This is a genomic window from Streptomyces sp. 5K101, from assembly GCF_046506645.1.
Classification (GTDB): Bacteria; Actinomycetota; Actinomycetes; order Streptomycetales; family Streptomycetaceae; genus Streptomyces.
In genome coordinates this window covers 112,494-227,836 of record NZ_JBKFFO010000001.1, presented here as the reverse complement: position 1 = coordinate 227,836, position 115,343 = coordinate 112,494, and the positions used below count along the sequence as shown (strand labels likewise).

The following is a 115,343-nucleotide window of genomic DNA, read 5'->3' as shown; positions in this document are numbered from 1 at the left end:
GCCCTGCGGCCGCTGATCGGCGTCGTGCTCGGCGCCCTCCGGGAGGGCGCCGAAGCGCGCGGCGGACCGCTGCCCGGCGGCGGCCCGGACGCCGTCGCCGAGCACGTCCGCGACGCGCTGAAGGACGCCCTCCCCGACCAGGGCCACGGCCCCGAAGAGGCCCTGCACGCCCTCGTCCGCGCCGTCGCCCACGGCTCGGCCGACCCCGCCGACCCCCTGTGCGCGGCCCACCTCCACACCCCGCCTCTCGCGCTCGCCGTCGCCGCCGACCTCGCGGCCTCCGCGCTCAACCCGTCGATGGACTCTTGGGACCAGGCACCCGCCGCCTCCGCGCTGGAGAGCGCCGTCACCCGCGCCCTCGCCGCCGACGTCTACCCGCACGTCCCGGCCCCCGACGCCCTCGTCACCACCGGCGGCACCGAGTCCAACCAGCTCGCCCTCCTCCTCGCCCGCGAACGCCACCGCACCCCGGTCCAGGTGGTCTGCGCCGACTCCGCGCACCACTCGGTGCGCCGCGCCGCCTGGCTGCTGGGGCTGCCCGGCCCGCTCACCGCCCCGGTCCACGACGTCACCGCACTGGACCACGCCCTCACGGAGCTGCGCGGCCCCGTCCTGGTCGTCGCCACCGCGGGCACCACCGACACCGGCCGCATCGACCCGCTCGCGGAGATCGCCGACGTGACGGCCCGCCACCGCGCCGAGCTGCACGTCGATGCGGCCTATGGCGGCCCCCTCCTGTTCAGCCCCACCCGCAAGAACCTCCTCGCGGGCCTGGACCGCGCCCACTCCGTCACCCTCGACCTGCACAAACTCGGCTGGCAGCCCGTCGCGGCCGGACTCCTCGCCGTGTCCGACACGGCCCGCCTCGCGCCCCTCGCGCACACCGCCGATTACCTCAACGCCGAGGACGACACGGACGCCGGCCTGCCCGACCTCCTCGGCCGCTCCCCGCGCACCACCCGGCGCCCCGACGTCCTCAAGATCGCCGTCACCTTCAGGGCCCTCGGACGCACCGGGCTCGGCGTACTCGTGGACCGGGTCTGCGCCGCCGCGCAGGACCTCGCCGACCTGGTCGAGAAGCATCCCGGTCTGGAGCTGTACGAGCGGCCCACGCTGTCGACCGTCCTGTTCCGTCCCGCCGGTGCCACCGACGAGCAGACCGCCGAGATCCGCCGCACCCTCCTCACCGGCGGCCGCGCCGTCCTCGGCAGGGCCCGCGCCGACGGCCGCGTCTGGCTCAAGGCGACGCTGCTCAACCCGCACGCCACCCCCGCCCATCTGCACGCCCTGCTCGCACTCGTGGAAGGCAGCACCCCGCGATGACCGCCACGCCCGCTCCCGAGGCCGCCACGGCGGCGGCCACCCTCGACCGGCCCCACGACCTCGTGGGCATCGGCATCGGCCCGTTCAACCTCTCCCTCGCCGCGCTCGCCCACGGCGTACCGGGCGGCCTCGGCACCGCCTTCTACGAGCAGCGGCCCGCCTTCCGCTGGCATCCCGGCCTGCTCATCGAGGGCGCCACCCTCCAGGTCCCGTTCCTCGCCGACCTGGTCACGCTCGCCGACCCGGCGAGCCCCTGGTCGTTCCTCAGCTATCTGCGCGCACGCGAACGGCTCTTCCCGTTCTACTTCGCCGAGAAGTTCCACATCCAGCGCGCCGAGTACGACGCGTACTGCCGCTGGGTCGGCGACAGCCTGCCGGGACTCCACTTCGCCCATCAGGTCGACGCCGTCCGCTGGAACCCCGAACGCGAGCTGTTCCAAGTGGACTTCACCCAGCTCGACACCGACGGCGAGGCCGAGGCCCTCGGCCGCACGTACACGCGAGCCATCGCGGTCGGCATCGGCACCGAGCCCCACGTCCCCGAACCGCTGCGGCCCCTCGCCGACACGCCCGGTGTGCCCGTGATCCACTCCGCCGACTACCTCGACCACCGCGACGCGCTGATCGCCGCCGAGCACGTCACCGTCATCGGCTCGGGCCAGTCGGGGGCCGAGGTCTTCCTCGACCTGCTGCGTGCCAGGCCCGCGGGGGCCGAGCGGATCCACTGGCTGGCGCGCACGGAGGCGTTCGCGCCCATGGAGTACTCCAAGCTCGGCCTCGAACACTTCACGCCCGACTACACGCGCTACTTCCACGCCCTGTCCGAGCCGGTCCGCAACGACCTCGTCCCCCGCCAGTGGCAGCTCCACAAGGGCATTGACGCCGACACCATCGCCGCCGTTCACGACGAGCTCTACCGCCGCACCCTGCACGGCGGCTGGCCCGACGCCGTCCTGACGCCCGGCGTCACCGTCCGCACCGCAGGCCGCGTCGCCGCCACGAGGATCGAACTCCACCTGGAGCACACCCAGCAGGGCACCCGCTCCCGGCTCACGACCGACGCCGTCGTCCTCGCCACGGGCTACCGCGAACGGCCGCTGGACCGGCTGCTCGCACGCCTCGACCCGTACATGCGCCGCGACAGCACCGGCCGCCCCGTCGTCGACGAGCAGTACCGGCTGACGCTCGACCCCTCCGTCACGGGAACCGTCTACGTCCAGAACGCCGAACGCCACACGCACGGCGTCGGCGCCCCCGACCTCGGCCTCGCGGCCTGGCGCAGCGCGTCCATCCTCAACTCGCTCACCGGCAAGGAGCCCTACCCCTTGCCGCGTCGCACCGCCTTCACCAGCTTCGGCCTCGAACGGCGCGAGGCGCCCGCCATCCCCGGCCAGCAGCCGCGGCTGACTCCCCTGGCCCGGACACGCTGAGCGCCTCGCGGCTCCCCCCGTACGGAAACGGCTAGAAGACCGGCGTGCCCTCCCGCGTCAGCCTCCAGCCCACCGAGGCGAACGCCGCCGGGTCGACCGTGCCCTTCGCCTGCACCCAGGAGATGATCGTGTTCCGGATCTCCTCCGAGTTCGCCCACAGCTGCTGGGCGCGGGCGACGTGCGGGAAGTTGCCGCCGCCGCTCGCCCGGTAGTTGTTGACCGCCAGCACGAACCGGGCCGCCGGGTCGATCGGACGGCCCTCGAAGGACAGGTCCACGATCCGGGAACCGGCCGGCTTCGCGATGTCGATCTCGTAGGTCACGCCCGACACGGCGTCATAGTTGTAGTCGGGCGTGCCGCCCGCGTTGGTCAGCTTCGACGTGTCGACCGGAGCGCCCGCGGGGGTCTGCACGTAGTAGCGCGCGGAGAACTCCAGATACTCCTTCAGCTGCGCACCCGTCATCAGCCGCGCTTCGAGGGTGTTCTCGAACGGGTACAGCCCGGCCGTGTCCCGGATCGTCACGTCGCCGGCCGGGATGGCGGCCGTACGGGAGAAGCACGACGCCTGCGACAGCACCGGCAGCGCCGCCCACTGGCCGCCCGCCAGGGCCGCCTTCACCGTCTCGGCCTGCACCTGGTTGATCAGGTCGATGATCGGCTCGTCCTTCCAGGGCGCGGCGGCCGTCGACATCGCGACGGTGGACCTGCCGATGACCTGGTTGACGTACGCGACCACCTTCTTGTGCTCGTCGCCGAGCAGCCGGGTGATCTCCTCGTCCTCGGCGACCGTGTTCGAGTTCAGGACCTGCGCGCCCACCTTCTCGACGGTCCAGCGGCCCTTCTCCCACACCAGGTCGAAGTCGAACAGGGTGAGCCGCTGGCCCCACTTCAACGGCTCGGACAGCACAACCTGCTTGCCGGTCTCCTTGTTGGTGACGAAGTCCTCGGCGATCTCCGTGTGCGCGTGGCCGACCAGGATCGCGTCGATGCCCGGCACCTGCTCGGCGACCAGCCCCGCCGCGTTCTCGATGTACGGCAGCTGGTCACCGTACGAGGAGGTGCCGCTGGAGCCCGAGTGCGCGGACACGATGACGACGTCGGCGCCCATCGACCGCAGCTTCGGCACCCACTTCGCCGCCTGCTCCTCCAGGCCGGGGAAGACCATCTTCCCGCTGACGTTCTGCTTGTCCCAGATCGCGATGCCGGGGTTGGTGAGCCCGAGGACCGCGACGCGCACGTCACGGCCGTGCGGAGTGCGCAGCCGGTGCAGGCTGTACGGCGGGAACGCCGGGCGCAGCGTCTTCGCGTCCAGCGCGTTCGCACCGAGCAGCGGGAAGTCACACTGCTCCTCGAACTTCCGCAGCACCGGGATGCCGTAGTTGAACTCGTGGTTGCCCAGCGCCGCCGCGTCGTAGCCGATGGCGTTCATCGCCTGCGCCATCGGGTGCACCGGACCGCGCTCGGCGGTGATCGGGTCGACCTTGGCGTAGTAGTACGACAGCTGGGTGCCCTGGATGGTGTCGCCGGCGTCTATCAGGAGCGTGTTGCGGCGCCCCTTCTCCTTTCGGACCCGGTTCACCAGGGTCGAGATCTTCGCCAGGCCCACGTCGTTGTGCGCCTTGTCGTCGAACTCCCTGTCGGTGAAGTAGTCCCAGTTGAAGACATTGCCGTGCAGGTCGGTCGTCCCCATGACGGTGAACGAGTACCGCTTCGGCGGACGTCCGTGGCCGTGCCCCCGTCCCGGCTCGTCGGCTGCGGCGGGCGTGGCGGCACCGCCGGTGATCGCCGCACCGGCCCCGGCGGCGGCCGACCGCTCCAGGAACGTCCTACGGTTCAGCGGCATTTCGTCTCCCTCGATCATGTGCACAACGCGCGTAGATTCTGGCGTAGGACCGCCTGGTGCGAAAGGGTTCGACCACAACAGTGAGGGAGACCGCATGACCAGCGACAGCGCAGCGCCGTACGGCACACCCGAGGCGCCGAGGGTCGCCGTGCGCGGCGAGGCCCGGCTCGAATTCGACCCAGAGATCGCCCGGATCGGCGTCCAGGTCAGCGCCCGCGGCAAGGACCGGCGCACCGCCCTGGAGGACCTGACCCGGCGCAACAACGCCGTACTGGAACTGATCAAGTCCTACGGCGACGCCGTCGAGAAGCTCGCGACCGGCGCCTTCTCCATCAGCCCCGAACTCACCCAGCACGGCCGCGGCGAGAAGGTCCGCGCCTACCACGGCGGCGTGTACATCACCGCCACGCTCACCGACTTCACCGCCCTCGGCGAACTCACCACCCGGCTCGCCGACATGGAGCTGACCCGGGTCAGCGGCCCCTGGTGGTCGCTGCGCCCCGACTCGCCCGCCCATGGAGAGGCCCGCCGCGAGGCGGTACGGGACGCGGTGCGGCGCGCCCGTGAGTACGCCGCGGCGCTCGGCAGCCGGCTCTCGGCCCTGGTGGAACTCGCCGACATCGGCGCGGAGAACGCCGTGCCGTACGGCATGCCTGCCGCGCCCGGCGGAATGCGGGCGGCCGCATTCGGGGCGGCCGGGACCGAAATGGCGCCCGCACTGGATCTCGAACCGCAGCGCCAGACGGTGAGCGCACAGGTGAACGCACGTTTCACCATGACCCCGCCGGAGCTCTAGACGAGCACATTTTCATGAAGTGGCGAGCGCTCATCGGAGCACCCCGTCGCACAATTCAACACTTGTCAATAACCCTTCACGCAAAGGTTGTTGAACAGTCATGCCCGGCCAATTCTCTACCGACCGGTAAGCCATAGGCTCGGACCATGCGCCGAGCAAAGATCGTTTGTACCCTGGGGCCCGCCACCGACACGTACGACCAGATCAAGGCCCTGGTCGAGGCCGGAATGGACGTCGCCCGCTTCAATCTCAGCCACGGCACGCACGCCGACCACGAGGAGCGTTACGGGCACGTGCGGAAGGCCTCCGACGAGACCGGCCGCAGCGTGGGCGTCCTCGTCGACCTTCAAGGTCCGAAGATCCGCCTCGGGCGTTTCCGGGAAGGCCCCGTACTGCTCGAACGCGGCGACGAATTCACGATCACCGTCGAGGACATCGAGGGCGACCGCCACATCTGCGGCACCACCTACAAAGGACTCGCCGCCGACGTCTCACGCGGCGAGCGCATTCTCGTCGACGACGGCAAGGTCGCCCTCGAGGTCACCGAGGTCGACGGCACCCGTGTGCACACCGTCGTCGCCGAGGGCGGCATGGTCTCCGACCACAAGGGACTCAACCTCCCCGGCGTCGCTGTCTCCGTCCCCGCGCTCTCCGAGAAGGACGTCGAGGACCTGCGCTGGGCCCTGCGCATCGGCGCGGACGTCATCGCGCTCTCCTTCGTCCGCAGCGGCCGCGACATCGAGGACGTCCACCGCGTGATGGCGGAGGAGGGCCGGCGCATCCCTGTCATCGCCAAGGTCGAGAAGCCCCAGGCCGTGGCGAACATCGACGACATCGTCGCCGCCTTCGACGGCATCATGGTCGCCCGCGGCGACCTCGGCGTCGAAATGCCGCTGGAGCAGGTGCCCATCGTCCAGAAGAGGGCCGTCAAGCTCGCCAAGCGCAACGCCAAGCCGGTCATCGTCGCCACCCAGATGCTCGACTCGATGATCGACAACAGCCGTCCCACCCGCGCCGAGGCCTCTGACGTCGCCAACGCCGTCATCGACGGCACCGACGCCGTGATGCTCTCCGGCGAGACCAGTGTCGGCAAGTACCCCGTCGAGACGGTCAAGACCATGAGCCGCATCGTCGAGGCGGCCGAGGGGGACGTCCTCGCCAAGGGCCTGCCGCCCCTGACCGAGCGCAACAAGCCCCGCACCCAGGGCGGCGCCGTCGCCCGCGCGGCCGCCGAGATGGGGGACTTCCTCGGCGCCAAGTTCCTCGTCGCCTTCACCCAGTCCGGCGACACGGTCCGCCGCCTGTCGCGCTACCGCTCCCCGATCCCGCTCCTCGCGTTCACCCCGGACGCGTCCACGCGCTCGCAGCTCAACCTCACGTGGGGCGTGGAGACGTTTCTGGGCCCGCACGTGGAGTCGACCGACGCGATGGTGGCGCAGGTGGACGAGGAACTGCTGAAGATCGGCCGCTGCGAGAAGGGCGACATCGTGGTCATCACGGCCGGCTCCCCTCCGGGCGTCCCGGGCTCGACGAATCTGGTCCGGGTCCACCACATCGCCGAGGACGACAGCGCGGCGCGGTGACACGAAGAAGCCCCTCCACCGAGGGGCTTCGTGTCACGACCATGGAAATTCAGGGAAAGTACCCCGGGTCGGATTCGAACCGACGCTGGATGGTGTTTGAGACCATTGCCTCTACCGCTGGGCTACCGGGGCGCCCTTGGAAATAAAGGATCGTGCAAACCCTTCGTGACCCAACCATACAGGAGCTGGGTAGGCTCAGGGGGAGCACCCTGCCTTGGAACGAGGAGTCCCGTGACCGCCCCCGAGTCGCCCCAGCCGATCGCCGATGACGACGACAAGTCGCACGTACCGCCGCTGACGACCCGCGTCGTCATCGCCGAGGACGAGGCCCTCATCCGGCTCGATCTGAAAGAGATGCTCGAGGAAGAGGGGTACGCGGTCGTCGGTGAGGCCGGTGACGGCCAGCGTGCCGTGGAGCTGGCCCGGGAGCACCGCCCGGACCTGGTGATCCTCGATGTCAAGATGCCGGTCCTCGACGGGATCTCGGCGGCCGAGAAGATCGCCGAGGAGTCCATCGCCCCGGTCCTGATGCTCACGGCTTTCTCGCAGCGCGACCTCGTCGAGCGGGCGCGTGACGCCGGCGCCATGGCGTACCTCGTCAAGCCGTTCAGCAAGAGCGACGTCGTGCCGGCGATCGAGATGGCGGTCTCGCGCTTCACGGAGCTGAAGGCCCTGGAGAAGGAGGTCGCCGACCTCTCCCAGCGCCTGGAGACCCGCAAGCTGGTCGACCGTGCCAAGAGCATCCTGCAGACGCAGTACGGGCTGACGGAGCCGGCCGCGTTCCGGTGGATCCAGAAGACGTCGATGGACCGGCGCCTGTCGATGCAGCAGGTGGCGGAGGCGGTCATCGAGGACGCGGAGGAGAAGAAGGCGGCCAAGGGGCAGTAGCCCGCCGCCTTTTGTGTGTCGAAGCCCTTGACGTGCCCTGTGCGGGGCGCGTCAGGGGCCTTTTTCGTTCGCAGCCGACGCGGCGAAGTTGTGAAGGTTGCCGTTGTCCGGGGTCGGTGGGGAGCGGCGAACGCTACGGTGACGTGCACGCGCCACCGAGTGCGGGGCGGTGCTCTCCAGGTGAGACGACACCGGACACCGGACGCGGGGTCGGGGGTGCGCACAGGGGTCGGATCCGGCCATGGTGCGGGAGTTGTGGAGAGGGCCGGGCCGGCTTCACCGCGCGGTGTCCAGGGGCGCTGACCTGGCCGGTTCCGCCGGATCGTGGAGGGCGCCGGGGGGTCGTGCACGACGGTGATGAAGATCGTGTGCGAGTTGTCGGGAAGCTGCGGATCGCGGATGGCATGTCCGGTCGCCGGTAAGGAGTGTTCTGTTTCCGGCACATGACTCAGGTCACAGGGCGATCACACATCGTCTGGCGGCCTATCAATGCGCCCGAACGCACGATTACATTCCCGGCACACCGCTCGGACTAGCGGTGTCCTGCGAGGCGACGACAAATGCGCCCGCAGACAAGATCGTTCGGGCGGCTCCAAGGGGTTCGTAGTGCTGAACAAGACTATCGTCAAGCTCGCCATACCGCTGGCAGTGGGTGCTCTGGCGCTTACCGGATGCGGTTCCGATTCGGGCAGCGACGGCGGTGCCGTGAAGATCGCCTTCCAGGGCCCGCTCTCCGGCGACAACGTCGCGCTGGGCGAGAACATGCAGAACGGCGTCAAGCTGGCCATCGACCAGGCCAACGCGAAGGGCGACCTCGGCTTCAAGCTCGAGTACGTCGCGGGTGACGACCAGGGTCTGCCGGACAAGGCCACGGCCGCCGCGCAGAAGATCATCGACGACGAGTCGGTCGTCGCCGTGGTCGGTCCCGCCTTCTCCGGCCCGACGAACACGTCGTCGCCGCTGTACGCGGAGTCGGGTCTCGTGACGGTCTCGCCGTCGGCGACCAACCCGCTGCTGACCGACGCGAAGAACGGGTTCACCAGCTTCCTGCGCGGTGTCCCCAACGACAACATGCAGGGCGCCGGCATGGCGACCTACTTCGCCAAGAAGCTCAAGGCGAAGAAGGTCTACCTGATCGACGACAAGACGGACTACGGCGTGGGCCTGGCGACCGTCGCCGAGAAGGGTCTGAAGGACGCCGGCGTCGAGGTCGTCAAGAAGTCCGTGCCGCAGAAGACCCCGGACTACTCCGCCACCGCGAAGGACGTCGTCAACTCCAAGGCCGACGCGCTGATCTACGCCGGTTACTACCAGGACCTGGCGCCGTTCGCGAAGAAGCTCAAGGACGCGGGCTACAAGGGCGCGGGCATCTCGGGCGACGGCTCGAACGACATCAAGTTCGTCGAGCTCGCCGGTGACGCCTCCGAGAACTGGTTCCTCACCTGCCCCTGCACCGACGCCACGGTCGAGGCCGGCACGAAGAAGTTCGCCGAGGACTACCAGAAGGAGTTCGGCCGGGCCCCCGGCACGTACTCCGCCGAGGCGTACGACATCACCAACATGGTCATCGCGGAGATCAAGAAGGCCGGTGCCGACGTCGAGCGTGAGGCTCTGCGCGACGCGCTGGCGAAGGCCTCGTACAAGGGCCTGACGAAGACGTTCTCCTTCGGTGAGAACGGCGAGTTCAAGGGCACCGACGTCTACCTGTACCAGGTCAAGGGCGGCAAGATCGGGTACCAGGGCAACATCAACGAGCTGGCCGGCTGACGCTGGGGCTTAGTGGCTGATGCCATGCGACTGGGGGCCGGGAGGCGGCAGTTCTCCCGGCCCCCGTCCGCGAAGTGGGGAGTCGTAAGCCCTCACTGATTCGAATGTTCCGCCCGCGGTCCGCCCTCGTCGCCACGAGCGCCCGGGTCCGCTCAGCTCCCACAAGGAAGTCTGCTCCATGTCCCTTCAGGAATTCTGGGACTATCTCGTCCTAGGGGTGATGCTCGGCTCGCTGTATGCCGTCATCGCCATCGGCTACACACTTGTCTACGGTGTGCTGCAGCTGATCAACTTCGCGCACAGCGAGGTGTTCATGCTGGGCGCCTACGGCAGCCTCATCGTCCTTCAGCTCGTCAATCCGGGGGACAATCCGTCCGCTCTGGCGTCCATAGGCTTCGTTGCCCTCGCGATGGCGGGGTCGGCGCTGTTCGGCGGTGTCACGGCGTACGGCCTGGAGAAGGTCGCGTACCGGCCTCTGCGCAGACGCGGCGCTCCTCGCCTGATCTTCCTGATCACCGCGATCGGCGCCTCGTTCTTCCTGTACAACCTGGCGGGCAAGCTCTTCGGGCGTGACCCGCTGCCGCTGCCGGAGATGTACGACAACCGCGAGGTGTTCTCGATCTTCGGCGCGGGTGTGAACATCACCCAGCTGCTGCAGTTCGCGACGGCCGTGGTCATGATGATCGGGCTCGACCTGCTGGTGAACCGCACCAAGCTGGGCAAGGGCATCCGCGCGGTGGCGCAGGACGCCGAGGTCGCCGGCCTGATGGGCGTCAACATCGACAGGGTCATCTCCCGCACGTTCATCATCGGCGGTGTCCTGGGCGGTGTGGCGGGCTTCCTGTTCGCCAACCTGAACCAGGTCTCCTACACGATGGGCTTCATCCCCGGCATCACCGCGTTCGCCGCCGCGGTCGTCGGCGGTATCGGCAACATCCGCGGCGCGATGTTCGGCGGCATCCTGATCGGCATCGTGGAGACGATGACGGTGCCGCTGCTCGGTGACGAGTGGCGCAGCGTCTCGGCCATGGTCGTGCTGATCTTGGTGCTGATGTTCCGCCCGATGGGCATCCTCGGCGAGCGAGTGGGGAGGGCGGCATGAGCACGGTGGAGACTACGTCCAGGAACCTGACGCCGTCTGCAGCGGCGAAGTTGCGCCGCACGGCCTGGTATCGCAAGGAGCGGTTCTCGCGGCTGTGGGCGATGATCGCGCTCGGTCTGCTGCTCGCGGTGGTGACCGGCGAACAGGGCAACACCCGGGACATCTTCTTCTCGCTGGAGTCGACGTTCACGAGCCCGAGGCTGTGGATCTGCCTGGCGATCACGGTCGGCGTGTGGGCTCTGCGCGAGTTCGCGGGGACGCCGATCAAGGGCAGCTTCACGAAGGTCAAGTCGTCGGCGAAGGCCACGACGTCCGGCCCGGTGGGTTCGCTGCTGGAGCGTTTCCGCACGGACAAGCGGCTGCGCCTCGGCGCGCTGGCACTCCTCCTGGTGCTGGTCCTGGTCATTCCTTCGGGGCTGGCGCGGACGTGGCAGACCGTCCTGGTGGACCAGATCGCGATCTTCGCGCTGCTGGCGATCGGTCTCAACGTGGTGATCGGCTGGGCGGGTCTGCTGGACCTCGGCTTCTTCGCCTTCTTCGCGGTCGGCGCGTACTCGACGGCGTACTGGACGGGCCGGCTGCCCATCGAGCCGCCGGTGATCCTCAACAACTTCTGGGTCATTCCGGTCGCGGTCGTGACGTGTCTGATCTGCGGCGTGCTGCTGGGTGCTCCGACCCTGCGGCTGCGCGGTGACTACCTGGCGATCGTGACGCTCGGATTCCACGAGATCATCTACCTGGTCGCGAAGAACGCGGACGGTCTGACCGGTGGCCCGCAGGGTGCCCGTCTCATCCCGGACTTCTCGATCGACTTCGCCGGTATCGAGTACAAGTGGTCGATCAAGCCGCTGCCTTACTGGTACCTGCTGGTCTTCTTCATCATTCTGGTGATCTTCCTGTTCTCGCGGCTGGAGCACTCCAGGGTCGGCCGTGCGTGGACGGCCATCCGTGAGGACGAGATCGCGGCCGCCGCGAACGGTGTGGACACGGTCCGGTTCAAGCTGATGGCGTTCGCGATCGGTGCCTCGACCTCCGGTGTCGCCGGCGTGATCTTCACCAGCAAGTACGGGTACATCAACCCCGAGGTCTTCCCGCTGCTGCAGTCCATCCTGATCCTCGCGTACGTCATCTTCGGTGGCATGGGCTCGATCCCGGGTGTGCTGATCGGTACGGCGATCCTGGTGTGGCTGCCCGAGGCGCTGAAGGACTGGGTGGACCCGTCCGACCGTTACATGTACCTGGGCGCGCTGCTGGTGGTCATGATGATCTACCGGCCGCAGGGCGTCTGGCCGTCCCGCCGCAGGCAGCGCGAGCTGAGGATGGCGGAGGAAGGCATGGGCGACGCGGACGCCATGTCCGAGCCGGCAGGAGGCAAGATCTCATGAGCACCGACGTGAAGAACGAGGCGACGGCGGGCGCCGAGCCCTCGGCCGCCGGTGCGGACCTGGTGCTGCAGGCGTCGGAGCTGACGCTGCGGTTCGGCGGTCTGACCGTGCTGGACAAGGTCGACGTGCGCATGCGCCGGGGCGAGGTCCTGGCCGTGATCGGTCCGAACGGTGCGGGCAAGACCTCGCTGTTCAACTCGCTCACCGGGGCGTACACCCCGCAGGAAGGCAAGATCGTCTTCCGTTCGAAGGACGGCGACCAGAAGTCCCTGCTGGGCAGCAAGCCGCACATCGTCAACCGGGTGGGCCTGGCGCGTACGTTCCAGAACATCCGGCTGTTCTCGGCGCTGACGGCGCTGGAGAACGTGAAGATCGCGGCGGAGACCCGGCTGAAGGCCGGTCCCGTGTCCATCATGCTGGGGCTGCCGAACGCCCGTAAGGCGGAGCGGCTCAGCGACGAGCGGGCGCACCGGCTGCTGAAGTTCGTCGGTCTCGAGAGCAAGCTCAACGAGATCGCCGGCAGCCTGTCGTACGGTGACCAGCGCAGCCTGGAGATCGCGCGAGCGCTGGCGACCGATCCACAGGTCCTCCTCCTGGACGAGCCGGCGGCGGGGACCAACCCGACGGAGAAGCTGGAGCTGGAGCAGCTGATCCGCCGGATCAACACCGAGCTGGGTGTGAGCGTGCTGCTGATCGAGCACGACATGCGTCTGGTGATGTCGGTGGCGGACCGGGTGATGGTCCTGAACTTCGGCAAGCGGATCGCCGAGGGGTCGCCGAGCGAGGTGCAGCAGCATCCGGCGGTCATCGAGGCCTACCTGGGCTCGTCCGCCGAGGACGCCGAGGCGGTCCAGGCCGTGATCGCCGACCAGCGGTCGTCGGACGAGAACGCCGAGGCCGAGACCGGGGCGTCGGATGACACGGCGTCGGAGTCGGCGGGTTCGGACGAGAGCGCGTCGGAGTCGGCGGGTTCGGACGAGGTGACGACGGATCAGGCGGCGGATGACGGCGCTGCGTCGGACGAGGAGAGCGGCAAGTGAGCACCACGACTGAGCTGCAGAACGAGGCCGGCACCACCGGCTCTGCGGAGGAGACCCTCCTCGAACTCAAGAGCATGCACGTCTTCTACGGCGCCATCGAGGCCCTGAAGGGCATCGACCTGACGGTGCGCAAGGGCGAGATCGTCGCCCTGCTCGGCGGCAACGGCGCGGGCAAGACGACCACGCTGCGCACCGTGTCGGGCATGCTCCAGCCCCGTCAGGGCGAGGTGCTGTACCGCGGTGAGCGCATCGACGGCATCAAGTCGCACGAGCTGGTGCAGTTCGGTATCGGGCACGTGCCCGAGGGCCGGCGGGTCTTCGCGACCATGACGGTCCGCGAGAACCTGGAGATGGGTGCGTACCGGTTCAACTCGGTGGACTCCGCCGACATGGACCGTGTGTTCACTCTGTTCCCGCGTCTGGCCGAGCGTCGCTCGCAGCTCGCGGGCACCCTCTCGGGCGGTGAGCAGCAGATGCTGGCGATCGGCCGGGCCCTGATGGGCAGGCCGGAGCTGCTGCTGCTGGACGAGCCGTCGATGGGTCTGGCTCCACTGATCGTGCAGCAGATCTTCGAGATCATCGAGGAGATCAACAAGCAGGGCACGACCGTGCTGCTCGTCGAGCAGAACGCCACGCAGGCGCTGGGGCTGGCCGACCGTGGCTACGTCCTGGAGACGGGTTCGGTGGCGATGTCCGGCCCGGCGGCCGAGTTGCTGTCCGACACCCGTATCCGTGCGGCGTATCTCGGTGAGGGCGCTGCCTGACGGCCGTGACGGACAAGGGGCCAGAAGACTTCGGTCTTCTGGCCCCTTCGTCGTGTCCGGAGTGCCGGTGGCCGGCCCGGGGATCCGGCCGGGATCGCCCGGGAGGTCAGCCCTGGGCGTCGCGCAGGAGGCACGTCAGCCGTGCCGTGCACACCCGCTTGTCCTGCTCGTCCGTGATCACGATCTCGTACGTGGCCGTCGAGCGCCCCCGGTGCACCGGCGTCGCCACGCCCGTCACCTGGCCCGAGCGCACTCCGCGGTGGTGCGTGCAGTTGAGGTCGACGCCCACGGCGATCTTGGAGGAGCCGCCGTGCAGCATCGAACCCACCGATCCCAGGGTCTCCGCCAGCACGGCGGAGGCGCCGCCGTGGAGCAGGCCGTACGGCTGGGTGTTGCCCTCCACGGGCATGGTGCCGACGACCCGCTCGGCCGACGCCTCGACGATCTGCACGCCCATCCGGTTGCCCAGGCTGCCGGCGGAGAAGAGCGCGGGCAGGTCGATGCCCAGCTCCGCGTACTCGTCGATGACCTCTTGCGGGAACTTCACGGTGGTCTGCTCGCCCATGGGCCGGCTCCGATCGTCGTACGGCACTTCCCTGACTGCCTGAGCAAACGCTTAGGCGGAGGGAGATTGTTCCAGACGCACGATCACGGACTTGCTGGCGGGGGTGTTGCTGGTGTCCGCAGTGGAGTCCAGCGGCACCAGCACGTTCGTCTCCGGGTAGTACGCGGCGGCGCAGCCGCGCGCCGTCGGGTAGTGGACCACCCGGAAGCCGGGGGCCCGGCGCTCCACGCCGTCCTTCCACTCGCCGACCAGATCGGCGTACGCACCGTCCGCCAGGCCCAGTGCGCGTGCGTCGTCCGGGTGGACGAGCACCACGCGGCGGCCGCCCTTGATACCGCGGTAGCGGTCGTCGAGACCGTAGATCGTGGTGTTGTACTGGTCGTGCGAGCGCAGGGTCTGCAGCAGCAGGCGGCCCTCGGGCACCGAGGGGTACTCCACGGGCGCCGCGGTGAAGTTCGCCCTGCCCGTCGCCGTCGGGAAGCGGCGCTCGTCGCGCGGGCCATGGGGGAGGGTGAAACCGCCGGGCCGGGCGATCTTCTCGTTGAAGTCCTCGAAGCCGGGCACGACCCGGGCGATCCGGTCGCGGATCGTCCCGTAGTCCTTCTCGAACTCCTCCCAGGGCGTCGTCGACGCCGGCCCCAGCACCGCGCACGCCATGCGGGCGACGATGGCCGGCTCGGAGAGCAGGTGCGGGCTCGCGGGCGGCAGATTCCCGCGGGAGGCGTGGACCATGCCCATCGAGTCCTCGACGGTGACGACCTGACGGCCGCCCGCCTGGACGTCCTTGTCGGTGCGGCCCAGCGTCGGCAGGATCAGCGCCCGCCGGCCGGTGACGGCGTGCGAGCGGTTCAGCTTCGTCGACACGTGCACGGTCAGCCGCGCGCGGCGCATCGCCGCCTCCGTGACCTCCGTGTCCGGCGTCGCCCCCACGAAATTGCCGCCCATGGCGAAGAAGACCTTGGCCCGGCCGTCGCGCAGCGCCTCGATCGAGCGGACGACGTCCAGCCCGTGGTGGCGCGGCGGCGCGAAACCGAACTCCCGCTCCAGCGCGTCCAGGAACGCCTCCGAGGGACGCTCGAAGATGCCCATCGTGCGGTCGCCCTGCACGTTCGAATGGCCGCGCACCGGGCACACACCGGCGCCCGGACGGCCGATGTTGCCGCGCAGCAACAGGAAGTTGACCACCTCGCGGATGGTCGCCACGGAATGCTTGTGCTGGGTCAGGCCCATCGCCCAGCATACGATGACGCGCTTCGACGCGAGCACCATGGCGAGCGCGCGCTCGATCTCCGCGCGCTCCAGGCCGGTCGCGGCGAGGGTGTCCGCCCAGTCCGCCGACCGCGCGGCGGCGGCGAACTCCTCGTACCCGTGGGTGTGCTCGCGGACGAACTCCTCGTCGACCGCGCCCTGCGTCTGAAGGATCAGCTTGTTGAGCAGCCGGAAGAGTGCCTGGTCCCCACCGATGCGGATCTGCAGGAACAGATCGGTCAGGGCGACGCCCTTGACCATGCCGCGCGGGGTCTGCGGGTTCTTGAACCGCTCCAGGCCCGCCTCGGGCAGCGGATTCACGGAGATGATCCGCGCGCCCGAGCCCTTGGCCTTCTCCAGGGCGGAGAGCATCCGGGGATGGTTCGTACCGGGATTCTGACCGGCCACGATGATCAGATCGGCCTGGTGCAGGTCCTCCAGCGAGACGCTGCCCTTGCCGATGCCGATCGTCTCGGTCAGCGCGGAACCGGACGACTCGTGGCACATGTTCGAACAGTCGGGCAGATTGTTCGTCCCGAATTCGCGGGCGAACAGCTGCAGCAGGAACGCCGCCTCGTTGCTCGTGCGCCCGGAGGTGTAGAAGAGCGCCTCGTCCGGGGACGACAGGGCCCCCAGCTCCTCGGCGATGATCGCGAACGCCCGCTCCCACGTCACCGCCTCGTACCGGTCGGCGCCCTCCGGGAGGTACATGGGCTGGGTGATACGCCCCTGCTGGCCCAGCCAGTAACCACTGCGGCTCGCGAGATCGGCGAGCGTGTGCGCGGCGAAGAAGTCCGGCGTCACCCGGCGCAGCGTCGCCTCCTCGGCGACCGCCTTCGCACCGTTCTCGCAGAACTCGGCGACGTGGCGCCTGTCGCCCTCGGGCCAGGCGCAGCCGGGGCAGTCGAAGCCGTCCTTCTGGTTGACCTGCAGCAGGGTCTGTGCCGTGCGGCGCACACCCATCTGCTGCCGGGCGATGCGCAGCGTGTGCCCGATGGCGGGCAGGCCCGCCGCCGCGTGCTGCGGCGCCGCGACCTCGGGCGCGTCCTGGACCGGGTCACCTGCGGGCGGCTTGCTGGGCATCGCGCTCTCCTTCGAGCGTCGTCTTCCTCTTGTACGGCGTCGATCCTTTCACGTACCACCGACATCGGCCCAGACCGCCGGCGGACCGGGTGCCGACGGCTGTGGGTCGGGAATGTCAGTGGTCCGTGGCAGGATCGGGTCCGTGGCTGAGACAGCATCGAAGAAGACGGCAGACAATCGACCGCGCCTGCTCCTCATGGACGGGCACTCCCTGGCGTACCGGGCGTTCTTCGCGCTGCCCGCGGAGAATTTCACGACCGCGAGCGGCCAGACGACGAATGCGATCTACGGCTTCGCGTCGATGCTGGCGAACACGCTCCGCGACGAGGTGCCCACGCATTTCGCCGTGGCCTTCGACGTGTCCCGCAAGACCTGGCGTTCGGCGGACTTCCCCGAGTACAAGGCGAACCGCTCGACGACCCCCGACGAGTTCAAGGGTCAGGTCGAGCTGATCGGCGAGCTGCTCGACACGATGAACGCGGTGCGCTTCGCCGTCGAGGGCTTCGAGGCGGACGACGTCATCGCCACCCTGGCCACCCAGGCCGAGGCCGCGGGCTTCGAGGTGCTGATCGTCACGGGTGACCGGGACTCGTTCCAGCTGGTCAGCGAGCACACCACCGTGCTGTATCCGACCAAGGGCGTCTCCGAGCTGACCCGGTTCACGCCCGCCAAGGTCGAGGAGAAGTACGGCCTCACCCCCCAGCAGTACCCGGACTTCGCCGCCCTGCGCGGCGACCCGTCGGACAACCTGCCCGGCATCCCCGGCGTCGGTGAGAAGACGGCCACGAAGTGGATCAACCAGTTCGGCTCGTTCGCCGAGCTGGTCGAGCGCGCCGACGAGGTCAAGGGCAAGGTCGGCCAGGCGCTGCGCGACCACCTGGAGTCGGTCAAGCTCAACCGCCACCTCACCGAGCTGGTGCGCGACGTGGAGCTGCCGAAGTCCGTCGCCGACCTGGAGCGCGCGCCCTACGACCGCACCGCGCTCAAGGGTTTCCTGGAGGTCCTGGAGATCCGCAACCCGAGCCTGCGCGAGCGGCTGCTCGCCGTGGACCCGGGCGCCGAGGCGGAGGAGGCCCCGGCCCCCGCGGCCGGTGTCGAGCTCGACGGCAGCGTGCTCGGCACGGGCGAGCTGGCGTACTGGCTGGACCAGCACGGCCACCAGCCGCTCGGCGTGGCCACCGTCCACAGCTGGGGCCTGGGCGTCGGCAGCGTCAGCGAGGTCGCCCTGGCCGCCGCCGACGGCAAGGCGGCCTGGTTCGACACGACGCAGCTGGACGAGTCCGACGAGAAGGCGTTCACCACGTGGCTGGCCGACGCGTCCCGCCCCAAGATCATGCACAACGCGAAGGAGGCCCTGCGGGTCTTCCCCGAGCACGGCTGGGACCTCGCCGGCGTCACGATGGACACCGCGCTCGCCGCGTACCTCGTCAAGCCCGGGCGCCGGTCCTTCGCACTGGACGCGCTGTCGGTCGAGTACCTGCACCGTGAGCTCGCGCCCGCCGCGGCCGACGGGCAGCTGGCCTTCGGCGCCGACGAGCAGGCCGAGGCCGACGCGCTGATGGCACAGGCCCGGGCCGTCCTCGATCTGGGTGAGGCGTTCGGCGAGAAGTTGACTCAGGTCGGGGCGGCCGGCCTGCTCCACGACGTGGAGCTGCCCACCTCCCTGCTGCTCGCGCGGATGGAGCGGCACGGCATCGCCGCCGACCGCGCCCACCTGGAGGCGATGGAGCAGCAGTTCGCCGGCGCCGTGCAGCAGGCGGTGAAGGAGGCGCACGCCGCGGTGGGCCACGAGTTCAACCTGGGCTCACCCAAGCAGCTCCAGGAGGTCTTCTTCGGCGAGCTGAACCTGCCCAAGACCAAGAAGACCAAGACCGGTTACACCACGGACGCGGACGCGCTCGCCTGGCTCGCCGCCCAGACCGACCACGAGCTGCCGGTCATCATGCTGCGCCACCGCGAGCAGGCCCGGCTGCGGTCCACGGTCGAGGGCCTGATCAAGACCATCGCGTCCGACGGTCGTATCCACACCACCTTCAGCCAGACCGTCGCCGCCACGGGCCGCCTCTCCTCCACCGATCCGAACCTGCAGAACGTGCCGGTGCGGACGGACGAGGGCCGCGCGATCCGCCGCGGTTTCGTGGTCGGCGAGGGCTTCGAGTCCCTGATGACCGCCGACTACAGCCAGATCGAGCTGCGCGTGATGGCGCACCTGTCGGAGGACGAGGGCCTCATCGAGGCGTTCACCTCCGGCGAGGACCTGCACACCACGGTCGCCTCCCAGGTGTTCGCGGTGGAGCGGTCCGCCGTCGACGCGGAGATGCGCCGCAAGATCAAGGCCATGTCGTACGGGCTCGCCTACGGCCTCTCGGCGTTCGGTCTCTCCCAGCAGCTGAACATCGAGCCGGCCGAGGCGCGCGTCCTCATGGACACCTACTTCGAGCGGTTCGGCGGGGTTCGCGACTACCTGCGCCGCGTCGTGGACGAGGCCCGGGCGACCGGCTACACGGCCACGATGCTGGGCCGCCGCCGCTATCTCCCCGACCTCAACAGCGACAACAGGCAGCGCCGGGAGGCGGCCGAGCGGATGGCGTTGAACGCGCCGATCCAGGGCACGGCGGCGGACATCGTCAAGGTGGCCATGCTGAACGTGGACCGGGCGCTGACGGAGGCGAAGCTGAGCTCGCGCCTGCTGCTCCAGGTCCACGACGAAATCGTGCTGGAGATCTCCCCGGGCGAGCGCGAGCAGGTCGAGGCGCTGGTCCGCCGCGAGATGGCCTCGGCGGTGTCCCTGCGGGCGCCGCTGGACGTCTCGGTGGGGGTCGGCCCGGACTGGGAGTCCGCCGCCCACTGAGGTTCCCGGTGCCCCGGGGGCCTTCGGGCTTCCGGGGCACCGGCATCATCCGCGGGAGCGGACCCGGACCGCCGCCCCGTAGAGCAGCAGACCCGCCGCAAGCCCGGCCCCCGCGCCGAAGCACACCGTCGGGATCACGTCGAACGGGGTCTCGGCGCGGCCCCCGTACGCGTACCAGCCCACACAGCGGTGCAGCGTCCCCGCGAACACGCACGCTCCCAGCACCGTCGCGGCGATGCGGCGCTCGCGGCGGTCGAGCGGCGGCAGTCCGTGGTCGGGCGGCAGCGTCGGCTCCGCGCGGCGCAGGGCCGACACCAGGAACCACGTCAGCGCGACAAACCCCAGCACCGAACTGCCGTACTGCGCGTATGTGTAGAGCGGAAACCCGGCGACCGTCTCGCCCAGCACGGGCAGCAACTGCATGCCCCGCCGGTCGACGTGGGTGAACGCGTCCCACGCCACGTGCGTCGTCGCACCGAGCACCGCCGAAATGTAGAACCACAGCGCGGACACCAGCGGAGGCCGCTCCCCCCAGGCGCGCCCCCGCAGCACCGTGTGTACCTTGCCCCGCCAGGTGTCCGGCAGGAGCGCGATCAGCGGATCGCGCACCATCAGCCAGGCCGCGAGCAGCAGGACGGTGAGGCCGACGTCGATCGTGAGCACACCCAAGAGCCCGTGGGTCACAAGCCCGAAGCCCATCGCCCCCGGCACGAAACTCGCCGCGAAGTACGTTATGTCGGGCGCGAACGAACCCAGGACGAGTGCCGAGGCGAACAGCGGTCCGCGCGCCGTCCCGTCCGTCCGGAGGCCCGGCAGCACCGCCGCGGCGTGGCTCAAGGTGAACGGCATGGTGTCAGCCCCCTGTGACGACCGCTGTTGATCAATGCTGCTCAGTATGCGCGATTCCGTTGCCCTTCCCTGGGTGCACACGGATCCGGAATGCCGGTAGGTGGCGAACCGGTGAATACCGGTCAGGTGACGGTTTTACGGCGCGCGGAGTTGCACTAGGGTCACGATGGACTTTCGCGCAGGGGAGCGCGAGCAGCCGCCGACGGGGAGGGACCAGACGTATGGCAGCGCAATTCGGCCGCCGACTGCGCAGGGGGGCTACGACAACCGCCGTCGCCGCGGCCGCGGTGGCTGCACTCTCCGCCTCCCAGGCGCCGGGCGTCGCGCCCGCCACCACGGGCGAAGGCCAGGAGGCGGCCGACGCCACACCTCCGCCCGGCACGCCGGTGACCGGCAACTCCCCTTACTACACGGACCTCCCTCCCCTGAACACCCCTGACAGTCCAGGCGCTTCGGGCGATGTGCCGGTGACCGGACCCGGCAAGGCGGGCATACCGGCGACCGTCCTCGCCGCCTACAAGCAGGCGGAGAAGGCCCTCGCCGAGACCGATCCGGCGTGCCGTCTTCCGTGGCAGCTGCTGGCCGCCATCGGAAAGGTGGAGTCGGGTCAGGCGCGCGGCGGGCGGGTGAACGCGAACGGTACGACGCTGGCTCCGATCCTGGGTCCGGTGCTGAACGGCGTCGGTTTCGCGAACATCTCCGACACCGACAACGGTGCGTTCGACGGCGACACCGTGCACGACCGGGCCGTCGGTCCCATGCAGTTCATCCCCTCCACCTGGGCCACCTGGGGCCAGGACGCGAACGGCGACGGCCGCAAGGACCCCAACAACATCTACGACGCCGCGCTCGCCGCCGGCCGCTATCTGTGCCACGGCGGCAGGGACCTGACGGTCCAGGAGGACCTGGACAGGGCGATCCTCGGCTACAACCACTCGCGGGAGTACCTGCGCACGGTGATGTCGTGGTTCGAGTACTACAAGCGCGGCACCCACGAGGTCCCGGACGGCACCGGAGTGCTGCCCGTGGGCGACGGACCGGACAGTGCCGGCCCGCTGCCCACCCCGACCCCTACGCCGCCGCCGGCACCCAAGCCGAAGCCGAAGCCCAAGCCCACACCGAATCCTCAGCAGCCGGGGACGACGCCGAGCCCCGGGCCCACCGAGCCCGGTGGCACGCCCACCCCGACACCGCCCCCCACCCCCGCGCCCATCACACACATCGAGGACGCCGGCACCGGGCGGATGACGGCGACGGCCGGTCAGGACTTCACCGCACGCGCCAAGGTCCGGGTGGAGAACTCCCGGGGCGAAGGCGTGGCGCGGGAGGCCGTACGGTTCTCCGTCATCGGCGACACCGATACCCGCTTCCCGGAGGGCCGGACCAGCGTCGTCCTGCTCACCGCGTCGGACGGCACGGTCACCGCCCCCGCCCTGCGCGCGGGCGAGAAGACCGGCACCCTCACCGTCCGCGCGACGGTCGAGCGACGCGACCTGGCTCCCGTCGACTTCACTGCCACCGTGACCGAGCGGGTCGCGGACACGATCGTGAGGACCGGCGACGAGGCCCAGACGGCCGAGCCCGGCGCCGAGTTCACGCAGGCCATCCAGGTCAAGGCCACCTGCCGGGGTGCGGCGGCCGCCGGCGTCGAGATGACCGCCACCATGATCACGTCCGGTGACACGCCGACCGCGAACGACAAGGGCCCCTACTTCAAGGACGCCCAGGACAACCCCCTTCGCACTCTCACCGGCCTGAGGGCCGATGCCAACGGCCTGCTGACGCTCCCGAAGATCTACGCGGACAACAACGAGGGCACCTACCTCCTGCGTCTCACCAGCCCCGGCGGCGGGTCACTCGACATCGAACTGAAGGTCGTCGCACCGGCCGAGACGTCTCCCTCCCCGTCCCCGACGCCCACCGGTTGATCCGGACGGCCGTCACCGCCCCGCCCCTCCGCCCCCTCGGGCCGAGGGGCGGTCGCATGTGTTGCTCCTTTTCTCCTGTCACCTTCTGCTGTCACCGGCTGTTCTCATCTCACGGTCGCGTTGCTACGGTGCCCCATCCTGACGCGTCATCAGATACACCCCCGGGAGGCCGAGCATGCGCGCCCTCGCCGCCGCCGCCATCGGACTGGCCGCTGCCTTCGCCCTGGTCCTCACCGTGACGGCGATCGGCGCACCCGCCGGTGAGACGTCGCCCAAGCCGCTGTTGACCACCGTCCCCGGCCCTAAGAAGTAGGGAGACGGCCATGCGTCGCAGAGCCGGACTCGTACTCCTCGCCCTCGCCGTCTTCTTCGCCGCCCTCGCGCCCCTGCTGCGCTGGTACGCCTTCCCCCGGCTCGCCAAGATCCCCGCCGGGCAGTACCAGGAGATGGTGCTCGAGGCGAAGCCGGCGACCCTCCTCGACTACGGCACCCTCACGGCCAAGGAGGTCGAGAAGGTCACCATCGTCCAGACCCTCAAGGGCAATGTGGAGGAGTCCGAGCGGATCGAACGCAGTGCGGGCCGCGACGTGGTGGTCTGGGACTCGCTCTCGTATGTCCAGGGTCCCGACGGCAAAATGGTCTCCCGGATCCCCGAGCGCTACATCTTCGACGCCCACAGCCAGGAACCCGTCCATGCCACCGGCGAATCGGTCGACGGCGACGCGGTGCGGCGCGAAGGCATCGAGTTCAAGTGGCCCTTCCTCACCGAGAAGCGTGACTACACGTACTTCGACGCGCAGGCCCGGACCTCCGCCCCCATCCACTACAAGGGGACCCGTACCTTCCGTGGGCTCGAGGTCTACTACTTCGAGCAGACCATCCCGTGGACGAAGGTGCCCTACCCCAAGACGATGCCCATCCCGGGCGTGGACGCCACCACCCTGGAGAAGCAGACCGGCACCACCCGCTGGTACACCACCAAGCGCATGTTCTGGGTGGAGCCGGTCACGGGCGCGCCCGTCAACGGCGAAGAGATCCACAAGGAAGAACTGCGCGGCGGCACCCTCCTCGGCGGCCGCGAGAAGGTCACGGCCTTCGCCGGCCACGTGAAGATGCGCGAGGACTACATCGACTACACGGTCGACCTCGTGAGCTCCCAGCGACGGCTCGTGCTCCTGATGACCTCCCATCTTCCGTCGGGGCTTCTCGTTGTGGGCGGCGGTCTGCTGACACTGGCTCTGATCCTCGAGGCCCGCGGCCGCCGGCCTCACGGCCCCGCTCGGGCGACCGCGGCAGGGCCCACGGCACCTGCCCACGCCTCCTGACCCGCCCCGGCCGCCCATCGGGCTTGAGCGGCCCCCCTGACCACGACCGCTCTGGCCTCTGGTCCCCCCTGGCCGCCCAGTCGGCTTGAGCGGCCAGGCCCCCCTGGTCGCCTGCCGTCCTGGCCACCGGCCGGTCTGGGCGGTCTAGGAGGTGTGGGCGGTCCAGGAGCTCTGGGCGGTGGCCTCGCGGCGTACGCGTCCTGCGCCGCATCCGGCCTCAGGGCGACGAGCGCGCGGCCCGGGCCTTGGTGTGCCGGGTGGGCTCGGCCGTCGCCGGATCCTCGGGCCACGGGTGCTTGGGATAGCGCCCCCGCAGCTCCGCCCGCACCGCTCGGTACCCGTCCCGCCAGAACGAGGCCAGGTCCGTCGTCACCGCGGCAGGCCGCCCTGCTGGGGAGAGCAGGTGCACCACCACGGGCACGCCCGCGACCGTCGGCGTCTGACGAAGACCGAACAGCTCCTGCAGCTTCACGGCAAGCACCGGCTGCTCCCCGCCGTACTCCACCCGTATTCGTGACCCGCTCGGCACCTCGATCCGCTCCGGCGCCAGCTCCTCCAGTCGCACCGCGTCCCCCGTCGACCACGGCAGCAGACGCTGCAGGGCCTCGCGCGCCTGGATGCGGCCGAGGTCCGCCCGCCGCTTGGCCCGGGACAACTCGGGCTCCAGCCAGTCCCCGGCCCGTTCCACCAGTGCGGCATCCGAGACGTCCGGCCACGGTGCCCCCAGCACCCTGTGCAGGAACGCGAGCCGTTCCCGCAGCCCCTGCGCTTCACGAGTCCAGTGCAGCAGCGCGGGCCCTTCGCTGCTCAGCCCTTCCAGCAGTGCCTGTCGCACGAGGCCGGGGTCTGCGTCCCCCAGCGGTCGTACGGACAACTCCACCGCTCCCAGACGCTCCACCCGCCGGGCGACCACGTCACCGTCCTCCCAGTGCACCTCCTCCCGTTCCGACAGCAGATGAGAAGCGGCCGCACGCGCCGTCTCCTCGTCGACGACCGCCGCCAGCCGCACCCGCGCGGAGGCCGCATGCGCGGGCCGGTCGGCGACCGCGACGGCCAGCCACGGAGCCCGCCGCAGGCCCGAACCCTCACCGAGCCCGGCCCCGGTGCCCGAGACCATGAGAAACGACAGCTCACCGCGCGCCTTCGCCACCCGCTCCGGGAAGGCGAGCGCCGCGACGAGCCCCGCGGCGGCGTCCTGCCCCAGGGACGCGGATCCAGCTCCGGCTCGTCCTCCGGCCGCTGGTATGCCGCCGGCCGCGCCGAGGACCTCGGAGGTCCGCCCCGCTGTCCCTCTCCCGTCTGCCCGGCCGGACGCCTCGGTCGCGGCCGCTGTCCCCGGCTCCGGACCGTCCGCCGCCGACAGCGACGACATGAGCCGATCCGCCTCGGCCCGCCACCGTGCGCCGTAGGCGTCACCGCCGCGCCGAGCCGTACGCCATGCCGCCGCGAGGTCGTCGCCGTACTCGCGCGGCGGCTCCTCGCTCAGCACCGCCACGATCTCCGCCGCGCGCCGCGCGCCGACCTCAGGTGCACCGTCGAGCAGAGCGCGCGCCAGCCGGGGGTGGACGCCGAGCCGTGCCATGCGCACCCCGCGTCCCGTCGCCCGGCCGCCGTCGTCCACCGCGCCGATGACGTGCAGGACCGACCGTGCCGCAGCCATCGCACCCGCCGGTGGCGCGTCCAGCAGGGCGAGACCGCCCGCGTCCGGGTCGCCCCAACAGGCCGTCCGCAGCGCGAACGACGCGAGGTCCGCGATCTTGATCTCGGGGGAGGGGTGGCGCGGTCGCCGGGCGTCGTCCGCTTCCGACCAGCAGCGGTACACCGTGCCGAACGACTCCCGGCCCGCTCGGCCCAGCCGCTGCGTCGCTCCGGCCGCCGACACCGGCACCGTCGCCAGCGAGCCCAGCCCCCGCGCGTGATCGACCCGCGGCTCCCGGGCCAGACCCGAGTCGACGACGATCCGCACGCCCGGCACGGTCAGGCTGGACTCGGCGACCGACGTCGCGAGCACCACCCGCCGCCGGTCGCCCCCGCGCAGCACCGCTTCCTGGACCGCCGCAGGCGCCCCACCGTGCAGCTGAAGGACCTCGGCGTCCACTCCGTCGAGCATCCCGGCCGTGCGCGCGATCTCTCCCGTGCCCGGCAGGAAGCAGAGGACATCTCCCTCGTGACGGTCGAGCGCCTGCCGCACGGTGGCCGCCACATGCCGAAGCAGCTGCGGATCGACCCACGTGCCGTGCGCCGGGCGGACACCGGCCGGCGGTGGCGCGAAGCGGACCTCTGCCCCGTGCCCCTGCCCTTCACTGCGGACGACAGGTGCGGGCCCCGAGCCGTCGAGCCGGGTCAGCAGCTCGGACCACGCTTGTGCGTCACTCGTCGCCGACGCCGCGATCAGACGCAGCTCCGGGCGCAGCGTCGCCCGCACGTCCACCAGGAAGGCGAGGGCGGTGTCCGCGTCCAGATGCCGCTCGTGGCACTCGTCGAGCAGGACCACGTCGACGCCCAGCAACTCGGGATCGCGCTGCAGTCGCTGGAGCAGCACCCCCGTCGTGACCACCTCGGCGCGCGTACGGGGGCCGGCCCGCCGCTCACCGCGCACCGAGAACCCCACGCCGTCGCCCAGCTCCTGCCCGAGCAGCCACGCCATTCGGCGCGCCGCGGCCCGCACGGCCATCCTGCGCGGCTCGGCGACCAGCACCCGGCGCTGCGGGCCGCCCCCGATGAAACCGGCGAGCGCCAGCGGCACGAGCGTCGTCTTGCCGGTGCCCGGCGGGGCCTGCAGGACGGCCGTGCCGCGTTCGTCGAGCGCGCTCAGCAGCTCGGGCACGGCATGGCGGACGGGAAGGCGGTCGACAGCTTCGGTTCGGATCACGCCATCAGTCTCGTACGGTCCGGCCCGGGCGCCGTTCCGGGTTGTCCACAGGCAGCACTACTCGTGCGTTCATATGGCAAGCGCAGGTCGACGGGCAGGCGGCTCAGTCCTTCCTCAGCCTGTGACCGGTGGGGCTTCCGCCTCGTTCCGCTCGCAGACGAAGATCACCGTCCCCGGGATCAGGTTCCCCCGCAGCGGCGACCAGCCGCCCCACTCCTGGCTGTTCCACGCCGGCCACTCCGGCTCGACCAGGTCGACCAGTCGGAAGCCGCCCGCGACCACGTCGCGCACCCGGTCGCCGAGCGTGCGGTGGTGCTCGACGTAGACGGCACGGCCCTCCTCGTCCTGCTCGACGTACGGAGTGCGGTCGAAGTACGAGGCCGCCACCGAAAGCCCCTCGGGGCCGGGCTCGTCCAGGAAAGCCCACCGGATCGGGTGCGTGACCGAGAAGACCCACCGACCGCCCGGCCGCAGCACCCGCCTGACCTCGCGGAAGACCCGCACCGGGTCGGCCACGAAAGGCACCGCGCCGTAGGCGGAACAGGCAAGGTCGAAGGAGCCGTCCCGGAAGGGTAGTGTCCCCGCGTCCGCCTCCACGAGCGGGACGTCCCCGCCGATGCGCAGCGCGTGCTGCAGCTGGCGGTGGGAGAGGTCGACGGCCACGGGCCGCGCGCCCTGAGCCGCCAGCCAGCGCGAGCACTGAGCCGCGCCGGCTCCGATCTCCAGGACGTCGAGGCCCTTCAGCGACCCGGCGGGCCCGAGCAGTCCCGCCTCCGCCTCGTCGAGCCCCTCGGGGCCCCAGACGAAGCGGTCGTCGCCCAGGAAGGCGCCGTGGTCCTGCTGGTACTCGTCGGCGTTCCGGTCCCACCAGCCACGGTTTGCCCGGCTGCTCTCCGCCTCCCCGGCGTCACGGCGGGTCGCTTCCGGTTCGAATTCTTGGCTCATCGTCACCGTCGTTGTAGTTTGCCTATCGCACCGTCGAAGGGCTCGAGTGAAGCCATTGTGGCCTCGGCAAACATTAGTTGTGCCGGGTATGTGGCGTTCCGCCCCCGGTGTGCGGCTTCGCGCATTGACCGTGTCCGGCTGCCCCCGTATGCTACAAGTTGCGCTGCGGGCCTGCGCGCCTCAGACGGAGCAGGCCGCGCTCGCATCTGTATGTATGTCCCCTCGGTTCACGAGGCGCCTCCGGAATCCTGGTCGGCGCTTCCTAGGCTGTCCGGTCTTCTGCAGCTGCGATACGGGCTCTCGGCGTAGCAGTACCTACGACTTCAATGTCCGTACCGGAGCCCTTTCCCACATGACGAGCAGCACCGAGACCACCGCCACCACCCCGCAGGTTGCGGTCAACGACATCGGTAACGAGGAAGCCTTCCTCGCCGCGATCGACGAGACGATCAAGTACTTCAACGACGGCGACATCGTCGACGGCGTCATCGTGAAGGTCGACCGGGACGAGGTCCTGCTCGACATCGGTTACAAGACCGAAGGTGTCATCCCGAGCCGCGAGCTCTCGATCAAGCACGACGTCGACCCGAACGAGGTCGTCAAGGTCGGCGACGAGATCGAGGCCCTGGTTCTCCAGAAGGAGGACAAGGAAGGCCGCCTGATCCTCTCGAAGAAGCGCGCCCAGTACGAGCGTGCCTGGGGCACCATCGAGAAGATCAAGGAAGAGGACGGCATCGTCACCGGTACCGTCATCGAGGTCGTCAAGGGTGGTCTCATCCTCGACATCGGCCTCCGTGGCTTCCTGCCGGCCTCCCTCGTCGAGATGCGTCGTGTCCGCGACCTCCAGCCCTACGTGGGCAAGGAGCTCGAGGCCAAGATCATCGAGCTGGACAAGAACCGCAACAACGTGGTCCTGTCCCGCCGTGCCTGGCTCGAGCAGACCCAGTCCGAGGTTCGCCAGACCTTCCTCACCACCCTGCAGAAGGGTCAGGTCCGCTCCGGCGTCGTTTCCTCGATCGTCAACTTCGGTGCCTTCGTGGACCTGGGTGGCGTCGACGGTCTCGTCCACGTCTCCGAGCTGTCCTGGAAGCACATCGACCACCCGTCCGAGGTCGTCGAGGTCGGCCAGGAGGTCACCGTCGAGGTTCTCGACGTGGACATGGACCGCGAGCGCGTCTCCCTGTCGCTGAAGGCGACGCAGGAGGACCCGTGGCAGCAGTTCGCCCGGACCCACCAGATCGGTCAGGTCGTCCCGGGTAAGGTCACCAAGCTCGTTCCGTTCGGCGCGTTCGTCCGCGTCGACGAGGGCATCGAGGGTCTGGTCCACATCTCCGAGCTGGCCGAGCGCCACGTGGAGATCCCGGAGCAGGTCGTCCAGGTCAACGACGAGATCTTCGTCAAGGTCATCGACATCGACCTCGAGCGTCGTCGCATCAGCCTCTCGCTGAAGCAGGCCAACGAGTCCTTCGGTGCCGACCCGGCCTCGGTCGAGTTCGACCCGACCCTGTACGGCATGGCCGCGTCCTACGACGACCAGGGCAACTACATCTACCCCGAGGGCTTCGACCCGGAGACCAACGACTGGCTGCCGGGCTACGAGGCCCAGCGCGAGGCGTGGGAGACCCAGTACGCCGAGGCGCAGCAGCGCTTCGAGCAGCACCAGGCCCAGGTCATCAAGTCCCGCGAGGCCGACGAGGCCGCTGCTGCCGAGGGTGGCGCCGCCGCTCCGGCCGCCGCGCCGACCGGCGGTTCGTACTCCTCGGAGTCGGACGACAACTCCGGCGCCCTGGCGTCGGACGAGGCGCTGGCCGCCCTGCGCGAGAAGCTGGCCGGCGGCCAGAGCTGAGGCTCTGACCCCGCGCGGCTGAACAGCTGACGTAAGGCCCGCTCCCCATGGGGAGCGGGCCTTACCGCGTTCCTGTGACCCCGAGGTCCGGACGGGCGGCATGGATGACCGTCGCCGCCCCGGGCGCGGCGAGCAGGGACAGACCACCGGCCGCGATGGCGGAGGCCACGAGGGCCGGGAGGAGACTTCGGGTACGCATGGGGGTGCCTTCTCGTGGGGACCGACTCCATGACGTTCTCATGCATGAACAAGAAGCGTATGCATGGACGTGCGTCCCGGAGACGCTGGGGCGGCCACCGGGGGTGTCAAGGTCTGGACCAGAAACGGAGGCTTCCTCGGAGTGCCGTGAACTGGCCGCTCTCGACGCGCCGTTCACCCGCGCGGCGGGAATGACCGGACGCCATCAGGCGTTCTTCTCTTCGAACACGAGGAGGAGCGGTAATCGTGCTTGATCCGCAGGGTTTGTACGAATGGGAGCCGAAGGGCCTCGCGGTCGTCGACATGGCGCTCGCGCAGGAGTCGGCCGGCCTGGTCATGCTGTACCACTTCGACGGCTACATCGACGCGGGTGAGACCGGCGAGCAGATCGTCGACAGCGTGCTCGCCTCGCTTCCCCACCAGGTGGTGGCGCGCTTCGACCACGACAGGCTTGTGGACTACCGTGCCCGCCGCCCGCTGCTGACCTTCCGCCGCGACCGCTGGAGCGGCTACGAGACGCCCTCCCTGGAGGTGCGGCTCGTCCAGGACGCCACGGGTGCGCCGTTCCTCCTGCTGTCGGGGCCCGAGCCGGACGTCGAGTGGGAGCGGTTCGCGGCGGCGGTGCGGCAGATCGTCGAGCGGCTGGGCGTGCGCCTGTCCGTCAACTTTCACGGCATCCCCATGGGCGTCCCGCACACCCGTCCCGTCGGCCTCACCCCGCACGGCAACCGCACCGACCTCATGCCGGGCCACCGCAGCCCCTTCGACGAGGCGCAGGTGCCGGGCAGCGCGGAGTCGCTCATCGAGTACCGCCTGATGCAGGCGGGCCGCGACGTGCTCGGCGTCGCCGCCCACGTCCCGCACTACGTCGCGCGCTCCGCCTATCCGGACGCCGCGCTCACCGCGCTGGAGGCGATCACCGCCGCGACCGGCCTGGTCCTCCCCGGAGTCGCGCACTCGCTGCGTACCGAGGCGCACCGGACGCAGACGGAGATCGAGCGGCAGATCGGCGAGGGCGACGAGGAGCTCGTGGCACTCGTCCAGGGACTTGAGCACCAGTACGACGCGATGGCCGGCGCCGACACCAGGGGCAGCCTGGTCGCCGAGCCCGTGGAGCTGCCCTCCGCCGACGAGATCGGCCGCGAATTCGAGCGGTTCCTCGCCGAGCGGGAGGGGGACGCGTAGCCGGGGCGGGGGTCAAAGGGGGAGGCGCGCGGCGCTCGCGTAGGCTGCGCGCATGCTGAAAGTGGGCCTCACCGGTGGAATCGGTGCCGGGAAGAGCGAAGTGTCCCGGCTTCTCGCTTCGTACGGCGCGATGCTGGTGGATGCCGACAAGATCGCACGTGAGGTGGTCGAGCCGGGCACCGTGGGGCTCGCCGCCGTCGTCGACGCCTTCGGGGCGGAGATCCTGACGCCCGAGGGCACACTGGACCGGCCGAGGCTCGGGGCGATCGTCTTCAACGACCCCGAGCGGCTCGCCACCCTGAACGCGATCGTCCACCCACTCGTCGGCGCACGCTCCCGTGAGCTGGAGGCCGCCGCAGGCCCGGACTCCGTGGTCGTGCACGACGTACCGCTGCTCACCGAGAACGGACTGGCGTCGCTGTACGACCTGGTCGTCGTCGTGGACGCGGCGCCCGAGACGCAGCTCGACCGGCTGGTACGGCTGCGGGGTATGAGCGAGGCGGACGCGCGGGCGCGGATGGCGGCGCAGGCGACCCGTGAACAGCGGCGGGAGATCGCCGACCTGGTGATCGACAACGACGGGCCGCTCCAGGAGCTGGAGCCGCAGGTCCGCAAGGTGTGGGACGAACTGATCCGCAGGGCGTCCGCCGAGGGGTAGGCGGCGCCCGCGCGCCACGGCCGGAATACCGCTGCTCCAGGCGGTGTTGGAACCGGGCAGCGAGGGGAAGGATCGCAGCGTGCCCAGAAGCAACCCGGAGACGCACGTCATCGACTATCGCGCGGCCGAGAAGTTGCTGGCCGCGCGGGATCCGCGCGGCGCCGTGAAGCTGCTCGACTCCGTGATAGCCGCCCACCCGGAGAACACCGCCGCCCGGCTGCTGCGCGCACGGGCCTTCTTCGCCGCGGCGCAACTGCGGCCTGCCGAGCTCGAATTCGAGCTCGTTTTGGAGCGGGAGCCGGACAACGCCTTCGCTCACTTCGCGCTGGCCCGCACCTTCGAGCGCTCCGGACGGCCGGAGCAGGCGAAGCGGCATTTCCGTCTGGCGGCGGCGCTGGACCCCAATCCGGAGTACCTCCGGGCGGCCCGCTTCGACGGCGATTCCTGACGTCGGTCCCCGATTTCCCACGCCGGGTCCCCGATTTCCCACGCCGGGTCCCGATTTCCTACCCCCCCATTCCCGGCGCCTTTCCGCAGCGCCGCCGGCACTGTGGTCAGCCGTGGTCGGGGTCGTACGGTGGGACGTCCCGGCCGGGCTGGTAGTGCGGTCCCTGGCGGATGTGCCGGACGATCACCACCACGTCCACGGCGACGACCAGGAACAGCGCGCCGCATGCGGCCGCCCAGCCCGCGCGGCCGGCCCAGGCGAACGCAGTCGTACCCGCCGCCGTCCAGATCAGACCCCAGATGCCGAGCCACAGCCGCAGGCGCAGCGGGCTTCGCGCGGTGATCGGTTCGTTCCCAGTACGCATGGCAGTCGCTCTCCACCTCCAGCGTGCACCCGCGCGGCGAACGGCTGCCAACGCGGCGTGCCGAGAACTCGGGCGACGAGCGATGAGTCCTGGGGGCGGCAGCAGTCAGACCCGGTGACACGATCCGCACGGCTCACCGAGGAGATCACGATGCCCGCCACGACGACCAGCGCCACGACCGCTGCCTCCCCGACAACCGGCCGCCGGACGGACATCGCGGTCCGCGTCCTGCAGATCGTCCTCGCCCTCTTCTTCGCGATCGCCAGCGCGGCGCCGAAGCTCGTCGCCCACGCCTCGGCGACCGAGACCTTCGACAAGATCGGGTACGGCGACTGGTACATGTACCTGGTCGGTGGACTGGAGCTCGCGGGCGCCGTCGCGCTCGTGATCCCCCTCCTCTCCGGCGCCTCCGCGATCGCCTTGATGGGCCTGATGATCGGCGCCTTCGTCACCCAGATCACCGTGTTCGACGGGCAGTACGCGATCACGCCCGTGATCTTCTTCGTCCTCCTCGCGATCGTGGCGTACGTCCGCCGCGACCGGACGGCGCGACTGGTGGCCACCGTGCTGCGCAGGCCGTCGGCCGGCACCCGTGGATGAGGGCTCGTCCTTGGGGCATAACGGTCATACGGTGGTAATGCAATCTGCGACCCGACGACAGGGGGTGCCCCCATGGTCGAGGAGCTGGTGGTGGCCGGCGTGGCGGCCCTGACCGGATGCGCTGCGTATGTGATGGCGGCCGCCAAGGTGGTCAAGCAGTACGAGCGGGGAGTGGTCCTCCGGCTCGGGCGGCTGCGCCGGGAGGTGCGAGCGCCGGGGTTCACCTTGATCGTTCCGGCGATCGACCGGATGCACAAAGTGAACATGCAGATCGTGACCATGCCCGTACCCGCTCAGGAAGGCATCACCCGCGACAACGTCACCGTGCGCGTCGACGCGGTTGTCTACTTCCGGGTCGTCGACCCGGTCAACGCCGTCGTCGAGGTCGAGGACTACCGCTTCGCGGTGTCGCAGATGGCACAGACGTCACTGCGTTCCATCATCGGCAAGAGTGACCTCGACGATCTGCTCTCCAACCGCGAAAAGCTCAATCAAGGGCTCGAGTTGATGATCGACAGCCCGGCCGTCGGATGGGGCGTCCAGATCGACCGCGTCGAGATCAAGGATGTGTCCCTGCCCGAGGCCATGAAACGGTCGATGGCGCGGCAGGCCGAGGCCGACCGTGAGCGCAGGGCCCGGGTCATCAACGCGGACGCCGAGCTCCAGGCGTCGAAGAAGCTGGCGGAGGCAGCGGGGGAGATGTCGAAACAGCCCGCCGCCCTGCAACTGCGACTGCTGCAGACCGTGGTCGCCGTCGCGGCGGAGAAGAACTCCACGCTGGTTCTGCCGTTCCCCGTCGAACTGCTGCGCTTCCTGGAGCGTGCACAGCAGTCCGGTCCGGCGGGCCAGGCCGCTGCGCCGCAGCAGGGGCTGCCCGCAGGCGACAGCGCGCCGGAGGCGCTCGCACCGGACGTGCCGAGCGGGTCGGTTGCTCCCGACGGCTCCGACGCCTCGGCCCTCTCCGCGGCTCCCGACGGCTCGGACGAGCTCCCCGCACCCGATGCGACCGAGGCGCAGATTGAGGCACCGAGCGAGGCGCGGACCGAGGTGCCGAGCGACGTGCCGGACACGACGGAGGGCCAGGTCCAGGAGCAGCGAGGCGCTCCGCCGGTCGAGGAGCCGTTCGGCAGCGAAGTTCCACCGTCCACGACGCAGGCCCCTGCCGGCTGAGGGAAGGCACGGCGCTCCGGTGGGCGCCGCCCGTCGTACAGCGGCTGCCGGCCCCGCACACGGCGGGGCACGGCAGCACCGCACGGCCGGGCACGGCGGCTCGCGTCAGGGCGAACATGCAGGTCAGGGCGGTACCGGCCGTGATTGTCAGACCCCGCCCGTAAGGTCGTAGTGCCAGTGACTCCTATGTTGCTGCCGACCTGCGGGAGGAGGTGACCCATGGCCCTTGACCTTGCGCTCTCCATCGAGACGCCCCCCGATCTGGCGCGCCCGCTGCTGCGCTGCGCGGCAGTCTTCCTGCCCGGGGCCCTGCCCCGCGAGGGCCGGGTCGCCTTCTGGGATCCGGACGGCGCCCAAGTCCCCGGTGCCGACGGCGAACTCACCGTCGTCATCGTGGACGGCGCGGGCGGTCCCTTGAGCGGCACGCATGCCGTGGAGGACGCGGGAGGCGGGGACAGCCGCATGAGCGGCACGTCCGGCGACGGTGTCCGCAGCCGCACCGTCCCCGTGCGGACCCTCGCTGTCGCCGATGCGGTCCCGCTGCTCGTGCAGGCCCGCCACGACCCCCTCGCCCATCGCGCCGCCGCCTGCTGGGGTGCCGCAGCTCTGCACGCCCTGCACCTCGTGGCGCGCGGCCGCCTCATGCCGGGCCTGACCGCGACGGACCACGACGCCTGGCGGGCCGGTCCGCTCGACGCGGACGACATCGCCCAGCTGCGTGCCGTCGCCGCCGCCATGCCGTACGAGGCACATGCCACCCCCGTCCCAGGGGTGCGGCCGTTGTCACTGCCCGAGCCCGAGGCACTGGTGCGGCAGTTCTTCGACGCGGTCGCCGACACGCTGCCGCGTACACCGGCCGCCGCGCACGCCGCAGGCGCCCCGTTCGCCGCACGTGGGGCGCAGCATCTGCCCGGCGCGCGCGAGTGGGCGGGGGAGGCCGCCGCGGGCATGGACGCGGGCGTACGGGTGTCACTGCGCCTGGACCTCAACGCGTTCGAGCTGTTCGACCTGGCCGAGGAGGACGGGGCGCAGCGCAGCGCGGGGGCCGCCCTGGTGCAGGTGCACAGCCTCGCCGACCCGACCCTGGTCATGGACGCGGCCCGGCTGTGGGCCGGCGCCGGGGACGAGCAGTTCGGGCCGCGGGCGCGGATCGACGCGATGCTGGCGCTGCGCCGCGCGGCCCGCGTCTGGGCGCCGCTCACGCGGCTGCTGGAGCTGGACGTGCCGGACGTCCTTCCTCTCACCGAGGACGAGCTGTACGAACTGCTGGGGCCCGGGGCCGCGCGTCTGGACGCGGCAGGTGTGGAGGTGCACTGGCCGAAGGAGCTCGCGCGGTCGCTGGGCGCGGCGGCCGTCGTGCGGCCCGCGCCGGGCTCGGCGACCGACGGCACACCGTTCTTCGACAGCGAGGAACTGCTCAGGTTCGACTGGCACTTGGCCCTGGACGGCGACCCGCTGACCGAGGCCGAGATGGACGCGCTGGCCGAGTCCCACCGGCCCATCGTGCGGCTGCGTGACAGGTGGGTGGTGGTGGACCCCGACCTCGTGCGCAAGGCGCGCAAGCGCGAGTTGGGGCTGCTGGAGCCGGTCGACGCGCTGGCCGTGGCACTGACCGGTACGGCAGAGGTGGACGGTGAGACGGTCGAGGCGGTGCCGACAGGGGCACTCGCCGCGCTGCGCGACCGGCTCACAGGGGCCTCGGATCCCGTGAGCCCACCGGACGGACTCGCCGCCACCCTCCGTGACTACCAGCTGCGCGGCCTGGCCTGGCTGGACCTGATGACCTCCCTCGGCCTCGGCGGCTGCCTCGCCGACGACATGGGTCTCGGCAAGACCGTCACCGTCATCGCCCTGCACCTGCGCAGAGCGCGCAGGGAGGCGACCCTGGTCGTCTGTCCGGCCTCCCTCCTCGGCAACTGGCAGAGGGAGATCGCGCGGTTCGCGCCCGGCGTCCCCGTGCGCCGCTTCCACGGCGCCGACCGCACCCTGCCGGCCTCCGGCGGCGGCTTCGTCCTCACCACGTACGGCACGATGCGCACCAGCGCGGAGCTGCTCGCCGGCCACCCCTGGGGCATGGTCGTCGCCGACGAGGCCCAGCACGTGAAGAACCCCTTCTCCGCGACCGCCAAGGCACTGCGCACGATTCCCGCGCCCGCGCGCGTCGCCCTCACCGGCACGCCCGTGGAGAACAACCTCTCCGAACTGTGGGCGCTGCTGGACTGGACGACGCCCGGCCTGCTCGGGCCGCTCAAGGCGTTCCGGGCCCGGCACGCCCGCATCGTGGAGAACGGCGAGGACGAGGAGGCGGCCGAGCGCCTCGCCCGCCTGGTGCGGCCGTTCCTCCTGCGCCGCAGGAAGTCGGACCCGGGCATCGTGCCGGAGCTGCCGCCGAAGACCGAGACCGACCATCCGGTCCCGCTCACGCGCGAACAGGCTTCGCTGTACGAGGCGGTGGTGCGCGAGACCATGGCGGCCATCGAGGGGGCGGAGGGCATCGCCCGGCGCGGCCTGGTGATGAAGCTCCTGACCGCGCTGAAGCAGATCTGCAACCACCCCGCGCAGTTCCTCAAGGAACACGCCCCGGCCCACAGGCAGGGCACCGGCTCGCCCAGGCTGTCGGGCCGCTCCGGCAAGCTCGCGCTCCTCGACGAACTGCTCGAGACCATCCTGTCCGAGGACGGCTCCGTCCTCGTCTTCACCCAGTACGTCTCCATGGCCCGCCTGATCTCGGACCATCTGGCACACCGGGCGATCCCGAGCCAGCTGCTGCACGGCGGCACGCCGGTGGCGGAGCGGGAGCGGATGGTCGACCGCTTCCAGTCCGGCGAGGTGCCGGTGTTCATCCTGTCCCTCAAAGCGGCGGGCACCGGGCTCAACCTCACGAGGGCCGGCCATGTCGTCCACTTCGACCGCTGGTGGAATCCGGCGGTCGAGGAGCAGGCGACGGACCGGGCCTACCGCATCGGCCAGACACAGCCCGTGCAGGTCCACCGGCTCATCGCCGAGGGCACCGTCGAGGACCGGATCGCCGAGATGCTCGCCTCCAAGCGGGCGCTGGCGGACGCGGTGCTTGGTTCCGGCGAGGCCGCGCTGACCGAGCTGACCGACCGGGAGCTCGCCGACCTGGTCTCGCTGAGGAGGCCGTCATGAGCCCGTCCTTGCTGCCGCGCCCCGGCCGCAGGTCCGCCGCCCGCACCGACCCCCGCCACGACGACCTGCGCCGCACGTTCCCCGCCCTCGATCCCGTCCAGGGCGAGGAGATCGCCGCCACCTGGTGGGGCCACGCCTGGGTGGAGGCACTCGAGGACACCGCCCTCGACCGCGCCCGCCTGGAGCGCGGCCGCGCCTACGCCGGCCGGGGCAACGTCGCGTCGATCACCGTTACCCCCGGCCGGGTCACGGCGTACGTCCACGGCAGCAGACCGCGCCCGTACCGCACCGAGATCCGCCTTCGTACCCTCCCCGACGACGACTGGGACGACTTCCTCGCTGCCGCTTCGGCACGCCCGGACCACATCGCCGCGCTGCTCGACAAGGACGTCCCACACGCCCTCGCGGACGCCGCCGATCTGCTGCCCACAGCCGGCGACCTGATCCCCGACTGCTCCTGCCCCGACAACGGCTACCCCTGCAAGCACGCGGCCGCCCTGTGCTACCAGACGGCCAGACTGCTCGACGAGGACCCGTTCGTCCTGTTCCTCATGCGCGGCCGGGGCGAGCGGGACATCCTCTCGGCCCTGTCCCACCGCAACGCGACCCGGTCCGCGGCCGAGCGCGCCGCGGCAGCGGCCGAGGCGCCCGTCGCGACCGTGCCCGCCGCGGCGGTCGCCGAGCGGTCACGGCCATCGCTGCCGGCCCCGTTCCCGCTGCCCGCACGGCCCGGCCGTCCGCCCGCCTATCCGCACGCGCCCGGCGCTCCCGACCCGCTCGCCCTCGACCTCCTCGCGGGTGAGGCGGCGGTCCGCGCCCACACCCTCCTCGCCACCGGCAAGGACCCCGTCGCCCGGCTCACCCCCTGGCAGGACGCGGTCCGCCTGGCCGCCGCGCATCCCGGTTCCGGACTGACCGCCTCCACCCGCGCCCTCTACCGCGATCTTGCCGCCGCGGCCGACCACACTCCCACCGACCTGGCCAGGGCCGTGGCCGCCTGGCGTCAGGGAGGGCTCGCGGCGCTGCGGGTCCTGGAGGAGCCCTGGGACCCGCCTGCCGGGCCCTTCGACCGGGCGAGGCCCGCCCTGGCAGCCGCGGACTTCCCGCACTTCCGGCCCTGGCGGAACCACCTCTCCTCGCGCTCCCTCCAGCTCCGCCTCGGGCGCGACGGACTCTGGTACGGCTACGAGTCGGACCCGGACCGTGAGGACTGGTGGCCCCGCGGTACCCCCGACACGGATCCGGTCGGAGCTCTCACGACGCTGAGGGGAGGCTGACCCCGCCGGCCGTCTGACCCACCGGCCGGAGGGCGGGGCTCGTGTGTTCGGTACCTCACGCTCCCGAGTGGGTGAATACCTCAATTGGCGGAACCGATGGGGTCTCTTGGCGTTGATTGCGGTGCGGGCAAGTGCCCGCGACCTTTCTCCTGAAGGCAGGGAACCCATGAGGCAGGTTCACCGAAAGGGCCTGGCCACCGTGATCCTCACGGGTGGCGCGCTGGCCATGGCCACCGGCTACGCGCACGCCGACTCGCACGCGGACGGCGCCGCCGTCGGATCACCCGGCGTGCTGTCCGGCAACGCGGTGCAGCTGCCCGTCGACGTTCCCGTCAACGTCTGCGGCAACACCGTCAATGTCGTGGGGCTGCTCAACCCGACAGTGGGCAATTCCTGTGCCAACTCCGCGCACGGCAGCGGCACTCAGGCAGGAGGCGGACGGTCCGGCTCGCACAACGGAGGCTCCCAGGGTTCAGGAGGTGCAGTCGCCGACGGCGACACCGGCGGCTCGCCGGGCATCCTGTCGGGCAACCGCGTTCAGCTGCCCGTCGACATCCCGGTCAACGTCACCGGCAACTCCGTGAACGTCGTAGGCATCGGCAACCCGGCCGCCGGGAACGTCTCGGCGAACGTGCCTCCCGTCAAGGTGAGGCCCGCGACGCCGCCGAAGCAGGTCACACCGCCGACGGCCGCCCAGCAGCAGAAGCCGCCCGGCGGGTCGCTCGCCGACACCGGCGCCGGGCTGTCGGCGTTCGCTGTTCCGGCGGGCGCGGCCATGCTGCTCGGTGGTGCGGTGCTCTACCGCCGCTTCCGCCCCGCCCAGGTCTGACGCTCCGCACGGCCGTCCGCAGTCCCAGGCGGCGCCTCTCCCGAAGAGGCTCGCCACGACGCCAGGACGGCATCGATGTCCGCCGCCACCCGGGCCCGTGCCCGGTGGCGGTCGGCCCCGGCCGCGAGCAGGGCGTCGTACCCGGTGTCGAGGTGCCGTACCGACGCTCGTACGGCGGCCGTCACCGCTCCTGCGTCCAGGGACCGGCCGGCCGCGGTCCTGCCCACCCGGCCGCTGCCGCGCACCGACGCGTGTGCCGCGATGCCGGCGGCACGCTCGGGAGGACACCAGGGGAACAGGCGCAGTATCTCCGCCGTCAGGGCCGCGGTGAACCGCACGTCCTCAGCCGCCCGGCGCTCGGCGTCCCGGGCACGTCGGCGGGCCCGCGCCTCTGCGTCGGCCAGACAGGCCGATTCCGCGCGGGCAAGCGCGGCCTCCTCGACCAGCAGCCCCTGACGCTCGTAACGACTGCGGCGGCGGTTGAGACGGACCACGACCGCGAACAGCGAACTGCCCTCGCGCGCCCGGCGGGTGAAGGCAGCATTGCCTCGCGGGAGGTACACCAGGTGCCCGAGATCGGCGCAGTCCAGGCAGACGGGGACTCCGGACTCCAGCACATGCATCTCCAGCGGCCCTTGGTGGCACTCCCCGCAGTGCCTGCCCTTCAGCGGCTGGATGACCACCAGGTCCATATCGGCAGCGTACCCAGCAGGTACGCTCCGCTCCCATGACGCTTCACTGTGCCGTGCTCGACGACTACCAGGGCCTCGCTCTCGGCCTGGCCGACTGGTCCTCGCTCGCCGGGTCCGTCGAAGTCCGCTCTCTCCAGGAGCACTTCACCTCTGAGGAGTCTCTCGCCTCCGAAGTGGGCGACTGCGAGATCCTCGTCGTGATGCGCGAGCGGACCCCCGTCACCGCGTCGCTGCTGGCGCGGCTGCCGCGGCTGAGGCTTCTGATTACCTCGGGCATGCGCAACGCCTCCATCGACCTCGAAGCGGCGGCGGTCCACGGCGTCACGGTCTGCGGCACCGCCAGCAACTCCGAGCCGCCCGCCGAGCTGACCTGGGCGCTCATCCTGGGGCTCGCCCGGCATGTGACGGAGGAGAGCGCGGCGTTGCGGGACGGCGGGCCGTGGCAGTCCACCCTTGGGACGGATCTGCACGGCAGCCGGCTCGCTCTGGTCGGTCTCGGGAAGATCGGCGCGAAGGTGGCCCGGGTCGGGCAGGCCTTCGGCATGGACGTCATGGCGTGGAGCCACAACCTCACGGACGAGCGGGCCGCCGAATACGGCGTGGAGCGGGCCGCTTCGCTCGAAGAGCTCCTCGAAGCGGGGGACTTCGTCTCGGTGCACCTGCAGCTCTCCGACCGCACACGCGGGCTGATCGGCGCCACGGAACTCAGGCGGATGCGCCGCACCGCCTACCTCGTCAACACCTCGCGGGCCGCGATCGTCGACCAGGCGGCCCTGGTGCAGGCGCTGCGTGAGGGGTGGATCGCGGGCGCGGGCTCGGACGTGTTCGCCCGCGAGCCGCTGCCTGCCGACGACCCGCTGCGCACCGCGCCGAACCTCCTGGGCCTGCCGCACCTCGGGTACGTCACGCGGCGCAACTACGAGGGGTACTTCCGGCAGACGGTCGAGGACATCGCGGCCTGCCTCGCCGGCAGCCCCGTCCGTATCCTCGCCGAACCGGCGGCCCGGGTCTGAGAGGCGGCCGGCGACCCACGCCGCCGTCGGCCGGCCGGCCGGTTCGCCGGCGCACGCCGGGTGCCGCGCCGCGCAGGCGTTCAGGCCGGTCGGGGCGGGTCGGCCGGTACGCCGCGTCGGCGCCGTCCAAGCTCGCCGGGTCGGGTCGGCCGGGCCGGGCCCGCCCGTTCCGGCCGGCTAGCGCACGCCGGGTGCCGCGGCGCCGATGAACTCGGACAGGGTCTCGCGCGCCTGCTCGGACCGCTGCGCGCGGTCCGCCTCGTCCGGCGCCTCGTGCATACAGTTCGTGACCTCGAAGGCGGCGGCGGCCAGGCCCAGCGCCTGCGGGTCGTCGCACACCAACTGCACCCGGATCAATGCCTGATGGGCGCTGAGACGCAGCCGGTACGAGTCGATGCGGGCCTCCTCGGCGGCTTCACTGCCCGGGGCCTCCTTCGCCCGGTGCCAGCGGTCGTTCTGGCCGCGCCGGTAGTCGACGAGCGCGCCGGCGAAGGCGCTGTAGGCCGTGATCCGTTCCTGGCGCAGCTGCTCCGCGCGGGCGAGAGCGGCGCTGCGCTCGGCCGTCTGGCGCTGGAACAGGTGGTCGCCACCGATCCGAGCAGCGTGCCGATGACGGCGATGACGGCTGTCCACATGTGCGCGCTCCAGAGCTGCTGCGGTGAATCGTGGGGGCACGCGCGGCACGTGGCGCCGGCCTCGCCCGGTGGCGAGACCCATCAGATCATCGCAGTGGAGAACGGCGTCAAGAGTGAGGTCCGGTCGTCACCTCGCGGCAGTCGCCGGCCGCGGCCTACTGGCGGTAGCCGCTCAGGAAGCGGCCTATGCGGCTGATCGCGGCGTCCAGGTCGTCGGCGTGCGGCAGGGTGAGGATCCGGAAGTGGTCGGGGCGCGGCCAGTTGAAGCCCGTGCCCTGCACGACCTGGATCTTCTCGCGCAGCAGCAGGTCCAGGACGAACTTCTCGTCGTCGTGGATCGGGTGGACCTTGGGGTCGAGCCGGGGAAAGGCGTACAGGGCGCCCTTGGGCTTGACGCAGGAGACGCCCGGGATCTCGTTCAGCCTCTCCCACGCACGGTCGCGCTGTTCGTGGAGCCTGCCGCCGGGCGCCACCAGTTCGTGGATGGACTGCCGGCCGCCGAGTGCGGCCTGGATGGCGTACTGGGCGGGCGCGTTGGCGCACAGTCGCATCGAGGCCAGCATCGTCAGGCCCTCGAGGTAGTTGCGGGCGTGCTGCCGCGGGCCGGAGACGACGAGCCAGCCGGAGCGGAAACCGGCGACGCGGTACGTCTTGGACAGACCGCTGAAGGTGAGGACGACGAGGTCCGGGGCGAGCGCGGCGGCGGGGTGGTGCACCGCGTCGTCGTACACGATCCGGTCGTAGATCTCGTCGGCGAACACCATCAGCTGGTGGCGGCGGGCCAGGTCGAGGATGCCCTCCACGACCTCGCGCGGGTAGACCGCCCCGGTGGGGTTGTTGGGGTTGATGATGACGACGGCCCGCGTGCGATCGGTGATCTTGGATACCATGTCGTCGAGGTCGGGGTACCAGTCGGACTCCTCGTCGCACAGGTAGTGCACCGCCTTGCCGCCCGCGAGCGTGGTCACGGCGGTCCACAGCGGGAAGTCCGGGGCCGGGATCAGCACTTCGTCGCCGTCCTCCAGGAGCGCCTGGACGGCCATCGAGACGAGTTCGGAGACGCCGTTGCCGAGGAAGACGTCGTCGACGTCGACATCGGCGAGGCCCATGGCCTGGTAGCGCTGGGCGACCGCGCGGCGGGCGGAGAGGATGCCGCGCGAGTCGGTGTACCCGTGGGCCCGGGGGAGCATGCGGATCATGTCCTGGACGATCTCCTCCGGCGCCTCGAAGCCGAAGAGCGCGGGGTTGCCGGTGTTCAGCCGCAGGACGCTGTGGCCCGCTTCCTCCAGCGCGTTGGCGTGTTCTATCACCGGACCGCGGATCTCGTAGCAGACCTCGCTGAGCTTGCTCGACTGCCGGAACTCCATGCCGTGCCTCCCCGGACTGAATGGTGTACTTGGTTTTACCAAGCGCGAGCTTGGAAAGTCCAACAACATGTCTAGACTGCGTCGTATGCCACGTGAGACGCGCCGCCGGAGCTATGACCAGTACTGCGCCGCAGCCCGCGCCCTGGACGCGGTCGGCGACCGCTGGACGCTGCTCGTCGTACGGGAGTTGCTGGCCGGCCCCCGCCGCTACACCGACCTGCACGCCGACCTGCCGGGCGTCAGCACCGACGTCCTGGCGTCCCGGCTCAAGGACATGGAGCGGGACGGCCTGGCGACCCGTCGACGGCTGCCGCCGCCGTCGGCCGCGTACGTCTACGAGCTGACCGAACGGGGGCGCGGACTGCTGCCCGTCCTGACCGCGCTGGCCGGTTGGGGCGCACCGGCGCTCGCCGAGCGCCGGCCCACCGACGCCGTTCGCGCGCACTGGTTCGCCATCCCGTTGCTGCGTGCCCTCCAGGCGCCGGGGAGGGCCGGGGTGGTCGAGGTCAGGTTGGACGAGGGCGTGTTCCATCTGCGGCTGGGGGGCATCGAAACCTCGCCGTACGGTGACGGCCCCGCCGACGCGCCCGATGTGTGCCTGACCCTCGATGCCGAGACCTGCGTCGCGATCGGCGGCGGGGACCTGACGGTCGAGGAGGGCGTACGGGCCGGGCGGATCAAGGCGGAGGGCGACGCGGCGCTCGTCGGGGTGCCGGAGGGCTGACGTACGGCTGCCGGGCGCGATGCCGCCACCGCGCCGACGGCCCCTGTCCCGGCCGGGTGATGATGGGGCGGTGCGACTCGAAGCGATCACTTGGGAACGGCTCGCGGAGGCCATGGCTGAGCGGGTGCTGACGACCACCGCCCAGGACGGCAGCCCCTGGCTGCGCGTCGGCATCGACGGCGCACCCGCCGCACGACCCGGTGAACTGGCGGAGCGCATCGGCGACGTGCTGCGGCTGCGCGGGCGCGGCGTGCTCGTCGTCGGTGCGGACGGGTTTCTGCGGCCGGCGTCGCTGCGGTACGAGTACGGGCGGGAGGACCCCGACGCCTACTACGGCTCCTGGTTCGACACGGGCGCGCTGTGGCGCGAGGTCTTCGGGCCTCTGGAGGCGGGCGGCAGCGGACGGGTGCTGCCGGATCTGTGGGACCCGGCGACGGACCGCGCGACCCGGTCGGCGCCCGTCCAATTGCCCCTGGGCGGTGTGCTGGTGCTGCACGGGCCGTTCCTGCTGGGCCACTGGTTCCCGTTCGACCTGACCGCGCATCTGCGGCTCTCGCCGGGCGCTCTGGAGCGCCGCACCGACGAGCGGGAGCGCTGGACGCTCCCGGCGTACGCGCGGTACGAGGACGAGGCCCGTCCCGCCGAGTCGGCCGACGTCCTCGTACGCGCCGACGATCCGCGCCACCCCGCCTGGAGCGGACTGCGCTGAGCCCTTCCGTCGCGGGCGGCGGGCGATGCGCGCCGCGCTGTCTCGGGCGGAGTGAGCCGCTCCCGCACGGGCGGTGGACGGTCCCGCCACCCCGCCGCCTGGGGCGGAGTGCGCCGCTCCCTCACGGGCGGCCTCCGACCAGCGTCACCGCCCTGGCTCCGGCCCGGCAGCCCTCCGCCGCTGCCGTGGCGGCGTCCGCTCCCGCGAGGCGTGCGGCGAGGAACGCGCCCGTGAACGCGTCGCCCGCGCCGGTCGTGTCCACCCGCTCGGCCGGTTCGGCGGGGACGCGTGCCGTGACCCGGCCCGACTCCGCGACCAACGCGCCCTGTCCGCCCAGCGTCACCACCGTGAGCGGCACGATCCGGCTGAGCTTCGCCGCCGCCTCGGCGGCGTCGGACAAGCCGGTGAGGAGGCGGGCCTCGTCCGCGTTGGGGAACAGGACGTCCGCGCCGTCGAGGGCCGACAGCACGCGTTCGACGCCCAGTTCGGCGATGAATCCCGCCGACGCCGGGTCCACGCTCACCGGAATGCCACGTTCGCGTGCGGAGCGCATCGCCAGGCCGGCGGCCCGCCTGCTCGTATCAGAGAACAGGAGGTAGCCCGACAGGTGCAGATGCCCGATTCCGTCCAGCAGGGGCGGCGCCCAGTCCCCGGGGCCCAGACGCAGCACCGCGCCGCTGTCGGTGAGGAAGGTGCGCTCGGCGTCCTCGTCCACGAGGGCCACGACGGTGGCGGTCGGCGCCTCGGCGTCGGGCAACAGAAGCGGACGCACGCCCGCCGCCGTCAGCCGCTCGGCGTGCCAGGCCAGGTCCGCAGCGCCCGCGCGAGCGAGCAGCCGGACGTCGGCACAGTTCCACTGGGCGGCCCAGCAGCAGACATTGGCTCCCGCACCGCCCGGCAGGATGCGGATGCGGGCGGCCGTGTCCGTGCCCCGCGCGAGCGGCGTCCGATGGCGTGCCACGACGTCCGTGACTATGTCCCCGACGACGAGCAGCCCCGGCGAGCCGTCTGCCGGTCCGTGTCCGTCCCCACCTTCCGTCCGCGCGGACGCTCTCGTACCGCCCGTCATGCGTACGCCGCTGCGATGCGTGCCGCGAGCCGCACGTTGCCCCGCACCGCCGCCAGGTTGGCCTCCAGCGAGGCGCCGTCGGTGTAGCGCATCAGCCGCTCCAGCAGGAAGGGTGTGACGGCCTGTCCGGTGACGCCATCCTCCCGTGCCTCGACGAGCGCCCGGGCGAGCACCCGGTCGTGCAGCCCGGGGTCCAACTGCTCCTCGACGGGGACCGGATTGGCCACGATCAGGGCGGAGTACGGCTCGGCCAGCAGGTCCTTGGCGTGCATCACCGCGGCGACCTCCTCGGGTGTGCGGAGCGTCCAGTCGACCGGTTCGCCCGACGACGTCAGGTAGAAGCCGGGGAACCGGTCGGTCCCGTAACCGACGACGCCCACCCCGAGTGTTTCCAGCCGCTGGAGAGTGGCCGGGACGTCCAGGATCGACTTCACGCCCGCGCAGACCACGGTGAGGCCGACCTGCGCGAGCAGTCGCAGGTCGGCCGACTCGTCCTGCGTCTCCGTCCAGCCGCGGTGCACACCGCCCAGCCCGCCGGTCGCGAAGACGGCGATGCCCGCCCGGTCGGCGAGGAACGCCGTGGCGGAGACCGTCGTCGCCCCGCTCGCACCGGTCGCGAGGGCGGGGGCCAGGTCGCGGTGGCCAAGCTTGCGCAGGCCGGGGTCGCCGGCGACGCGCTCCAACTCCGCCTTCCCCAGGCCGATGTGCGCCCGCCCGTCGAGCACGGCGATCGTGGCCGGCACCGCTCCTTCGGCCCGTACCAGCGCTTCCAGCTCCTCGGCCACGGACAGGTTGCGGGGGCGTGGCAGTCCGTGCGCGATGATCGTCGACTCCAGGGCGACGACGGGCGCGCCCGCGTCGAGCGCCCCCCGTACCTCTTCGGACACCGTTATCGCGGTCTTCAGCATGTCCCCATCCCTGGCACGGCGGCGGGCCGCCCAAACGTCGGCCGAGGGGCGCACGGGTGCCCGGCCTCACTCACGCCCGTGTCGTCGCCCGCCGTACCGCCAGGGCGGCCATCGGCAGGAGCAGCGCCGCCCCGATCGCGTTCAGCCAGCCATACCCCGCCTGCGCCACCACGAGTCCCGCGGCCGCTCCGCCCAGACCGGCCGCCGTGTTCATCGTGAGGTCCGACAGGCCCTGGACCGCCGCCCGCGCGGGCTGCGGCACGGAGTCCGTCAGCAGCGTGGAGCCCGCGACCAGGCCCGCCGACCAGCCGAGGCCCAGCAGGAACAGGCCGAGCGCCGTCCGGCCGTGGCTCGGCCCCGCCGTACCCGCCAGCAGCGCCGCCGTGCTGAGCAGGCCGGCCGCCAGTCCGATCACGGCCAGCCGCCCGATGCGGTCCGCCAGCCAGCCCATCAGCGGCGAGAACGCGTACATGCCCGCGATGTGCCCGCTGATGACCACCCCGATCAGCTGGATCCCCGCACCGTGGTGGCTCAGCGCGACCGGCGTCATCGACATGATCGACACCATCGCCGTGTGCGACACCGCGACCGTGACCAGTGCCAGCTGCGCCATGGGGGAGTCCCGTACGGCCCGCACTCCGGCACGCAGCGAACGCCCCTCGGGAGAGCGGTCGGCGGGCGACAGCGCGCGGGCCGTCAGCAGCGGGTCCGGGCGCAGCAGGACCAGGACCAGGACCGCCGAGACCAGGAAGACGCCCGCCGCCCACAGGAACGGGCCGGCGGCCGCCGGTACGCCGATGCCGGACACGCTGTGCCCGGCGGGCGAGGCGATGTTCGGCCCCAGCACCGCCCCGATCGTCGTCGCCCACACCACCGTGGAGATCGCCCGCCCCCGCCGCTCCGGCTCGGCCAGGTCCGCGGCGGCGAACCGGGCCTGGAGGTTGGCCGAGGAGGCCGCGCCGAACCCCGCCATGCCGAGCAGCAGCAGCGGAAAGCTGCCGACGACGGCCGCCAGCACGACCACACCCGCGCCCAGCGCCCCGATGACGTACGCGAGGACCAGACCGGGCCGCCGCCCCCGGGTGGTCATCAGGGCGGCCAGCGGCACCGAGAGCAGCGCGGTCCCGGCCACGGTCGCGGTAGGGGCGAGGCCGGACAGGGCTTCCGTACCGCTGACCTCCTGCGCCAGGATCGCGGCGAGGGCGATTCCGGTCGCGACTCCCAGGCCGCCCAGTATCTGGCTGGCGATCAGCACGGCGTTGATACGGCGCCGCAGTGCCGGGAGTTCGGCGGTCCCGATCACCGTGGTCTCTGATATGTCAGGAGCGTCAGGGCTGGTGGTCACTGACGCAGTGTGCCAGCGACCGTGCCGGTGCGAAACCGTGCCCGTGGTCTCTGCCGGGGTGCTGGCGCGCCCATGCCGAACCATGCGGGACGACGCCTGCCCAGGCGCACCGGCGCCCGTGCCCGACGGTCCCGAGCGCTGTCCGGCGTGGCCTGGTGAACGGCCAGGCCGGCGACCGGATCCCGACCACCGTCCCGTCGGCGACCGCCGCGTGCCGCAGCCGGTCAGAACAATGGCTCCGGCAGCACGCCTTCCAGCGCCAGCAGCCTGCGCTTCGTCTCCAGGCCACCGCCGAAGCCGCCCAGCCCGCCGCCCGTCTCCACCACTCGATGACAGGGCACGACGACGGGCAGTGGATTGGAGCCCATGGCCGCGCCGACCGCCTGGGCCGCGCCCGGCTGGCCGACGCGTGCCGCGAGATCGCCGTAGCCGACGACCGTCCCGTACAGCGCGGCGGCCGGCAGCTCTCGCAGCACCTGGCGGTTGAAACCCGCCGACAGCGACCAGTCCAGCGGGAGGTCGAAATCCCGGAGCGTGCCCTCGAAGTACGCGTGGAGCTGGCGTATCGGCTCGGCGAGGCGCCCGGCCGCCGTCTCGGCGGGCAGCGCGCCGAGCCGGTCCGCCAGCTGCTTCAGCGCCCGGTCCCGTGTCGCGGGCCGCGCGTGGAACACCACGCTCACCAGGCCGTCGCCGGTCGCGGCGAGCAGCAGCGGCCCGATGTCCGTGGCGACGACGCTCCACTCGAGGGTGTTCCTGCCGGTGGTGTTCATGGGAACACCGTACGACCGGGCACTGACACTCCGTCCGGGAGCGGGCGTCAGCTCACCGCGTCCCGCACGACGTCCGGGTTGTTGGTGATGATCCCGTCGACCCCGAAGGCGTCCACGCGCGCGGCGCCCGCCGCGTCGTTCACCGTCCAGGTGTTGACCCGCAGCGGCTTGCCGTGCGCGCCCTTCAGGGCCCGCCGTGCGCGCCCTGAAGGGCGGGCCCCCCCGTGCGGGGCGCGCACGGCGGCCACGTACTCGGCGGTGAGCGAGGTGTGCGAGGGGTTGATCTGGTCGGTGAACGCCGCGTACGCGGGAAGATCGGCGACCGCCGGCGTGCCGAGGAAGCCGGTGGTGAGGTCCGGCCGCTGCCGGTGCACGGCCTTCACACTGTCCGCGCCGAAGCTCTGGATGACGAGCCGGCCCGCCACGTGCCGGCGGTCCAGCCAGCCCTCCTCGCCGAGCACCCGCAGCGTGTCCTGTTCGATGCCGGGGTACAGCTCGGGCTTCTTGATCTCCAGCAGCAGCTTCTGGTTGTTCGCGTCGACGCGGTTCAGGTACTGCTTGAGCGTGGGCACGCGCGCGCCCGCCCACTCGGAGCCGCGCCAGCTGCCCGCGTCGAGGCGGGCGATCTCGGCGGCCGTGAAGTCCTTGACCTTCCAGGGCGCGCGGTCGGGGAAGACCTGCTCCACGTCGGTGGTCCGGGCGAGGGAGTCGTCGTGGACGACGACGAGCTCGCCGTCCTTGGTGCGCTGGACGTCGTTCTCGACCCAGACGAAGCCCATCCGGTCCGCGAGGTCGACCGCCGCGAGGGTGTTCTCGGGCGCGTAGGCGGAGGCGCCCCGGTGGGCGATCACGAGCGGTTCGGCGTGCCGTGCGGCGGCTTCCGGGGTGCCGGAGGCCGAGCCGGGTGCGAGGAACACGGCCGTTCCGAGGGCAGTGGCGGCGAGGGCTGCGACGGGGCGTGCGTGCACGGTACTTCCTCACGTCGTCGGATCACGGACGGGCCGAGAGTGACAGTTGTCGGCCAACGCGGGACAGGCGAAGTATGGCCACAACGTGAAGGGATCCCGCGCACAGGGAGCCGCCCGTGTCTCGCATGCCGACAAATCGCTGCCCCGGCGTTTGCATCGTGTTCCCCTGGCCGTACTCTCGCCCACAATCGGAGGTTCGCTCCCGGAAGCGCGTGGGGTCGCGGGGATCGCGGAGCGGCCGGGGCACCGGGCAGGGGATAACACGGGGCGAAGGGCGCAGGGATGCAGGGCACGGTGGACGGTTTCGGCTATGGCCTCGTCACTCCGGTGGCGGCCTATCTCATGGCCTGCCTGGGCGGCGCCCTGGGCCTGCGCTGCACCACGCGGTCCGTACGCCACGGCCGGGGTTTCAAGGCGGGGTGGCTCGCGCTCGGCGCCACGGCCATCGGCTCGGGGATCTGGACGATGCACTTCATCGCGATGATGGGGTTCACCGTCGAGGAGGCCCCGATCGGCTACGACAGGGCGACCACCTTCGCGAGCCTCGCCGTGGCCGTCGTCATGGTCGGCATCGGGATCTTCATCGTCGGCTACCGCGGCGCGACCGTGAGGGCACTGGTCACCGGCGGAACGCTGACCGGACTCGGTATCGCCTCCATGCACTACCTCGGCATGGCCGGAATGCGACTGCAGGGCGTCCTGGTGTACGACACCTTCACCGTCGCGCTCTCCGTGGTGATCGCCGTCGTCGCGGCGACCGCGGCGCTGTGGGCGGCGGTGTCCGTGCACGGCTTTCTCGCCAGTCTGGGCGCCGCCCTCGTGATGGGCATCGCCGTGAGCGGAATGCACTACGTAGGCATGGCGGCGGTCAGCGTCCATCTGCACCCGACGATCGACCTGACCGCCACCGGCGAGTCCCCGGTCGGCGTGCTCGCACCCGTCCTCGTGGGGCCCGCGGTCTTCCTGCTGCTCGCGGCCGTCGTGGTGATGTTCGACCCGCTTCTCGTGCTGGGCGAGCCGGAACACGGCCGGCACCTGCGCGACGAGGCACACCGCCCGGGCGTCCCGGCCCGCGTCTGGGCGCCGGCGGAGCGTCGGCCCGCCACCTGGGCCGCCGACCGCCGCCGCAGCAGGCGCTTCGCGGAGCACGACAGCCGCTGAGTGCGGAGCGCGGGAGCGGCAGGCGCGGGGCCGCGGGGAAAGCTGCTGGTCGGAGCGGCTCTGAGCGGTGACCGAGACCCTGCTGGGAGCCGGCCTCCGCAGCGGTTCACCCCCGGCTGTCAGTGGCGGGTCGTACGGTGGATTCCATGCGGCCCGTTTCCCAGATCGAACGTACGGTGGCGCCCTTCGAGGTCGTCAGCCCCTACCAGCCCAGCGGCGACCAGCCGACAGCCATTGCCGACCTCGAGCGGCGTATCCGCGCGGGCGAGAAGGACGTCGTCCTGCTCGGCGCGACCGGCACCGGCAAGTCGGCGACCACCGCGTGGATGATCGAGCGGCTTCAGCGCCCCACTCTGGTGATGGCGCCGAACAAGACCCTGGCCGCCCAGCTGGCGAACGAATTCCGCGAGCTCCTCCCGAACAACGCGGTGGAGTACTTCGTCTCGTACTACGACTACTACCAGCCCGAGGCGTACGTCCCCCAGTCGGACACCTACATCGAGAAGGACTCCTCGATCAACGAGGAGGTGGAGCGCCTGCGCCACTCCGCGACGAATTCGCTGCTGACCCGCCGGGACGTCGTCGTGGTCGCCTCCGTCTCCTGCATCTACGGCCTCGGCACCCCGCAGGAGTACGTGGACCGCATGGTCCAGCTCAGGGTCGGCGACGAGATCGACCGCGACCAGCTGCTGCGCCGCTTCGTCGACATCCAGTACACGCGCAACGACATGGCGTTCCAGCGCGGCACCTTCCGGGTCCGCGGCGACACCATCGAGATCTTCCCGGTCTACGAGGAGCTCGCTGTCCGCATCGAGATGTTCGGCGACGAGATCGAGGCCCTGTCCACGCTCCACCCGCTCACCGGCGAGATCCTCACCGAGGACCAGTCGCTGTACGTCTTCCCCGCCAGCCACTACGTGGCCGGTCCCGAGCGCATGGAGAAGGCGGTCAACGGCATCGAGGCCGAGCTGGAGCAGCGCCTCGCGGAGCTCGACAAGCAGGGCAAGCTGCTGGAGTCCCAGCGGCTGCGCATGCGCACCACGTACGACATCGAGATGATGCGCCAGATCGGCTCCTGCTCCGGCATCGAGAACTACTCGATGCACTTCGACGACCGCGAGCCCGGCTCCCCGCCCAACACCCTCCTCGACTACTTCCCCGAGGACTTCCTGCTCGTCATCGACGAGTCCCATGTGACGGTCCCGCAGATCGGCGCGATGTACGAGGGCGACGCCTCCCGCAAGCGCACGCTCGTCGACCACGGCTTCCGGCTGCCGTCCGCGCTCGACAACCGCCCGTTGAAGTGGGAGGAGTTCCAGGAGCGGATCGGCCAGACCGTCTACCTGTCCGCCACCCCCGGCACCTACGAGCTGTCGCGCGGCGACGGCTTCGTGGAGCAGATCATCCGCCCCACGGGCCTCGTCGACCCCGAGGTCGTCGTCAAGCCGACGGAGGGCCAGATCGACGACCTGGTCCACGAGATCCGGCTGCGCACGGAGAAGGACGAGAGGGTCCTCGTCACCACCCTCACCAAGAAGATGGCCGAGGACCTCACCGACTACTTCCTCGAGCTGGGCATCCAGGTCCGCTACCTCCACAGCGACGTCGACACCCTGCGCCGCGTCGAGCTGTTGCGCGAACTGCGCGCCGGCGAGTACGACGTCCTGGTCGGCATCAACCTCCTGCGCGAGGGCCTCGACCTCCCCGAGGTCTCGCTGGTGGCCATTCTGGACGCCGACAAGGAGGGCTTCCTGCGCTCCGGCACCTCCCTCATCCAGACCATCGGCCGCGCGGCGCGCAACGTCTCCGGCCAGGTCCACATGTACGCGGACAAGATCACGCCCGCGATGGAGAAGGCCATCGAGGAGACCAACCGCCGCCGCGAGAAGCAGATCGCGTACAACACGGAGAACGGCATCGACCCCCAGCCGCTCCGCAAGAAGATCAACGACATCGTCGCGACGATCGCGCGCGAGGAGGTCGACACCGAGGAACTGCTCGGCACCGGCTACCGGCAGGCGAAGGCCGACAAGGCGGGCAAGGCCGCCAAGGTCCCCGTGCCCGCGGTCGGCACCTCGGGCGCCAGGAAGGGCGAGGTGGTCAGCGACCGCCCCGCCGCCGAACTGGCCGGAATCATCGAGGAGATGACCGACCGGATGCGCGCCGCGGCGGCGGAGCTGCAGTTCGAGGTGGCCGCGCGACTGCGCGACGAGGTGAGCGAGTTGAAGAAGGAGCTCCGCCAGATGAAGGAGGCGGGCCTGGCCTGAGGGCGCGCAGCGGACGCTGTGTTGCAAGACCGACACAAAATCGGGCGGACGGTCCTGCTCCGCCGTGCCGACTGCGTAGGGTGCAGGTCACCGCACATTTGGGCGGTGGCAATTCTCAAGAAGGGGACAGCGCGTGACGGTCAACATGACCAAGGGCCAGGCCATCAGCCTGCAGAAGAGCGACGGGGGCACCCTCACGGCTGTGCGGATGGGGCTCGGCTGGCAGGCGGCCCCGCGCCGCGGTCTGTTCGGCTCGCGCACCCGCGAGATCGACCTCGACGCGTCGGCCGTGCTGTTCGCCGACAAGCAGCCGGTGGACGTGGTCTTCTTCCGCCACCTCGTCAGCGACGACGGCTCGGTCAAGCACACCGGTGACAACCTGGTGGGCGGCGCCGGTTCCGGCGGCGACGACGAGGCGATCCTCGTCGACCTGCAGCGGGTGCCGGTCCACATCGACCAGATCGTCTTCACGGTGAACTCCTTCACCGGCCAGACGTTCCAGGAGGTGCAGAACGCCTTCTGCCGCATCGTCGACGAGACCAACGGCCAGGAGCTCGCCCGCTACACGCTCGACGGCGGCGGCCAGTACACGGCGCAGATCATGGCCAAGGTGCACCGCGCCGGCGGCGGCTGGCAGATGACCGCCCTGGGCAACCCGGCCAACGGCCGTACGTTCCAGGACCTGATGCCGGCGATCCTGCCGCACCTGTAGGCGTTCACCGCAGGCACGGACCGCATCGACGGACCCGCAGCTCCCGGAGGCACAGCCGCCGGGAGCTGCACCGCTTCACCACACGGCGCGAACCGCCGGCCGCCCGCCCGCGGGCGCCGCCACACCACATCCGACGCGCACACCACACGCGTACCGCAGAGCACCGAGGGGACAGAGCGATGACGGCCGAGCTGGTCCGGGGGCAGAACCACCCCCTGCCGCACACCCGCCTGGACGTACGGGTGTCGGCCGGTCATCCGGTCCTGGCCTGCGCCAGCTATGTCGACGACCGCGGCACCGGACGCGAGGAGTGGGTCGCCCATCCCGGCGCCCGCACACTGCCCGGCATCGAGGTGCCGGCACAGGCCGACCGGACGCCCCGGTTCACACTCCAGCTGGACGCCGTGCCCGAGGCGGCACAGCAGATAAGCGTGCTCCTCGCGCTCACCGGCCAGGGCGGTCCCGACCGCTTCGGCGCCACCGCGGCGCCCTTCCTCGCCGTCGTCGGAGAGGACGGCGTCGAGATCGCCAGCTTCACGGTCACCGGCCTCGACACCGAGACCGCGCTCGTCGCGGTCGAGTTCTACCGGCGCCAGGGCGCCTGGAAGATCCGCGCGGTGGGCCAGGGCTACGAGGGCGGACTCGCGGATCTCCTGGCCGATCAGGGCCTCGCCCGCGCCCGGGAGGTCGCCGCGGAAATCCACGCGACCGTCGCGCCCCTGGCCCCCCGTACCGCACCGGCGCGGCTGGTCACGGGCGCCGACGCGGGGTCGGCCGCGTCCGACCAGTCCTCCGCCCCCGACGCGGCGCGGTCCGGCGGCCGTTCGCTCTCCGACGGGCTGTCCGTGCCCGCCGCCCAGGCCGCCGCGGCCTCCGCCGGCCCGCAGCAGACCGCGGGGCCGGACGGACCCCAGGTCCCCAGCGGCCCGGTCGACTACACGCACCCCCGGCGCCGGTCGGCGGCCCCGCCGCCGCCCCCGGCCGCACCGCCGGGCGAGCCCGGCCGTCCCTCCGCGCCCGTCGCGGGCGACGCCACCGGCTGGTCGATGGAGGAGCGCCTCTACAACCAGATCTGGGGCATGTTCGAGGACCTGGCCCGGACTGTCGCCGCATACCGCAGCGCGGTCGAGTTCGCCGAGAACCGCATGGAGAAGGAGCTCGACGAGGTCCTGTCCGACCCGCGCAGCCGCATAGGCAGTGGCGGGGACGCGGCACGGGCCGCGGCCCGCGCCAAGTACGAGCAGCTGACCGACCAGGCCCGGCAGGTCCTCGACCGCGACCTGGCCCAGCTCACCGCCGAGGCGGACGTCGTCGAGCCCGCGCTGCCGCCGGCGTTCGCGCGCTGGGACAACCCGGTCTGGCACGCCTACCGCGTCCCGATGGAGATCCCCATGGCGCTGCGCATCGGGGACATTCACCTGCCCGAGAGCCCCGAGCTGCGCCTTCCGCTGCTCGTACGACTGCCGCTGGAGCGTGGATTGTGGGTGGACAGCGGACGGTCGAGCTCGGACGCGGCCATGGCGCTGGACGAGGGTGTACTGCGCCGGCAGGCCGCCGACACGGCGGTCGCCCTCGCGGCTCGTCTTCTCGCGGTGTATCCGCCCGGTGAGTTCGCGGTACATGTGATCGACCCGGCGGGGTCGGCGGCCGAGTCCCTGGCCCCGCTGGCCGGCTCGGGCGTGCTCGCCGGGCCGCCGGCGGCCGGTGCCCAGGGCGTGAGTTCTGTCCTCGCCCGGCTGACCCAGCGGGTCGACCTGGTGACGATGGCCCTGCGCGGCGACGCGGCCGACTCCCTGCCGCCGGACCTCGACCGGGCCGAGCAGCTCCTGATCGTCAACGACTTCCCGCACGGCTTCGACGACCGGGCTGTCACACAGTTGCGATACCTCGCGGACGAGGGGCCCGCCGTCGGCGTCCACGTGCTGATGGTCGCCGACCGCGAGGACGCCTCCGCCTACGGCCCCCTGCTGGACCCGCTGTGGCGCTCGCTCCTTCGGATCACGCCCGTGCCCGACGACCACCTCGCCGACCCGTGGGTGCGGCACGCGTGGACGTACGAGCCGCTGACCGTGCCCTCGGGCAGTGCCGTGCTGCGTCAGGTGCTGGACCAAGTGGCCGACGCCCGCCGCTCATGGGGCCGTTGACCTGGTCACTTGGTATCCGCTTTACCCTCCCCTTTACCTTTACTTGGTCTTTCCTGTACTGTTCCTTGGGCGGAGGGGAGTACTCCCGACTCGCGGCGTGCCCGTCAGTACGGACCGACAGAGAAGGTCCCGGGGCGCCGGCCCGAGGTGCGGCATGACGCCGCGCGGGGTGGAGGAGACCTCCGGCAGCGACGACGCTGATCAGTAGCCGTACGAAGCCGGAGGCACAGTGGACGTTTCCCTGACCCTTTGGGTGCTGACCATTCTCGGTCTCAGCGCCCTCATCGCGGTCGACTTCTTCATCGGGCGGAAGCCCCATGACGTGTCGATCAAAGAAGCAGGCATCTGGACCGTCGTCTGGATCGTGCTGGCCGCGCTCTTCGGCTTCGGCCTGCTCGCGTTCGGCGAGAGCCAGGCGTCCGGAGAGTTCTTCGCGGGCTTCATCACCGAGAAGTCGCTGAGCGTCGACAACCTCTTCGTCTTCGTCCTGATCATGGCGAAGTTCTCGGTGCCCTCCCACCTCCAGCAGCGGGTGCTGCTGATCGGTGTGCTGATAGCCCTCGTGCTGCGGGCGATCTTCATCGCCGCCGGCGCCGCCATCATCGCCAGCTTCTCGTGGGTGTTCTACATCTTCGGCGCCTTCCTCATCTACACCGCCTGGAAGCTCATCCAGGAGGCGCGCTCAGACGAGGAAGAGGAGGAGTTCGAGGAGAACAGGCTCCTCAAGTCCATCGAGAAGAAGTTCGGCGTCGCCGACAAGTACCACGGCACGAAGCTCTTCATCCGGAACAACGGCAAGCGCGTTCTGACCCCGCTGATGGTGGTCATGCTGGCCATCGGCACCACCGATGTGCTCTTCGCGCTGGACTCCATCCCCGCGATCTTCGGTCTGACCCAGGACCCGTACATCGTGTTCACGGCCAATGCGTTCGCGCTGATGGGTCTGCGCCAGCTGTACTTCCTCATCGGCGGACTGCTGAAGAAGCTGGTCCACCTCAGCTACGGCCTGTCGGTGATCCTCGGCTTCATCGGCGTCAAGCTGGTGTTGCATGCACTGCACGAAAGTGGGGTGCACGTGCCCGAGATCTCGATCCCGTTCTCGCTGTCCGTCATCTGCGGCGTGCTGGTCGTCACGACGATCACCAGCCTGATCGCCTCAAAGAAGCAGGCCGAGCGGGAAGCGGCCGAGGCGGGCGAGAAGACCGGCGTCGAGGTCTGACGCCCTGGGACGAAGACCGACGGCCGGCCCGGAGAACGCTCCGGGCCGGCCTCGTGTCTGTCGCCCTGGGGCTACCAGCCGCGTTCGCGCCACTCCGGCAGCTTCGGCCGCTCGTCGCCCAGCGTCGTGTCCTTGCCGTGGCCCGGGTAGACCCACGTCTCGTCCGGGAGCCGGCCGAAGAGCTTCTCCTCGACGCCGTTCAGCAGATCGGCGAACGCCTTCGGATCGTCATGGGTGTTGCCCACACCGCCCGGGAAGGAAATCACCCCGGAGAACACCCGGGACACATACGTGAAGTCGTGGCGGGTCACCGCCCAGGGCCTCCCGCTCACCGAGGGCACCCGCGGCCTCCTGGTCGCGTTCGTGACGTGGATGCTCCGGGAGGGCCAGCAGAACGGGAAGGGCTACGCCGCCTCGTCGGCCAGCACGATTCTTGCCGGTGTCGTCATCGGTCTGCGCCGGCGCGGGTGCGCCGTGTCCCGAGACGACCAGGCGGCCGCCCGCAAGGCGCTGGACGGCCTAACCGTGCGGCTGCTGCAGGAGGGCGAGCGGCGCGGCCGAGGCCAGGCGGCCGCGGCTGAGGTCCCCGACCTGTACCGGGTGGTGCACCCCTGCCCCGACACCCTCGCCGTGGCCCGGGAAAAGGTGCTCATCCTGACCGGCTTCCACTACGCCTCGCGTGCGCAGGACCCCGCCGGCCTTCTCTTCGGGGACGTCGCCCTGACGCCGCGCGGCCTGGTCGTGTCGGTGCTCACCGGTAGACCAAGCACAGCGTCCGTGACGCGAAGATCAAGTATCAGGATGACCCGGAGTTTGCCCGGTGGAGGCGTGGACGGCGTACAGGACCCGCCTCACCGCCGAGGCCCCGCCGCGCTGGTCGGAGCCGACAGCGCCCGCATTCGTGGGCGTCGACCGGCATGGCAACGTCACCGGCGGCATGGTCCCCGACTGCGTCACCCGGGCCACCAAGCGGATCAGCGCCCGCGCCGGGGTCCCGCTCGCCTGGACAGGCCACAGCCTCCGAATCGGCCTGGCCACGACCGCCCGCCGCAAAAGAGGACGCCGTGGCGATCGCCGACCAGGGCGGATGGGCCCGGCACTCCCGCTCCATGAACGGCTACTTCCAGCGCGTCGACGGATGGGAGGACAACGCCACGGCGGGCCTCACGTAGTCGTACCGGCCTGCACGGCTTCGGCTTGCTCCTGACGTCGCTGTGCGCGGAGCCCGGTGTCGGGTTGTTCTGCGCGCCCAGCCGGGTTCCGGCCGGGGTCCTTCGGCGGCACCTTGGTCACCTTCAAACCAGATTCGGGACTTCTCGAAGCGGACAACGTTCTAAACGTCGGTGTAACTGCTCACGATGTCCTGCAGGACATGTGTGGGGGAGTCGCATCATCGTGCGCCTCTATCCGCTTGAGCGCCCGAAGCCTTGCCACCACGTTCACGGCTTGCGGGATCCCGGTGGGTCAACGGTCATTCCGAGGGGTGTGGCAGGGCGCGGTGTGCAGTCAGCTCTCGTCCATGCGGCGCCGGTCTTCGGTGTCCCACTTTTCGGTGTCGCGGGGCTGGGTGTAGGGCTCGGCGTCGGGCGGGTAGCCGCCGGCGACTGCCCGCTGGCGTAGCGCTTCGGCGTCGAACTCTAGGCCCAGCAGGATCGCAAGGTTGGTGATCCACAGCCAGATCAGGAACACGATGACGCCGGCCATGGTGCCGTAGGTTCTGTTGTAGGACGCGAAGTGTGCGACGTACAAAGCGAATCCAGCGGAAGCGGTCATCCAGAGCACCAGGGCCAGGAAACTGCCAGGGGTGATCCACCTGAATCCCTTCACGTCGGCGTTCGGGCTCGCCCAGTACAGGACGGCGATCATGAGCATGACCAGGATGACCAGGGCGGGCCACTTGGCGATCGACCACACCGACAGTGCCGTGTCCCCGAAACCGAGCGCTTGCCCGGCCAGGCGGGCCAGACCGCCGGTAAAAACGACGATCAGCGTGCTGAGCACCGCCGTGACCATCAGCATGACCGTCAGCGCGATACGCAGAAGGAGGATCTTCCATACCGAGCGGCCTTCGGGCATGTCGTAGACAGCGTTGGAGGTGCGGATGAACGCCGCTACATAACCGGAGGCCGACCACACCGCCAGCGCAATGCCGATGATGGCCATGACCGAACCGACATCAGGGTTGTTTTGGAGCTGCTCCACGGCGCGGGTGATGATGTCCCGGGCCATGCCGGGAGTGAGCTGCCTGAGGTTTTCCAGCACCGTGTCGGTGGCCGACTGGTCGGCGAGGCCCAGCAGGGAGACCAGCACGAGAAGTGCCGGGAACAGCGACAGTATCCCGTAGTACGTCATGGCCGCGGCGCGGTCAGCCAGCTCGTCGTCCTTGAACTCCCGCAGCGTGCCCTGGAGTACCTTGGGCCAGGACTGCTTGGGCAGTTCGGTCGGCCAGTCCGGCGCCGCTGCCTCCACCTGCTCACCGGGGCCGTACTGCTGCTCGTCCTGGCCACCGGTCTCGGGGAAATTGGTGGGGGAGCCGGCGGCCGCTCCTGACGTATGGCTTTGCTGATCCCGGTGGTCTTCTCGTCTGTAATGCAACGGCCGAGCCAACCTTCGGCCACGATGAGCGGCGCCGTGCCTTCGTCGCGGTTTCATGTGATGACAGCTCCATACGCACAGGTACGCGGGCCGGATCCCCGCAGACGGCAGGTGGCGGAACCAGCTGGATGGCACCTCCCGGAACGCGTCGGACGAAGGGTCGGTGGGGTGCACGCGCCCGGGTGAGAGCCGTCGTTCTCCCGTCCCTGGCGCCTGGGGCGCGGGGGGTCAGCCGCTTGCCGCGCTTCCCGGCTTCGTCGGCCTCGATGCGTTCTTTGCGGACCTCACCGGTAATACAGGCCTCCGCACCCGAGAGGTGCAACGACAGGGCGTACAAGTAGAGGCGGCGGCGTGTCAGCTGGTGAGCCTCCCAGGCGACGGTGGCTTCGTGCTGCGGCGTGTGTGTCGTGAGCCTCCGATCGACGTGGCGATACGGCGGGCTGGCGGACGGGGCGGCGCTGTGTGTGACACGTGCGCTGTCATGCGTGGCCAGTGGCTACGGCCCGGCAAGGCCTGCTGTCCCCGGAAGGCGCTTGCTCACCGGCGGGCAGGTGTTTCCGCTGATGCCTGCTCACCCCTTCCTCCCCGTACCTGGTCGTAGGACGGTGACTAGGTGGCGGGCAGGCTGCTGGGGCGGTGTGCGTCAACGTTCAGGCACGATGTTCTTGCTGCCGGTCGTGCCAGAGCGGTACGCAAGTCATCTACCCGTACCCAGCTTGCAAGCCTCTTTACGCAGACCTCTGCGGCCCGGTCGCTGTCCGCTTACTCAGGGAAGTGTTGGCGGTTGTGGCGGTGCCCGTGGTGAGGGCGAGCCCCGCCGCATCGCGGCGAGGCTGCTCGGTTTCAGCTTGCCTGCTGGTGCTGCCTGAGTTCGTGGGTGCTGGCGGTGAGCGTGCCGTCTTGCTGTTCGTAGTGGGACAGGGCGAGACCGAGGCCGAAGAAGGTTGGAGCCCACTCGCCCACGAAAATGCCCCACCGGTCGGCGCGTGCGAGCCCGGTTCCCGGTTCCGCTGCGAGAGAGACTGCCCACGCGGCGACCGTCAGGCCGATGGAGGCGAAGGCAGCCGTGTAGGCGTGCTCGCTGCGGACGCCCATCTCGTGCATCGCCTTGACCATCATGGTGCCCTCCGCCTACATGCCGGTGGAACGGGTGTTGGACTCCCGGTAGCCCTGGCGGTCGTGCTCGCGCTTCTTGCGCCACGGGATGAGACCGGCCAGGCCGAGGAGGCCGAAGAGGCCCCACAGGCCCGCGTTGTCGTCGTCCTCGTTCTGGTTGTCCTGGGCCTGAACCGTCGCGGTGGCGGCCGGCGGCATCGCCTGCTCGGCAGTGTCCTGGCTGAACGCCGTCCCTGCCGGCGCGAGAGCGAGCAGAAGGGCAATGAGTACCGTGCTGGCGGTTCTACGCATGGTGTCTCCTCTTCATTCCGGCCCCCCGGTAACCCAACAGTCGCCGGACATCTCCTGCATGTCCCAATATCTCAAGTAGTACATACTTCCAGTAGGTATGCATGCTTAGTCTGTTTCTCGTTCAACTGCCGGGGCTAGCTCCTTGAGTTGGCATCTCGCCTTTGCTGCGTGGTGCTTGTTGGCCGCGAGCATCTCCACTCACGCCCTGGCAGGGGGCTCGCCTCCTGCCCTGCAATCTTCCCGGCGGGCGTGCACCCATCCGCAATCCCGCTCGAGCGGCAGAACACTCATGGAGTGGGAGCCCGTGCGCCCCTCCTGTGCAGGCCGCGGATGAATAGAAGATAAGTGACTTTTCAGGATGAATCAGCACGTACGGGGTGGGTACGCGGCCGTTACAGCGCCAGCGCGAAAGGGGGCGGCGATGAGCAGGCCGGAGTGGAAGGGGAGGGGATCGACGGGCAGTGTCGGCTCCTTCTCACCTGGGGTGCGCAGTCGTCAGGATTCCCGGCCGGCCGTGGCGGCCCGGCGAATGCATTCGCAACCGTCCGGTCGCCGAAGGGCCCGCGGGTGCATAGCATCGAATATCGTGATGCGTACATTTATGCGATGCCTTATGGCTATGCTGCTGACGACTGCGGGCCTGATCCTGACCTCTGCGAACGCCGCCTTGGCCGACGCCCCGATCGACCTGTCACGGGAAGGACAGATCACGGACCGGGTCGGGGCACTCGGCAACCGGGAACCTGAAGTCGCCCGGGCGCTGGCCCGGCTGGCCGACGAACACCAACTCCAGCTGTTCGTGGTGTACGTGAGCGATTTCTCCGGCCGTTCCCCACAGCAGTGGGCGAACGCGACAGCCGTAAGGAACGGGTTCGGCGCCGACGACGCGTTGCTCGCCGTCGCCACCAGCGACCGGCAGTACTCCTACTACGTGGACGCCGGCTCGCCGCTGACACGGCAGGACCTGACTGAGGTCGACGCAACAGCCGTCGCGCCGGCGCTGCGGCAGAACGACTGGGCGGGAGCGGCGATCGGCGCAGCCCGGGGATACGACGCGGTGCTCTCAGGTCAGCCCGCGCCCACGCTGGACGTGACGCCTGGAAGGGCGGACCCGGGTCAGGGCGAGCAGGTAGGCGTCGGCACAGGCAACTGGCTCCTTCTGCTTTTGGTGCTCGTTCCCGTGGCGCTGGTCGCGTTCGCCTTGATCAGACGTAGGTCGCGCAGGGTCGCCGGGCCGCGAGGCGGCGAAGAGACGTGGGGCGGGCCGTCCCCGGAGTCGCTGGCGGATCTCGACGCACAGGCGCGCCAGGCTCTGGTGCGAACCGACGACGCGGTGCGCACCAGCCAGGAGGAACTGGGCTTCGCCGCGGCGCAGTTCGGAGAGGAGGCGACTCAGCCGTTCACCGAAGCGGTGGAGGCGGCGAAGCGGGAGCTGACCGCGGCGTTCCGGCTGCGGCAGCAACTCGATGACGCCTACCCCGAGGACGATTCGACCCGCCTGCAGATGGTCCAGGAAATTCTTGCTCGGTGCGCGCAGGCCAATCGCGTTTTGGACGAGAAGGCCGAGGACTTCGACCAGTTGCGTGGCTTCGAACGCAACGCTCCTCAAGCCCTGGCTGCGGCTCAGGCGGCTTTCGACACCGCGAGCAGCCGAGTGGTGCTCGCGCAGGACACCCTGGCCGCCATGCGCGAGCAGTACGCCTCCTCAGCCACCGAACCGGTAGGCACTGACGTAGAGCAGGCGGGCAGCCGACTGCAGTTCGCGCAGAACAGCCTGCAACAGGCGCGGCAGGCCGTGGAAGGCAACGACAACGGCTCGGCCGCGATCCAGGTGCGAGCCGCAGAGGCGGCCGTGGCGCAGGCCAACCAGTTGATCGAAGCCGTCGACCGGCGGGCACAGGAACTTGCGGACGCGGCCGGCGCGCTGCCAGGCGCATTGACCGAGACGGACGCGGATCTGGCGGAGGCGCGTGGCCTGCTGCAGGGAGCCAAAGAGCTGCCGACCGCCGCCCTGCAGGGGCGGATCGCGCGCGCCGAGACCGTGGCGACCGAGGTACGCAGGGCCATGGACAGTGGCCGGTACGACCCCATCGACGCGCTGCGCCGGGTGGAGGAGGCCGATGCCGGGCTTGACGAGGCCCTCATGGGGGCGCAGGAGAACGAGCAGGGCACACGGCGCGCTCGGGCGCTGCTTGAGCGGACGGTGTTCAGTGCGCAGTCCAGCGTCGGTGAGGCCGTTGACTACATCATCACGAACAGGGGAGCCGTCGGCAGCGAGGCCCGCACGCGGCTCGCGGAAGCACAGCGCAGGCTGCAGCGGGCCGAGGCCTTCTCCGGCCGGGGTGCCGGGGCGGATGCGCACAATGCCCTGACAGAGGCGCAGCAGGCCGACGCGCTGGCGCAGGATGCGCTGCTCCTGGCCCAAGAGGACGTACAGGATTTCGGCGTCGCCATCGAGCCCGGTGTGTACGCGGTCGGAAGCGGCGGCAGCGGCCTGGCGGGCGCCATGCTCGGCGGGATCCTGCTCGGCGGCTTCGGCGGTGGCTACAGCGCCGGGCCAGTCAGTTTCGGAGGCGGCGGAACACGCGCCCGTATGGGCGGCGGCCGTTTCTGACACCACCAATTCTCCCTCACCCAGATGCGCAAAGGAGAGGTGTTATGACCAAGCAGACCATCCTGGGACGGGTCGCCCAGCTCGCCCGGGCCAACATCAACGCCCTGATCGACCAGGCGGAAGATCCTCAGCTGATGCTGGACCAGCTGATCCGCGACTACACCAACAACATCAGGGAAGCGGAGCAGGCGGTGGCCACCACCATCGGCAACCTGCGCCTGATGGAACAGGATTACAAGGAGGACAAGGAAGCCGCCACCGAGTGGGGCCGCAAGGCACTCGCAGCCAGCAAGAAGGCAGACGAACTCCGCGCTGCGGGCGACCCCGTGGACGCGGACAGGTTCGACACCTTGGCCAAGGTCGCCCTGAGCAGGCAGCTGCAGTCCGAAAGGGAGGCCACGGCAGCCGAGCCGACCATCGCCTCCAACACGGCCGTCGTGCACAAACTCAAGACCGGCCTCGACCAGATGCAGCTCAAACTCGGCGAACTGCACAGCAAGCGCGACCAACTCGTGGCACGGGCGAAGTCCGCCGAGGCGCAAAACCGTATGCTGGACGCCGTCAAAAGCATCGACATACTCGACCCGACAAGCGAACTCAGCCGGTTCGAGGACAAGGTGCGCCGCGAAGAGGCCCGGGCCATGGGCAAGGAAGAACTCGCCGCCTCCTCCCTGGACACGCAGTTCGAGCAGCTCGAAGGACTCGGCGACGCGACCGAGATCGAAACGCGGCTGGCTGCACTGAAAGCCGCATAACCGCCAGCAGTCACCACTCGCCACCTGGGAGCCAGCGGTGAAGTCGCGGCGGACGAGGTCCGCTGCCTTCACGGCGGTTGGGTCCACGAACCGATGCGCTGCCAGGTCCGTGAGAGGGCCCGCCGCCGATCAGGGGACCCGCGCCCCGGCCCACCATGGTGGTGCTGGACACACAGAGTGTCCACGTAGCCGCCGAGGTCCCCGCCTCCACAACCGGCCTTGACCCGGCGAAGGGGTGGCCGCAAGTGGGGGCCTCGCCGTGGACGAGGTGTTCGGCCTGATCATCGCCGCGTGCTGGGCGAACACGACAACGCTGCGGGCATCGCCCTGCTGGACCAGGTCGCCGGCACACCGGCGGCACCATCGAGAAGGCGCTGGTCGATCGGTCGTTGGCGAGAGAGCAGAAGCGGCATCAGTACTACCGCCATCCGCAGATGGTCCCAAGGCCGGAGCAGGCCCCGGCGCTAATTGCCGGGTTCTACAGCGACCGGAGCGCATCGGCACAGCCGGAGCACTCCCATGGCCTCATGTTGGGTGGCAGCCACGGCGCCCCCGGTCCCTGAGGCTGGTAGTTCACCCGTTCCATGTGCTCTGTCGGCTTGCCGCAGAACGTCCGGTCATCCACGTCGCCGGGGGTCCTCCGGTTCGGCTGGTGCCGCGTGTATCGCCTCGATCCATGAGACCGGATCGCCCGGGCCGAAGTCCTCGGACAGTTCCTCGCGCAGCTCGCGCAGCACGACGATCGCCATGTGGCCACTTTCGACGCTCACCGCGGCTGCCGCATCCCGGGCTCGGCGGAGTCCGTCCGCCGGGCCGGCCCCTTCGTTGTGGCGCATTGCGTCAGCGGCGTCCCTCGTGCTGCTGGACGAGGTCCAGGACGGCCTGATCGTCACGCAGATGCTGGGGCACCGTAGTAGCAGGCATCACGACAGGTCTTCACGCAGAGCTTGAGCCAGCCGTTGTGACCGTCCCATCCCACACGACGCGCTTGCGTCCGGGGGAGGGGCAGGTCTCGCAGATGGTAGACGCCTCCTGGGGCTTCGCTGGTGCTGCGGTGAACGCGTGACCGCCCCCGCTTTGGTTGCGCAACGGGGGCGGTCGTCGTTGGACGGTTACCAGCCTCGTGCGCGCCACTCCGCGAGGTGGGGCCGCTCCGTGCCGAGGCTGGTGTCGTTGCCGTGGCCGGGGTAGACCCAGGTCTCATCGGGCAAGACGTCGAATACCTTGGTCTCCAGGCCGTCCATTAGGGAGTTGAACTCTTCCGGACGTGTTGTCCGGCCAGGGCCGCCCGGGAAGAGGCAGTCCCCGGTGAACACTTGGGGATGCCCGTGCGGGTCGTCGTAGACCAGCACGATCGATCCCGGGGTATGGCCGACGAGATGACGGGCGGTCAGCTCGACGCGGCCCACCCGGATCGTGTCCCCGTCGTCCACCGGTACATCGGTGGGGACGGGAATCCCCTCGGCGTCGTGGCGACCCGCGTACGTCCGGGCGCCCGTCGCCGCGACCACCTCGCCGAGCGCCTGCCAGTGGTCGCCGTGGCGGTGCGTGGTGACGACCGACGCGATCGAGTCGTCCCCGATGAGCCGCAGCAGGGTCTGCGGCTCGGCGGCGGCGTCGATCAGCAGCTGCTCGCCGGTGGCCCGGCAGCGCAGCAGATAGGCGTTGTTGTCCATCGGGCCGACCGCGACCTTGGAGATCATCAGATCGGTCAGTTCGTGCACGTCCGCAGGCCCGCCGACCTTCACCGCTCCGCTGTACGTCATAGATCTCAGCCTATAGCGGGGGCAGCGTCGGCAGCGGTCCTCCCGCCACCTCCAGCGCCGCGCCGTCCCGCCGTCCCGCGAGCCAGCCCAGCACGTCCGCTGGTGACCCGGACACCGTCACCTCGGGCCCTTCGTCGCCACCCGTGCGCCACTCGCCTCCGGCGGCCAGGATCCGCGTCGGCGGGACGTTCGCCGCGCCGCGGAAGCGCTGGGCGAGGAAGTCGGTCTCCCGCTGGGTGAACTCCTTCGGTAGGTCCTCCAGTTCATAGCCGATGCCGAGGTCGACGTGGTGCAGCTCCACCTCGATCAGGCGGCGGAAGGGTACGCGTGCCGCCCGGTCGGTGACGCCGTTGCGCAGTTCAACAGTGCGGTCCCAGTCCGCGGGCACGGCGCCGGCGTCCTGGAAACGTGCCGCGGCCGCCCGCAGGTCGTCGAGCTGCTCCGCGAGGGGCCGGGGCGCGTCGCGCTCGATGTCGGCCTCGCGCGCCTCGCCACTGACGTACATGGGGCGGCCCTCGAGAACATTCACGAGCGCGTCGGCGTTACGGGAGATGTGGGCCAGTACGTGGCCGATGGTCCAGCCCGGCAGCCGTGACGGCCGTGCCGGGGCGGCGTTGTCCAGTCCGGAGACGGCGGTGAGGAGCCGGTCGGTCGCTTCGCGTAGGGAGCGCAGGTCGCTCAGAGGATCGATCACGAGCCAGACCCTAGCCCTCGGCACTCGTTCGGGTGAAGGAATCGGCAGGCGTCCGTAAATCGAATGCGCGTGCTATACGCTCAGTGGAGGCATCCTTGAAAGTCAGGCATTCATCCATCTGGCGGCCCCCCTAGGCTTGGCACAGTCTGGGACGGGGGCCGTGCCCCCGCTTCTCTCAAGAAAGGTGCGGACCGGCGTGGCCGACCGTCTCATCGTCCGTGGCGCGCGCGAGCACAATCTGAAGAACGTCTCGCTCGACCTGCCGCGCGACTCCCTCATCGTCTTCACCGGGCTCTCGGGGTCGGGCAAGTCGTCCCTCGCGTTCGACACGATCTTCGCCGAGGGGCAGCGCCGCTACGTCGAGTCACTCTCCTCGTACGCCCGGCAGTTCCTCGGCCAGATGGACAAGCCGGACGTCGACTTCATCGAGGGCCTGTCGCCCGCCGTCTCGATCGACCAGAAGTCGACCTCGCGCAACCCGCGCTCCACGGTCGGCACCATCACCGAGGTCTACGACTATCTCCGCCTGCTGTTCGCCCGTATCGGCAAGCCGCATTGCCCCGAGTGCGGCCGTCCCATCTCGCGCCAGTCGCCGCAGGCCATCGTCGACAAGGTCCTGGAGCTGCCGGAGGGCAGCCGCTTCCAGGTGCTCTCGCCGCTGGTGCGCGAGCGCAAGGGTGAGTTCGTCGATCTCTTCTCCGACCTCCAGACCAAGGGCTACAGCCGTGCCAGGGTCGACGGCACGACGATCCAGCTCGCCGAGCCGCCCACGCTGAAGAAGCAGGAGAAGCACACCATCGAGGTGGTCGTGGACCGCCTCACCGTCAAGGACAGCGCCAAGCGCCGGCTGACCGACTCCGTCGAGACCGCGCTCGGCCTCTCCGGCGGCATGGTCGTGCTCGACTTCGTCGACCTCCCCGAGGACGACCCCGAGCGCGAGCGGATGTACTCGGAGCACCTGTACTGCCCCTACGACGACCTGTCCTTCGAAGAGCTCGAGCCCCGCTCCTTCTCGTTCAACTCGCCGTTCGGCGCCTGCCCCGACTGCACCGGCATCGGCACGCGCATGGAGGTCGACCCCGAGCTGATCGTGCCCGACGAGCAGAGGTCCCTCGACGACGGCGCGATCCACCCCTGGTCGCACGGCCACACCAAGGAGTACTTCGGACGCCTGATCGGCGGGCTCGCCCAGGCGCTCGGCTTCGCCACCGACATGCCCTGGGCCGGGCTGCCGCAGCGTGCCAAAAAGGCCCTGCTCTTCGGCCACAAGACCCAGGTCGAGGTCCGCTACCGCAACAGGTACGGCCGGGAGCGCGCGTACACGACGCCCGCCTTCGAGGGCGCCGTCCAGTTCGTGAAGCGGCGGCACTCCGAGGCCGAGAGCGATTCCAGCAGGGAGCGCTTCGAGGGGTATATGCGCGAGGTCCCGTGCCCGACCTGCGAGGGCACCCGCCTCAAGCCGATCGTCCTCGCGGTCACCGTGATGGAGAAGTCCATCGCCGAGGTCTCCGCGATGTCGATCAGCGAGTGCGCCGAATTCCTCGGCCGCCTCACGCTCAGCGCCCGCGACAAGAAGATCGCCGAGCGCGTCCTCAAGGAGGTCAACGAGCGGCTCCGCTTCCTCGTCGACGTCGGCCTCGACTACCTCTCGCTCAACCGTGCGGCCGGCACGCTCTCCGGCGGCGAGGCGCAGCGTATCCGGCTCGCCACCCAGATCGGCTCCGGCCTGGTCGGCGTGCTGTACGTGCTGGACGAGCCGTCCATCGGCCTCCACCAGCGGGACAACCACCGGCTCATCGAGACGCTGGTGCGCCTGCGTGACATGGGCAACACGCTCATCGTCGTCGAGCACGACGAGGACACGATCAAGGTCGCGGACTGGGTCGTCGACATCGGCCCCGGCGCGGGTGAGCACGGCGGCAAGGTCGTCCACTCCGGCCCGTTGCGGGAGCTGCTGGGCAACAGGGAGTCCATGACCGGGCAGTACCTCTCCGGCAAGCGGTCCATCCCGACGCCCGAGCTGCGCCGCCCGGTGGACCCGACGCGCCGGCTCACGGTGCACGGCGCCCGCGAGAACAACCTGCGGGACATCGACGTGTCCTTCCCGCTCGGCGTGCTCACCGCGGTCACCGGTGTCTCCGGCTCCGGAAAGTCGACCCTGGTCAACGACATCCTCTACACCCACCTGGCCCGCGAGCTGAACGGCGCCAAGTCGGTGCCCGGACGGCACACCCGCGTCGACGGCGACGACCTCGTCGACAAGGTGGTGCACGTGGACCAGTCGCCGATCGGCCGCACGCCGCGGTCGAACCCGGCGACGTACACCGGCGTCTTCGACCACGTCCGCAAGCTCTTCGCCGAGACGATGGAGGCGAAGGTCCGGGGCTACCTGCCCGGCCGCTTCTCCTTCAACGTCAAGGGCGGCCGCTGCGAGAACTGCTCCGGCGACGGCACGATCAAGATCGAGATGAACTTCCTGCCGGACGTGTACGTCCCGTGCGAGGTCTGCCACGGGGCGCGCTACAACCGCGAGACGCTGGAGGTCCACTACAAGGGCAAGTCCATCGCCGAGGTGCTGGACATGCCGATCGAGGAGGCCCTGCACTTCTTCGAGGCCGTCCCGACGATCTCCCGCCACCTGCGCACGCTCAACGAGGTCGGCCTCGGATACGTCCGGCTCGGCCAGTCCGCGCCGACGCTCTCGGGTGGTGAGGCACAGCGCGTGAAGCTGGCCTCGGAGCTCCAGAAGCGTTCGACGGGGCGCACGGTCTACGTGCTGGACGAGCCGACGACCGGTCTGCACTTCGAGGACATCAGCAAGCTGATCAAGGTGCTGTCCGACCTCGTCGACAAGGGCAACTCGGTGATCGTCATCGAGCACAACCTCGACGTGATCAAGGTGGCGGACTGGGTCGTCGACATGGGACCCGAGGGCGGCAGCGGCGGCGGACTCGTCATCGCCGAGGGCACCCCGGAGCAGGTCGCGGGCGTCCCGGCGAGCCACACCGGCAAGTTCCTTCGGGACATTCTGGACGCGGAGCGCATCAGCGACGCCGTGTCGGTGCCGGGGGCGCGGAAGCCCGCGCGGAAGGTGGCGGCGAAGAAGACGACGGCGTCGGCGCGGGGGCGTCGCGCCTGACGGGGGCGTGCTGGCCGGGGTCGGGGCCTGGCCCGGCCCCGGCCCGGCTATTGACCGCCAGGTCGGGGTCGACGCTCCCAACGGGGCTCCGCCCCGAACCCCGCGCCTCAATCGCCGGCGGGGCTGAAGTTGCCAGGGCCTGTGCCGGCTCCGGCGTGCAGGGGCTCCGCTCCGAGCGCCGCGCCGCGTCGCCGCCGGCGGAAGACGCCCAGCCGTCAGGCCAGCTCCGAGGCGTACGGGGGCTCTGCTCCCGTACGTGAGCATGTCACCGCCGCCGCGCGGGCCGCGAACGTCAGGACCTGGGTCCAGGCGGCCGCATCCAGCGAGGACAGCGCGGCGGGAGACAGCGCGTCCTGGGCCACGAGACCGTGCAGCAGCGCCGCGTTCACGGTGTCGCCCGCTCCGATGGTGTCCGCGACCTTCACGGCCGCGGCCGGGACCGAGACCTCGACACCGGCCCGGGTCCGCACCGTCAGCCCCGAGCCGCCCCGGGTCAGCACCACCGCTTCCGGGCCCTCGGGCACGCCGCCCAGCCATTCGGCGTCGTCCGCGGAGAGCTTCATAAGCGAGACGAACGGCAGCCACCCGGCGAACCGGGCCCGGTAGGCGTCCGCATCGGGGATCAGACCGGCCCGGATGTTGGGGTCGAGCAGCGTGAAGACCCCCCGCCCCGCCTCCCGCCGCAGCAGCGCCTCGTACGCGGTCGCCCCCGGCTCCAGCACCAGCGAGCACGTGCCCAGCGCCAGCGCCTGCACGGCGTCGGGCAACGGGCCGGGCAGCTCGAAGAGACGGTCCGCGCTGCCCTGTGCGTAGAAGCCGTACCCGGCCGAACCGTCCGAGCCGATCGCGGCCACCGCCAGCGTCGTCGGCTCCGGGCCGCGCTGGACGAGGGAGACGTCGACACCTGCCGCGCGCAGCCCGCCCAGCAGTGCTTCGCCGAAGGCGTCCGTCGACACCCGCGAGCAGAAGGCCACCGGGGAGCCCAGCCGGCCGAGCGCCACCGCCGTGTTGTACGGGCCGCCGCCGAGGCGGGGCAGCAGCGCGGGCAGGGGAGCGGCGGCCCCTTGCGGGACCAGGTCGATCAGGGACTCACCGGCGACGACGATCACGGGCCAGAACGTAGCCCATGCCCCGCGCGCGGACCAGGGAGCCCGCCCCCAGGGCCGCCGATCTCCGCCGGTATCGTCGTTTCTGTCACCGACACGCGCCCTCGTACGCACCCGACGCTCTGAACAGTGGAGTTCCCATGCCCGGCCAGCCGCCCGCCCGCCGTACCGTCCTGAAGGGCGCAGCCCTCGCCGGGGCCGCCGGGCTGGGCGTGGCCGCCTGCTCCACCGAGTCCAAGGTCGGCCACGCGCAGAACCCGACGCCCACCGCACCCGTCGACCTCGGCGCCGCCGACGCCGTGCCGGTCGGCGGGGCCAAGCTCTACCGCGAGCAGCGACTGGTCGTGCACTGCCCGGCGAAGGGGCAGTACAAGGCGTTCAGCGCCCAGTGCACGCATGCCGGGTGCGTACTCGACAAGCTGGAGGGCATCGAGGGCAACTGCCCCTGCCACGGCAGCCGCTTCGACGTGACGACCGGCAAGGCGCTCGTGGGGCCGGCCACCGTGCCGCTGCCGGAGGTCCCGATCAGGACGGAGGGCGGCAGGCTCGTCGCCGGCCCCGACGCCTGACCCGTACGCGACGCCCCGCCCGGTACCTGGCCCCGACGCCTGACCCGTACGCGACGCCCCGCCCGGTACCTGGCCCCGACGCCTGACCCGTACGCGACGCCCCGCCCGGTACCCGGCCCCGACGCCTGACCCGTATACGATGCCCCGCCCGTACCCCGCCCCGACGCCTGACCCGCCCACGCCGCGAAGCCGGACGGTGGCGACGTCAGTCCCAGGCCCAGTCGATCCCGACAATCCCCGGCCGCACGCCCTGCTCCACCACGTGCACCGTGTGATGGGGCCCGCTGAGCGGGAGATCCGTCCGCGCTCCCCGCGGCGCACCCGTCGTCGCGTGGGCGAACCGGTGGCAGTGCGTCGGCAGCGCGCCCTCGTCGAACCGGACCTGGAGCACGTACTGCCCGCCCGCGAAGCCGAAGCCGCGCACGTACTCGCTGCTCGGTCCCCCGGTGCCGTCCTCGAAGCCGTAGCCGAAGACATACGTCTCGCCGGCTCGCAGCCGGGTGTCGAAGAGGATCTCGGCGACCACCACACGGGCGTCGGTGTCCCACCGGACCCGGCCCGTACGGCAGTTCTCCAGCGCGCTCACCCGCACGCGTGCCGGGTCGCAGCCGGGATCGCCGTGGTGGACGGCCAGACAGCGGTCGATGCCGTCCCGCTGGGCGCGTACGACGTGGTGGGAGTCGCGTCCCGCGAGACGCCGGTCGGCGCCGATACGCACCCGGTCCTGGTGGCCGACCGTGTGCAGTCCGCCGTCGCCGGGCGGCGTGAGACCGGCGAACAGCCGTTCCGCCGTGCGGGCGGCCTCCGCGAGCGAGCGGTAGGAACGCGCCCCGGGACGGTCCGCGTCCGCGTGGGCGCCGTCCGTCCCCGGGCCGAGCAGCCTGACCAGCGACTGCGCGGGCAGCTCCAGCACGTCCTCCAGCGCGCGGACGGCCCGCAGCGACTCGGGGCGCTGGGGGCGGCGCGCCCCTTGCTGCCAGTAACTGAGGCTGGTCACCCCGACCTTGATCCCCCGGTGGGCAAGGTGGTGCTGGACGCGCTGGAGGGGCAGCCCGCGCGTCGCGAGGGCGGCGCGCAGGGCCAGGTGGAACGGGCCGGTGGTCAGCACCTGTGCCAGGTCTGCCTCGGTGTGGCCCATGGACTCCTCCGGGGGCTCATGGCGTTCGGTGAATGATCACGGAGCGGTGGCTGCCGCTGGGGTGTGCGGCGGCCTTCCGGGCGGGGAAGGACGGAGGTCTTCACATCCGGGCCGTACCGATCACGGCGCCGCGTCACATCGCATTGAAGCGTGTTGATCTTCCCGCGACAAGGATCGATACAGGGCTCGTGGCCGGGATCGGGCCCTGGGGCCACCCGCACTCGGCCACCCGCATCCAGACCCGCGGCCTCCCGGCCCGGAGTGGTCATGTCCCTGCCCGCAGATGACCACACTGTCACCGCCCGCCAGTAGGGTGGTCGGCATGGCAGACCCCTCCAGCTACCGCCCCAAGCCGGGACAGATCCCCGACTCGCCGGGGGTCTACAGGTTCCGCGACGAGCACCGCCGGGTGATCTACGTCGGGAAGGCCAAAAGCCTGCGCCAGCGCCTCGCCAGCTACTTCCAGGATCTGGCCAATCTGCACCCGCGCACCCGCACCATGGTCACCACCGCTGCCTCCGTCGAGTGGACGGTGGTCTCCACGGAGGTCGAGGCGCTCCAGCTGGAATACTCCTGGATCAAGGAGTTCGACCCCCGGTTCAACGTCAAGTACCGCGACGACAAGAGCTATCCGTATCTCGCGGTCACGCTGAACGAGGAGTTCCCGAGGGTCCAGGTCATGCGCGGCGCCAAGCGGAAAGGCGTGCGCTACTTCGGTCCGTACGCGCACGCGTGGGCGATCCGCGAGACCGTCGACCTGATGCTCCGTGTCTTCCCCGTGCGCACCTGCTCGGCGGGGGTGTTCAGGAACCACGTGCAGAAGGGCCGGCCCTGCCTGCTCGGCTACATCGGCAAGTGCTCGGCGCCCTGCGTCGGCCGGGTCACCCCCGAGGAGCACCGCGAACTGGCCGAGGAGTTCTGCGACTTCATGGCCGGTCGCACCGGCACGTACATCCGCCGTCTGGAGAAGCAGATGATGGCGGCCGCCGAGGAGATGGAGTACGAGAGGGCGGCCCGGCTGCGCGACGACATAGAGGCCCTCAAGCGCGCCCTGGAGAAGAACGCCGTCGTGCTCGCCGACGCGACCGACGCCGACCTGATCGCCCTCGCCGAGGACGAGCTCGAAGCGGCCGTGCAGATCTTCCACGTCCGCGGCGGCCGGGTGCGCGGCCAGCGCGGCTGGGTCACCGACAAGGTGGAGAACGTCGACACCGCCGGCCTGGTCGAGCACGCCCTGCAGCAGCTGTACGGCGAGGAGAGCGGCGACGCGGTGCCCAAGGAGGTCCTCGTCCCCGCGCTCCCCGACGACGACAGCGCCGTCACCCAGTGGTTGAGCGGCCGCCGCGGGTCGCAGGTGTCGCTGCGCGTCCCGCAGCGCGGCGACAAGAAGGCGCTCATGGAGACCGTGCAGCGCAACGCCCTGCAGGCCCTCGGCCTCCACAAGACCAGGCGCGCCAGTGATCTGACCACCCGCTCGCGGGCCCTGGAGGAGATCGCGGAGGCCCTCGGTCTCGACTCGGCGCCCCTGCGCATCGAGTGCTTCGACATCTCGCACCTCCAGGGCGAGGACGTGGTGGCGTCGATGGTGGTCTTCGAGGACGGCCTCGCGCGCAAGAGCGAGTACCGCCGCTTCCAGATCAAAGGGTTCGAGGGCCAGGACGACGTCCGGTCCATGCACGAGGTGATCACCCGCCGGTTCAAGCGGTATCTCGCCGAGAAGGACAGGACGGGGGAGTGGATCGGCGCCGACGACGCCGGGAGCCAGGCACCCGAGGACGACGGCCGCCCCAGGAAGTTCGCCTACCCGCCCCAGCTCGTCGTCGTCGACGGCGGAAAGCCGCAGGTCGCGGCGGCCCAGCGGGCCCTGGACGAGCTCGGCATCGACGACGTGGCCGTCTGTGGCCTCGCCAAGCGCCTCGAAGAGGTCTGGCTGCCGCACGACGACGACCCGGTCGTGCTGCCCCGGTCCAGCGAGGGCCTGTACCTCCTCCAGCGCGTCCGTGACACGGCTCACGATTTCGCCATCCGCTATCAGCGGTCCAAGCGGACAAAGCGGATCAGGACCAGCCCACTGGATGCCGTGCCCGGCCTCGGGGACACCCGGAAACAGGCTCTGATCAAGCATTTCGGCTCGGTGAAGCGCCTGCGGCAGGCGACAATCGAGCAGATCTGCGAGGTCCCCGGCATGGGCCGCAAGACGGCCGAGTCGGTCGTCGTGGCCCTTGCGCAGGCGGCTCCTGCCGCACCCGCCGTGAACACGGCGACAGGAGAGATCATGGAAGAGAACGACGGGGGCAGTACGACATGACCGAGCACGACGGAGACGGAGCAGCAGACGTGAGTACGGGCAATACGGCCGAGCCCGCCGACGCCGCGGCGGATGTGGCCATCCCGGAGCTGGTGATCATCTCCGGCATGTCCGGAGCAGGTCGCAGCACTGCGGCGAAGTGCCTGGAGGACCTGGGCTGGTTCGTCGTGGACAACCTGCCGCCCGCGCTGATCCCCACCATGGTGGAGCTCGGCGCCCGCTCGCAGGGCAACGTCGCCCGCATCGCCGTCGTGGTGGACGTGCGCGGCCGGCGTTTCTTCGACAATCTCCGCGAGTCCCTCGCCGACCTCGACGCCAAGCAGGTCACGCGCCGGACGGTCTTCCTGGAGTCCTCCGACGACGCCCTCGTGCGCCGCTTCGAGTCGGTGCGCCGCCCGCACCCGCTCCAGGGCGACGGCCGGATCGTCGACGGCATCGCGGCCGAGCGCGACCTGCTGCGCGAGCTGCGCGGCGACGCCGACCTGGTGATCGACACCTCCAGCCTCAATGTGCACGAGCTCCGCGCCAAGATGGACGCCCAGTTCGCGGGCGAGGAGGAGCCGGAGCTACGGGCGACGGTGATGTCGTTCGGGTTCAAGTACGGGCTGCCCGTCGACGCCGACCTCGTCGTCGACATGCGCTTCCTGCCCAACCCGCACTGGGTGCCCGAGCTGCGCCCCTTCACCGGCCTCAACCAAGAGGTGTCGAACTACGTCTTCAACCAGCCCGGTGCCAAGGAGTTCCTGGACCGCTACACCGAGCTGCTCCAGCTGATCGCCGCCGGCTACCGCCGCGAGGGCAAGCGGTACGTGACCATCGCGGTGGGCTGCACGGGCGGCAAGCACCGCTCGGTCGCCACCTCCGAGAAGCTGGCGGCCCGGCTGTCCTCCGCCGGAGTCGAGACCGTGGTCGTGCACCGGGACATGGGGCGCGAGTGACCGGACGCACTCTCCCTCTGCGGCGGGTGCGCAGGTCCACGCGCAGCCTGTCGACACGGAAGCGCGGCGCGCAGCCCAAGGTCGTCGCCCTCGGCGGCGGCATGGGCCTGTCCGCGTCGCTCGCGGCGCTGCGCCGCATTACCGGCGACCTGACCGCGGTCGTCACCGTCGCCGACGACGGCGGCTCCAGCGGCCGGCTCCGTGAAGAGCTCGGCGTGCTGCCGCCGGGCGACCTCCGCAAGGCGCTCGCCGCCCTGTGCGGCGACGACGACTGGGGCCAGACCTGGGCCCGCGTCATCCAGCACCGCTTCGAGTCCAAGGGCGACCTGCACGAGCACGCGGTCGGCAATCTGCTGATCGTGGCGCTGTGGGAGCAGTTCGGCGACCATGTGCAGGCCCTCGATCTCGTGGGCAAGCTGCTCGGCGCCCACGGCCGGGTGCTGCCCATGTCGGCCGTCCCGCTGGAGCTCCAGGCGCTTGTGCGCGGCCACGACCCGGCGCGCCCGGACGAGGTGTCCACGGTCCGGGGCCAGGCGACCGTCGCGCTCACCCCGGGCGAGGTGCAGTCAGTGCACCTCGTGCCGAACGACCCGCCCGCCGTCCCGGAGGCCGTCGAGGCCGTCCTGGACGCCGACTGGGTGGTTCTCGGGCCCGGCTCCTGGTTCTCCTCGGTCATACCGCATCTGCTGGTGCCCGAGCTGCTCGACGCCCTGGTCGAGACCAAGGCGCGCCGGGTCCTGTCCCTCAATCTCGCGCCGCAGCCGGGCGAAACAGAAGGCTTCTCCCCGCAGCGTCATTTGGAGGTTTTGGGACGACACGCGCCTAAACTCGCCCTGGACGTGGTGCTGGCCGACGAGGCCGCCGTGCCCGACCGCGACTCCCTCGACGCCGCCGCCAGGCGGCTCGGCGCCGCGGTCGAGCTGGCGCCGGTGGCTTCTCCCGCCGGCGCTCCGAAGCACGATCCGGAGCTGTTGGCCGCCGCGTACGACCGTATTTTTCGGATGCATGGAAGGATCGGCCCATGGCGATGACGGCAGCGGTGAAGGACGAGATCTCCCGGCTTCCCGTCACGCGGACCTGCTGCAGAAAGGCGGAGGTCTCGTCGATCCTGCGGTTCGCGGGCGGTCTGCATCTGGTCAGCGGCCGCATCGTGATCGAGGCGGAGCTCGACACCGGGATCGCGGCGCGCCGTCTCAAGCGCGACATCCTGGAGATCTTCGGCCACAGCTCGGAGCTGATGGTGATGGCCCCCGGCGGGCTGCGCCGCGGCTCCCGCTTCGTCGTACGTGTGGTGGCGGGCGGCGACCAGCTCGCGCGCCAGACCGGACTGGTCGACGGCCGGGGCCGCCCGATCCGCGGCCTGCCGCCCCAGGTCGTCTCCGGCGCCACGTGCGACGCCGAGGCCGCCTGGCGGGGTGCCTTCCTCGCGCACGGTTCCCTGACGGAGCCCGGCCGGTCCTCCTCGCTGGAGGTCACGTGCCCCGGCCCGGAGGCCGCCCTGGCACTGGTCGGCGCCGCCCGGCGGCTCTCGATCGCCGCCAAGGCGCGCGAGGTGCGGGGCGTGGACCGGGTGGTCGTCCGGGACGGTGACGCGATCGGCGCGCTGTTGACCCGTCTCGGGGCGCACGAGTCGGTGCTGGCCTGGGAGGAGCGGCGGATGCGCCGCGAGGTACGGGCCACCGCCAACCGCCTGGCGAACTTCGACGACGCCAACCTGCGCCGCTCGGCCCGCGCCGCCGTCGCGGCAGGGGCCCGGGTGCAGCGCGCCCTGGAGATCCTCGGCGAGGAGGTGCCCGAGCACCTCGCCGCCGCGGGCCGTCTGCGCATGGAGCACAAGCAGGCGTCCCTGGAGGAGCTGGGCGCCCTCGCCGACCCGCCGCTGACGAAGGACGCGGTCGCCGGCCGTATCCGGCGGCTGCTGGCGATGGCCGACAAGCGGGCTCAGGACCTGGGCATTCCGGGGACGGAGTCCAATCTGACCGAGGAGATGGCCGACGGGCTGGTCGGCTGAGCCCTCCCCGGCATGCAGCTCAAAAGCTTTGCTGCCGACGCCCGTTCGGGCGTCGGCAGCGGCGTTTTTCGGAGCCGACCAGGGCACCCCGATGCCCTATTGACATGATCATGGAGAGTCATGAGCCTGGCGCATGTTCACTCATCGGGCAGACAACAACAAGGGGGGCGCATGAGACGCAGAGCGAGATCGATCCTCGCTGCGGCTTCACTGCTCGTCGCGGGACTGTCGGCGGCGCCGATCGCGCAGGCCGAACCAGGGGGAGGGGACGGTGACGAACTGTCCGTGTGGCACGCGAAGGTCACCCGGGCGCAGGTGCCGCTGATCCTCGCGGCGGGCGCCGACGGGCACGAACTCACTGAGCAGGTGCCGGAGAAGGGCTCCGCCACCATCGAGCTCTACCTCACCGAGCGGCAGGCGGACGAACTGCGCGCGCAGGGCGTCGGCATCACCGAGCACACCGTCTCCGCCAAGGCCGAGCGACGTGTCGCCAAGGCGGGCGACGGCGTCTACCGTCCGTACGGCGGCGAGGGCGGCCTCAAGAGCGAGATCCTGGCGACCGCCGCCGCCCATCCCGGCCTCACCAAGGCCGTCAGCATCGGAAAGACCGTCAAGGGCCAGGACATCCTCGCCCTCAAGATCTCCAAGGGCGCCGCGAAGCACCGGGACGGCGCCAAGCCGGCCACGCTCTACATGTCGAACCAGCACGCCCGGGAATGGATCACGCCGGAGATGACCCGGCGGCTGATGCACCACTACCTCACGAACTACGGCAAGGACCCGCGGATCACGAAGATCGTGGACTTCACCGAGCTGTGGTTCGTGCTCTCGGCCAACCCCGACGGCTACGACTACACCTTCACCGGCACCGCCGAGCGCCAGTGGCGCAAGAACCTGCGCGACAACAACGGCGACGGAAAGATCGCGCCCGGCGACGGCGTCGACCTCAACCGGAACTTCACCTACAAGTGGGGCTACGACAACGAGGGTTCGTCCCCCGACCCGTTCGACGAGACCTACCGTGGCACCGGCCCGGCGTCCGAGCCCGAGACCCGGGCCATCGACGCCTTCCAGAAGCGCATCGGCTTCGAGTACGGCATCAACTACCACTCCGCCGCCGAGCTGATCCTCTACGGCGTCGGCTGGCAGGTCGCCACACCCACGCCCGACGACGTGCTCTACAGGTCGCTCGCCGGCACCCCCGAGAACCCGGCCGTCCCCGGCTACCGCCCGCAGGTCTCCTCCGAGCTGTACACCACCAACGGCGAGGCCGACGGTCACGCGGCCAACGTCAACGGGATGATGATGTACACCCCGGAGATGTCGACCTGCGCGACCGCGTCCCGCATCGACCCGAACGACCCCTGGAACGCTGCCGACTGCGCCTCCGTCTTCACCTTCCCCGACGACGAGAAGCTGATCCAGCAGGAGTTCGCGAAGAACATCCCGTTCGCGCTCTCCGTCGCCGAGACCGCCGCCCACCCCGACCGGCCGTCCTCCTCGATCGGGCTCGAAGCGGCGGACTTCACCCCCGACACCTTCACCACCTCCTACGCCCGCGGCGGGGATCAGGAGGTGTCGGTCGTCGCCCGCAAGTCGCTGCGGGACAAGAAGCTCATGTACCGCGTCAACGGCGGCCGTACGCACGACCGGGCGCTGCGGCCCTGGAGGGGCGGCGAGACCTTCGGCGGCGACGACAACATCCACTTCGACGAGTACCGCGCCCGCGTCCGCGACGGCGACGTCGGCGACACCGTCGAGGTCTGGTTCACCGGCCGTACGAGGGACGGCAAGGCCACCTCCAGCGAGCACTTCACCTACAAGGTCGCCGAACGGCCGCGCGCCTCGACGCTCGTGGTCGCCGAGGAGGGCGGCAGCGCACCGGCACAGCACACGGCTGCCTACACCAGGGCGCTCGCCGACAACAAGCGGCGCAGCGCGGTCTGGGACGTCGCCACGCAGGGCGCCCCGCACCCGCTCGCGGTGCTCGGCCACTTCGACACGGTCGTCTGGTACACCGGGGCCGCGGCGCCCTCCTGGGCCACCACGCAGGCCGTGCGGGCCTACCTCAACGAGGGCGGCAAGCTCGTCACCACCGGCGAGCGGGCCGGCGGCACCGCAAACCTCGGCGGCGCCCTGAGCGACGACTTCTCCCAGTACTACCTCGGCGCCTCGGGCCGTGCCTCGCTCGCCGGAGCCGGCAGCTTCCTCGGGGCGGGCCGCCTCGGCGGGGCCTCGGGGGCGCTCGCCGCGGCGCCAGGCAACCCGCTGGACGCGGCCGGTGCGTACACGATCACCTCGGACACCCTGCCGCCCGACGAGTTCCCGCAGTTCCGCAGTGCGGCGGCGGGCGACTACCCCGGCGTCACGATGCCCTTCTCGCCGTACGAGGGCGACTGGTACGCGGCGGCGAGCCACCACAACGCCTCCTGGATGCGGCTCACGCGCACGCTCGACCTGAGCGGCACGAGCGCGGCCGACGCGCCCGCGCTGAACCTGCGCCTGAGCCACAACACCGAGCCCGGGTACGACAACGCCGTGCTGGAGATCCACACCGTGGGCCAGGACGACTGGACGACGCTGCCCGACGCGAACGGCGCCACCTCCACCACCGTGCCCACCCAGTGCGACGGCGGCTTCTACGTCGCCATGCACCCCTTCCTGCGGCACTACCTCACCGTGGGTTCCGGCGGGTGCACGCCGCGTGGCACCACCGGCGCCTGGAACTCCTTCACCGGGGCATCCGACGGCTGGCGGGCCGCCTCCTTCGACCTCAGCGCCTACGCGGGCAAGCGGATCGAGGTCGCCGTCTCGTACATCACCGACCCCAGCGACGGCGGCCGGGGCGTGTTCGTCGACGACACCCGGCTGGTGACGGCGGGCGGCGAGCAGGACGCGGAGGGCTTCGAGACCTCGCTCGGCCCCTGGACCGTCGCGGGGCCGCCGGCGGGCAGCCCCGCCCTGCGCGCGAACTGGGTGCGCAGCCAGGACCTGCATCCGTCCGCCGCGGCGGTCACCACGCGTGACAGCGTGCTGATCGGTTTCGGTCTGGAGCACGTTCCGTCCGCGGTCGACCGGGCCCGGGTCATCGGCAGGGCGCTCGCCGCGCTGCGGCGCTGACCGGCGGCAGGAACGAGCCGGGCGCCGGGCGGATCGTCCGCCCGGCGCCCGCGCGGAAGCAGGGGAGTGGCCGGCCCGTCGGGGCCGGACATTCCTCCCGAACACGACGACAAAAGGGCGACAAATGTGCGGCCGTCCGCCCATGTGATGCCGGTCCGTACCCGTACCGGCGGGTACGGGCCACCATGCCGCAAACCGACCGCTCTCGATGTCACCAGCGGGACTCCGGAGAGGTAGGGTCGTAGGCGGTCGGGGACATCCCAAATAAAGCTCGCCGGCGTCGAAACCCGGCGTACCAACGAGGAGATCGGTTTCGTGACGATCCGCGTAGGCATCAACGGCTTCGGCCGCATCGGTCGTAACTACTTCCGCGCGCTGCTGGAGCAGGGTGCAGACATCGAGATCGTGGCTGTCAACGACCTGGGTGACACCGCGACCACGGCCCACCTGCTGAAGTACGACACCATCCTCGGCCGCCTCAAGGCCGACGTGTCCCACACCGCCGACACGATCACTGTCGACGGCCACACCATCAAGGTGCTCTCCGAGCGCAACCCCGCCGACATCCCGTGGGGCGAACTTGGCGTCGACATCGTCGTCGAGTCGACCGGCATCTTCACCAAGAAGGCCGACGCCGAGAAGCACATCGCCGGTGGCGCCAAGAAGGTCCTGATCTCCGCCCCCGCCAGCGGCGAGGACATCACCATCGTGATGGGTGTCAACCAGGACAAGTACGACGCGGCCAACCACCACGTCATCTCCAACGCCTCCTGCACCACCAACTGCGTGGCGCCGATGGCCAAGGTCCTGGACGAGAGCTTCGGCATCGTCAAGGGCATGATGACCACCGTCCACGCGTACACGAACGACCAGCGCATCCTGGACTTCCCGCACAAGGACCTGCGCCGCGCCCGCGCCGCCGCGGAGAACATCATCCCGACCTCGACCGGTGCCGCGAAGGCCACCGCCCTGGTCCTCCCGCAGCTCAAGGGCAAGCTGGACGGCATCGCCATGCGCGTCCCGGTCCCCACCGGCTCCGTCACCGACCTCGTCCTGGAGCTGGACCGCGAGGTCACCAAGGACGAGATCAACACCGCCTTCCAGAAGGCCGCCGAGGGTCAGCTGCAGGGCATCCTGGAGTACACCGAGGACCCGATCGTCTCCTCGGACATCGTGAACTGGCCGGCCTCCTGCACCTTCGACTCCTCCCTGACCATGGTCCAGGGCAAGCAGGTCAAGGTCGTCGGCTGGTACGACAACGAGTGGGGCTACTCCAACCGCCTCGTCGACCTGACGGTCTTCGTCGGCAACCAGCTCTGATCAGTACTCTCTGATCCGAACTGCAACGAGAGCACCAAGATGTGAGTGGCAGGGCTCGGGCAGCGCGATGCAGCGCCGTTCGAGCCCTGTCGCGCGTGCAGAGCCCTTCGAGGAGTCGCAGAAGAACATGAAGACCATCGACCAGCTGCTGGCCGACGGGGTCGCGGGCAAGCGGGTATTCGTCCGCGCCGACCTCAACGTCCCGCTCGACGGCACCACCATCACCGACGACGGCCGCATTCGAGCCGTTGTGCCGACCGTCGCCAAGCTCGCCGAGGCCGGCGCGCGTGTCGTCGTCGCCTCCCACCTCGGCCGCCCCAAGGGCGCCCCGGACCCCGCCTTCTCGCTCGCGCCCGCCGCGGCACGGCTCGGGGAACTGCTCGGGGCGGACGTCGCCTTCGCGACCGACACGGTCGGCGAGTCCGCCCAGGCGGTCGTGGCGGGCCTGGCCGACGGCCAGGTCGCGGTCCTCGAGAACCTCCGCTTCAACGCCGGCGAGACCGCCAAGGACGACGCCGAGCGCGGCGCCTTCGCGGACCGCCTCGCCGCCCTCGCGGACGTCTACGTCGGTGACGGCTTCGGCGCCGTGCACCGCAAGCATGCCTCCGTCTACGACCTTCCGGCCCGGCTGCCGCACGCCGCCGGCTACCTCATCGCCACCGAGGTCGGCGTCCTGAAGAAGCTCACCGAAGAGGTGAAGCGGCCGTACGTGGTCGTCCTCGGCGGCGCCAAGGTCTCCGACAAGCTCGCCGTCATCGACGAGCTGCTCGGCAAGGCCGACCGCCTGCTCATCGGCGGCGGCATGGCCTACACCTTCCTCAAGGCCAAGGGCTACGAGGTCGGCATCTCCCTCCTCCAGGAGGACCAGATCCCGACCGTCACCGAGTACATGGCGCGCGCCGAGAAGAACGGCGTCGAGCTCGTGCTGCCGGTCGACGTGCTGGCCTCCGCCGAGTTCCCCGACCTGAAGACCAAGGCCCCGGCCGACTTCGCCGTGATCGACGCCGACAAGATCCCCTCCGACCGGGAGGGCCTCGACATCGGCCCGAAGACCCGCGAGCTGTACGCCACCAAGATCGCCGACGCCGAGACCGTCTTCTGGAACGGCCCGCTGGGCGTCTTCGAGCACCCCGACTACGCGGGCGGCACGCAGGCGATCGCCCAGGCCCTCGTGGACGCCGCGTCCTCGGGGAAGGGCGCCTTCACCGTCGTCGGCGGCGGCGACTCGGCAGCCGCCGTGCGCACGCTCGGCTTCGACGAGAACGCATTCGGACACATTTCGACCGGCGGCGGCGCGAGCCTCGAGTACCTCGAGGGCAAGACGCTTCCCGGCCTCGCCGCACTGGAGGACTGAGACCTCCGTGAGCGCCGCAGGCGCGGCCGCCGGGCCGCGGACAACCACGAAACACGCACTTCTGCGCCGCGCGGGCGGAGAAGCGAACGAAGGAGGGGCATGAGCACCCGCACCCCGCTGATGGCGGGCAACTGGAAGATGAACCTCAACCACCTCGAGGCCATCGCCCACGTCCAGAAGCTTGCCTTCGCGCTCAATGACAAGGACTACGACGCCGTCGAGGTCGCGGTTCTCGCGCCCTTCACCGACCTGAGGTCCGTGCAGACCCTGGTCGACGGCGACAAGCTCAAGATCAAGTACGGCGCGCAGGACATCTCCGCGCACGACTCCGGCGCCTACACGGGTGAGATCTCGGGCCCGATGCTGGCCAAGCTGAAGTGCGCCTACGTCGCCGTGGGCCACTCCGAGCGCCGCCAGTACCACGCCGAGACCGACGAGGTCTGCAACGCCAAGGTGAAGGCCGCGTACAAGCACGGCCTGACTCCGATCCTCTGCGTCGGCGAGGGCCTGGACATCCGCAAGGCCGGCCAGCAGGTCGAGTACACCCTGAACCAGGTCGACGGCGGCCTGAAGGACATCCCGGCCGAGCAGGCCGAGTCCGTCGTGATCGCGTACGAGCCGGTGTGGGCCATCGGCACCGGCGAGGTCGCCACGCCCGAGGACGCCCAGGAGGTCTGCGGGGCCATCCGCGGCCGTCTCGCGGAGCTCTACAGCCAGGAGCTGGCCGACAAGGTCCGCATCCAGTACGGCGGCTCCGTGAAGGCCGGGAACGTCGCCGCGATCATGGCCCAGCCCGACGTCGACGGCGCCCTGGTGGGCGGCGCTGCGCTGGACGCGGACGAGTTCGTCAAGATCGTCCGCTTCCGCGACCAGTGAGTATGCGGTAGCGCCGATCCGGCGTACCCTTGCGGGGACCGAGCTCATGGAGCCCGGTCCCCGCGTTCATTACCGTCCTGATCAGTCCGAGGAAGTTGGTCCAGCCGTGGTTATGGGGTTCTCGATCGCCCTGATCGTCTTCAGCCTGCTGCTGATGCTGCTGGTGCTGATGCACAAGGGGAAGGGCGGCGGCCTCTCCGACATGTTCGGTGGCGGCATGCAGTCGTCCGTCGGCGGCTCGTCGGTCGCCGAGCGCAACCTCGACCGCATCACCGTCGTGGTCGGTCTGCTGTGGTTCGCGTGCATTGTCGTACTTGGTCTGCTCGTGAAGCTGGACAGCTGACCGACCCTCTTCCCGTCCCGTCCCGGGGTGTAACTCCAACCACTGGACGACCGTTGGGCCTTACGTAGACTGGGGCACTCGCGGCGCAGCCGCTGTGAGACGCTGTGCAGCACCATCACGCAGGGAGTTACGACCGTGGCAAGTGGCAACGCGATCCGGGGAAGCCGGGTCGGAGCGGGGCCGATGGGCGAGGCAGAGCGGGGCGAGTCCGCACCGCGCCTCCGCATCTCCTTCTGGTGCTCCAACGGGCACGAGACGCAGCCGAGCTTCGCCAGTGACGCACAGGTCCCCGACACCTGGGACTGCCCGCGGTGCGGGTTCCCGGCAGGACAGGACCGGGACAACCCGCCGGACCCGCCGCGCACCGAGCCGTACAAGACGCACCTCGCGTATGTGCGTGAGCGGCGCAGCGACGCGGACGGAGAGGCGATCCTCGCGGAGGCGCTCGCCAAACTGCGGGGCGAGATCTAGACGTTGAGTCCGGCCGGCACCGAGGGGTGCCGGCCGGACTTCGTCGTCCTTGGACCGGCCGGCCGCTTCTCACCGTCCCGCGGCCCGCTGACACGTCATCCGCCCGCCTGATCAATTAGGTTGGAGACGCAGCGGGGCATGCAGGCAGGTACGAGAAGAAGTGGGCTGATGTCCGAGATGAACGCAGAACGTCCTACGAGGCTCAACCAGATGTCGCCATGGGTCGCTCTCGGCAAGCACCGCGAGCAGCTGGGCGACACCCACCTGCGGGAGCTGTTCGCCGCCGACGCCGAGCGCGGCAGCGGGTACACCCTCCGGGTCGGTGATCTGTACCTCGACTACTCCAAGCACCTCGTGACCGACGAGACGCTGGCACTGCTGCGCGAGCTGGCCGCGGCCACCGGAGTGTTCGAGCTGCGCGACGCCATGTTCCGCGGCGAGAAGATCAACACCACCGAGGACCGCGCGGTCCTGCACACCGCGCTGCGCGCCCCGCGCGACGCCGTCATCGAGGTCGACGGGGAGAACGTCGTCCCCGCCGTGCACGCCGTGCTCGACAAGATGGCCGCCTTCTCCGACCGCGTCCGCTCCGGCGAGTGGACCGGCCACACCGGCAAGCGCATCAGGAACGTGGTCAACATCGGCATCGGGGGCTCCGACCTCGGTCCCGCGATGGCGTACGAAGTGCTCCGCTCCTACACCGCGCGTGATCTGACGTTCCGTTTCGTCTCCAACGTCGACGGCGCCGACCTGCACGAGGCCGTCCGCGACCTCGACCCGGCCGAGACGCTGTTCGTCATCGCGTCCAAGACCTTCACCACGATCGAGACCATCACCAACGCCACCTCCGCGCGCAACTGGCTGCTTACCGAGCTCGGAGCCGGCCAGGAGGCCGTCGCCAAGCACTTCGTCGCCCTGTCGACGAACGCGGAGAAGGTCGCCGACTTCGGCATCGACACGGCGAACATGTTCGAGTTCTGGGACTGGGTCGGCGGCCGCTACTCGTACGACTCCGCCATCGGCCTCTCGCTCATGATCGCCATCGGGCCGGACCGCTTCCGGGAGATGCTGGACGGCTTCCGCCTCGTCGACGAGCACTTCCGCACCGCCCCCGCCGAGGCCAACGCACCGCTGCTGCTCGGCCTGCTGGGGGTCTGGTACGGGGCGTTCTTCGACGCCCAGTCGCACGCGGTCCTGCCGTACTCGCACTACCTGTCCAAGTTCACCGCGTACCTGCAGCAGCTGGACATGGAGTCCAACGGCAAGTCCGTCGACCGCGACGGCAACCCCGTCGACTGGCAGACCGGCCCCGTCGTCTGGGGCACGCCCGGCACCAACGGGCAGCACGCCTACTACCAGTTGATCCACCAAGGCACCAAGGTCATCCCGGCGGACTTCATCGGCTTCGCCGAGCCCGTCGGCGACCTGTTGCCCGGTCTGGTCGCGCAGCACGACCTGCTCATGGCCAACTTCTTCGCGCAGACGCAGGCCCTGGCCTTCGGCAAGACGCCCGACGAGGTACGGGCGGAGGGCGTCGCGGAGGAGCTGGTGCCGCACAAGACCTTCCGCGGCAACCACCCCACCACCACGATCCTCGCGGACGAGCTGACCCCGTCCGTGCTGGGCCAGCTCATCGCGCTGTACGAGCACAAGGTCTTCGTCCAGGGCGCGATCTGGAACATCGACTCCTTCGACCAGTGGGGCGTCGAGCTCGGCAAGGTCCTCGCCAAGAGGATCGAGCCCGTCCTGACGGAGGGCAGGGGCGGCGAGCAGCTCGACAGCTCGACCGCCACGCTGGCCGCCACGTACCGCGCCCTGCGCGGACGCTGAACCGATGCGGGGGGAGAACGCGGTGCGGCTGCGGCCGCCGCAGAACCGGCTGAACGAACGTGCCGTCGGCTGGTGGCGTACGCAGTGCCTGCTGACGACAGTCGTCCCCGTAGCCGTCCTGGCCGTGCTGGGCGCGCTCGTCGCGTCCGCACGGGCCTGGCTGTGGGGCCCGGCCGCCGCCGTCGCCGTCATCGGCCTCACCGCCACCGCGTTCCTCCCCGCCTGGTGGTACCGGGTGCATCGCTGGGAGGTGACGGACGAGGCGGTGTACGTGCGCACCGGCGCCCTGTGGCAGGAGTGGCGGATCGCCCCGATGTCCCGCATCCAGACCGTGGACACGGTCCGTGGACCGCTGGAGCAGGCGTTCCGGCTCGCCACGGTGACCGTCACGACCGCCTCCTCCAAGGGGGCGATCAGGATCGAGGGGCTCGACCACGAGCTCGCCGCGGGCCTCGCCGAGCGGCTGACCCGGATCACCCAGGCGACGCCCGGGGACGCGACATGAGCGAGCCCGGCGGGCCGGACGGCGAGTGGCGCCGACTGGACGGGCGTACGGTCCTCGTCACCGCCCTGGTGATGGCGGGTGTCGCCGGCGGAGCCGGAGTGCCCGCCCTGTTCGGCCTGGCAGGCGGCATACCGCTGTGGCAGGCCCTCGGCTGGGTGGTCGCCGGCGCGGCCCTGCTCGTCGCCGCCGCCACCGGCGCCGACTACGTCCGCTGGCGCCGGACCCGCTACCGCATCGGACCCGAACGCGCCGAGCTCCACACCGGCCTGCTGCTGGTGAAGCGGCGCTCCCTGGCCCGCGAGCGCATCCGCAGCGTCGACCTCACCGCCAATGTCCTGCTGCGCGTCCTCGGTCTCGTCCGGGTACGGATCGGCACGGGCGAGAAGACCGGCGGCGGCGAGTCCACGCTGGAGCTGCACGCCGTCTCCCGGGCGGAGGCCGAACGGCTGCGCACGGAGCTGCTGGCCCGAACCGCCCCAGCGGGGGCGGACCCCTCGGCCGACGGCGTCATCGCCGCCCTCGACCCCGCCTGGATCCGGTACGCGCCGGTCTCCTTCGTCGCCCCGTTGCTCGGCGGCGCGGCGGCCGGTGCCGTGCTGCAGGTCAGCGAGTGGTTCGGCGCCCGGGCCGAGGTCATCGACTGGATATGGGGACGCTTCCGGGACACCCCGCTGATCTGGATGGTCGTCGTGCTCGCCGGCGCGGCGATCGTCACGGGTGTCGTGGGCGCGCTCGGGCTCTGGACCGAGATGTGGTGGAACTACCGCCTGGAGCGCGAACCGGGCGGGACTTTGCGCGTGCGGCGCGGCCTGTTCACCGCCCGCTCGACGTCGATCGAGGAACGGCGGCTGCGCGGGGTCGACCTCGTCGAGCCGCTGGGCGTACGGCTGGTCGGCGCGGCCCGCCTGGACGCGGTGGCCACCGGGCTCGTCAAGGACGGCGAGGACGAACACGCCGACCGCCGGACCCTGTTGCCGGCGGTGCCGCGGGCGCTCGCCGACGACGTGGCGGCGCGCGTGCTGCGCGAGCCCGGCGCCCCGACCGCCGCGCCGCTGACACCGCATCCCCGTGCCGCCCGCGGCAGGCGGCTGCGCTGGGCGCTGACGGGGGTGCTGCTCCCGGCGCTCGTCCTGGTGCTGCTCGGCTGGTGGCTCACGCCGGTGCTGGTGTGGATCGCGGTGGGCTGGACGGCGGTGGCGGTCCCGGTGTCGCTGCTGCTCGCGCTCGACGCGTACCGGAGTCTGGGCCACGGCGTCGCGGGAGCGTACCTGCTGACCCGATCGGGCACGGTACGGCGCAGCACAGTGGCGCTGCAGCGGTCCGGGGTCATCGGCTGGACGGTCCGGCAGTCCGTCTTCCAGCGCCGCGCGGGCCTGATCACGCTGACGGCGACGACGGCGGCGGGCGCGGGGGCGTACGACGTGCGGGACGCGGGTGAGAGGGAGGGCCTGTCGTTCGCGGCGGAGGCGGTGCCGGGCCTGCTGAAGCCGTTCCTCCGGACTGGTCCGGACTGAGGCGCGCGGCCGTCCGGGGGCTCAGCGGTTCGCGGGCGCGATCTCCTCGATGACGTGCCGGGGTGTGGAGTAGAAGCCCGACTCGCGGGGGTAGTGGACCACGATCTCGGTGAAGCCCAGCTCCGCGCACCGCCCCGCGACGTCCTCGAAGCCCTGTGCCGACTCCATCGTCGGCAGCAGCGAGAACCCGGTCAGCAACGTCCGGCCCAGGGACTTCGGGTCCCGGCCCTCCTTCTCGCACGCCGCGTCCAGCTGCTCCATCCGACGTGCGAGGACGGAGTAGGTCCAGGCCTCGGTCCGCTCCTGCCTGGGTACGCCCCCGTCGTCGATGACGACCCACGACGCGCCGTACCGCGCGGCGGTCCGCATCCCCGACGGACCGTTGGCCGCCAGCACGAACGGCACCCTGGGCCGCTGCACGCAGCCCGGTTCGAGCCGGGCGTCGATCGCCTCGTAGTAGCGGCCGTGGAACGTGGTCCGCCTCCGGCCGTCGGGCTCCCCGGTCAGCAGCCGGTCCAGCAGCTCCACGGACTCGCGGAACCGGCCGCCGCGTTCCTGCAGCGACCAGCCCTTGCCGGGCGTGCCCTGGCCGAGCACGACGGCGTCGGCGTCGGGCGAGCCCGCGCCGAAACCGAGGACGAACCGGCCCTCGCTGATCGCGTCCAGCGTGACGACGTCGTGCGCGAGCGGCACCGGGTGCCGGTAGTTCGGCGACGACACCAGCGTGCCGAGCCTGATCCGCGCGGTGACGCCGGCGGCCGCCGCCAGCGTGGGCATCGCGCCGTACCAGGCGCTGTCCGGCAGTCCCGCCCAGGTGATGTGGTCGTAGCTGTAGGCGGCGTGGAAGCCCAACTCCTCGGCCCGCCACCATGTCGGGGCCGCCTCGCGGAACGGACGGTCGGGCAGGATACAGACGCTGATACGCACAACTGACTCCAGACTCATTGCTTTCTCGGGCCCGACTACAGAAGGTCGAGCACACTCAGGTCGGCGACGCACTTGCCGATGTACTCCGACGAGAGCGACGGCACGCGGCCCTCGCCCACACCGAGACGGTGCACCGCCGCGGTGAACTGTGCGGCCGGTACCGCACAGGCCGCCCTCGGTTCGGCCGGCCGGGCGTACGCCTGCATCAACGGCAGCAGGGACGACCTGCGTTGACGGTCCGGAAGGCCGCGCAGAGCCGCCTCCGCGCGCATGTGCCACTGCCCGTAGTCGTCGAACCGGGTGACCGGGTGACCCGTGGTGGCCAGCCAGTCCACGATGTCGTCCAGCGAGACGCCGTCGTCGTTCGCGTTGACCGTGTTGTACGTGACGTACCCGTCCGCGCTGTGGGCGCTGAGCGAGGTGATCGCCGCGGCGGTGAAGTCGACGGGCAGGCCGCGGTAGTGAGCCCGTCGGCGACTGCCGTCCTCGTCGAGCCGGTAGAAGGAGCGCGGCGCCACGCCCGTTGCGATGACGCTGAGGAGCAGCCGGGTGAACCGGTCGGTCTCGTTCAGCTGTCCCGGCAGGCTGCTGTGGGGAAGGATCATGTCGGGCCGGAACACGGTGACCGGCAGGCCCGTCCTCTCGTGTGCCGCACGCAGCAGGACCTCGCCGGCCCACTTGCTGGTGGCGTATCCGTTCGCGTCGGAGTCGTTCAGCTGCCGTGTCGCGGCCGCGGTACGGATGTCGACGGTTTCGTCGAGGAACGACCCGTCGGGCTGTATCGCGGCGGCCACGGTCGACACGTAGGCGAACCGCTTGGTCCGGTGGGTGAGCGCCAGCGCGATCAGCTCCGCCGTCGCGGCAACGTTCGGCGCGAACAACCGGCGGTACGGAAGTACGTGGTTGACCAGGGCCGCGGCGTGCACGATCCGGTCGGTGCCGGCGGCCAGCGCCTCCCAGCTCGCCTCGTCGAGGCCCAGCCTCGGCGCCGACACGTCCGCGGCCAGGACCTGGAGATGCTGTGCCGCGACAGCGTCGAACCAGTCGGTCCGGTCCGCCGACGCGGCGCGCAGGCAGGCGACCACGCGCTGCCGGGCGGCCGCGTCGTCGGCGGCCCGGGCGAGACAGGTCAGCCGCCCACCCGTCTCGGCGACGCGACGGAGCCATTCGACGGCGAGGAACCGGCCGAGGTACCCGGTGGCCCCGGTGAGCAGGACATGCTGGACCGGGGCGGTGTCCTCCGGTGTCCTCGGTTCCCGGGTGAGGAGCCGCTCGTCGACGAAGCGGTCGAGGGCCAGGTCGCCCGCCCTCACCTCGTCCGCGTCGAGGCCGTGCACCGAGGCGAACGTGGGACGCTCCGACCGCGTTCCGCGCGCCGAGCCGATGTGGTCCGCGATGCGGCGCAGCGTTGAGGCCGGCTGGAGGACGACCTGGATGGGCACCTCCACGTCGACGATCTGTTCGAGAACGGTCGAGAAGGTGAGCGCCGACAGGGAGTCACCGCCCAGGTCCGTGAAGGCGGCATCCGGCCGGACCAGCGACGAGGGGCAGCCGAGGGTGATCCGAGCCGCGGTGAGGACCGCTTCCAGCGGTGCGACGTCCCGGCCCGCGGCCCGCAGTGCCGCGATCTGGCCGGCCCGGCCGTCCGCGATGTCCGCGTACAGCCGCTCCAGTCGAGCGCCGTAGCGTTCCTTGAGGGCGGGGCGCAGGAGCTTGCCGACCCCCGACAGCAGTCCGTTGCCGACCGTGAACGGCAGGCGTTCGACGAGGACGTCGTGCGGGATCTCGTACGCGTTCAGTCCGGCCTCGTGGGCGAGTTCGCGCATCGAGTCCAGGACCGTCGCCCGTATCCCGGACTCGTCCGCCTGTCCGAGGAGCTCGGTGTCGGGGACGACCACCGCCAGCAGGAACGCCTGCTCGCTGCTGCCGTAGACGTAGATCTGCGCGATGTACGGGCTGGTGGCATACAGCGCCTCCAGCGCGGAGACGGCGACGAACTCGCCCTGGGAGAGCTTCACGACGTTGTTGATCCGGTCGACGTAGACCAGGCGGTCGGGTGCGATCTCGGCGAAGACGTCCCCCGTGCGGTAGTAGCCGTCCTCGTCGAAGGCGCGTGCGTCGGCGTCGGGCTGCCTGTAGTACCCGGGGAACAGCCCGACCGATTTCACCCGCAACTCGCCCCGGGGGTGAGGCTTGTCGGTCGCGAAGTATCCGAGCTCGGGAACGTCGACCAGCTTGTAGTCGGTCACCGGCGGACGGCGTACCACCTGGTCGACGACGATGGCCCGGGTCGTCTCCGTCGACCCGTAGCAGTCGATGATCTGTGTGCCGAGCACCGAACCCATGAAGGTGTGCATCGACGCCGACAAGGGCGCGCTGCCGCACAGGGCGATGAGGATCCGGCCGCCGAGCATGCCGTCGCGGAGCTGGTCGGACGCGGCCGCCTCGGCCTCCGGGCGGGCGATGCCGGAGCGGCAGAGGCGGTCGGTTGTGAGCAGGTGCCGCTGGTGGACCATGTCACAGATCCTGGGCACAAGGCTCAGCACCGTGGGACGCGACAGGCGGATGTCGTCGAACAGCGTCGACATGTCGCTGCGGGCCGCGAAGAAGCCAATGCCGCCCGAGGCGAGCCCGCTGACCAGCCAGGAGCGGCCGTTGACGTGGCTCATGGGCATGTAGTGCAGGACGAGCACCGGAGTGCCGCTGCCTCCCGCGGTGTTGAGACCGCCGGTGGCGTTCTGCCACATGCGCGTGATCATGGACGCGGTGTAGATCGCGCCCTTGGGTGTGCCGGTGCTTCCGGAGGTGTAGATCAGGCCGGCCGGTCGGTCCGGATCACCGTCGTCGTACGGCTCCACGGCGGGCAGTTCGCCGCCACGGCCCAGTTCGTCCCGCAGCGGCACCACGGCGGCCCGCCCGCTCAGCTTGGCGACGGCCGCCTCGACGGCCTCCCGGTGGTCGTCCACGCGGGGGTCGTGGTCGAAGACGACGAGGCGCTCGATGCGGTCGGACGCGAGGACGGCGTCGACCGCGGTGCCGAGCGAACCGATGTCGGCGGCGAGGATCCGCGGCCGCGTCTCGGCGACGACCGGCGCCAGTCGTCGGGCGGACGATCCGATGGGCAGCGGGACCGACACCGCTCCCAGGTACATGCAGGCCAGGTCGATCGTGGCGTAGTCGACCCCGGTGAATCCCAGCGTCGCGACGAAGTCGCCGGCGCGCAGGCCGGCCGGGCCCTCGGCCCAGGCGGCGGCGAGCCTGCCGACGCGCTTCCACAGCTCGCCGTAGGTCAGCGTCCTGAAGGCGGGGAGGAGTTCGCGGGTGTGGCGGCCGGTGTCGGGGTCGCGGACGATGCGGTCGGCCCTGCGGGCGAGCGCCGGCCGGTCCGCGTATCCGTGCATGACGGCCGCGATGGTGCCGACGAGGCTCCTGTCCCGGCGGCGGACGGCCTCGGCGACGTCCGGCGACGGCGCTGCCCGGGCGAACTCGGGGTCGTTCGCGTGCAGTGCCGCGATCCTGGTCGCGATGTCGTGACCCGCCTGATGCTCGGACATGAGTGCTCCGGTGTGTGAGGAATGCGATGAACCGACGCCGCGCGGGCGGTTTCCCGCCGGGCGGGCCCTGAGGGTTCTGTCGACGCACGGTGCGTCACCGTGCCCGGTCAGGGCGCGGGACTGTGTCGAGATGCGGCTCCGCCGTGAACGCGTCCGGCCACGGACGCCCCGCGGTTTCCGTGACGGCTCGCGGTTTTCCGTACGTCACTCCGCGCGGAGCGCTGACGCGGGCAGCCTCCGGCCGCCGAGGAAGGCGGCCAGCGCCATGAGCGCGTAGATGACGACGAGGGCGAACGCCGGGGCGGCGATGCCGTTCCCGGACTGGAGACCGCCGAGCAGGGCGACGCCGATCAGGGATCCCGTCGACCGGCCCGCCGACATCAGTCCACCGGCGATGGCCGAGAGGTGTGCCGGGGCGGTCGCCATGACCAGGGTGATCTGCGGCACGGTCGACAGGCCGAAGCCGATTCCGATGAAGGCGAGCGCGAGGCAGGTACCGACCGGCGCCCGGCTGCCGACGGCGGCCAGCAGCACCCCGCCGAGCAGGGACAGCAGGATCCCGGCGCCCAGCACCGTCCGGGCGCCGAACCGGGCGTCGACGCGTCCGGCGACCAGCGGCATGAACGTGATCGGCAGCGCGGAGGACAGGAAGAACAGCCCGGTGGTGGCCGCGCTGTAGCCGCGCACCTGCTGGAGGAACACGCTGAGCGTGAACATCAGTCCGTTGTAGCCGACGAAGAGCAGCAGGCCGGCCGTGACGAAGGCGCGGAAGCCGGGGGCCCTCGACAGCTCGCCCGGGATCAGGGGGTACGCGTAAGTGCGCTGCCGGATCACGAAGGCGGCGAGAGCGACCACAGCCGTCACCGATGCGGCCACCGGCAGGGGCCGGGTCCAGCCCAGGTCCTGGCCTTCGGCGAGTGCCAGCGCGAGGCCGCCGAGGAAGACGACGGAAAGGACCTGGCCCGGCACGTCCTGCGGCTCCTTGCGCGCGGCCCGTTCGGTCCGGGGCATGTGACGCGCCGACAGCCACAGGACCAGCACGACGACGGGCACGTTGATCAGGAAGATGCTCCGCCAGCCCACCGTCTCGACCAGGGCGCCCCCGAGAGTGGGACCGAACGCGACCGGGCTTCCGGCGACCATCGACCAGATGGAGACGGCCTTGGCGCGCTTGTCCGGGTCCCGGTAGGTGTCGGTGAGCATCACCAGGGTGGCGGGCATGATCAGCACCGCGCCCAGCCCCTGCGACGCCCGCATGGCGACGAGCACGGCACCGTCGGGAGCGAGGCCGCACAACGCGGACGTCACCCCGAACACGACGACGCCGAGGCGGAACATCGGCACCGCGCCGTACCGTGCGACCGCCGCGGCTCCGGCCAGCAGCAGACCGGCGATGACGACCACGTACGCGGTGACGACGGCCTGCATCGTCGGCAGGGTCGCGTGGAGGCCGGCGCGCATCGCCGGGACCGCGATGTGGACGATGCTGGTGTCGATGACGATCATCCCGTGCGCCAGGCAGGCCACCGCAAGGACGCGTCCGGGCCGCAGAGCCGCGTCACCCACGTCCGCCGTGCGCTTGTCGAGACTGGTCGAGTCGGCCATGGGCCTGCCATTTCACATGAGTCGGTCAAAGATCGTGCCGGTCAATGCTGCGAAATCCTAACCGCGCCCGAACCGACGTCAACCGTGAACTCCGGAGAAACGGCACCGACGTCCCGATTGGCCCGATTCCAGGGTCCGGTATAGAGGACGGTCTACTTCCCCCTCATGTCTGACGCTCCGTAGTCTCGGGGCGCTGAGAACAGCGAGAGGGTGCCGCATGGAAGTGCCAGGAACAGGTTCATCACTGCCTTTTTCCGGGGGATTCCCGGGAATTCCGCAACGTCCGTCGTCCATGCCGTTCCACCGCTATGCGCGTGACGAACCGGTGCCCACTTCCGGCTGGTCACGGCGATGGCCGGACCGAGCGCTCGACCGTGCTCCGGTGTGGGCCTCCGTCGATCTGAGGGACGGCAACCAGGCACTGGCCGACCCCATGGACACCCGCCGGAAGAAGCGGATGTTCGATCTGCTGGTCGCGACGGGTTTCAAGGACATCGAAATCGGATATCCGGCGGCCAGTGCCGACGATTTCGACTTCGTGCGAGAACTCGTCGGCAAGGACGGAATTCCGGACGACGTGACGGTTACGGTTTTCACGCCGGCCCGTCCCGAACTCATCGAGCGGACCTTCGAGGCGATTCGCGGAGCCGAACGCGCCGTGGTGCATTTGTGCCACGCGACGGCGTGCCTGTGGCGCGAGGTCGTGTTCGGCATGACACCGGGCGAGGTGCTGCGCATGGCCGTCGACGGCGCGCGGCAGCTGGTGCGGCTGGCCGAGAGGCAGCCCGGGACGGACATCCGGTTCGAGTACTCGCCGGAGACCTTCAACCTGACCGAGCCGGAGCTCGCGCTGGAGATCGCCAACCGGGTCGCGGAGATCGTCGACGCAACGCCCGGCCGGCCCCTGGTGCTGAACCTCCCGACCACGGTGGAGACCCACTCGCCCCATGTCTTCGCCGACCAGGTGGAGTGGATGGACCGCAACCTCGACCGGCGTGACGCGATTATCCTGTCGGTGCACCCGCACAACGACCGGGGCACCGCCGTCGCGTCGGCGGAGCTGGCGATGCTGGCCGGGGCCGACCGGGTCGAGGGCACGCTGCTCGGCAACGGCGAACGCACCGGCAACGTCTGCCTGGTGACCCTCGCGCTCAACCTCTTCAGCAGCGGTGTCGATCCCCAGCTGGAACTCTCCGACATCGACGCCGTCCGTGAGGTCGTCGAGGACTGCAACCGGCTGCCGGTGCACCCCCGCCACCCCTACGCCGGAGACCTGGTGTACACCGCCTTCTCCGGCACCCACCAGGACGCCATTGCCAAGGGCCTGGCCGCGCTGGCCGACCGGGCCGTGAGCGAGGGCAGGAACGTCGGCGAACTTCCCTGGCGGGTCCCCTACCTGCCGATCGACCCGAAGGACGTCGGCCGCGACTACCGGGCGATCATCCGGGTCAACAGCCAGTCCGGCAAGGGCGGCATCGCCTATGTGCTCAAGTCCGGCTGGGGTGTCGACCTGCCGGCGGAGATGCGCCGGGACTTCGCGGGAGTCGTCCAGGACGCCGCCGACACCCTGGGGCGGGAACTGGAGCCGGCCGAGATCTGGCAGCTCCTCAAGGAGACCTACGCCTCCGACACCTCGGCCGCGCTGCCGGCCGGTGCCGACGCGGACGAGGTCGTCGCGGAGCTCGCCCCCGCGCACGGCGTCGAGTTCACGCACGTCCAGGTCACCGGCACGGCGGCCACGGCCGGAGAGCCCACGGCCTGCTTCGTGGCCCTGGCCGCGGGCGGCCGCACGTACTGGGGACTCGGCCTCGCAGCAACGGCCGCCGACGCGGCGCACAGATCGGCCCGGTCCGCGCTGCGCCGGGCAGGCATCCACGAAGGAGAGCGGTGAAGAGCAAGTCTTTCGTCGCCGTCAGCCCCGGCACATACCGGGAGGACAGCGGCATGGTCTACGAGGACTTCGTCCCCGGCGAGGTCATCGAGCACCGGCCGGGCCGGACGATCACCATGACCGACAACGTGTGGAGCTCCCTGCTCTGCCTCAACCAGCATCCGCTGCACATCGACGCGGTCTACGCCGAGCAGACCCGGTTCGGCCGGATCCTGGTGTCGAGCCTGGTCACCTTCGGGATCGTCAACGGGATGACCGTGTCCACCATCAGCGCCAAGTGCGTCGCCAACCTCGGCTGGGACAAGGTCCGTCTGACCGCCCCGGTGTTCGTGGGCGACACGCTCTACGCACAGACCCGCATCGTCTCCCGGCGCGAGTCCGCCACACGGTCCGGCGAAGGCATCGTGACCGTGCACACCGTCGGCCGGAACCAGGACGACATGACGGTGATCGAATTCGAACGCACGATTCTCGTGCCCCGCCAGGAGGCAGACCGGTGATCCCCGTCATCAACCTCGAAACGGCGCACTCGGACGCCGAGCGCAAGCTCGCCGACGAGATCTCCGACGCCTGCCGGCAGACCGGCTTCTTCGTCGTGCGGGGCCACGGGATCGCCCCCGAGGTCTTCGACGACGCCTACACCGCGTCGCTGCGCTTCTTCGAGCTCCCGCCGGAGACCAAGAGCGAGTTCGCGATGCGCACCTCCACCGCGCGCGGCGACAACGACTACAGCCCGTACGGCTACAGCGCCCTGCTGTCCGAGAACGCGTACGCCTACACCGGCAAGCCGGACATGCCGTCGGACTACGTCGAGAAGTTCAGCGCCGGGCGGCTGATCCTGCGCGACGACGAGGAGCTTCCCTTCCCCGCCGACGAGCTGGGAGCCGAGCTGCGCGCGTCGCTGAAGCGGTACTTCGCGGCCTGCGAGACCGTGGCCGGCCGGATCGCGGAACTGCTGGCTCTCGCCCTGGACCTGCCGCGCGACTTCTTCGCCACCCGGACCAACACCTCCAACGACTCGCTCCGCTCGCATCTCTACCCCGGCGTCGCCCCGGAGTTCCTGAACGACCAGGGCATGGGGCAGCACACCGACGGGACGCTGATAACGCTGCTCACCCAGGACGGCCCGGGTCTCCAGCTCCAGGACCGCTCCGGCCGCTGGCTGGACATCGAGGTGGCGGAACGCGACAGCTTCATCGTCAACATCGGCGACCTGATGGCCCGTTGGTCGAACGACGAGTACGTCTCCACACCGCACCGGGTCAGACTCGCCGACCGGCGGCGGCAGTCCATCGTGTTTTTCAAGCTCGCCAACGACGACACCGTCATCGAGTGCTTCCCGAAGTTCGTGGCCGACCGCTCCGCGAAGTACGAGCCGATCCGGTACGAGGACTTCTCGCTCCAGAAGATGAACCTGCTGTTCGGACGGGAGGGCGGCACGCGATGAGACCGTACGCGAGCCTGCTGTACACCCCGGCGCTGCTGCTGGCGTCGGTGGCCGAACCGGGCAGGGTCCGCGCCGACATGCTGGTCCTGGACCTGGAGGACGCCATCCATCCGGCCAGGAAGGCCGAGGCCCGCACGCTGCTCGCGCAGGCGGACCTGACCCGGGCCGGCCTGCCCGCCCTGGGCCTCAGGGTGAACACCATCGCGACGCCCGACGGCCTGGAGGACATGCGGGCGCTGATCGAGACGGACGCCACCATCGGCGGCGTGCCGATCGACGTGGTCTTCGTCCCCAAGATCTCCGGCCCCGGGGACGTGGCGATCTACCGGTCACTGCTGGCGCGCACCTCGGAGCCGCCCCAGATCTGCAGCTTCATCGAGACCGTCGACGCCGTCGAGAACGCCGCCGCCATCGCCGCGGTGAGCGACGGCCTGTGCTTCGGCCAGGCGGACCTGACGGCCGAGCTGTACGCCGAGAACGCGTCCTATCTCGACTACGCGCGGGCCCGGCTGTGCGCCGCAGCGGCCAAGTACCGGGTGCCCGCCATCGACACCAACTCGTTCGAACTGCACGACCTCGCGGTCGTCGCGGCGCAGTGCCGGGCGGCCCGGGACGCCGGCTTCACCGGCAAGGCCGCCATCCATCCCCGCCAGGTCGACGTGATCGCCGACACGTTCACCGTCGGCCCGGACGAGATCGCCGAATACCGCAGCGTCGTCGAGGACTACCACTCCACGCCCTACGGCTTCGCCGTCGAGAAGGACCGCGTCCTGGCCCCGCCGTTCGTGCTGCGGGCCCAGCGCATGCTCGAACTCCACGCGCCCGACGACGCATCCGCCCACACACCGCTCTCGCACCGAGGAAACCGGGGAACGAAGTGAAGACTCTCCCGCAGCACGTGAACATCGACGTCTCCGCCTACGAGACCGAGCTGGTCGACGGCCGGCTGCAGGCCGTCGGCGACGAACTCGTGAGTGAACTGGTGCGCCTGGCGGCCGAGGGCGACGGCGTCGCCGTCTGCCGCGGCGTCGCCAAGACCCTTCAGCGTCACGGCCTCGACGTCCACGAGGAGCAGGACGCCGCGGTGGCCCGTGACTACCTGGAGTCGCTGTTCCGTGCCTTCGGCGAGCGGGTGGACGTCGCGGCGTACACCCCGGTCGCGATCGACTACGACCGCATCGCCTGCATGGACGTCGACGGCTACAACAAGAACACGCGCTTCACGCCGAACGGCGACCACACCACCGAGCGCGAGTTCCTGACGACCAAGTGTGTGCACTTCGACTCCGTCACGCCGTTCGTCGGAAACATCTACGGCCCCAACACCAACATCACCGGCGGCATCCCGGTGGTCTGCGACACCCGCGCGTACTGCAGGGACAAGGGCGTGGCCCCGGCCGACCTGATCGAACTGATGCCGCACAGCTTCAACGTCGCGGTCAAGGAGGAGCACGCCGAGCCCGCCCTGGCCGGCTACGCCGCCGCCGTGGACGCCGACCTGTCGAACGACCTGGTGATGGTCGTCCTGCTCAACGAGGTGGACGGCGGACTCGCTCACGCCGGCTCCGAGCCGCGGCCGACCGACCCGTCCCGGCCCTCGCGCCGCCCGATCCGGCACCTGGAGTTCCAGTTCGCCGAGGACATCGAGCTGACCAAGTGGTTCCGGCACTACCGCCTGGAGGTCCCCGCCCCCAGCCTGCAGCTGCCGGACGAGGCCGCGCGCCTGCGCTTCCACCGCGGTATCGACCCGGTCGAGGCGCAGCGGTGACGACGACCACCGGACCCGGCGTGCCGGTCATGTCCGAGAGCGATCGCGAGGAGCTCGACGCGCTCCTCGCGGCGCTCGCGGCGGGCGACTGGCCCGAGCAGATCGACAAGGCCCGCGAGTTCTACGACGCGTGGGGCACCCCGATCGCGGACGACATCGCGGTCGAAGAGCGCGACGGCGGCCACCTGCTGACCCCGCCGAACGCCGAGGGCTCCCTGACCGGCCTCTACCTGCACGGCGGCGGCTACGTCTACGGATCGCTGCGCAGCCACGGGCACATGGTCGGGGAGATCGCGCGGGCCGCCCGCTGCCGGATGTTCTTCGTCAACTACCGGCGGGCCCCCGAGCACCCCTACCCCGCGGCGCTCGAGGACGCGGTCGCCGCGTACCGGAGCCTGCTCGCCGAGGGCCTCGCCGGCTCCGACGTGGTCCTCGCGGGGGACTCGGCGGGCGGCGGCCTGGTGCTCGCGACGCTGCTGAAGCTGCGGGACGCCGGCCTGCCGCGGCCGGCCGCCGCGGCGTGCATCTCGCCGTGGACCGACCTGACCTGCAGCGGGGAGACCTACACCACCCTTGAGGACGACGACCCGATGCTCAGCAAGCCCATCGTGGCCCTGGTCGCCGAGTCGTACCTGGCCGGCACCGCGCCGACCGAGCCGTACGTGTCCCCGCTGTTCGGGGAGCTCGGGGGGCTGCCCCCGGTGCTGCTCCAGGTGGGCAGCCGCGAAATGCTGCTCAGCGACGCGGACCGGTTCGCGACCGGTCTGCGGCAGGCAGGCGGCACCGGTGTGCTCGAAGTGTGGCCCGGCATGGTGCACGTGTGGCATCTGCACCACGCGCGCCTGGCCAAGGCCCGCGAGGCCGTGAGCCGGCTCGGCGGCTGGCTCCGCGCGCGGGCGGAGGAAGCCCGATGACCGAGCACAGCGCGATGACCGAGCACCACCGGCTGGCCGACGACAGGCCGGTGGCCGAGAACATCACCGGCCCGCACCGGTACCGCAACAACCGCACGATGGTCCCGGCCGGCGAGGCCGCCTGGGGCCTGTCCCGCGAGCACGGCATGCTCGGCCTCGTGGTCGAGGCCGTCGACGGCCAGAACCGGCTGCGGGACCTGAGGACCGGGCACGAGTTCGCCAACCTGTCGTCCTGCTCGTACCTGGGGCTCAACAGCCATCCCACGGTGCTCGAGGCGGGGCGCGCCGCCCTCGCCGAGGAGCGGGTCACCGGGCTGTCCATGGGCGAGTTCCGGATCCGTCTGGGCATCATGGAGCGGCTGGAGGAGGAGCTCTCCGCGCACTTCGGCGCCCATGTGCTGCCGTCGGTGTCCTGCGGGGTGCTGAGCGCGGCGATCCTGCCGCTGCTGGCCTCCGGGCATCTGACCGACAGCGAGCCCCTTGTCGTGGTCTTCGACCGGTTCGCGCACTTCTCCATGAACTTCCTCAAGCCGATCCTGGCCGACGAGACGCTGGTGCTGACCTGTCCGCACAACGACATGCAGTACCTGGAGGACATCTGCAAGCGGTACCCGCGGGTGGCCTACGTCGGCGAGGGCGTCTACTCGACCGGGGGACAGGCGGACCTGAAGGGGATCAAGGACCTCCAGGACCGTTACGGCATGTTCGTCTACCTCGACGACTCGCACGCCCTGTCGGCGGTCGGCGAGCGCGGCGAGGGCTACGCGCGCACGGTGTTCGACGTCCTCGGCTCCCGTACGGTCGTTGTCGCCTCCATCGCCAAGGCGTTCGGCAGCACCGGCGGCATCGCCATGGTCGGTGACCGCGAGCTCTTCGAGTTCCTCTACCGGTCCGGGCCGCTCGCCTGGTCCCAGGGGCTGCGGACCGCCTCGGTCGGCACCACGCTGGGTGCCCTGGAGGTCCACCGCGGCCCGGAGCTCGGCCGGCGTCGGCGGCAACTCGCACGGAACATCGAGCTGTTCGACGAGCGGCTGCGCGGACACGACCTGCGGGGCACCGGATCGCACATCAAGTTCGTCACCGTCGGCGACAACGACCGGGCGGTACGGCTGTCGACCGAGCTCTACCGGCGCGGCTACTACTGCTCCGCGATGTTCTTCCCGATCGTGCCGCAGGGCCAGGCCGGGGTACGGATGATGCTGCGCGGCGACATGCCGGCGGAGCTGACCGAGCGGTTCGCGTCCGACCTGCTGGACGTACTGGCGGGGCTCGCGTGATCCCCGCCGGCCGGCGGCACGGAGTGGCCGACGTCGCGGCCGTGGCCGCGCTGATGCGGGAGAGCCTGCGCAGCGGCGCTGTCCGGCGGATGATCGTGCCGCTGCGGCAGTTCGTCGACGACGGCCACGGCACCAGGTTCCTGTCGATGCCCGCCGTCAGCCCCGACCACCGCCTCTGCGTCAACAAGACCGCCACCATCACCGACGGGCCGGGCCCGACCGTGACGTCCGTGGTCCCGGTGTTCTCGACGGTGACCGGGGAGTCCCTCGGGGTGCTGGACGGCGTGGCCGTCACCAACCTCAAGTGCGCCGCCGTGACGGCCGTGGTCACCGACCACTGCGCCGCCCGCGACAGCGCCGTCCTCGGCATCGTCGGGTCCGGCGTGCAGGCCTGGGAGCAGTACCTCGGTGTCTCGGCGGTGCGCGAGATCACCGAGGTACGGGTCCACTCCCGCACCACCGCGCACGCCGAGATGCTCTGCGAGCGCATCCGGCGCGTCGCCGGCCGGATCCGGGCCGTGGTCTGCGCGTCGGCCGAGGAGGCCACCTCGGGAGCGGACGTCGTCTCCACGGCGACCACGTCCGCACTCCCGCTGCCGATCGCCGCGGACCTGCCGGAGCACGTGCACATAAACTGCATGGGCGCGCACACCACCGAGTCGCGGGAGCTGCCGCGCTCGCTGATGGCCGCCGCCACGCTGATCGTCGAGGACATCGACATCGCCGTCGCCGAGGCCGGCGAGATCCACCGCACGGCGATCGACCTGGAATCCCTGGAGACCGGCGGCCACACCGGACTCGACGGCCGCCCGACCGTCTTCAGCTCCACCGGCCACGCCTCACTGGACCTCATCACCTGCGCCCACCTGCTGGCGCATCCGCAAAGGACCCCCGCATGACCACCGAGCCGACCGCGACCGAGGCCGCGGACCGGGAGTTCGCCTCCGCCCTCGAACGTCTCGGCATCGAGATGCCGCCGGACCTCGCGGCCGGCGTCCTGGCCGGACACCGCTCGCTGCGAGCGATGACGGAGCTGCTGCGCACAGTGGAGATCACGGATGTCTGACACCCACCCCACCGAGGGACCCGGCGCCCTCGCCGAGCTGTCCGTCGCGGAGGCCGGAGCGCTGCTGCGCGCCGGCACGATCACCTCGGTGGAGCTGGTGGAGCACGCGCTGGGCCTGATCGAGACCCACGACCCGTGTCTGCACTCCTTCGTGCTGGTGACCCGGGACCTGGCGCTGCGGCGCGCCGCGCAGGCCGACCGCGAGCTGCGCACCGGCATCGACCGCGGCCCGCTGCACGGCATCCCGTACGCGCTGAAGGACATCCTCGCGGCCGAGGGCCTGCCCACCACCAACCACTCGCGGCTGACCCTCGACGACGTCGCCGCCGAGGACAGCACCGTGGAGGCCCGGCTGCGGGCCGGCGGCGCCGTGCTGCTGGGCAAGCTGGCCAGCTACGAGTTCGCGTTCGGCGGGCCGAGCACGGACCTGCCGTTCCCACCGGCGCGGAACCCGTGGCACCGCGAGCACATCCCCAGCGGTTCCTCCTCGGGGGCCGGGGTCGCCGTGGCGGCCGGATTCCTGCGCGTCGCATTCGGATCCGACACCGCCGGTTCGCTGCGCGGCCCGGCGTTCCACTGCGGGGCCGTCGGTCTGAAGCCGACCTACGGCAGTGTGTCCGGGTACGGCGCCACCCCGCTGGCACCCACCATGGACCACTTCGGGCCGCTGGCCTGGACGGTGGCCGACGCCGCCGCGGCGCTCCAGGTCGTCGCGGGGCCCGACCCCCGCGATCCGCGCACCCCTGGGACACCGGCGCCGGACTTCCTCGGCTCCCTCACCGGGGACGTCCGGGGGCTGCGGGTGGGGTACTCGCGCGCCTGGTACGCCTCCGATCCGGCGACTCTCCCGGAGATCACCGAGGGCATCGAGCGGGCCCTCGCCCACCTCGACGGACTCGGCGCGATCGTCGAGGAGTGCGAACTGCCGCCGTACGAGGTGTTCGACGCCTGCGGCCGGGTCATCCTCATGGCGGAAGGGTTCGCCGTGCACGAGGAGAACCTGCGCCGTTCGCCCCGGTCGTTCGGCCGCTTCACGTACCAGAAGCTGATGCCCGGGGCCGGGGTCGGCGCGAGTGATCTGCTGCGTGCGCGGGAGGTGCGCGGCCGGCTCGGCGCGGCCCTCGACCGGCGGGTCTTCATCGACCACGACGTGCTGATCACGGCCTGCGGCCAGACCACCGCCGCCCGTTTCGACGACTTCGGCACCGACTGGCCCCCGCCGAAGCTGGCCAACGACATGCAGACGATCCCGTTCGCGGTCACCGGGCACCCGGCCATGTCCCTGCCCCTCGGGTTCGCCGGGAACGGCCTGCCCATCGGCGTGCAGCTCGTGGGGCGCAGGTTCGGTGAGGCGAGCCTGTTCCGGGTCGGCACGGCCCTGGAGGCCGAGTCCGGCCGCCGGGACACCCGGCCGGTACTGACGGGACGTCCATGAACGACCCGAAGCGTTCGCAACTTCCGCGCGGCTTCGGGAAGGACGGCGCTCTGCCGCCGGCCCAAGCCATCTCCCAGGAGTGGAAAGTGGAACACACCTCGACGGCCCCGCAGACGATCACCGCGACTGATCCCCGTCTGCTGCTCAACGCGTTCGACCATCAGTTCCGGGGTTTCCGTACCTTCTGGTTCGACCGCATCGCCCCCGCCGGGCCCGTCGTCCTCCCGGCCGCGCGTGGCGCCGAACTGGAGAGCGCGACCGCGTACCTCGCCGGCCTGCTGCGGCGGGCGGTACGGACCCTGGGCGGCGACTGCCTGACCCGGCACCGGGCCCTGGGCCTCGACGAGCGGCTGACCGCCTTCTACGGGGACGAGGACTTCGAGAACGCCTACGCGACGGTCATGGGGCGGCCGGACGTGATGCTCACGGAATCCGGCTGGAAGTTCATCGAGTTCAACTTCTGCTCGTCAACCGGCGGCCAGGTCTACGCCCACCTCCTCAACGAGCTGTGGCGCCAGCTGCTGCCCGACGAGGCATCGGCTTCCCTCACCCTCGCGGATCCCCTGAAGGCACGGACCGAGATGCTGCGTACCGTGCTCGGGGACCTCGGCCTCGATCCGCACGTCGCGCTCGTCGGCCACCTCCCCGACGTCTTTCTCACCGACATCGGGGAGGCGGGCCGGAGGTACTACGAGATCGAGACCGACGCCCTGCGGAAGGGAGGTATCAGGGCCGAGTACTTCGAAACGGACGAGTTCATCGACGCCCTCGGCTCGCGCAGGGGCGAATTCCCGCTGGTTCTGGAGCGGACGGTGCCGCAGGAATGGATCGACGCGGGAAGGGACCTCGGTCCGCTGCTCACCATCAGGAAGTGCGGCTCCGCGGTCCTGACACCGCAGAGTTCCTACCAGGTGGCGAACAAGCAGCTCTTCACGGTGCTGTCCAAGGGACAGGACTGGATGACCGACCGGGACCGGGAATTCGTCGACACGTACATCCCCTGGTCGCGAGGGATTCGCGAGGACGTCGTCGAATACCGGGGAGAGTCCTGGAAGCTGGAAGAACTGCTCAGGAAGCGGCGGGACGACTTCGTCCTGAAGCGCTCCGACGGAGACCAGAACTTCGACGTGCACATCGGCTCCAGGACCGACCCGTCCGCCTGGGAAAGCGTCATCGCCAAGGCCAGGTCGGCAGGCACCTGGACGGCGCAGGAGACCCTCCACAGCGCCGAGATCGACGCGGACGTGCTCGACTGCGAGCGCGGCGAATACCTGGACGTCTCGACGCGTGCGGTGTTCGGCCCCCTGTTCATGGGCGGACGCATGTCCGGATGCGTCGTTCGCTACGACGTCCCCGCCCCGCGCGACGCGGTACCGGGGACGGCGCGTCCGAGCATCCTGGGCACCGTCGGCTGGCACGCGCACTGAACCCGCCCGGACCCCGACAGGGTCACGACTCCCGGCGGCCCGGCCCGGGCCGCCGGGGAACGCGGCAGCCGCTCTTGACCCTGCCGTCGTGGGCCCGCCGGACGTGGTCACCGGCCCGGCTGGTGCCCGTCCTTGTGGACGAGCGCCACCAGCTGGATCCGCGACCGCACGTCGAGCTTGCGGTAGATCCGGGTGAGCGCCGCCTCCACGGTCTTGACGCTGACGTACAGGGCGGCCGCGATGTCGCGGTTGCCGTGCCCTGCGGTGACCAGTTCGGTGATCCGTTTCTCCGCGTCCGTCAGACCCGCGAGCCCGGCCGGTGCGCTGGTCCGCCCCGGCTGGTCCGGCTCCCACAGCGGCGCGCCCGCCTTGTGGAACACCGCCTCGGCCGCCGCTCGCAGTTCCCTGGAGCGGGCCGGGCGCCTGCGCCGCTGTTCGACGGACGAGTGGGTCAGCAGCACCCGGCCGCACTCCAGCGGGTGACCCAGCCGTTCGAAGGCGCCGAGGGCACGGACCAGCAGGCCCTCGGCCGCCCCGAACTCGCCGGCCGTCGCGCGGCACAGCGCCTCCGCGCGGTCGAGCGAGGCCAGCACGCCGCGCCGCCCCAGCTCCACGGCCCGGAACCGGGCACCGGCGACGGTCCGCGTCGCGGCCTCCAGGTTTCCGGCGGCGACCAGGGCCTCGGCGAGGTCGGCCTCGTAGCGGATCTCCGCGGGATCCGCCACGGCCAGGTCCTGCACCAGATCCCGCACCCTGAGCAGATCCGCCAGAGCACCGCCGGTGTCCCGCAGCAACAGCCGCGTCATGCCGGACAGGTGCAGGCAGCGCGCGGCGAAGACGGTGTCGCCCTCCTCCTCCGAGGCCGCCAGGCCGAGTTCCGCGTACGTGAGCGCCTGTTCCAGGGTTCCGCCCGCGAGTTCGGCGGTCGCGGCCGCGTACCACGGCGGGCCGGGGGAGGTGCCCAGGTCGCGGGCCATGACCATGAGCCGGCGGGCCTCCTCGCAGGCGACCTGGCCCTCGCCGCTGTGCGCGCGGATCCGGACGGAGCTGCCCAGCAGCCAGAGCTGATCGGCGGGGCAGCCGGCCTCGCCCGCCGCCGGGCGCAGCTCGTCGAGCAGCCGCCGGGCCTCGTCCAGCCGGTCGTCGAGCCGGGTGAAACCGACGGCGACCCGCCGCGGATCGTCGGTGAGCCGGCCGCCCGCGGCTGCCGTGCCCGCCCGCAGGGCGAGCCGGAGCTTCTCGGCGTGGTCCGAAGAGCCCCGGCCCCGCTCGATCTGGGCTGTCAGGGCCAGGGCCGCGGCGTACGCCGCGGGGTCCTCGGCCTGCTCCGCCCACTCCACGGCGTCGCGGGCGTGCGCCAGGGCCTCGGCGCAGCAGCCCTGGCTCATCCGCATGCTCCGGGCGAGACGCAGATGTGCCGCCGAGACCAGCGCCGGCTCGTCGGCGGCGGTGGCATCGGCCAGCGCCTGCGCCGCGACGTGCGCCAGCAGCGCGGCGCCCCGCCCGGCGGCGTCGACGACGGCGAGCCGGGCCCGGGCGTGGTCCACGGGCCGGGCCGGGGACCGGGCCAGCTGGTCCAGGGCCGCGCAGGCCAGGTCGAAACGCCCGGCAGCCGCGGCGTCCCGGGCGGCCGCGACCAGCAGGCCGGGCTCGGTGCCGCCGGCTCGGTCGGCCGCCAGCAGGCCGAACTCGGCGGCCCGGGCGTGATCGTCACGGTCGCGCGCGGCAGTCGCGGCGGAGACCAGCGCCGGCACCAGGGGCGCGCGGATCTCGGCCGGGGCCAGGGCGGACGCCTCGTGCCAGGTTCGGTCGTCGGGCCCGGCCATGGCCTCGGCCAGGGCGAGATGGGCCTGGCGCACCGCCTCGCCGCTGGCCTCGGCGACGAGGCCCTCCCGTACGACCGGTGCCGGAAAGCCCACGGCACCGTCGGCCACGTGGATCAGCCCGGCGGCCTCGGCGGCGGCCAGCGCCGCGTCGGTGGCCGGTCCGGCGGCACGGCGGACGGCGTCGAGCGACGGATCGGCCGCCAGTGCCGCGACGAGCAGCACCCAGTGCACAGGCGCGGCCAGGCCGGCCAGCCAGGCGCGCAGCGCCTTGCGCGCGTGCGGGGCCAGCGGCTGGGTGTCCAGTACCGCCGGCCCCCCGGCACGGGCCAGCCCGGCGGCGATGTCCGCGACCAGGCGCGGGTTGCCCCCCGCCGCCATGTGGATGCGACTGGCGATCCGCAGCGGAATCCCGAAGGACCGCACGACGGCCGTCGACTCCTGCGGGGTGAGCGTGGGGACCGCGATCTCGACCGCACCACCGCCGAGGACGTCGTGCGACGGCGGGCCGTCCGGCCGCAGCGCCGCCAGCAGCGACACGCTGCCGCGGCTGCGCCGCGCGGCGAATCCGAAGACGTCCAGGCTGCCCGGTCCCCACCAGTGCAGGTCGTCGGCGGCGAGCAGCAGCCGGGCCTTGCGCCCCCACGCCTGAAGGCACGACAGGACCGTGACACGCAGGGTCGTGGGATCGGGTTCGGGCCCCGTGACGTGGCGCAGCACCCAGTCGATCGCCGAGCGCTGGGGCTCCGACAGTTCGCCGCGCACCTCCGCCGGGCACACGGCGAACAGGTCCACCAGCGGTACGTAGGGAACGTGTGCGTCGGCGGGGGCGGAGCTGAGCCGGACCACGGGGTCCCCGGCCGCCTGCCAGGCCGTGCACACGGCGTCCAGCACCGCGGACTTGCCGAACCCGGTGGGCCCGACCACCGCCACCGCACCGGCCTGCCGCAGTTCCCCGCAGACCTGGGCGACCAGGGGGTGGCGCGTCGTCACCGCGATGCCGCCGTCCACGCCTCCACCTCGTCCGCACTGCGCGGCAGGCCCGACGACAGGCAGTGGGCACCGTCGGCCGTGATGACGAGGTCGTCCTCGATGCGGACGCCGATGCCGCGCAGCTCCTCGGGGATCGTCAGATCGTCGGGCTGGAAGTACAGGCCGGGCTCGACGGTGAGGACGTGGCCGGCCTCCAGCACGCCGTCCAGGTAGGTGTCGCGGCGGGCACCGGCGCAGTCGTGGCAGTCCAGGCCGAGCATGTGGCCCGAGCCGCAGACGGTGTACCGGCGGTACCGGTCGGCGACGGGAGCCGCCTCGCCGGCCGGCCGCAGGCCCCAGCTGTCCAGTCCTTCGGCGATGACGCGCATCGCGGCCTCGTGGAAGTCGCCGAACCTGGCGCCGGGCCGCAGCGCGGCGATACCCGCCGACTGCGCGGCGAACACGAGGTCGTAGACGCGGCGCTGCACATCGGTGAAGCGTCCGCTGACCGGCAGCGTCCGGGTGACGTCGCCGGTGTAGAAGGAGTCGGCCTCGACACCGGCGTCCAGCAGGAGCAGGTCCCCGTCCCGCACCGGGCCGTCGTTGTGCATCCAGTGCAGGACGCACGCGTGTGAACCGGCCGCGGCGATGGTCTCGAAGCCCAGGCCGTACCCTTCGAGCCGGGCCCGCCGGTTGAAGGTGCCCTCGATCCAACGCTCCCCCCGGGCAAGGCTCGTGGCGTGCCGCAGCTCCCCGGCGACGTCGTGGAACCCGGCGACCGTGTGCCCCACGGCGGCACGCAGCTGCTCGATCTCCCACTCGTCCTTGACCAGTCGCAGCTCCGAAAGGAAGGTCAGCAGTTCGGTCTCGGCCTCGCGGGCCGGCGGTACCAGCGCGTCGACGAGTGCGTCCTCGCCGCGCACGACCCGGGTCGGGACGTTCCCGCCGAGGGCGCGCTCCAGGTCGTCGCGGGCGGCGGCCTCGACCCCGAGGGCGTCGGCGGTCTCCGACAGCGTCCGGCGCCGGCCGACCCAGAACTCGCCGTGCCGCCGGTCGCTGTAGAACTCCGCGCCGTTCGGCCCACCGTCGCGCGGCGACCGGGGCCGGGTGAACAGGGTGACCGAGTGCCCCGCCCCGGTGGGTTCGAAGACGAGGACGCTGTCGGGGACCGCCTGCGTCCCCTGCTCGGCGGTGAGATGGACGAACGCGGAGTGCGGCCGGAACGTGTAGTCGAAGTCGTTGCTCCGGACCTTGAGTCCGCCCGACGGGACGACGATCCGTTCCCCGGGAAACCGTGCGGACAGCGCCGCGCGCCGTTTTGCTGCGTACACCGCACCGGACACGAGCGGCAGCTTCAGGCTTGTGTCCTCCCATCCGTTTCGAAAGGACTCGGCCACCGCGGCCGGTACTTCACGATCATGACTCCGCACGCCGCGCGAGCCGTCCTGCCGTTCCATCGCACGCCTCCCCCATCGTCTGGCGGTCCGCCTCTGAATCAACCGCCGCAAGCCATCAACTGCCCCAAGCCATCAACTGCTGCAAGCCGCGACCGAACACACCGGGCGATGCGGTCGGCCGCCGGGCCGCCGCGGCCCGGTGCACGGGCCGCGGCGGTCGGTGTCAGCCGCAAAGGCGGGCCATCCAGGCCTCCACCTCGTCCGCGGCCCGCGGCAGGGCTGCCGAGAGGTTCTCGTTGCCCTCCTCGGTGACGAGGATGTCGTCCTCGATCCGGACGCCGATGCCGCGGTACTCCTCGGGAACCGTCAGGTCGTCGGACTGGAAGTACATTCCCGGCTCGACGGTGAGCACCATGCCCGCCTCCAGCGTGCCGTCCACGTACATCTCGGTACGGGCCTTGGCGCAGTCGTGGACGTCCAGGCCGATCATGTGGCCGGTGCCGGCCAGGGTCCACCGGCGGTGCAGCCCCAGTTCGTAGGCCTCGTCGGCCGACCGGTCACCGAACATGCCCCAGGCGGCCAGGTGCTCGGCCAAAACCCGCTGGGCGGCCTCGTGGAAGTCCCGGTACCCGGCCCCGGGCTTGACCGCGGCGATGCCGGCCTCCTGCGCCGCCAGCACCGCGTCGTAGACCTTGCGCTGGATCGGCGTGAAGCGGCCGTCGACGGGCAGGGTGCGGGTGACATCGGCGGTGTAGAGGTTGCGGGTCTCCACTCCGGCGTCGAGCAGCAGGAGGTCGCCGGGACGGGCCTCGCCGTCGTTGCGGACCCAGTGCAGGGTCGTCGCGTGCGGGCCCGCGGCGCAGACCGAGGCGTAGCCGACGTCATTGCCCTCGATCCGCGCGCGCATCCAGAACGTGCCCTCGATGGCGCGCTCCAGCGTCGGCGTGTCGGTGCCGAGGAGGCGCACGACGTCCTCGAAGCCACGGGCGGTGGCGTCGCAGGCGAAGCGAAGGTCGGCGATCTCGAACTCGTCCTTCACCAGGCGCATTTCGGAGAGGAAGACGCGGAACTCGTTGTCGCGCTCGGCGGTCACCTTGTCGTTCAGCGCGGCGTCGACGGCAGCGTCGTACCCGCGCAGCAGGCGGATCGGGCCGGTGGCCGCGCCGAGCCGCTCGGTCAGCGTGCGGACATCGCGGCAGGGCAGACCGAGCAACTGCTCGTTCTCGGTGAGGCTGTTGCGGCGGCCGTCCCAGAGCTCGCCGTGGTAGTCGGTCCAGAACTCGCCGTTCTCGCGGTCGGAGCGGGGGAGCAGGTAGGCGGTCGCCTGGTGCGTACCGTCCTGGCCGGGCTCCAGGACCAGTACGGCGTCCTGGGACTGATCGCCCGTCAGGTAGACGTAGTCGGAGGACGGACGGAACGGGTAGTCCGTGTCGTTGGAGCGGACCTTCGGGTTGCCGGCGGGGATCACCAGCAGCTCACCGGGGAAGCGGGCGGACAGCTCCGCCCGGCGGCGCGCGGTGTGCGCCGCCTGCGGGACGGGTTCGAGGTCGTGCCGCTCGGTGTCCGCCCAGCCCTGCTTCATGTTCTCGGCGAGTTCGTCGCTCACCCCCGCGTACAGGCCGTTCTTCCGCTTCTTGTTCTCGTCGTGCTCCTGGGTCACAACCGCCTCCTGAGTCGAATCGCTCACGCACTGCTCCTCAATCGCATACGGCCGACAGCCGAAGGGGCGGGCCGGCCCGAGAAAAACCCAGCGTGAGACGCACCGCGCGGGCACGACGTCGCCGAAGGCCCCCCTGGACCGAGTCGACGGCACCGGCGTGCGGCGAGCCCTGTCTCCCGCACGGGCCCCTGCCCCCGCGACCCCCCTCAGCAGCTGACGAACGCTCAAACTTCAGGTCACCGCGCTTGTCCACACTGTGAACGGCACTCTGGCAGACGCCCTACCGCCTCGCTTCATACATGTGTCTGAATCGTGACGGGTCCTTTTACATCATTTGTCGATGGGCTGACCTGCTGACTCGCTCTAGGTTTCGCTCCCAGGTCAACCGATGCGCGGGGCGGCGCGGCGCTCTCGAAAACGCCGACGGGCTGGGGCTGCCGCAGTGCGGCAGCCCCAGCCCGTCGATGGCGCGAAGCGCGGCTAAGCCGAGGCCGGGGGGTACAGCGCGCGCGGGAGTTGGGACGCCGCCGCCGCGTCCAGCAGCCACAGCGTGCGGGCCCGGCCGTACGCGCCCGCCGCCGGCGCCTGGATCTCGCCCGCGCCCGACAGCGCGATCTGGACCGCCTTCGCCTTGTCCTCGCCCGCCGCGAGCAGCCACACCTCGCGCGCCGCGCGGATCGCGGGCAGCGTGAGCGAGACACGCGTCGGGGGCGGCTTCGGCGCCCCGTGGACGCCGACGACCGTGCGCTCCGTCTCGCGGACCGCAGGCAGTTCCGGGAAGAGCGACGCCACATGCGTGTCGGGGCCCACCCCCAGCATCAGCACGTCGAAGGTCGGCACGGGGCCATGGTCTTCCGGCCCGGCAGCCGCGGCCAGTTCGGCCGCGTAGGCCGCGGCCGCCGCGTCCACGTCCGAGCCGTGGGGCCCGTCCGACGCCGGCATGGCGTGCACCCGCGCCGGGTCCACCGGCACCTGGTCCAGCAGGGCCGCACGGGCCTGCGAGACATTGCGCTCGGGGTCGCCGTCCGGCAGGAAGCGCTCGTCGCCCCACCACAGGTCGAGCCGCGACCAGTCGATCGCGTCACGCGCCGGGGCCGAACTCAGCGCGGCCAGCAGGCCGTTGCCGTTGCGGCCGCCGGTCAGGACCACCGACGCCGAACCGCGGGCGGCCTGGGCGTCCACGATCTTGGTGATCAGCCGGGCCGCCGCGGCCTGCGCCATCAGTTCCTTGTCGTGGTGCACGACCAGCTGCGGCGCGCTCACTTCGCCGCCGCCTTCCTCGCCGGAGCGGCCTTCTTCGCGGGCGCCGCCTTCTTCTCGGCCGGGGCGGCCTGTTCCGCCGGGCCGGCCTGCTCGGCCGCCGGCGCCACCTCCGCCACCGGGTCGCTCAGCCGGTGCACCCCGTACCGCAGTGCCGACGCGTACGTGTCGTCCGGGTCGAGCCGCCGCAGTTCCTCCGCGATCAGCTCGGCCGTCTCACGCCGCTTGAGCGCCACCGCGCGGTCGGGCTGGCCCTGGATGGACAGGGTCGCGAGCGACCCGTCCGGCCGGTCCAGCACGATCGGCCCGCACGTGGAGTCCAGGCGGACCGAGGTGAGGCCGGGGCCCGCCGACAGCGACCGCTTCACCGGGACGTCCAGCCGGTCCGCGAGCCACATGGCCAGCAGCTCGCAGCTCGGGTTGAACTCCTCGCCCTCCACCTCGACCGACGTCACCTTGCAGGTGACCTGGTCCAGAGCGGCCGCGAGCATCGAGCGCCACGGCGTGATCCGGGTCCAGGCCAGGTCGGTGTCCCCGGGGCTGTACGCCTCGGCGCGGGCGGTGAGTTCGTGCACCGGGTGCTCGGCCGCGTACGTGTCGGTCACGCGGCGCTGGCCCAGCGCGCCCAGCGGGTCGGACGCCGGGTCGGTCGGCGCGTTCACCGGCCACCAGACGACGACGGGCGCGTCGGGCAGCAGTAGCGGGAGCACCACGGACTGGGCGTGGTCGGTGACCTCTCCGTACAGCCGGAGGATCACCGTCTCGCCCGTGCCCGCGTCGGCGCCGACGCGGACCTCGGCGTCGAGGCGGGCCTTGGCGCGGTCGCGCGGGGAGCGCGAGACGCGCTTGATGACGACGAGCGTGCGCGACGGGTGCTCGCGCGACGCCTCGTTGGCGGCCTTGAGCGCGTCGTAGGCGTTCTCCTCGTCGGTGACGATGACAAGGGTGAGCACCATGCCGACCGCGGGGGTGCCGATCGCGCGACGACCCTGCACCAGCGCCTTGTTGATCTTGCTGGCCGTGGTGTCCGTGAGGTCGATCTTCATGGCCGGCGCCAGCTCCGTCCGTCTCGTGCGAGCATCTCGTCCGCCTCGGCGGGCCCCCAGGTGCCCGCGGGATACTGCGCGGGCTTGCCGTTCGTGTCCCAGAACCGCTCGATCGGGTCGAGGATCTCCCAGGACAGCTCGACCTCCTCCACCCGCGGGAAGAGGTTGGAGTCGCCGAGCAGGACGTCGAGGATCAGCCGCTCGTACGCCTCCGGGCTGGACTCGGTGAACGACTCGCCGTAGGCGAAGTCCATCGAGACGTCCCGCACCTCCATGGAGGTACCGGGCACCTTGGAACCGAAGCGCAGGGTCACGCCCTCGTCCGGCTGCACGCGGATGACCAGGGCGTTCTGGCCCAGCTCCTCCGTGGCCGTGGAGTCGAACGGGGAGTGCGGGGCGCGCTGGAAGACGACCGCGATCTCGGTGACGCGGCGGCCCAGCCGCTTGCCGGTGCGCAGGTAGAAGGGGACGCCCGCCCAGCGGCGA

Annotated in this window: 92 protein-coding genes, 1 tRNA gene and 1 pseudogene (2 of these 94 cut by a window edge); 59 read left to right on the top strand and 35 right to left on the bottom strand. The window is 71.0% G+C overall.

The genetic code is table 11. The annotated features are described in order from the left end of the window. Positions 1-1,323: the 3' portion of a pyridoxal phosphate-dependent decarboxylase family protein gene (locus tag ACLB9X_RS01015; RefSeq protein ID WP_410358241.1), read on the top strand. The gene continues 48 nt to the left of window position 1, outside the view; only the last 1,323 of its 1,371 coding nucleotides appear in the window; its start codon lies beyond the left edge, outside the window; its stop codon occupies positions 1,321-1,323. Continuing rightward, the gene (locus ACLB9X_RS01010) at positions 1,320-2,753 is read left to right on the top strand and encodes a lysine N(6)-hydroxylase/L-ornithine N(5)-oxygenase family protein (protein WP_410358240.1); all 1,434 of its coding nucleotides are present in this window, start codon (positions 1,320-1,322) and stop codon (positions 2,751-2,753) included. Before ACLB9X_RS01015 ends, ACLB9X_RS01010 begins: the two co-directional genes overlap by 4 nt. A gap of 31 nt (positions 2,754-2,784) precedes the next feature. Here the strand turns inward: ACLB9X_RS01010 and ACLB9X_RS01005 are convergent, their stop codons facing one another. After that, positions 2,785-4,596, bottom strand: a complete 1,812-nt coding sequence (locus ACLB9X_RS01005; protein ID WP_410358239.1) for a bifunctional metallophosphatase/5'-nucleotidase — start codon at positions 4,594-4,596, stop codon at positions 2,785-2,787. Positions 4,597-4,690: 94 nt separating this feature from the next. Here ACLB9X_RS01005 and ACLB9X_RS01000 point away from each other — a divergent pair, with 94 nt between their 5' ends. Together ACLB9X_RS01000 and pyk are read left to right on the top strand one after the other, a co-directional pair. Beyond that, the gene (locus ACLB9X_RS01000) at positions 4,691-5,392 is read left to right on the top strand and encodes an SIMPL domain-containing protein (RefSeq protein ID WP_410358238.1); all 702 of its coding nucleotides are present in this window, start codon (positions 4,691-4,693) and stop codon (positions 5,390-5,392) included. Positions 5,393-5,538: 146 nt separating this feature from the next. Beyond that, entirely contained in the window at positions 5,539-6,975 is a 1,437-nt protein-coding gene (pyk, locus tag ACLB9X_RS00995) for a pyruvate kinase (protein ID WP_410358237.1), read from the top strand. Between the two features lie 59 nt (positions 6,976-7,034). Here the strand turns inward: pyk and ACLB9X_RS00990 are convergent. After that, positions 7,035-7,107: transfer RNA gene (locus ACLB9X_RS00990), tRNA-Leu, on the bottom strand. Between the two features lie 99 nt (positions 7,108-7,206). Between ACLB9X_RS00990 and ACLB9X_RS00985 the strand changes: the two genes are divergently transcribed. The 6 genes from ACLB9X_RS00985 (at position 7,207) to ACLB9X_RS00960 (ending at position 13,921) form a co-directional block, all read left to right on the top strand. After that, positions 7,207-7,863 (top strand): ANTAR domain-containing response regulator, encoded by a 657-nt coding sequence (locus ACLB9X_RS00985; protein WP_177148793.1) that lies wholly within the window; start codon positions 7,207-7,209, stop codon positions 7,861-7,863. Between the two features lie 606 nt (positions 7,864-8,469). Continuing rightward, positions 8,470-9,630, top strand: coding sequence for a branched-chain amino acid ABC transporter substrate-binding protein (locus tag ACLB9X_RS00980; RefSeq protein WP_410358236.1), 1,161 nt, complete (start codon positions 8,470-8,472; stop codon positions 9,628-9,630). Between the two features lie 178 nt (positions 9,631-9,808). Continuing rightward, positions 9,809-10,732 carry a branched-chain amino acid ABC transporter permease gene (locus ACLB9X_RS00975; RefSeq protein ID WP_410358235.1) on the top strand — a complete coding sequence of 308 codons (924 nt, stop codon included), beginning with the start codon at positions 9,809-9,811 and terminating at the stop codon, positions 10,730-10,732. After that, positions 10,729-12,117: a branched-chain amino acid ABC transporter permease gene (locus tag ACLB9X_RS00970; RefSeq protein WP_410358234.1), complete on the top strand. Its 1,389-nt coding sequence runs from the start codon at positions 10,729-10,731 to the stop codon at positions 12,115-12,117. The genes ACLB9X_RS00975 and ACLB9X_RS00970 overlap by 4 nt, the downstream gene beginning before the upstream one ends. Next, positions 12,114-13,157 carry an ATP-binding cassette domain-containing protein gene (locus tag ACLB9X_RS00965; protein ID WP_410358233.1) on the top strand — a complete coding sequence of 348 codons (1,044 nt, stop codon included), beginning with the start codon at positions 12,114-12,116 and terminating at the stop codon, positions 13,155-13,157. The genes ACLB9X_RS00970 and ACLB9X_RS00965 overlap by 4 nt, the downstream gene beginning before the upstream one ends. Before the next feature lie 74 nt (positions 13,158-13,231). Beyond that, the gene (locus tag ACLB9X_RS00960; protein ID WP_410358599.1) at positions 13,232-13,921 is read left to right on the top strand and encodes an ABC transporter ATP-binding protein; all 690 of its coding nucleotides are present in this window, start codon (positions 13,232-13,234) and stop codon (positions 13,919-13,921) included. 106 nt (positions 13,922-14,027) lie between these two features. Here ACLB9X_RS00960 and ACLB9X_RS00955 read toward each other — a convergent pair whose 3' ends face one another. Together ACLB9X_RS00955 and ACLB9X_RS00950 are read right to left on the bottom strand one after the other, a co-directional pair. Next, positions 14,028-14,486: a PaaI family thioesterase gene (locus ACLB9X_RS00955; protein WP_410358232.1), complete on the bottom strand. Its 459-nt coding sequence runs from the start codon at positions 14,484-14,486 to the stop codon at positions 14,028-14,030. A gap of 51 nt (positions 14,487-14,537) precedes the next feature. Beyond that, entirely contained in the window at positions 14,538-16,817 is a 2,280-nt protein-coding gene (locus tag ACLB9X_RS00950; protein WP_410358231.1) for an FdhF/YdeP family oxidoreductase, read from the bottom strand. 142 nt (positions 16,818-16,959) lie between these two features. On the opposite strand from ACLB9X_RS00950, the gene polA reads away from it, so the two are divergent. Next, positions 16,960-19,668 carry a DNA polymerase I gene (polA, locus tag ACLB9X_RS00945; protein WP_410358230.1) on the top strand — a complete coding sequence of 903 codons (2,709 nt, stop codon included), beginning with the start codon at positions 16,960-16,962 and terminating at the stop codon, positions 19,666-19,668. A gap of 45 nt (positions 19,669-19,713) precedes the next feature. On the opposite strand, the gene ACLB9X_RS00940 is transcribed toward polA, so the two are convergent. Next, complete coding sequence (locus ACLB9X_RS00940; RefSeq protein WP_410358229.1) at positions 19,714-20,517, bottom strand: DUF4184 family protein; 804 nt, start codon at positions 20,515-20,517, stop codon at positions 19,714-19,716. Between the two features lie 221 nt (positions 20,518-20,738). On the opposite strand from ACLB9X_RS00940, the gene ACLB9X_RS00935 reads away from it, so the two are divergent. The 3 genes from ACLB9X_RS00935 to ACLB9X_RS00925 all read left to right on the top strand — a co-directional run bounded on the left by ACLB9X_RS00935 (position 20,739) and on the right by ACLB9X_RS00925 (position 23,770). Beyond that, positions 20,739-22,445 carry a lytic transglycosylase domain-containing protein gene (locus ACLB9X_RS00935; RefSeq protein WP_410358228.1) on the top strand — a complete coding sequence of 569 codons (1,707 nt, stop codon included), beginning with the start codon at positions 20,739-20,741 and terminating at the stop codon, positions 22,443-22,445. 175 nt (positions 22,446-22,620) lie between these two features. Continuing rightward, a complete protein-coding gene (locus ACLB9X_RS00930; RefSeq protein ID WP_177148804.1) occupies positions 22,621-22,758 on the top strand; it encodes an SPW_0924 family protein in 138 nt (45 codons plus the stop codon). Positions 22,759-22,768: 10 nt separating this feature from the next. After that, entirely contained in the window at positions 22,769-23,770 is a 1,002-nt protein-coding gene (locus ACLB9X_RS00925) for a DUF3068 domain-containing protein (RefSeq protein ID WP_410358227.1), read from the top strand. Positions 23,771-23,987: 217 nt separating this feature from the next. On the opposite strand, the gene ACLB9X_RS00920 is transcribed toward ACLB9X_RS00925, so the two are convergent. Together ACLB9X_RS00920 and ACLB9X_RS00915 are read right to left on the bottom strand one after the other, a co-directional pair. Then, the gene (locus ACLB9X_RS00920) at positions 23,988-26,642 is read right to left on the bottom strand and encodes an ATP-dependent RNA helicase (RefSeq protein WP_410358226.1); all 2,655 of its coding nucleotides are present in this window, start codon (positions 26,640-26,642) and stop codon (positions 23,988-23,990) included. Positions 26,643-26,756: 114 nt separating this feature from the next. Continuing rightward, complete coding sequence (locus ACLB9X_RS00915) at positions 26,757-27,587, bottom strand: class I SAM-dependent methyltransferase (RefSeq protein WP_410358225.1); 831 nt, start codon at positions 27,585-27,587, stop codon at positions 26,757-26,759. A 352-nt stretch (positions 27,588-27,939) separates the two neighbouring features. On the opposite strand from ACLB9X_RS00915, the gene rpsA reads away from it, so the two are divergent. Beyond that, complete coding sequence (gene rpsA / locus ACLB9X_RS00910) at positions 27,940-29,433, top strand: 30S ribosomal protein S1 (RefSeq protein WP_031072721.1); 1,494 nt, start codon at positions 27,940-27,942, stop codon at positions 29,431-29,433. Positions 29,434-29,494: 61 nt separating this feature from the next. Here the strand turns inward: rpsA and ACLB9X_RS00905 are convergent, their stop codons facing one another. Then, positions 29,495-29,632: a hypothetical protein gene (locus ACLB9X_RS00905; protein WP_410358224.1), complete on the bottom strand. Its 138-nt coding sequence runs from the start codon at positions 29,630-29,632 to the stop codon at positions 29,495-29,497. Positions 29,633-29,877: 245 nt separating this feature from the next. On the opposite strand from ACLB9X_RS00905, the gene ACLB9X_RS00900 reads away from it, so the two are divergent. The 3 genes from ACLB9X_RS00900 (at position 29,878) to ACLB9X_RS00890 (ending at position 31,922) form a co-directional block, all read left to right on the top strand. Beyond that, the gene (locus ACLB9X_RS00900; protein WP_410358223.1) at positions 29,878-30,816 is read left to right on the top strand and encodes a PAC2 family protein; all 939 of its coding nucleotides are present in this window, start codon (positions 29,878-29,880) and stop codon (positions 30,814-30,816) included. Between the two features lie 52 nt (positions 30,817-30,868). After that, positions 30,869-31,474, top strand: a complete 606-nt coding sequence (gene coaE, locus ACLB9X_RS00895) for a dephospho-CoA kinase (RefSeq protein WP_410358222.1) — start codon at positions 30,869-30,871, stop codon at positions 31,472-31,474. Positions 31,475-31,553: 79 nt separating this feature from the next. Further along, positions 31,554-31,922: a tetratricopeptide repeat protein gene (locus ACLB9X_RS00890; RefSeq protein ID WP_410358221.1), complete on the top strand. Its 369-nt coding sequence runs from the start codon at positions 31,554-31,556 to the stop codon at positions 31,920-31,922. A gap of 106 nt (positions 31,923-32,028) precedes the next feature. On the opposite strand, the gene ACLB9X_RS00885 is transcribed toward ACLB9X_RS00890, so the two are convergent. Beyond that, complete coding sequence (locus tag ACLB9X_RS00885; RefSeq protein ID WP_410358220.1) at positions 32,029-32,286, bottom strand: DUF6343 family protein; 258 nt, start codon at positions 32,284-32,286, stop codon at positions 32,029-32,031. Between the two features lie 150 nt (positions 32,287-32,436). Here ACLB9X_RS00885 and ACLB9X_RS00880 point away from each other — a divergent pair, with 150 nt between their 5' ends. From ACLB9X_RS00880 to ACLB9X_RS00860, 5 genes are all read left to right on the top strand, one after another. Next, the gene (locus ACLB9X_RS00880) at positions 32,437-32,886 is read left to right on the top strand and encodes a DoxX family protein (protein WP_410358219.1); all 450 of its coding nucleotides are present in this window, start codon (positions 32,437-32,439) and stop codon (positions 32,884-32,886) included. Between the two features lie 72 nt (positions 32,887-32,958). Next, entirely contained in the window at positions 32,959-34,056 is a 1,098-nt protein-coding gene (locus tag ACLB9X_RS00875) for an SPFH domain-containing protein (RefSeq protein ID WP_410358218.1), read from the top strand. Between the two features lie 219 nt (positions 34,057-34,275). Continuing rightward, positions 34,276-37,206, top strand: a complete 2,931-nt coding sequence (locus ACLB9X_RS00870; protein WP_410358217.1) for a DEAD/DEAH box helicase — start codon at positions 34,276-34,278, stop codon at positions 37,204-37,206. Further along, positions 37,203-38,483 carry an SWIM zinc finger family protein gene (locus ACLB9X_RS00865; protein WP_410358216.1) on the top strand — a complete coding sequence of 427 codons (1,281 nt, stop codon included), beginning with the start codon at positions 37,203-37,205 and terminating at the stop codon, positions 38,481-38,483. The genes ACLB9X_RS00870 and ACLB9X_RS00865 overlap by 4 nt, the downstream gene beginning before the upstream one ends. A 166-nt stretch (positions 38,484-38,649) precedes the next feature. Further along, positions 38,650-39,312 (top strand): chaplin, encoded by a 663-nt coding sequence (locus ACLB9X_RS00860; RefSeq protein WP_410358215.1) that lies wholly within the window; start codon positions 38,650-38,652, stop codon positions 39,310-39,312. Here the strand turns inward: ACLB9X_RS00860 and ACLB9X_RS00855 are convergent. Then, entirely contained in the window at positions 39,282-40,004 is a 723-nt protein-coding gene (locus ACLB9X_RS00855; protein ID WP_410358214.1) for a DUF2293 domain-containing protein, read from the bottom strand. The genes ACLB9X_RS00860 and ACLB9X_RS00855 overlap by 31 nt on opposite strands. A 35-nt stretch (positions 40,005-40,039) precedes the next feature. On the opposite strand from ACLB9X_RS00855, the gene ACLB9X_RS00850 reads away from it, so the two are divergent. Next, a complete protein-coding gene (locus ACLB9X_RS00850) occupies positions 40,040-41,017 on the top strand; it encodes a D-2-hydroxyacid dehydrogenase family protein (protein WP_410358213.1) in 978 nt (325 codons plus the stop codon). A gap of 177 nt (positions 41,018-41,194) precedes the next feature. Here the strand turns inward: ACLB9X_RS00850 and ACLB9X_RS00845 are convergent, their stop codons facing one another. Together ACLB9X_RS00845 and ACLB9X_RS00840 are read right to left on the bottom strand one after the other, a co-directional pair. Continuing rightward, the gene (locus ACLB9X_RS00845; protein WP_410358212.1) at positions 41,195-41,650 is read right to left on the bottom strand and encodes a hypothetical protein; all 456 of its coding nucleotides are present in this window, start codon (positions 41,648-41,650) and stop codon (positions 41,195-41,197) included. A 157-nt stretch (positions 41,651-41,807) separates the two neighbouring features. After that, positions 41,808-43,019, bottom strand: a complete 1,212-nt coding sequence (locus ACLB9X_RS00840; protein ID WP_410358211.1) for a pyridoxal phosphate-dependent aminotransferase — start codon at positions 43,017-43,019, stop codon at positions 41,808-41,810. A gap of 67 nt (positions 43,020-43,086) precedes the next feature. Between ACLB9X_RS00840 and ACLB9X_RS00835 the strand changes: the two genes are divergently transcribed. Both ACLB9X_RS00835 and ACLB9X_RS00830 read left to right on the top strand, forming a co-directional pair. Continuing rightward, positions 43,087-43,743, top strand: a complete 657-nt coding sequence (locus ACLB9X_RS00835) for a winged helix-turn-helix transcriptional regulator (RefSeq protein ID WP_410358210.1) — start codon at positions 43,087-43,089, stop codon at positions 43,741-43,743. Positions 43,744-43,813: 70 nt separating this feature from the next. After that, a complete protein-coding gene (locus tag ACLB9X_RS00830; RefSeq protein WP_410358209.1) occupies positions 43,814-44,452 on the top strand; it encodes a uridine kinase in 639 nt (212 codons plus the stop codon). Positions 44,453-44,573: 121 nt separating this feature from the next. Here ACLB9X_RS00830 and ACLB9X_RS00825 read toward each other — a convergent pair whose 3' ends face one another. From ACLB9X_RS00825 to ACLB9X_RS00805, 5 genes are all read right to left on the bottom strand, one after another. Beyond that, complete coding sequence (locus tag ACLB9X_RS00825; protein WP_410358208.1) at positions 44,574-45,521, bottom strand: carbohydrate kinase family protein; 948 nt, start codon at positions 45,519-45,521, stop codon at positions 44,574-44,576. Next, positions 45,518-46,429, bottom strand: coding sequence for a pseudouridine-5'-phosphate glycosidase (locus ACLB9X_RS00820; protein ID WP_410358207.1), 912 nt, complete (start codon positions 46,427-46,429; stop codon positions 45,518-45,520). The genes ACLB9X_RS00825 and ACLB9X_RS00820 overlap by 4 nt, the downstream gene beginning before the upstream one ends. Positions 46,430-46,499: 70 nt before the next feature. Beyond that, the gene (locus ACLB9X_RS00815; protein ID WP_410358206.1) at positions 46,500-47,774 is read right to left on the bottom strand and encodes an MFS transporter; all 1,275 of its coding nucleotides are present in this window, start codon (positions 47,772-47,774) and stop codon (positions 46,500-46,502) included. Between the two features lie 224 nt (positions 47,775-47,998). After that, positions 47,999-48,544: a methylated-DNA--[protein]-cysteine S-methyltransferase gene (locus tag ACLB9X_RS00810; protein WP_410358205.1), complete on the bottom strand. Its 546-nt coding sequence runs from the start codon at positions 48,542-48,544 to the stop codon at positions 47,999-48,001. 47 nt (positions 48,545-48,591) lie between these two features. Beyond that, positions 48,592-49,512: a glycerophosphodiester phosphodiesterase gene (locus tag ACLB9X_RS00805; protein ID WP_410358204.1), complete on the bottom strand. Its 921-nt coding sequence runs from the start codon at positions 49,510-49,512 to the stop codon at positions 48,592-48,594. A 282-nt stretch (positions 49,513-49,794) separates the two neighbouring features. Between ACLB9X_RS00805 and ACLB9X_RS00800 the strand changes: the two genes are divergently transcribed. The 5 genes from ACLB9X_RS00800 (at position 49,795) to ACLB9X_RS00780 (ending at position 57,015) form a co-directional block, all read left to right on the top strand. Then, entirely contained in the window at positions 49,795-50,673 is an 879-nt protein-coding gene (locus ACLB9X_RS00800) for an MHYT domain-containing protein (RefSeq protein ID WP_410358203.1), read from the top strand. Positions 50,674-50,819: 146 nt separating this feature from the next. Further along, the gene (uvrB, locus tag ACLB9X_RS00795; protein WP_410358202.1) at positions 50,820-52,940 is read left to right on the top strand and encodes an excinuclease ABC subunit UvrB; all 2,121 of its coding nucleotides are present in this window, start codon (positions 50,820-50,822) and stop codon (positions 52,938-52,940) included. A gap of 133 nt (positions 52,941-53,073) precedes the next feature. After that, positions 53,074-53,652, top strand: coding sequence for a TerD family protein (locus ACLB9X_RS00790; protein ID WP_124277026.1), 579 nt, complete (start codon positions 53,074-53,076; stop codon positions 53,650-53,652). A 179-nt stretch (positions 53,653-53,831) separates the two neighbouring features. Beyond that, complete coding sequence (locus ACLB9X_RS00785; protein ID WP_410358201.1) at positions 53,832-55,796, top strand: TerD family protein; 1,965 nt, start codon at positions 53,832-53,834, stop codon at positions 55,794-55,796. Between the two features lie 229 nt (positions 55,797-56,025). Next, positions 56,026-57,015, top strand: coding sequence for a TerC/Alx family metal homeostasis membrane protein (locus tag ACLB9X_RS00780; RefSeq protein ID WP_410358200.1), 990 nt, complete (start codon positions 56,026-56,028; stop codon positions 57,013-57,015). A gap of 71 nt (positions 57,016-57,086) precedes the next feature. Here the strand turns inward: ACLB9X_RS00780 and ACLB9X_RS00775 are convergent. From ACLB9X_RS00775 to ACLB9X_RS00760, 4 genes and pseudogenes are all read right to left on the bottom strand, one after another. Further along, a pseudogene (locus tag ACLB9X_RS00775) lies at positions 57,087-57,284 on the bottom strand (MBL fold metallo-hydrolase); the annotation flags it as partial. A gap of 1,237 nt (positions 57,285-58,521) precedes the next feature. Further along, entirely contained in the window at positions 58,522-59,667 is a 1,146-nt protein-coding gene (locus ACLB9X_RS00770) for a YihY/virulence factor BrkB family protein (RefSeq protein ID WP_410358199.1), read from the bottom strand. A 786-nt stretch (positions 59,668-60,453) separates the two neighbouring features. Then, the gene (locus ACLB9X_RS00765) at positions 60,454-60,729 is read right to left on the bottom strand and encodes a hypothetical protein (RefSeq protein WP_410358198.1); all 276 of its coding nucleotides are present in this window, start codon (positions 60,727-60,729) and stop codon (positions 60,454-60,456) included. Positions 60,730-60,741: 12 nt separating this feature from the next. Further along, positions 60,742-61,017, bottom strand: coding sequence for a WGxxGxxG family protein (locus tag ACLB9X_RS00760; RefSeq protein WP_218513040.1), 276 nt, complete (start codon positions 61,015-61,017; stop codon positions 60,742-60,744). Between the two features lie 619 nt (positions 61,018-61,636). Here ACLB9X_RS00760 and ACLB9X_RS00755 point away from each other — a divergent pair. Both ACLB9X_RS00755 and ACLB9X_RS00750 read left to right on the top strand, forming a co-directional pair. Further along, the gene (locus ACLB9X_RS00755) at positions 61,637-63,631 is read left to right on the top strand and encodes a TPM domain-containing protein (RefSeq protein ID WP_410358197.1); all 1,995 of its coding nucleotides are present in this window, start codon (positions 61,637-61,639) and stop codon (positions 63,629-63,631) included. Positions 63,632-63,675: 44 nt separating this feature from the next. Continuing rightward, complete coding sequence (locus tag ACLB9X_RS00750; RefSeq protein ID WP_410358196.1) at positions 63,676-64,386, top strand: PspA/IM30 family protein; 711 nt, start codon at positions 63,676-63,678, stop codon at positions 64,384-64,386. Between the two features lie 617 nt (positions 64,387-65,003). Here ACLB9X_RS00750 and ACLB9X_RS00745 read toward each other — a convergent pair. The 3 genes from ACLB9X_RS00745 to ACLB9X_RS00735 all read right to left on the bottom strand — a co-directional run bounded on the left by ACLB9X_RS00745 (position 65,004) and on the right by ACLB9X_RS00735 (position 66,846). Next, positions 65,004-65,135: a hypothetical protein gene (locus ACLB9X_RS00745; RefSeq protein ID WP_410358195.1), complete on the bottom strand. Its 132-nt coding sequence runs from the start codon at positions 65,133-65,135 to the stop codon at positions 65,004-65,006. Between the two features lie 363 nt (positions 65,136-65,498). Continuing rightward, a complete protein-coding gene (locus ACLB9X_RS00740) occupies positions 65,499-66,152 on the bottom strand; it encodes an MBL fold metallo-hydrolase (RefSeq protein WP_410358194.1) in 654 nt (217 codons plus the stop codon). A gap of 10 nt (positions 66,153-66,162) precedes the next feature. Continuing rightward, a complete protein-coding gene (locus ACLB9X_RS00735; RefSeq protein ID WP_410358193.1) occupies positions 66,163-66,846 on the bottom strand; it encodes a maleylpyruvate isomerase family mycothiol-dependent enzyme in 684 nt (227 codons plus the stop codon). Between the two features lie 196 nt (positions 66,847-67,042). Between ACLB9X_RS00735 and uvrA the strand changes: the two genes are divergently transcribed. Beyond that, complete coding sequence (gene uvrA, locus ACLB9X_RS00730; RefSeq protein WP_410358192.1) at positions 67,043-69,985, top strand: excinuclease ABC subunit UvrA; 2,943 nt, start codon at positions 67,043-67,045, stop codon at positions 69,983-69,985. Positions 69,986-70,200: 215 nt separating this feature from the next. Here the strand turns inward: uvrA and ACLB9X_RS00725 are convergent, their stop codons facing one another. Then, the gene (locus ACLB9X_RS00725; protein ID WP_410358191.1) at positions 70,201-71,094 is read right to left on the bottom strand and encodes a carbohydrate kinase family protein; all 894 of its coding nucleotides are present in this window, start codon (positions 71,092-71,094) and stop codon (positions 70,201-70,203) included. Positions 71,095-71,231: 137 nt separating this feature from the next. Between ACLB9X_RS00725 and ACLB9X_RS00720 the strand changes: the two genes are divergently transcribed. After that, entirely contained in the window at positions 71,232-71,660 is a 429-nt protein-coding gene (locus tag ACLB9X_RS00720) for a Rieske (2Fe-2S) protein (RefSeq protein WP_410358190.1), read from the top strand. Positions 71,661-71,865: 205 nt separating this feature from the next. On the opposite strand, the gene ACLB9X_RS00715 is transcribed toward ACLB9X_RS00720, so the two are convergent. Next, on the bottom strand, positions 71,866-72,798 hold the full coding sequence (locus tag ACLB9X_RS00715; protein WP_410358189.1) for a hypothetical protein: 933 nt from the start codon (positions 72,796-72,798) through the stop codon (positions 71,866-71,868). 322 nt (positions 72,799-73,120) lie between these two features. Here ACLB9X_RS00715 and uvrC point away from each other — a divergent pair, with 322 nt between their 5' ends. From uvrC to ACLB9X_RS00650, 13 genes are all read left to right on the top strand, one after another. Then, positions 73,121-75,106, top strand: a complete 1,986-nt coding sequence (gene uvrC / locus ACLB9X_RS00710; RefSeq protein WP_410358188.1) for an excinuclease ABC subunit UvrC — start codon at positions 73,121-73,123, stop codon at positions 75,104-75,106. Then, entirely contained in the window at positions 75,103-76,044 is a 942-nt protein-coding gene (gene rapZ, locus ACLB9X_RS00705; RefSeq protein ID WP_410358187.1) for an RNase adapter RapZ, read from the top strand. Before uvrC ends, rapZ begins: the two co-directional genes overlap by 4 nt. Then, positions 76,041-77,075 carry a uridine diphosphate-N-acetylglucosamine-binding protein YvcK gene (yvcK, locus tag ACLB9X_RS00700; protein WP_410358186.1) on the top strand — a complete coding sequence of 345 codons (1,035 nt, stop codon included), beginning with the start codon at positions 76,041-76,043 and terminating at the stop codon, positions 77,073-77,075. Before rapZ ends, yvcK begins: the two co-directional genes overlap by 4 nt. Beyond that, on the top strand, positions 77,066-78,055 hold the full coding sequence (gene whiA, locus ACLB9X_RS00695; RefSeq protein ID WP_365991635.1) for a DNA-binding protein WhiA: 990 nt from the start codon (positions 77,066-77,068) through the stop codon (positions 78,053-78,055). Before yvcK ends, whiA begins: the two co-directional genes overlap by 10 nt. A gap of 171 nt (positions 78,056-78,226) precedes the next feature. Beyond that, complete coding sequence (locus tag ACLB9X_RS00690; RefSeq protein ID WP_410358185.1) at positions 78,227-81,175, top strand: M14 family zinc carboxypeptidase; 2,949 nt, start codon at positions 78,227-78,229, stop codon at positions 81,173-81,175. 315 nt (positions 81,176-81,490) lie between these two features. Continuing rightward, positions 81,491-82,495: a type I glyceraldehyde-3-phosphate dehydrogenase gene (gap, locus tag ACLB9X_RS00685; RefSeq protein WP_410358184.1), complete on the top strand. Its 1,005-nt coding sequence runs from the start codon at positions 81,491-81,493 to the stop codon at positions 82,493-82,495. Between the two features lie 127 nt (positions 82,496-82,622). Continuing rightward, positions 82,623-83,849: a phosphoglycerate kinase gene (locus tag ACLB9X_RS00680; protein ID WP_410358183.1), complete on the top strand. Its 1,227-nt coding sequence runs from the start codon at positions 82,623-82,625 to the stop codon at positions 83,847-83,849. 99 nt (positions 83,850-83,948) lie between these two features. After that, complete coding sequence (gene tpiA / locus ACLB9X_RS00675) at positions 83,949-84,725, top strand: triose-phosphate isomerase (RefSeq protein ID WP_410358182.1); 777 nt, start codon at positions 83,949-83,951, stop codon at positions 84,723-84,725. Between the two features lie 112 nt (positions 84,726-84,837). After that, on the top strand, positions 84,838-85,068 hold the full coding sequence (gene secG / locus ACLB9X_RS00670) for a preprotein translocase subunit SecG (RefSeq protein WP_177148920.1): 231 nt from the start codon (positions 84,838-84,840) through the stop codon (positions 85,066-85,068). A gap of 135 nt (positions 85,069-85,203) precedes the next feature. After that, positions 85,204-85,539: an RNA polymerase-binding protein RbpA gene (locus ACLB9X_RS00665; protein WP_003957010.1), complete on the top strand. Its 336-nt coding sequence runs from the start codon at positions 85,204-85,206 to the stop codon at positions 85,537-85,539. A 177-nt stretch (positions 85,540-85,716) separates the two neighbouring features. Further along, complete coding sequence (pgi, locus tag ACLB9X_RS00660) at positions 85,717-87,369, top strand: glucose-6-phosphate isomerase (RefSeq protein ID WP_410358598.1); 1,653 nt, start codon at positions 85,717-85,719, stop codon at positions 87,367-87,369. Positions 87,370-87,373: 4 nt separating this feature from the next. Beyond that, positions 87,374-87,874 (top strand): PH domain-containing protein, encoded by a 501-nt coding sequence (locus ACLB9X_RS00655; RefSeq protein WP_410358181.1) that lies wholly within the window; start codon positions 87,374-87,376, stop codon positions 87,872-87,874. Continuing rightward, positions 87,871-89,388 (top strand): PH domain-containing protein, encoded by a 1,518-nt coding sequence (locus ACLB9X_RS00650; RefSeq protein ID WP_410358180.1) that lies wholly within the window; start codon positions 87,871-87,873, stop codon positions 89,386-89,388. Before ACLB9X_RS00655 ends, ACLB9X_RS00650 begins: the two co-directional genes overlap by 4 nt. A gap of 21 nt (positions 89,389-89,409) precedes the next feature. Here ACLB9X_RS00650 and ACLB9X_RS00645 read toward each other — a convergent pair whose 3' ends face one another. The 3 genes from ACLB9X_RS00645 to ACLB9X_RS00635 all read right to left on the bottom strand — a co-directional run bounded on the left by ACLB9X_RS00645 (position 89,410) and on the right by ACLB9X_RS00635 (position 95,474). Then, positions 89,410-90,315, bottom strand: a complete 906-nt coding sequence (locus ACLB9X_RS00645) for an LLM class flavin-dependent oxidoreductase (RefSeq protein WP_410358179.1) — start codon at positions 90,313-90,315, stop codon at positions 89,410-89,412. A gap of 35 nt (positions 90,316-90,350) precedes the next feature. Further along, complete coding sequence (gene car, locus ACLB9X_RS00640; RefSeq protein ID WP_410358178.1) at positions 90,351-93,869, bottom strand: carboxylic acid reductase; 3,519 nt, start codon at positions 93,867-93,869, stop codon at positions 90,351-90,353. Between the two features lie 204 nt (positions 93,870-94,073). Then, complete coding sequence (locus ACLB9X_RS00635; RefSeq protein ID WP_410358177.1) at positions 94,074-95,474, bottom strand: MFS transporter; 1,401 nt, start codon at positions 95,472-95,474, stop codon at positions 94,074-94,076. A 292-nt stretch (positions 95,475-95,766) separates the two neighbouring features. On the opposite strand from ACLB9X_RS00635, the gene ACLB9X_RS00630 reads away from it, so the two are divergent. From ACLB9X_RS00630 to ACLB9X_RS00580, 11 genes are read left to right on the top strand one after another with little or no spacing between them, the layout of a single operon-like run. Further along, the gene (locus ACLB9X_RS00630) at positions 95,767-97,365 is read left to right on the top strand and encodes a 2-isopropylmalate synthase (RefSeq protein WP_410358176.1); all 1,599 of its coding nucleotides are present in this window, start codon (positions 95,767-95,769) and stop codon (positions 97,363-97,365) included. Positions 97,366-97,418: 53 nt separating this feature from the next. Further along, on the top strand, positions 97,419-97,865 hold the full coding sequence (locus ACLB9X_RS00625) for a MaoC family dehydratase (RefSeq protein WP_410358597.1): 447 nt from the start codon (positions 97,419-97,421) through the stop codon (positions 97,863-97,865). Continuing rightward, the gene (locus ACLB9X_RS00620; RefSeq protein ID WP_410358175.1) at positions 97,862-98,812 is read left to right on the top strand and encodes an isopenicillin N synthase family dioxygenase; all 951 of its coding nucleotides are present in this window, start codon (positions 97,862-97,864) and stop codon (positions 98,810-98,812) included. Before ACLB9X_RS00625 ends, ACLB9X_RS00620 begins: the two co-directional genes overlap by 4 nt. Further along, positions 98,809-99,693 carry an HpcH/HpaI aldolase/citrate lyase family protein gene (locus ACLB9X_RS00615; RefSeq protein ID WP_410358174.1) on the top strand — a complete coding sequence of 295 codons (885 nt, stop codon included), beginning with the start codon at positions 98,809-98,811 and terminating at the stop codon, positions 99,691-99,693. Before ACLB9X_RS00620 ends, ACLB9X_RS00615 begins: the two co-directional genes overlap by 4 nt. Further along, positions 99,690-100,580 carry a hypothetical protein gene (locus ACLB9X_RS00610; RefSeq protein ID WP_410358173.1) on the top strand — a complete coding sequence of 297 codons (891 nt, stop codon included), beginning with the start codon at positions 99,690-99,692 and terminating at the stop codon, positions 100,578-100,580. The genes ACLB9X_RS00615 and ACLB9X_RS00610 overlap by 4 nt, the downstream gene beginning before the upstream one ends. Further along, positions 100,577-101,494 carry an alpha/beta hydrolase gene (locus ACLB9X_RS00605; RefSeq protein WP_410358172.1) on the top strand — a complete coding sequence of 306 codons (918 nt, stop codon included), beginning with the start codon at positions 100,577-100,579 and terminating at the stop codon, positions 101,492-101,494. Before ACLB9X_RS00610 ends, ACLB9X_RS00605 begins: the two co-directional genes overlap by 4 nt. Beyond that, the gene (locus tag ACLB9X_RS00600; RefSeq protein WP_410358171.1) at positions 101,491-102,771 is read left to right on the top strand and encodes an aminotransferase class I/II-fold pyridoxal phosphate-dependent enzyme; all 1,281 of its coding nucleotides are present in this window, start codon (positions 101,491-101,493) and stop codon (positions 102,769-102,771) included. The genes ACLB9X_RS00605 and ACLB9X_RS00600 overlap by 4 nt, the downstream gene beginning before the upstream one ends. Continuing rightward, positions 102,768-103,670, top strand: a complete 903-nt coding sequence (locus ACLB9X_RS00595) for an ornithine cyclodeaminase family protein (protein WP_410358170.1) — start codon at positions 102,768-102,770, stop codon at positions 103,668-103,670. Before ACLB9X_RS00600 ends, ACLB9X_RS00595 begins: the two co-directional genes overlap by 4 nt. Further along, positions 103,667-103,837 (top strand): hypothetical protein, encoded by a 171-nt coding sequence (locus ACLB9X_RS00590; RefSeq protein ID WP_410358169.1) that lies wholly within the window; start codon positions 103,667-103,669, stop codon positions 103,835-103,837. The genes ACLB9X_RS00595 and ACLB9X_RS00590 overlap by 4 nt, the downstream gene beginning before the upstream one ends. Further along, positions 103,830-105,272 (top strand): amidase, encoded by a 1,443-nt coding sequence (locus ACLB9X_RS00585; protein WP_410358168.1) that lies wholly within the window; start codon positions 103,830-103,832, stop codon positions 105,270-105,272. Before ACLB9X_RS00590 ends, ACLB9X_RS00585 begins: the two co-directional genes overlap by 8 nt. Then, a complete protein-coding gene (locus ACLB9X_RS00580) occupies positions 105,269-106,699 on the top strand; it encodes a hypothetical protein (protein ID WP_410358167.1) in 1,431 nt (476 codons plus the stop codon). The genes ACLB9X_RS00585 and ACLB9X_RS00580 overlap by 4 nt, the downstream gene beginning before the upstream one ends. Positions 106,700-106,806: 107 nt before the next feature. Here ACLB9X_RS00580 and ACLB9X_RS00575 read toward each other — a convergent pair whose 3' ends face one another. From ACLB9X_RS00575 to zwf, 6 genes are all read right to left on the bottom strand, one after another. Then, positions 106,807-109,533: a LuxR C-terminal-related transcriptional regulator gene (locus tag ACLB9X_RS00575; protein ID WP_410358166.1), complete on the bottom strand. Its 2,727-nt coding sequence runs from the start codon at positions 109,531-109,533 to the stop codon at positions 106,807-106,809. Further along, on the bottom strand, positions 109,512-110,951 hold the full coding sequence (locus tag ACLB9X_RS00570; RefSeq protein ID WP_410358165.1) for an aminopeptidase P family protein: 1,440 nt from the start codon (positions 110,949-110,951) through the stop codon (positions 109,512-109,514). Before ACLB9X_RS00570 ends, ACLB9X_RS00575 begins: the two co-directional genes overlap by 22 nt. A gap of 163 nt (positions 110,952-111,114) precedes the next feature. Continuing rightward, complete coding sequence (locus ACLB9X_RS00565; protein WP_410358164.1) at positions 111,115-112,578, bottom strand: aminopeptidase P family protein; 1,464 nt, start codon at positions 112,576-112,578, stop codon at positions 111,115-111,117. Positions 112,579-113,031: 453 nt separating this feature from the next. Next, a complete protein-coding gene (gene pgl / locus ACLB9X_RS00560) occupies positions 113,032-113,814 on the bottom strand; it encodes a 6-phosphogluconolactonase (RefSeq protein ID WP_410358163.1) in 783 nt (260 codons plus the stop codon). Further along, positions 113,811-114,857 carry a glucose-6-phosphate dehydrogenase assembly protein OpcA gene (gene opcA, locus ACLB9X_RS00555; RefSeq protein WP_410358162.1) on the bottom strand — a complete coding sequence of 349 codons (1,047 nt, stop codon included), beginning with the start codon at positions 114,855-114,857 and terminating at the stop codon, positions 113,811-113,813. The genes pgl and opcA overlap by 4 nt, the downstream gene beginning before the upstream one ends. Beyond that, on the bottom strand, positions 114,854-115,343 hold the 3' portion of the coding sequence (gene zwf, locus ACLB9X_RS00550; protein WP_410358161.1) for a glucose-6-phosphate dehydrogenase. Its footprint extends 1,043 nt past the window's final position; the window shows 490 of its 1,533 coding nt (coding positions 1,044-1,533); the start codon falls outside the window, past its right edge; it ends in the stop codon at positions 114,854-114,856. Before zwf ends, opcA begins: the two co-directional genes overlap by 4 nt.

Coding starts and splice junctions, on each gene's coding strand:
- ACLB9X_RS00745 (WP_410358195.1), bottom strand. CDS start 65,135: ATGGCGATCGTCGTGCTGCGCGAGCTGCGCGAGGAACTGTCCGAGGAC.
- ACLB9X_RS00915 (WP_410358225.1), bottom strand. CDS start 27,587: ATGAGCCAAGAATTCGAACCGGAAGCGACCCGCCGTGACGCCGGGGAG.
- ACLB9X_RS00625 (WP_410358597.1), top strand. CDS start 97,419: ATGGTCTACGAGGACTTCGTCCCCGGCGAGGTCATCGAGCACCGGCCG.
- uvrC (WP_410358188.1), top strand. CDS start 73,121: ATGGCAGACCCCTCCAGCTACCGCCCCAAGCCGGGACAGATCCCCGAC.
- ACLB9X_RS00955 (WP_410358232.1), bottom strand. CDS start 14,486: ATGGGCGAGCAGACCACCGTGAAGTTCCCGCAAGAGGTCATCGACGAG.
- ACLB9X_RS01005 (WP_410358239.1), bottom strand. CDS start 4,596: ATGCCGCTGAACCGTAGGACGTTCCTGGAGCGGTCGGCCGCCGCCGGG.
- ACLB9X_RS00865 (WP_410358216.1), top strand. CDS start 37,203: ATGAGCCCGTCCTTGCTGCCGCGCCCCGGCCGCAGGTCCGCCGCCCGC.
- ACLB9X_RS00680 (WP_410358183.1), top strand. CDS start 82,623: ATGAAGACCATCGACCAGCTGCTGGCCGACGGGGTCGCGGGCAAGCGG.
- ACLB9X_RS00590 (WP_410358169.1), top strand. CDS start 103,667: ATGACCACCGAGCCGACCGCGACCGAGGCCGCGGACCGGGAGTTCGCC.
- ACLB9X_RS01010 (WP_410358240.1), top strand. CDS start 1,320: ATGACCGCCACGCCCGCTCCCGAGGCCGCCACGGCGGCGGCCACCCTC.
- ACLB9X_RS00930 (WP_177148804.1), top strand. CDS start 22,621: ATGCGCGCCCTCGCCGCCGCCGCCATCGGACTGGCCGCTGCCTTCGCC.
- secG (WP_177148920.1), top strand. CDS start 84,838: ATGGGGTTCTCGATCGCCCTGATCGTCTTCAGCCTGCTGCTGATGCTG.
- ACLB9X_RS00965 (WP_410358233.1), top strand. CDS start 12,114: ATGAGCACCGACGTGAAGAACGAGGCGACGGCGGGCGCCGAGCCCTCG.
- ACLB9X_RS00875 (WP_410358218.1), top strand. CDS start 32,959: ATGGTCGAGGAGCTGGTGGTGGCCGGCGTGGCGGCCCTGACCGGATGC.
- ACLB9X_RS00840 (WP_410358211.1), bottom strand. CDS start 43,019: ATGGAGTTCCGGCAGTCGAGCAAGCTCAGCGAGGTCTGCTACGAGATC.
- ACLB9X_RS00860 (WP_410358215.1), top strand. CDS start 38,650: ATGAGGCAGGTTCACCGAAAGGGCCTGGCCACCGTGATCCTCACGGGT.
- ACLB9X_RS00835 (WP_410358210.1), top strand. CDS start 43,087: ATGTCTAGACTGCGTCGTATGCCACGTGAGACGCGCCGCCGGAGCTAT.
- ACLB9X_RS00970 (WP_410358234.1), top strand. CDS start 10,729: ATGAGCACGGTGGAGACTACGTCCAGGAACCTGACGCCGTCTGCAGCG.
- ACLB9X_RS00650 (WP_410358180.1), top strand. CDS start 87,871: ATGAGCGAGCCCGGCGGGCCGGACGGCGAGTGGCGCCGACTGGACGGG.
- ACLB9X_RS00580 (WP_410358167.1), top strand. CDS start 105,269: ATGAACGACCCGAAGCGTTCGCAACTTCCGCGCGGCTTCGGGAAGGAC.
- rapZ (WP_410358187.1), top strand. CDS start 75,103: ATGACCGAGCACGACGGAGACGGAGCAGCAGACGTGAGTACGGGCAAT.
- ACLB9X_RS00750 (WP_410358196.1), top strand. CDS start 63,676: ATGACCAAGCAGACCATCCTGGGACGGGTCGCCCAGCTCGCCCGGGCC.
- ACLB9X_RS00740 (WP_410358194.1), bottom strand. CDS start 66,152: ATGACGTACAGCGGAGCGGTGAAGGTCGGCGGGCCTGCGGACGTGCAC.
- ACLB9X_RS00760 (WP_218513040.1), bottom strand. CDS start 61,017: ATGCGTAGAACCGCCAGCACGGTACTCATTGCCCTTCTGCTCGCTCTC.
- ACLB9X_RS00975 (WP_410358235.1), top strand. CDS start 9,809: ATGTCCCTTCAGGAATTCTGGGACTATCTCGTCCTAGGGGTGATGCTC.
- ACLB9X_RS00615 (WP_410358174.1), top strand. CDS start 98,809: ATGAGACCGTACGCGAGCCTGCTGTACACCCCGGCGCTGCTGCTGGCG.
- ACLB9X_RS00810 (WP_410358205.1), bottom strand. CDS start 48,544: ATGAACACCACCGGCAGGAACACCCTCGAGTGGAGCGTCGTCGCCACG.
- ACLB9X_RS00770 (WP_410358199.1), bottom strand. CDS start 59,667: ATGAAACCGCGACGAAGGCACGGCGCCGCTCATCGTGGCCGAAGGTTG.
- ACLB9X_RS00850 (WP_410358213.1), top strand. CDS start 40,040: ATGACGCTTCACTGTGCCGTGCTCGACGACTACCAGGGCCTCGCTCTC.
- ACLB9X_RS00715 (WP_410358189.1), bottom strand. CDS start 72,798: ATGGGCCACACCGAGGCAGACCTGGCACAGGTGCTGACCACCGGCCCG.
- ACLB9X_RS00800 (WP_410358203.1), top strand. CDS start 49,795: ATGCAGGGCACGGTGGACGGTTTCGGCTATGGCCTCGTCACTCCGGTG.
- ACLB9X_RS00655 (WP_410358181.1), top strand. CDS start 87,374: ATGCGGGGGGAGAACGCGGTGCGGCTGCGGCCGCCGCAGAACCGGCTG.
- ACLB9X_RS00960 (WP_410358599.1), top strand. CDS start 13,232: ATGCACGTCTTCTACGGCGCCATCGAGGCCCTGAAGGGCATCGACCTG.
- ACLB9X_RS00935 (WP_410358228.1), top strand. CDS start 20,739: ATGGCAGCGCAATTCGGCCGCCGACTGCGCAGGGGGGCTACGACAACC.
- car (WP_410358178.1), bottom strand. CDS start 93,869: ATGTCCGAGCATCAGGCGGGTCACGACATCGCGACCAGGATCGCGGCA.
- pyk (WP_410358237.1), top strand. CDS start 5,539: ATGCGCCGAGCAAAGATCGTTTGTACCCTGGGGCCCGCCACCGACACG.
- pgi (WP_410358598.1), top strand. CDS start 85,717: ATGAACGCAGAACGTCCTACGAGGCTCAACCAGATGTCGCCATGGGTC.
- ACLB9X_RS00785 (WP_410358201.1), top strand. CDS start 53,832: ATGACGGCCGAGCTGGTCCGGGGGCAGAACCACCCCCTGCCGCACACC.
- ACLB9X_RS00855 (WP_410358214.1), bottom strand. CDS start 40,004: ATGGACCTGGTGGTCATCCAGCCGCTGAAGGGCAGGCACTGCGGGGAG.
- ACLB9X_RS00570 (WP_410358165.1), bottom strand. CDS start 110,951: ATGGAACGGCAGGACGGCTCGCGCGGCGTGCGGAGTCATGATCGTGAA.
- ACLB9X_RS00585 (WP_410358168.1), top strand. CDS start 103,830: ATGTCTGACACCCACCCCACCGAGGGACCCGGCGCCCTCGCCGAGCTG.
- ACLB9X_RS01000 (WP_410358238.1), top strand. CDS start 4,691: ATGACCAGCGACAGCGCAGCGCCGTACGGCACACCCGAGGCGCCGAGG.
- coaE (WP_410358222.1), top strand. CDS start 30,869: ATGCTGAAAGTGGGCCTCACCGGTGGAATCGGTGCCGGGAAGAGCGAA.
- ACLB9X_RS00820 (WP_410358207.1), bottom strand. CDS start 46,429: ATGCTGAAGACCGCGATAACGGTGTCCGAAGAGGTACGGGGGGCGCTC.
- opcA (WP_410358162.1), bottom strand. CDS start 114,857: ATGAAGATCGACCTCACGGACACCACGGCCAGCAAGATCAACAAGGCG.
- ACLB9X_RS00630 (WP_410358176.1), top strand. CDS start 95,767: ATGCCGTTCCACCGCTATGCGCGTGACGAACCGGTGCCCACTTCCGGC.
- rpsA (WP_031072721.1), top strand. CDS start 27,940: ATGACGAGCAGCACCGAGACCACCGCCACCACCCCGCAGGTTGCGGTC.
- ACLB9X_RS00950 (WP_410358231.1), bottom strand. CDS start 16,817: ATGCCCAGCAAGCCGCCCGCAGGTGACCCGGTCCAGGACGCGCCCGAG.
- ACLB9X_RS00600 (WP_410358171.1), top strand. CDS start 101,491: ATGACCGAGCACAGCGCGATGACCGAGCACCACCGGCTGGCCGACGAC.
- ACLB9X_RS00905 (WP_410358224.1), bottom strand. CDS start 29,632: ATGCGTACCCGAAGTCTCCTCCCGGCCCTCGTGGCCTCCGCCATCGCG.
- ACLB9X_RS00720 (WP_410358190.1), top strand. CDS start 71,232: ATGCCCGGCCAGCCGCCCGCCCGCCGTACCGTCCTGAAGGGCGCAGCC.
- ACLB9X_RS00690 (WP_410358185.1), top strand. CDS start 78,227: ATGAGACGCAGAGCGAGATCGATCCTCGCTGCGGCTTCACTGCTCGTC.
- ACLB9X_RS00870 (WP_410358217.1), top strand. CDS start 34,276: ATGGCCCTTGACCTTGCGCTCTCCATCGAGACGCCCCCCGATCTGGCG.
- ACLB9X_RS00765 (WP_410358198.1), bottom strand. CDS start 60,729: ATGATGGTCAAGGCGATGCACGAGATGGGCGTCCGCAGCGAGCACGCC.
- ACLB9X_RS00755 (WP_410358197.1), top strand. CDS start 61,637: ATGCTGCTGACGACTGCGGGCCTGATCCTGACCTCTGCGAACGCCGCC.
- ACLB9X_RS00885 (WP_410358220.1), bottom strand. CDS start 32,286: ATGCGTACTGGGAACGAACCGATCACCGCGCGAAGCCCGCTGCGCCTG.
- ACLB9X_RS00825 (WP_410358208.1), bottom strand. CDS start 45,521: ATGACGGGCGGTACGAGAGCGTCCGCGCGGACGGAAGGTGGGGACGGA.
- ACLB9X_RS00635 (WP_410358177.1), bottom strand. CDS start 95,474: ATGGCCGACTCGACCAGTCTCGACAAGCGCACGGCGGACGTGGGTGAC.
- ACLB9X_RS00880 (WP_410358219.1), top strand. CDS start 32,437: ATGCCCGCCACGACGACCAGCGCCACGACCGCTGCCTCCCCGACAACC.
- ACLB9X_RS00925 (WP_410358227.1), top strand. CDS start 22,769: ATGCGTCGCAGAGCCGGACTCGTACTCCTCGCCCTCGCCGTCTTCTTC.
- ACLB9X_RS00940 (WP_410358229.1), bottom strand. CDS start 20,517: ATGCCGTTCACCTTGAGCCACGCCGCGGCGGTGCTGCCGGGCCTCCGG.
- tpiA (WP_410358182.1), top strand. CDS start 83,949: ATGAGCACCCGCACCCCGCTGATGGCGGGCAACTGGAAGATGAACCTC.
- whiA (WP_365991635.1), top strand. CDS start 77,066: ATGGCGATGACGGCAGCGGTGAAGGACGAGATCTCCCGGCTTCCCGTC.
- uvrB (WP_410358202.1), top strand. CDS start 50,820: ATGCGGCCCGTTTCCCAGATCGAACGTACGGTGGCGCCCTTCGAGGTC.